This is a genomic window from Legionella hackeliae (assembly GCF_000953655.1).
Taxonomy (GTDB): Bacteria; Pseudomonadota; Gammaproteobacteria; order Legionellales; family Legionellaceae; genus Tatlockia; species Tatlockia hackeliae.
In genome coordinates this window covers 1,661,103-1,776,445 of record NZ_LN681225.1, presented here as the reverse complement: position 1 = coordinate 1,776,445, position 115,343 = coordinate 1,661,103, and the positions used below count along the sequence as shown (strand labels likewise).

The window sequence follows — 115,343 nt, the reverse complement described above, 5'->3', positions numbered from 1 at the left end:
TTTTATTTTTCCCCATTACACCCTCTTTGTGATGGATAAGGTACGTTATCTGTCACAAGACATTGGCAGGACTTTTTTAAAAAGAAACTTTAAAATACTATTAGATTAAAATTGTTTTGAGAACGGATTCGAAAAAATGTATATAAATAATCAAGACACCTACGATGAAATTTTTTTATCTAGCCGAACCGGTATAAAAAATTCTATTTTCTCTAATCCAAAAAAGGGTTAATGGCAAAATATTCACCGGATGGAATACACGTTAACATTGAAGCCTATAAGGAATTGGCAAAGCTGATAGATGATAAAATCAATAGTTAAAATGGCCATTCCTTTGCCCATATACGAATTATTGAGCTGCAACAAAAGCCACATAATTCACTGCACAAGCAGCGACTGGATCTGCAGAAAATGTAACATCAAAACCATTTACAGTTACAGTGCATGCAACAACTACTGATGCAGAGTTAATCCTACAATAGCCACCGATATAGGCCCTGCCCCACCACCACCGATGTCAGCAGTAGTGCCATCAAAGTTTGCTAAATGACCGTCAACAACAGGTAAAGAGAGAGAAAGTAGCAGCCACCTTGCATCCTTTGCTTCAATTATAATCATTGGTTCAGTCTCCCTACCTACCATATGTATATAAGAAAGTGATTAAAGTTGCACTAATCAGTTGAATCTAAGGGCCGTTTGTCTGCCCCGATTGACCTCGGGCCGGGATCTTGGTAAAAAAGGGTCATGTTCAATTTTTACACTTAAACGGGGTTGCCTGGTTAGACTAGTAGGCCGGAATGCGAAATCCTACGGTTATAAATTTCTAGTCCCTTAAATATCAAGGTCAGCGAGATTTATGGATTTGGTTGTATTATTTGATAATTTAATCTCAATAACTTTATTATTAATCTGGTCTATTATAAAGTCAGCACAAGGCTTTATAAGTTCACGTACATCATCCCAATCTTCCTTTTCTTCTCCCGTACAAATTGCCCGGGCCCTTTTTATAATGGAACAATATTCTTCAGGTAAGCGCTCAATAGCCCAATTTGCTGCAGCTGGTTTGGAGCGAATAGCGTCAGTCTCTACAGTACTCCAGATGCGAGCAAATGTTAACAATACATTACGAGTATCGCTATTCAGTTCCGAGGTGAGATTTTGTAATGCATCTGTTGTAGCACTCATAAAATCGTTGTAAGGAACTTTGCAGAGTAATTGATTTGGATTAGCACCGAGTAATGTTTTGCTAGCTAATAAAATTTGAGTAATAAGTAAAGCCAGATCAGGCATTTCTTTAGTTGGCCACGGTTCTATAATGCCACTTTCAAATTGTGTGCGAAACCAATCACCGTATTGAAAATCGAAGTGAGGTGGATAATGCCAAGGATTAATTTCTGCTTTCTTTACAATTGTCAATTCAATTGGTAATTTTGTGCTTTTCATATAAACACCAGAAATCTGAAGTAAATTGGTAGATAATTTAGTCTTTTCTGCATAGGTTGTAGATCGGTCAGATACTACAAGTAAATCAATGTCGCTATATTTTTGTAATCCACCTAATACTGATGATCCATACAGATATACTCCAAGTAAATCTTGTCCAAAAATTTCTTTTACTAAATTGAGACATTGATCAATTTGTTTTTCTGTTTCATCATCAAGCTTTAAAGCCTTAAGATTTGTTTTTCTTTCCATACTACAATCTCATTTTTAAAAAGTACCCATCTTACAGAAGTCTTACCAATACCAAGCTGCTTTGCAATTTCAGAATTACTAAACCAACTTTAAATAACTCCGTAATTTCTTATGTTTTTTAATTTTCACTGGCCTTCCGTTTGATTTGTAACAGCCAATTAAATTGCCAAAATATAGATTTATTTAATGGTTCGGGTGCAGTTCAATCAAGGGATGAGTTTCCTCATGAAGTGATAATCCCTATCTTCAACCCACTTGGATATAGTATCGATCATTCAAACCCTAATTTTTCATAAAAATCGTGCCTGAAAGTCAAACGTATCCAGCTGAATATAGCGGCATCCTTTTGTTGTAATAAATTCTTCCAATTTCAAAATCAACTTTCTTCCAAGCACTTGATTACGAAATTCATTCTGAACCCAAAATAAATCTACACGCGCATATTTCTCTCTATAAAAGCCAGTAAGAGCTGCAATAACATTTGATCTGAAATACGCACGTTAGCTCGACTATAACTGTCTAATGATAATGGACATTAAGCTGATTCAAATTTATATAGTCCTAATTTCGCTTTTGGAACAATCGCTTAATCTTACTCAGCGTATATGGGATTGAGCACCAACCAATTATACCCTCTACGATCAATGCTAGCCCTAAAACAAAATAAAAATACTTTCCCATCCCCAAAAGTGCTGCAATACAAAGTGCCGCCCCAATTATTGTCCGGTTTATTCGATCTGTTTTATCTATATTACACGCAAATTTCATTTTATTTTCTCTGTTATACAACTTGCTTAACTCTCAAAAAGACTTTCTATCGTCGCCTCCATCTCCGGCTGACTAGCATAGTAAAATGTGTATGATTTCTAGAACCGTCATATCTGCGGTTAACTCAGATAAATAATGATAAGGTCAAATTAATGAATCAACTATACTTTCCTTTCGAAGCTTGAAACGATTAAAATGAAATTTACTGCTGGCAAGTGCCAGCAGTAAATTTCCAGGCTAAATATTTTAATATTTACTTCTTTAAACTAGTTTTAAGTCCTAATGTTGCATTATTTGGTGGATAAACATTCGAAGGCGGAGGCATAAAAGTAACTTTCGCATTATAAGGTTTTTCCATCAATTGAGACGTACTTTCAAGTAAATTTTTAAAAATGGTAGCACGATTACTCATAGCATCCACTTTAAATTTAGAAAAATCTTCACCGTCATTTAATGGAATACTATGGACAACATTTAAATATTCATGCCATAAAATAAGTATCCCGGATTTTTCTCTAGAAGAAATTTTAAAAACAGCAGCATAGTGAGTTAATAATCTATTAACTTCATCTTTAATTTGATTTGCTAATTCGCCGGATTTTTCATTAAATTTTTCAGATCTTATCTTTTCAAGGTATTTCGCCATAGGCGTCCACATCATAATTGCAAGGAAAAAAACTATATCCTTATAACATGGCGATTTTTCTCTATTTATTTCTTCCGACATTCGCTTAATTAACATTCTTTGATGTGAGTTTTTTAAATCAACGAATGGAAAGAGATGCGTTAATAGATTAAATTCGTTCAATTCATCTATGATTGTTAGTAGCGAATGTCCTTTGCTATTGTTAATTATTTTTTTAAATTCCAAAAATCTTCTTTCCGGAAATGCCTCTGGAGTTACAATAGAACTAGCATTCTTTTTAATCGCCTGACTCAATTCTTCCGTTATCCTCCAAGCATTTTTCGCATTATCATTTTTATTTTTCAATCGAATCGCACGAAGCATGCGCAATGGATCATCTTTGACGCTTTTATCCGCATCATAATTAGTTTCAATTTTTCCATTCTTGATACCTTCGCGCCCTTGCATAGGATCATGAAGAGTACGATCAAATAAATTATAGTAAAGTGAATTAATTTTAAAATCACGCGATTCAGCATCAGTTTGGAGTGAATCACCCTTTAAGGTTGAAATATCTACATCTTCATCAGGATTATCGGGATTAATAACAATTAAAATGGGATGATGTTTTCCTATAATTCTCCCATAAATACCGTGAGCCTCTAAAATTGATTTAATTTCTTCTAACTCAAGATTAATTACCAAATCAAAATCATTAGGTTCAAGGTTTGCTAAGGAATCTCGTACAAATCCACCTACAAGGTATGCCTCCAGCTGCTTAATGTTTTTCTTCGTTCTTTTTGCCCTTTTTTCTTGTTCACTCTTTAAGGCGCTTTCTATCTTTTGCAAAAAATAACTCTGAATCGGAATATATATTTTATTAGGCTTGTCATTTATTTCTATTCGGGGGGTAGGCTCAACCAATTTTGCATGGGAAATTTCAGGTTGTTCATCCCTAAAATGGTTGGCAGCGTTCGGTTCAATGAGGATTAAAACACTAAACCACTCCTGGAATTCTTTTGATGATTTATCCATTAAAGACAGCGTGGTTAGTAACTTATTTTTAGCAAGTTCTAAGTATTTTTTTGCAGTTTGAGTATTTTTTTTCTTAGATCCAGTTTGAGCTAAACATAAATAATATTCACTGAGCGTGTGAAGATTCTGCAAATCTCTTAATGTAATCGGATTTGTTAGCCCATCTCCTAAGGCAGATTCTAAGACCGTAATAGCTTGCGCATAATTTCCTTCTTGATAAAGTTTGCTTGCAATTTCTTCCTGGCTTTTTTCAACAGCATTCTGATTTACTTCTTCATCACTATTTTCATCGTTTTCTTCTTTTTTTCCTGGTTTAATTTTAGTCGACGGTTTATGCTTTTTTTTCTTCTTTTTAGCACTTTTACTTCCATCATTTTTTTTATTGTTCGAAGCATTCGGCTTGGATTTTTCAGATTCTTCTTCTTTTAAAAATAAATTAATAAACTCAGAATCCAAAACTCTATTTTTATTTTTAAAATAAGCCTCATAACTTTTATCAAATTTAGCTTGTAATTGGCTTATTTCGGTTAGCTTTCTCATTGCAGCTGTCTTTTTGACTTCATCAGACCATGGAACATAACCGCCTATGTCGCTTAAAGGTTCTAAGCCGTATAGCTTTATACTTTCTTCAAGACATTTTTTATAATAGGAGAAAAAATTTCTAGCTTCTTGGATATCAACCTCTTTTCCTGATGAAAAAATCGCTTCAATTTTTTTCTCTGTATAGTGATGAGTAAGCATTATTTCAAAATAATTTTGCATGGTAACTTGCAAATGAGACATAAATTCTAATTGATAGCGAGTAAAGAAATAATTAAATTGAGTGATTTTACCTATTTCTTTAGATTGATTGTAAACTTCCAAAATATTGAAGGAAGTATCATCCATTATTTTATACATCTTATGAGCGTGGTTATGAGCGGCACTTTTTGTTGCTAAGAAATAAGCTTGGGTAGTCTCTATGGCTTTTTTCTCTTTTATTCCTTTATCGTCAAAACTCGCATACCAATAGCTCACCCCTTCCATAATAGCTTTTCGTTTACTTAATTCTGATTTATCAAATTGATTACTCAGCTGTGCAGTATATTCTTTTGTTAAATCTTCCCAACATTCAACCCATTTCATGCAAGTGTTAGCCACGTTATTTGAAAAATATTGTTGAGATTTTTGAAAAACAATTTTGGCTTTTCCTACATAGTCGTGCGCAATGTTAATTGCGTATCTATTTTCAACTCCGATCGATTTCATTTCATAATGTGAGTAATGATTTGCAAAATAGAGTAATAAGGCTAATTGAAAATCTGCCTGGGCATGCGTCCAAATCTTTTCAAAGTTTTTCATTTGGAAAGTTATACTCGGCACTTCCGCTCTATTCCAAATATTTGCGGAATTAATATCTTTAATTTTTTGACCTAAAGTAAGCTGATCTTTGAAAAAACAAGAAAAATCATACGGTAAATTACCTGTCGGGGTGTAAAAATTGACAGTGAGTATGTTTTGGTGTTTTGTCACATTAGTACGGGTATCAGCCATGCTGGACCTCCTCTTTTATTTATTGAGCAAGCTAGAATCATCGCATGCTATCTTTGGCCTTCTGTGTACGTCGGAGAATAGTGCCAACTATTTCAATCAAAGGAGAACTAAGTTGTGACAAAAGCGACCCTACGTCCACAGAAGGCCATAAAGGCTTACAAAATTGGTGACTTTATATTCGATATGATTATATTCAAAGCGAAAATTAATCCTTGACTCAATCCACTTTGGAATGAGGGCACTATGGGAAGCCCATTTATTCTTTTAAAAATGTGTTTTTGATGTGGTGTTGCAGCGCACGGTCTTAGAACTCCCAATAAAACCTTGTTTGAAATTGGAAGAAATTGCACCCAAACAATCCATCATGTCCGCGTGTTCATTTGGCGGCCTTCAATCTGATTTTTGGATTTATTCAGGAGGCCGATGAGAACATCATTGAAAACAGAAAAAGTGATGACACTGATTGATGGGATAATCAAAAATAGGTACCAAGAACGATGTGATTGACCGCGGAAGGGGTTTTGAAAATCTTGGTGAATGAAGCGACAATTAAAATCACCCCATTACACAACAAGAGTGTCAGAGCTTCCTTCGGCGTTTTTAAGATAAGTCATTTTCTATTCGAGTATGAAACGTTTGTTTCCCGACTTAATTTAAGTGATCACCCCGATCAGGCCCGAAATGGTTAGATCACATTGATGCTGGAGCAATGAAGAATAAGCTAGCACTTGCTAATCGGTATTTCTTCTATTCATTTGTTAAGAACGTTCATTGATACAAGCAAACAAACTTTTGATAGTGTGATGTGGCAAGTAGTAGTCCATGTAACTTTATCGACATCCGCCGTGGGAATTTTATACCAATAAACTAGTCGCATAAACAGGATAAGCTGAGCTTAGACGTAATTTCTGTACTGTCCAGCATGATGTGTTATTTTGCCTTGACAACAGGACCTAATTGTCCAGTGCATACTCGTGAACCATCCGGGTAAGTCGTGCAAGAGGTTTGGGTTTGTTGATTGTTACCGCCATTTACTTTCTCTAATTCCCCTTGTTGAATTTGTTTTGCTTCTTTAGTAGGGGTTGTCTTTTTTACACGTTTCATTGGGTTCTCCATATCTTACAATATGCTTTTAAAGCTTAACGGGTTGCAAATTTCAATCTGATGAATACCAAATTGCTCTTTGATTGTTTCGTGAATTAATTGGTACCTAGGCTGAAATGACACACAGGCCAAATTCTAATAGTAAACGATGTTAATATTGTTTCTTTTGTTATAGGACAAAATCATAAAATCTAGGCCCATATCTTTTATTGATACCATCAAGGAGTTTCATGGCTTTTCAGTATCAAAAGTTCTTTATCAATAGGCTGATGGAATATAGCCTAGTCGCAATTCCATAGAGAAAATCTTCACTATAAAAATCATCGCAAAGTCGGCATAGAAGTTTGGTCAAACCGACCCCATGGCCTCTTAAACCATCTATTTTTATATCAAGCAAATAATAATCTTTTTTGACAGTAAACTTAGGCATATCGAGATATTTATTTTTAAACTATCTGTTTATCTCGGCACCAGTTCACAGTTAGATTATATGGATAATATGACTCATATTTTAGAGAAATTCCTTTTGGTGATAGGGATCAAACCCCATATCCTCTTCCATGTTGATGAGGGCTAATAAAACAAAAACCACCCGAAGGTGGTTTCGCAAGTAGGTAAAATACGAGGCTTGCGCCTCACTGAACCTACACTTTAAGTATAGTAAATGAAGGGTGAATGTCAAAATATTATACAATTATTTTTATAAAATCTGGTCATTGTAAAAAAAGATCATCTATGCTTAAGTTGAAATCAACCTGTCGATATAGGAACCCAAAATGCCTAAAGATAAGATTGAATTGGACCTATTAGGAAATACGCCATTACATTTAGCCATCTTAGGATCTAATACAAAGTTGGCATTAGCATTAATCGATAATGACAAAAAAGTATCTAGACTAATTAATGAAAAAGCTTTAGGTAATACTCCATTATTATTAGCTTTGAAAACAGGTAACATTGAAATTGCTAGAGCAATACTTGAACATCCAAATGTGGATGTTAATATTCCTGACGATACCGGCATGAGAGCAATTCATTGGGCTTCATTTTTGCGTGCAAATGACATCATAAAAAAATTGCTTGAATTTGAAATTGATCCAGTTTTGGGTGTTTCTCAACAAACAACGGAATGTGTGACTCCTTCTTTTGGAATGTTGAAACCAGAAGATTTTTACTTAATTGATTTACAAAAAAAACAAAACCTAATCTATGAAAAGATTGATGAAAAATCACCACTAATAGTTACGTTACCTACGCCATTAACATTTCTATCTGGGATAAATTATTTTAGCGTGGTCAATTCCAAAGATAAAATCACTCGTGCTCAAAAAGCTTTAGTTCATATCCCAGTAAAAAATATTGCCTTTCATCTTGATTCGATTTTGAATAACTATTTTAATTTTGACACAAATAAATTAGGCCTAAGGAAATCCTTCGACAGCTCTACACATGGAGCACCTCAAGAAACATTTACTCATAATTTCTCTTTAGGTTATGATGTTTTTGTAGATGCAAGAAATAGACTTCCAGTGGATAAGGAGATACTCGCTTTACTGACAACAGAATCTGCTAAAAAAGGTACATATAAAATTTAACATAACCTCCTTACCATTGGTGGGTTAGCTTTATACTATCTGACACCTTTTACTCAGGTCACAATATCTCTACCCCTTATAAGATTTGTAATATCAATGGGTGTCATAAAATCAAATCGCTGCATGGTTTTAGTAAGAGCTATCTAATACAATAGATGAAAAACTATAAGGGATTAATGGGGTTGTGAAATTAAGAATTAATAAATGGATTATTGGATTTTTTCTGCTAATTGTTTTTGTTCTCGTTTATTTTCATTTCACAGAGCTCAGTTAATTCGTTCTGTTAATACAACAAATTAATCCTCTTTGGCTGATTTTGGCGTTACTCTTTCAAGTAGGTACCTATGTATGTCTGGCAAGCGTTTGGTGGATTGCATTGTGGCGTCATCATCAAAAAATTTCATTTTTAAATTTGGTTTTACTCAGTTTGTCCCAATTGTTTGTTAATCAAACAATACCTCCAGCGGTTTAAGTGGTACTACCCTTGTAACCCAATATTTATTGGATCATAAAATGCCAAAAAAGCCAGTTGCCCTGGCTATTGCTTTAAATATTTTTAGTCGTCAAATTGCTTATTTTATAGCATTCCTATTGGCGATTGGTACTCTTTGGGTTCACCAAAGTCTTGGGAAAGTGCTAATTGTCCTGGCCGTCATTTTTACCTTTATTATGATATTCGCTTTTATTGCAGGGATTTATCTTTGGATTCGTGCCCGTAATAGTACGTTGCCTAAATTTTTAAAAAAATTTAAGCCTCTGGAAGCTATGTTTTCAGCAGTCAAAAAGCTTCACCCTAGAGTATTGCTTAAGCCTATGGTTAGTGTACCTGCTGTTGTTTTACAACTGGGTATTTTTCTCTGTGATGCTTTAACGTTATTCATGGTTTTACTTGCACTGGATGCTAATCTGGATTTTTCGTTAGTTTTTGCTGCACAAGTGGTTGCTCAAGCTGTTGGTACAATCGCATTGATACCTGGAGGATTGGGAGTATTTGAAGGAAGTCTGACTGGGATGTTACATGTATTAGGTTTACCTCTCGAGTCAGCCCTCGCCGCCACGATACTTTTTAGAGGTTTAACGTATTGGTTGCCTATGATTCCTGGATTTGTGATTACACATAGAAAACTAAAAAAATTTATCCACGAAAACAAAGTAGTTTTCAATTAGGCTTTGGTGTGGATTGCTTCACTAAATGGCAGTAACTGTTTTTGCGGAAGCACCTTTGGGGTTTTTAGAGGCTTGCTTTTGAATTCGGTCCAATGCTGTTGCATAGTCTGGATTGTCTTTGAAAAATTCACGGGCATGGTTAGAGATAAAGCTAGCTTCTTTTTTATAAATGCGCTCTGTAAACGCTGAACTTTTTCATAATCCTTGTTATAGGCTTCGAGGCCTGTTTTAAAATCAAGAGGAGCCTTTTCAGTTGGGCGCAAAATACGATTTTTATCTTCAATTACCCAGCCTAATTCAATCAAGCTTGATTTTGTGCGCTCTCCCGTTCCTCCTGCTTTACCATAGGCATGATGAATAATATCTTCAGAAGATTGAATTCTTTCTTTTGTCCAATGCCCTTTTCGTAGTAATGAAAAAAATTCTTGATTAATTTTTTCCTGATATTTTGTAATAAACTCATTTGCTGTGGCATTTGAGTGGTAATCGCCACAGTACTTCTTTAGGCATGCATCGAGAGTTCATGGTAGCACTACATTTGCTGCAATGTTTTTATCAAGGCAGTTTAATACTTGGGCTACCGCAGAAACGCAATTATTACTTAATAATTTGTATTCGTTGCCACAAAGCTCAGTACCTATTTTTGCTGCTTGACGGAATAGTGCATCTGTCTCATGAGAAGCACCATCAGGAAGGTGTAGAAGTAGTGCTCTGTGTATTCCATAAGTGCACACAGTAACTGTTATTCCTTTAATCTTGTAAGTTAATTGTCGCGTTGGTGAGCCGTAATTATCAATACAGGCCTTATTAAGAATTGCTATATCAGAGCTATTTTGCGTCCACCAGCGCCCTCCTGGACCACCGTAATTTAAGAAAAAGTAAGGCATATTGCTCAAAGTCCAACGTACAGATTTGACTATAAATATATCAATGTTGGAATAAAATGAACAGTATGATCGTTTAAAGTAAATCAGAGGTGTAAATTCTAGATAAGTGCAGTTCAACTTTTGTATTAATTTGCCGAATGCAACACAGCATACCTTTCACCATTAGTAAGATTATTTGCATCGATTGAATCAGTCCTCAATTTAAAGGTAATGTTAATTGAGGACCGCTTGATTCATAAGTACCCTTCATTGAAATGAATTGTTGGATAATTGCAAGTGTTAACTTTGAACGCCGGTCCGAATTTTTAACAAAGAAGAAATATCCTTGATAGTAAATACTGACGTAGGCATTTGATGGCGCTTCTTTGGATGAATAAATTGTCATCATTGAGCACATTATTCTTGACCAATCAAACTCTCTTAAGTCCTTGTCTCTTGTTATCTCAACTAATCCCTTTCGTTTATGTTCATCGGGAACGAGGACACTATGAGACAACATAGAAATGATACCCAAAACTGAGCGAGTTTGTATGAAAACAGCATTCTTTTGAGTGGGAGGAAACTCTTCAGTTAAAATAATTTCTTGTGGGGTGCCGGAAATGCGAAGCAATTGTCTGATTTCTCTTGCTTCAGGAGTGTAAACTCCATCTGGCGTGAAATATAAAGAGTAATGTTTGTCTTTTTTCACATAATAAAAGCCTACCTGATTTTTTAGACGTAAACTACGAACCAAGTAAATTAGGTGAGAGAATTCCGTGTAATGTGGTATTGTTGTCGAGTCAGGAAATGACGCATCACCAATATTAATGACATTTCCCATTCGTTTAATGACAAGACGCATTAGCGCACTAATTTCTTTAGTGTCACCATAACTCATTAAGTAGAGTTCGTTAAGGGTAATGGGTTGCAGGACTAGTTTAACAAATCCCGAACTTTCTAAGGGGATATAGCTAATAGTTGGTGCATCACGGTACCCTACTCCAAGCTCTCCCTGGTAAGTTTGAGTATGATATCCAAGATTATCAAAAAACCAATTCCCGCGAGAACCTGTGTTGACGCCTAAGGCGTATTGGCCGGTTATGTTGCTGATTTTCAGGAAATAATTTGATTCAAGATAACGGGAGCGCACAATATTGAACAATATTTGCTTTGCATCCGAAAGTAGCAAGGTTTGGTTATAATCGATCCTATCCTTACTAATAACTCTTGGTCCTAAATTCGTGCAGCCAAAAGTAGAACAAATGGCAAAAATTATTAAGACGGCTCTTAATGATAGCAACATAACTCCATGACTCTAAAATTATTTCCTGCTTTGTATAATAAATGCAAGTTCACTTAAAATGCCATGAGAATTTCAAATCTTTTTAAATATGGAATACTTTATGACTCAAAAAATTTTTTTTCAAAGAGTAGACAGTGAGTGAAAAAAATTTAATATACCTCCTCCAGGACAACAAAGGATGTTATAAAATGTTTGGTACAATTGTTGAATTACTATCCGCTGCAGTCGAAACCTTTGACGAGACTTTTCAAGATACCCCGGCGCATACTCTTGTTTTAGCCACAGCAGCACTTTATTTTCTTTATAATCAATACCATAATCCTTGGATAGCTCGTGCTTTCCGTGCTCGTCATAGTGAAACGCCTAAACAACGAATACTTGACGCAGCCTATGGGATGTCTAAAAATTTTCCTTTAGTTCAGAAATATCTTGATGCAGAACTTAATAAAAACCTACAGTCTTTAAGGGAGAAATTAGAGCTGCAACGTAAGCAAATGACGTTGTTAGAGAAGATTCCTGAGACCGGGAGACCTCCTGCTGAAATTTTAAAACAATTTGAGATTGACCTTAAAAATTGTCTCTTTAACTTTGAATCGATTAAAGAAGGTGACAAGGCAAGAGAGTTTATATTAGGAGATGGCGATGGCCAGGATTCCGGGGCTCTTTATACCACACATCCTCAAGAACTTATCGAAGCACTAAAAGAAGTATATGCGAAGACTGAATTAACTAATCCGATGCATGATAAATGGCCACGAATTAATGCGATGCAGGCAGAAATTATTCGTTGGTGTCAAAACCTGTTTCATGGGTCAGACGAGGGCTATGGACTGTTAACTCATGGCGGCACTTCGAGCATTATCGAGGCAATGGCTGCATACGTTATCCATGCCCGAGCAAGAGGCATTATGCATCCTGAAATTGTAGTGCCAGAAACAGCACATGCAGCATTTAAGAAGGCTGCAGATCTTACAGGAGCTACATTAATTACTGTTCCTGTTGATAAGAAAACAGGGGCTGTCACTGCTGAAACCATGCGAAAATATATATCCTCTAATACCGCCGTCATGGTTGGTTCAGCACCATCATTTATGAATGGTATTAATGATCCCATTGAAGATTTAGGAAAGTTAGCCCAAGAAAAAAATGTTCCATTTCATGTCGATGCATGTTTGGGTGGATTTTTAACTGCTTTTCTGGATACCTCAGAAGCACCAATGGACTTTCGGGTACCAGGGGTAACATCAATTTCCGCAGATACCCATAAATATGGTTTTTGTTCCAAGGGGACTTCAGTTTGTCTTTTTGCTAAAAACTCTCCTGCTCTAGCCGTTTATGCAGCCTTAAATTGGTGTGGAGGATTGTATACTACTCCCGGTATTTTAGATGGTTCAACCAGTGGTGCTCGAGTCGCTGAAGTTTATACCACCCTTTCCTACTATGGTCGAAAAAGATATCAGGAAATCGCTGAAACGATTGTAAAGCTTAGACAGAGTTTGCAAACTGCCGTGACTAAATTAATTGCCTCGTCAGAAAACATCAAGCGAGGTGATATTTATGTTTATGGTGACCCTAAATGGTCCGTATTAGGATTTCGTAGTGATACTTTAAATCCTCATTTGATTGCAGATGAATTAGATAAACGGGGATGGAAACTTAATCTATTACAAAATCCAGCCGGATTTCATTTATGCTTAACACACGTTCATACCTTAGTTAAAGGATTCGAGGATAAATTTATAAAGGATCTTATTGATGCTGTAAATGCTGTAAAACAATATCCTGCGAATAAAAAACCTAGCGGAAATGTCAAAGTTTACGGGACAGTCGGTATGATGCCTACTGCTGTACAAGAAGCTGTATGTATCCAGTATCAAAAAGAGCGTCTAAAATTCAAGGGCGCTGCAGATAGCGGGTTTTTCGCTGCCACTACAGACTTAAAATCAGAAGAGAATATGCAGCAGAACATTGATGGTGTTGCGCTTGATGGCGAGTTAAATGCAGCGGCTAATTCAAAGTTAGAAATAACGGCAACACAGCAACATGTGGTGTCGTAAAAGTGATGTTAATTGCGAACAAGGTTTAAGAATCCATTTAGTTTACTTTTCTGCGTTCGCAATAACGCTGCTTAGTTTCGTATTCGCCCCACTTACAATGAACATCGTTTAGTCAATATCTTTGCGAGCAAGGGCGAGGAAGTCTGCTTAAATATTATTTGCTCGAGGTGTTTGCAGTAACAACTCATAAAAATTGCTCTTCTTTAACGAATTTAGTACTGTACACATATGATTTGAACTCTGCCAATAGGAGTTTTATTGATGCAAAGTATAAAAAATAAAATTACTTTGATTACAGGTGCTTCAAGCGGTATTGGTGAAGCCTGTGCTCGATTGTTTGCTGCAAATGGGGCAAAACTTATTTTATGTGCCCGCAGAGAGGAGCGCATTAAGCAACTCGCTTCTGAATTAGAAAATGTATATGAGACTGACTGTTTGATTTTGCCGCTTGATGTTCGTAGGAAAGACGAGGTTATCCAAACGTTAGGTTCCCTGCCCTCTAATTGGCAAAACATTGATATTCTCATTAATAATGCTGGTCTTGCATTATCCAGCGATCCTGTTCAGCATGGTTCATTTGAGAATTGGGATACAATGATTGATACCAACGTTAAAGGATTACTTTATGTCAGCAAATGTATCCTTCCTGGCATGATAAACCGAAATCGAGGGCATATTGTTAATATTGGCTCGATTGCTGGACAGGAATGTTATCCCGCAGGAAATGTATATTGCGCATCCAAGCATGCTGTGAGGGCAATTAGCAAATCAATGCGACTTGATTTATTAGGTACTCCAATCCGAGTGACTGAAATTGCACCAGGTGCTGTAGAAACTGAGTTTAGCGAAGTTCGCTGGGGAGATAAATCGAAAGCAAAAGCATTCTATCAAGATTTCGCACCTCTGCTGGCTGAAGATATCGCTGATGCAATTTATTATTGCACAACGAGACCACTTCATGTTGATGTCACAGAGATGACTATCCTACCAACGGCGCAGGCCTCAGCAAATCACATTCATAGAGGCGGCAAATGAATTATTTCATTTGCCGTGCAGCGATTATCCCTTTGATTGAATAGCTTGCTGCTGTACTTGCTGAATTTGTTTTTGGAGGTCAGCCTGCACTTGTTTTATTTGAGTTTGAGTTTGGGTGTTTACTGATTGAATTTGTTGTTGTAATTGGGCTTGCATTTGCTTCATTTGGGTTTGCAATTGCGCATTTAAGTTATTAATTTGTTGCTGTTGTTGGGTTTGTAGTTGCTTTAGTTGAGTTTGTAATTGGCTATTGAGCTGCTGTATTTGTTGTTCAGGAGTACCTGTTAATTGAGCTGGATCGGCTGCATATAAGCTGGTAAACCCCACAAAAGTAAATAGAACTAGTCCGACTTTTTTCACGGTCAACTCCCTTGATAGTAAAAGAAAAAATACACTTTCTACTTTAACGTTTTTTGGTATGAACGCAAGATTTGTTGGTCAAAACGGTTCAAAAAATGAAGGAAGTATTGATTAATTGTGGGCAATGTGTTAAATTATTGAGCAGTTTAACGTCATGCCTGGATTTTATGTTTTTAAATAACGTTGATGCTAAACCAATGAATACTACTGATTTAATTAATTATACTGACTATGTTAATGACGCTTGTAAAGATCTGTTTAAAATGACAGGCATCAATCATTTCAGCTATGTTGAGATGAATGAAGCAGGAAATTATATTTGGTTGGAATCTGATAGTGATTATTATGAACAATGCGTGCACCAGCATCTTGTTGAAACAGCACCAGTCAGCATCCTGAAAACTTACCCTAAAACTGGATTTTATTTAATTGACGTTTATCAGGAGGAGCGCAAGCAATTCAGTTTACCAGTATTTCAGTTACTCAATAATTTCGGTTATGGGCATTCGTTTCGAATATTAGAAGTCACTGAAAATCACATGATTAAGTTGTATTCTTTTGAGGCTCCTCTTGGAAAGCATGATATTAATCATATCTACTTAAATAATCTTGATATCTTTAAAAAATTTAGCAACTACTTTGAAGACCAAATTACATTTATTCGCGATAAATTCAATAAAAATATAATTCAAGCGAACCAAGTTCCTGAATTTACTAATCTATGGGATACATCATTTAGAGATAAAAACTCTAGCGAGCAAACATTGCCAACAATGTTTTATTCAGCAGAGTCGAAAGTTCAAATTACGCCGCGTGAAAAAGAAGTATTATTTTGGTATATCAAAGGAAAAACTTCTGATGAAACTGCAAAATTGCTGAATGTATCAAGACGAACCATCGAAAGGCATTTCGAAAATTTACGTGATAAATTTGGCTGTTTTTCTAAAAACCAAATTGCTTTAAAGCTAATGAATATGTTTTAAAAATCCCGAATGGATTCTTGCAGGATTTGAGTTGTAAAACTGCTTCGCAAATAAAATCCCCGAGGCAGTGTTAAGATTTTATTACCCCCTTCGTCAAACCCATAACAAAGTGATTTTGCATTGGCTGCTTTAGGGCGAATTTGCAAATACTGTCCTATGGTGGCATCAATTTTTTCTAAATGTCCACTGCCTATCATGTATGTCAATTCATGCCAATCCTGTGAAAGAATGGATTCATCAGTTTCATTGGGTGACCATAAGAAACCATGCCCTATGCGTCGATGCTCAAAAGGAATCGTCTTATCTCCTTCCACAGGTATCCAAAGAATCCGCTTTAACTTGGCATAGCATTGAGACGATATCCATTGCTGCTGATGGATTGTCAATAAGGGAATGCTGGTTACGAAGGTTGATTCAGCGGGTTTTCCTTTATGATTTAAAGGTAAAGTTTTAAGTTCAATGCCAAGATTTGAAAAATCAGGCATAGACTTTGTTCCAGCAGTAGTTCCTAAAGCTAGTTCAATAGCAAGACCTGTCCAACCTTTTCGCTTTGAACTTTCCAAAGGAATACGCAGTCCTAACATAGACGCCAATTGCAAAAAACTTAATCCCTCAATATTTCGACAACGATTGAGAAGTTCAGACTCACTCTTCAATTGTTCTTTTGGAAATAATGGGTGCATGTTCACCTTCTTTTAATTCCACGCTAATAGGTGGAATGGGTGCTTTCACACCCGCTGCTTTGAATTGAGACGTAATTGCAAAGAGTACTTTTGAACGAATTTCAAAGCGTGTATGTGTCTGTACATTAATGAAATAACGTATTTCAAACTCAATTAATGCATCATCAATTTGCTTCAAAAATACTTGCGGCGCAGGATCACTAACAATTTCTGGAATAATGGCCAACACATCCAGAATAAGTTGTTGAATCATTACTGGATCATCGGCTCTACTGACTTTAATTGGAATAACGGTTCGCACGATGCTGTCTTGATGTGTCCAATTGGTGAATGGTTTATTAAACGTTTCTGCATTTGGAATTAACACTTCGGTATTATCCCATGAGCAAACACGCATGGAGCGAATTCCAATATGAGCTACGCGCCCTTCGAAAGTACCCAAAGTAATCAAGTCACCCTCACGTACAGGGCGTTCAATCAATAACATTAAACCACCGACAACATTGGATGCAAAGTCACGTAAACCGAATCCCATCCCAACAGCAAGTCCCCCAATTACCATTGACATACCGCTAAAATCCAGACCTAAAACACGTAAGGTGATAAAACCCCCAACTAAAATAACCGCATATTGGGTAAAAACCGATAAACTGTTACGAATACCGGCATCTCGAGCATTTCGATAAAGCCAACGGTAACCGAATTCACGTGTCCATTTTGCAGACCAGGCAAAGACTGAGAGTAAAATAAGGAATGCGATAATACTAAAGGGAGTAATATAAACTCCTGACAGATTAACCAAGGGATATTCACCAAATTTCAATAAATTGGCAATAATTACTGAGTCAGAATGAAGTCCAAAAAGTTGGCATAAAATATAGAGACTAAAACCAATTAATAAGACCCTTAAAATTTTGTCTAATGGCTTTAGGAAAACCTCAATCCACAACCAGCCGTTGCGCATGGAAGAAATCATCCACTCTGAAAAAAGCTCCAGGGCATCAATTAATAAGCCTCGTGTTACTACGTAGCAGGTGAGGATGAGTAAAATTTGCACCTCATAACGACTCATAGACCATGCCAGATTGATATATCCTATTTGACCAATAACTGCTGTTGTAAATAATGTTAAGGGGATAAGTACTACCAATAGCATTACTGCATTACGGAAATAACGCTTTTTAGTTTTCAAAACAGGATGGAGTAAATGACTAATGGTTTCTCTATTTTTCCAGCCAACAATTGATACGGCTAGCAAAAATAACATAAACAGACGATTAAATATGTCTTGTAGAAGCATCGATAATGGTAACAAATGGCTAATAACCATCAATGCTGTTGCCCAACCACCAGCAAGCAGCAGCCATTTAATACGATAATACAGGCGGACGTCGGTACCAGAGGAATCACTAACTCTCTCAAGTAGTACAAGTCTTGCGATTAGAATAAGAGCTCTGAAAATAAGCCAGACAAAAAATAAATTGAGTAGTAATTGGTAATTAGAAAAAAGAATATGGTTGAAATAAAGTACGACCATCATCGCTGCAGCAAGGGTGAGATGAGGGAATATTACGACTTAATAATATGAGTGCCCCATCATAAAGATGTCCAGATAATCTGGAGCGTTCTTTATCTCTGGTTAATTGTTTTAATAATTTATATAAACCATAAGATCCAAGAATAATGAGACCTAGTATAGTCCATAGTAGGGTTGCAGGGAAAAAATCTAGCCATAGATAATTATCTTTAACCTTCAATGCCAGCGATTTTAGATAGTTATAAAATTGAGTGGGAATATGAACGATCTGCTGAAAAATAATTGGCCAGCTATCAATGCGATACTCAGAGAAGCTCTGTCGAACTGATAGTTGCTTTTTTAACTCAGCCTGATGATTCTCCAGGTCCTCTTGCAAAGTTTGCTGCTGGATAACAACACCTTCTATCCTTGCATTGACAATACGTATTAATGCTGAAAATTGTTTTTTTAAATTTTCATCGGTTAAATGAGCGCGTTCATCAGTCAACATGGAGACTATTTTTTTCAAACTCTGTTCCATATTGGATAATTGAATAATAGCTTCTTTGTAAGTTTCAGCAACTTTTTGCAGTGTTCGAATATTGGGATCTTTCAATAACAAATAATCAGCCTTCACTAATCGCTTTTGGAGGTCAAGTTCGGCTATCTTATATTGTGTTAGGTTAATGACCTGGTTATTAAGCAGTAACTTTGCTTCCGCCATATAGACAGAGGAGAACGCTGCGTCTGTTCTGATATCTTGTTGAAGTTTTATGGTGTGCTCGTACAGGCGAGCTAAAGATTGATTAAATTTATCTTTTTGATGATGAAGCTTTTCAACTTGCTCTTGCATTAAGGCTTTGGAGTACCATAAATCCAATTGTTGTTTATGTGAAACCAATGCATCTTGATAACGAGTGGCCAAGGCTAAATTTTCGTTAATTAACTCAATTGTTTTTTTATTAACATCAGTAAGCGTGTTAATTTTACCAATTCGTTCCTGAGAATTAATTTGTGTTGTTTGAGATAAGGAGGTTTGCTGCAGATTTTTTAATCGTTGGCTAAAATTTTGTTGCAGCTGTTTTTGATTCGTTAAAAAACTCTCAAAGCTCGTAATTTTTGCCTGATTAAGCGCCATCATCGCATTATTTTCTTGCAATTGCCTTTGATAGCTTGCTTGGTCAACAGGCGGCGGTATCAGTTTTATCTCGTTAATGGCCAAGGTAAGTTTATTCTTTTCTTGTACGAGATATTCTATTAGCTTACTCGTGCTATCCTCGGTTTTGGCAAATCCAGAATGCACAGGCAAAAGCCAGAAAAAAACCAGGCTTAGTAAAAGGTAGAAGGAAAACCAGCCGCTCTTTAACGAGGTGCTGGTTTTAATGTGCTTATTTTGTCGCTGTGGGTGCAAGACGAATTCCTAACTCATTAAGTTGCGTGTTCCCAATAGCCGTCGGCGCATTTGTCAAAAGACAAGATGCGGATTGAGTTTTGGGAAATGCAATAACATCACGAATTGAGCTGGAGTAGGTTAACAGCATCGCTAAACGGTCAATACCTAATGCAATACCGCCATGAGGAGGACAGCCGTACTCCAAGGCATCCAATAGAAATCCAAACTTTTCATCGGCTTCCTCTTTTCCTATTCCTAATAATTCAAATACTGTTTGTTGTAATTGAGGTTGATGGATACGAATAGAACCACCACCAATTTCAAAACCATTAATTACAATATCATAGGCCTTAGCAAGAGTCTGTGTAGGATGCTGTTTTAGTGCTTCCACAGACAATTCTTGGGGAGAAGTGAAGGGATGATGCATTGATTGTAATTGATTAGTTTTTAAATCCATCTCAAACATAGGCCAGTTAACAACCCATAACAGACGCCAGCCCTGCTCTACGAGGTTATTGTCATGTCCGAGCTTGACTCGCAGAGCTCCCATGGATTCATTCACTAATTGAGCATGCCCTGCCCCAAAGAAAATGACATCACCGGTTTTTCCTTCCACGCGCTCTATAATTTTCTTGATACAATCTTCAGACAGGAATTTAAGAATCGGTGACTGTAAGCCCTGTATACCTTGTTCGAGATCATTAATCTTAATGTAAGCTAAGCCTTTTGCTCCATAAATTCCGACAAATACACCGTAATCATCGAGCGCTTTACGACTTAATTCGCAACCATTAGGTAGTTTTAAAGCAACAACTCGTCCCTCTGGATTTGCTGCGGCACTTGCAAAGACATTGAAATCACAGTCCTTGACCAAGTCTGCAACATCAACCAACTCTAAAGGAATTCGTAAATCTGGCTTATCACTACCAAAACGTCTCATAGCCTCGGCATAGGTCATTTTGGGCAGTTTTTCGGGCAACTCAACTTGCAGTGTTTCTTTAAAAACTTTCTTCAGCATGCCTTCGATCAGCTCTTGGATATGATTTTCATTGATAAAGCTCATCTCTATATCGAGCTGAGTAAATTCAGGCTGTCTGTCAGCACGTAAATCTTCATCTCTAAAGCAACGGACAATTTGATAGTATTTGTCAAAACCAGACATCATTAACAACTGTTTAAACAGCTGTGGGGATTGGGGTAACGCATAAAATTGTCCAGGATGTACACGTGAAGGCACCAAGTAATCTCTCGCACCTTCTGGTGTGGCTTTAGTAAGCATTGGGGTTTCAATGTCTAAGAAGCCTTGTTCATTGAGATATTCGCGTATAGAGCGGATTAGATTGTGGCGAAGTGTCAAGTTATGTTGCATGTCGCTGCGTCTTAAATCTAAATAACGGTACCGATAACGCAAATCTTCATTCACCATTTGATGAGGATCCGGCAAAAAGGGAGGTGTTTTAGATTGATTTAATATTTCTAGTTCTGCGCCGAGAATCTCAATACGTCCGGTTGCCATTTTTTCGTTGATCATGCCTTGAGGGCGATGGCGAATTGTTCCTGTGATTCGGACAACATATTCATGACGTAATTTTTCGGCAATTGTAAAAACAGAGGCGAATTCTGGCTCATAAACCACCTGAACTATACCTGAACGATCTCGAATATCTAGAAATATCACACCACCATGATCGCGACGATTATGCACCCAACCGCAAATACTAACTGATTGTCCAATCATTGATTCCTGAACGCTAGTGCAATAATGTGATCTCATAGTGGCCGCCTGTTTTTATATAATTAAATTTTTAAATCGGGAGTTACAGCAGTTGTTGGAGGTTGCATTACTCCTAAAGAGATAATGAATTTCAATGCTTCGTCTACAGTCATCGATAATTCAGTTGCTTCTTTCTTAGACACCATCATCAAAAATCCTGAGGTAGGATTAGGGGTTGTTGGTACAAAGACAGATAGAATTTCATCCCCAGTATGCTTTGAAATTATTGTGTCATCGGTGCTCCCAGTGAGAAAAGCAAGACTCCAAATTCCTTTGCGTGGGTATTCTATGAGTAGAACCTTGCGAAACGCTTGGCTATTACTAGCGAATAAAGCATTGATAACCTGTTTGGCTGCGTTATAAATTGAGCGAACCAAAGGAATCCGTGCAAGTACCTTTTCCCCAGAGCTAACCAGACGCTGGCCAAAATAATTGGTCGCAACAACTCCTGTTGTTAAAATAATGACCAGTGATAAAATAACCCCTAATCCTGGAATATGAAAACCGAGTAAGGTGTCTGGCTGATAGGAATTAGGGAGCAAAGCCATGGTTTTATCAAGCAGCTCAACAATAAATCGTAAAACAATGAATGTAACAACAATGGGTAACCAAACTACCAGGCCCGCAAAAAGATAGCGGCGAAACACTTTAGACTTCAATCTTAATCACCTTTTTTCTCTGTTTTGCTTGTTGTTTCTGCAGACTTTTTTTCGGTTGTTGGTGTATCAGTCGTTGCTTTATTCGCTGTTTTATTCTCTTTATTTTTAAAATCAGTGACATACCAGCCGGTTCCTTTTAGTTGAAATCCAGCAGCCGAAACCAATCGTACAGCAGTTTCCTGAAAACATTGAGGACACTGTTTTGCAGGGTCATCGCTGATTTTTTGCATCAAATCAAATTGATGATGGCAATTTTTACACTCGTATTCGTAAATTGGCATCAATTAATCTCCAGAAATTGACCATTCACGCTATTTTTTAGCTTTTTTTAAACAGTATTGAATTATAGCTAACTAGATGCATATGAACAATGCATTAAACACCTTAAACGTGATATAAAAGGCTTTTTATTGATTTGCACCGCGGAATTAGTCTGAAAAGATAACTAAACCCACTCTGAAAGTCTGTGAGCTATTAGTTTTCCTTGAAATGGAACGGTTGCTAACAAAGGAACGGGTATCTTTTCTGATAATGTAGCGATATTGTCTGACAATGCCAGCATATTTCTATCCAGACAATTGGCAATCCATCCACAAAAAGGGATTTTGTTGCTTTGTAAAACCAGGGAAGTGAGTAAGGCATGATTAAGACAACCTAATTTCATCCCAACAACCAGAATAACTGGAAATTGAGTTAGCTTCAGAAAATCTAGCCAGGTTTCATCGTCATTTAAGGGAACTAACAGCCCTCCTGCACCTTCAATAAGAAGATAATCGAATTTTTGATAGTGTTCTTGTGAGCAAAATCTGGCAATGTCATGAACTAATAGCTGCTGCCCTTCTTTTTTTGCTGCTAGATGAGGGGAAATGGGAGCACGAAATCGCCACCTATTAATGGGGTATTCAAGAGTTCGGTTATGCTTTTCCAAATGCAGGACATCTTCACTAAGTAATTGTCCATTGTTATCAATGCAGCCACTGGCGACAGGTTTAACAGCGAGCGTTTTTCCAAATTGCTTAAAATAATCAATAAGTTGGCAAGTTACATACGTTTTACCGCAATCCGTATCAGTACCTGTTATAAAAAAATATCTCATGTAAGAATTGTCTCCAGCGTTGTGATAAATTCGTCTTGATGTGAGAGAAAAGGCATATGGGCTGCTTTTGAGAACATCACATATTTAAAAGAAGGATAAAGCTTTTGCATCACTGGCATGGTAGTACGTGGTGTAATAGCATCAAGCCGACCAAATAGAAAACTGGCTGGTTTTTTGAAATCACTTAAAGCCTGACGCAAATCCCAATCTGCAAGAACTGTTAAGCCGTCTTTCAAGCTGTCTGTATTTGGCAAAAATTGATGAGAGTATTGATAGGTTTGATCTTTCAGTTGTAAGCCAATAAATTCAGAAATTGTTTGCTGCGGATCAGCGGTTAAATTTTTAAAAAAACCATCAAAAATAGATTTATCAATACCAGGCCAATGGTCTTCTTTAATAAAACGAGGTGATGAAGCAATATTAATCAGATGAATGATTCGTTCGGGGATTTCGATAGCCAGTCGAGAAGCATATAATCCTCCCATTGACCAACCCACAAGCACAAAGTCATCAGGTAAATGTCGAAGTAAGTAAGATTTAAATTGAGACCAACTCATCGATGAACTCCGGCCAAATCCTGGCAAGTCAACCAGGTATAGCCTGTATTTTTTTTCGAGGATGGCGGTTAAAGTCAACCATATCGTATGGTCAAATCCCCAGCCATGAAAAAATACAAGAGCTTGTCCCTCTCCTCGTATTTCAATGTTCAGATTCATAAATTTGTTCTAATGTTAAAAATAAAGTCTCAATGTCTTTGGGTTCATGATGATAATTCAAAATAACCCGAAGTCCGGTATCTTTTTTAGTAACAGTGGGTTCTCTCATTGGTTGACAAAAAATTCCCTGTTGTTGCAGTTGCGCTGCATAGTACAAGGCTTTACGCGGGCAGCCTAATTGTAGTTGTTGAATAGGTGTTTGTGAGGGACTCCATTTTAAGGGTGATAATTTTATTGCTTTGTGAAAATAATCAACCAACTCAAATAATTTTTTACGCCGTTCATCTGCATCCATAATTACCGTCAGAGTTTCCAGTAAACCATAAGTGATAGCCGGACTGATTGCTGTCGAATAAGTATGTGATCTTGCTGATTGCAAAAGGGCATCAATCCATCTGCTCTCGCCAACGACAATTGCTCCTTGTGCTCCAAAGGCTTTCCCAAAAGGAATAATTCTCAAAGGCACTTGTTGTTGGTCTAATCGATAATGAACAACTGCTCCAAGACCTTGTGGTCCTAAGACTCCAAACGCATGAGCCTCATCCACGATAAGATTTGATTGTGATTTGTTGCATAAGTCGGATATTTCTGACAATGGAGCTAATTGACCACTCATGCTAAAAATGCCTTCTGTCAAAACAATAGAGTCACTAGTGGTTGTGAGTAATCTGGTTTGCAAATCCCGAAGATTATTATGCAAAAACCGAGTATAACGGGCGTTATTCAGCTGAATGCCATCGTAAAAAGAAGCATGAATGCTTTTGTCAATATAAAGATGAGCGTCAAGACGAGCCAAGAGCGAAATGACACCTAAGTTGGCTGCATACCCTGAAGAAAACAGTAGCGCATCGTCTATCGTTAAAGCCTGTGAGAACGCGTGTTCAAGAGATTTGTGGATAGGATGATAGCCACAAACAACCATCGACCCACCACTGCCACAGGGATATTTTTCAAACCCGATCTGAAACGCTTTTTTGATGTGCTTCTCATGGGTGAGTGACAAGTAGTCATTTGAGCTGAAATTCAGTGAAAATTTTGAACTGCAAACTAGTCGGCGTTGACGATGCAGACCTGTAGTTCGCAGTTCCTGGGAATAATTGTTGAGAGAGTCTTCTATCATGCTTCAGCAAATGCTCTTAAACCTAATTTCTCAAACAAGAGTTGATCCTTGTCTTGTTTGGGATTGGGTTCTGTAAGTAATTTATTACCAATAAAAATCGAATTTGCACCCGCAAAATAACAAAGAGCTTGTAGTTCATCAGTCATTTCCGTTCTACCTGCCGTTAAACGAATGACGCTTTTTGGCATCAAAAGTCGTGCTGTGGCAATTGTTCGAACAAGTTCTATTCCTTCAACGGGCTGTGCTTTTGCAAGAGGAGTTCCTTCAACAGGAATTAATCGATTAATGGGCACACTTTCTGGTGGAGTTTCCATATTGGCTAATGTCATTAAAAACTCTATTCTATCTTCGCGAGTTTCACCCAATCCCAAGATTCCACCGCAGCAAACGCGAATCCCCGCTTGACGTACATGTTCAATGGTTTCTAGTCGATCACTAAATTTTCGAGTGGTTGCTACTTTGTCATAGTAGGATGGTGAGGTATCAATATTATGATTATAGTAATCTAAACCTGCTTCTTTTAGAGTATTGGCTTGTTGGGCGCTTAACATGCCTAAAGTCATACAGGTTTCTAATCCCATCGCTTTAACCCCTGCGATCATGTCTTTCAATTGAGGCATTGCTTTATCTGGAGGGCAGCGCCATGCGGCACCCATGCAAAAGCGTTTGGCGCCATTATCTTTAGCTTCTTGGGCTTTACTTAAAACTTGTTCGACAGTCATCAAATTTTCTTTCTCAACGTGGGTACTGTGATGACCGCTTTGTGAACAATATCCGCAATCCTCAGGACAAGCCCCCGTTTTAATACTTAATAGTTTTGCAAGTTGCACTGCGTTGTCAGGATGATTTTCTCTGTGAACACGGTGTGCTGCATAAATTAAGTCATTGAAAGGTTGTTCATAGATTCTGGTAATTTCACTGAGAGTCCACTGCACAGGTTTATTCACGTTTTCCCCTTGATTATTCTTATTCTCAAAGCGATGTCTGGCATCACTTTCGCTTAGGATGTCAACATGATAAAGTCAGCGCATTTATTGTCAACCTAAAAGTCTATTAATGGTTAACAGCAATCTAATTATCGATAAAGATCTCAAGCACATTTGGCATCCATGCGCCCAAATGAAAGATTTTCAAACCTGCCCTCCTTTAATTGTCAATTCTGCAAAAGGAAGTTATTTATATACCGATAAAGGTCCTCTTATTGATGCATTATCAAGCTGGTGGTGCAAAGCTTTAGGTCATGGTCATCCTGCTGTTATTTCTGCTATCCAAAAACAATTGGAAATGTTTGAGCATGTCATTGGAGCAAATACAACTCATCCTCTCCTAGCGGAGTTTGGTGAAAAAATGGCTAGTTTAAGTGGCAATCAGCATGTTTTTTTTGCGAGTGATGGGTCAAGCGCTGTTGAAATCGCCATGAAGCTTGCTTTACATGCTTCGCAACTAAAAGGCCTCTCTCATAAAACAAATTTCGTGGCCTTAGAAAATAGTTATCATGGTGAAACACTGGGTACACTCAGTGTCAGTGATCTAGGGCTTTATAAGAAACCCTATGAAGATTATGGCGTTACTTGTGAATTTTTGCCGACAATTCCTTATCTTACTGGACAATCTGACTCTTTGTGGTTGAATGCGGATGAACATTGGCAGCAGACATTACCTCAGCTTGAAAAAGTTAAAAACAATACCTGCGCAGTCATAGTTGAGCCTATCCTCCAGGGTGCGGGTGGGATGCTTTGTTACAGCGCGGATTTTCTAAGAAAATTAGCAGAGTGGGCAAAACAAAATGGTATTTATTTCATCGCGGATGAAATAATGACTGGTCTGGGACGAACTGGAAAATGGTTCGCTTCTGAGCATGCCGGAATAAAACCGGATTTAATTTGTTTATCAAAAGGATTAACCTCAGGAGCTTTGCCTCTAAGTTGTGTGTTAATTGAACATTCAATTTATGAGCTTTTTTATGATGATTATGAGAGTGGGAAATCATTTTTGCATTCTCACACTTATAGCTGCAACGCATTAGCAGTAAGCGCTGCCTTGGCAACATTAAATGCAATGGAAGAGGAAAATACGAATCAGCAAGCAATGGATCTTGAGTTTACAATGCGTACATTATTAGCTGAAATAGCATCGATTACCGGGCGTCTAACCAATGTTAGATCCATGGGCGCAATGGTCGCGGCAGATTTGATGGAGATAAAAGGCAAACGTATTGGCTATGAACTATACAAAGAGGCTATTCATCGTGGAGCCTTGTTAAGGCCAATAGGAAACACATTATACTGGTTGCCTCCATTGAATACAGATACTAAGACTATTGAGAGTTTGGCTGAAATTACCCTAAACTCTATAAAAGCGATTTATAGCTAACATTGAATGAGAAAAATAGGCCATACCAATTCTACAACCCTGCGACAAGCAATAAATGGACTGTTGATGCTTCTTACGGTTATTTTTCTTATTCTTGTTTTATATTTCGAATGGTCTCATTTTGAAAGAGAGAGGCGGCGGCAAATCCAATTCGTTGCTGATGAGCTAAAACTTAAGACTGACAACCTCATTGAAGAGGCGTTGAAGTCTGCATACTCCTTTCCTTTATATGGTCGTAATTTTCATGATTGTAAAAATGACCTTATTTACCGTCTAAGAAGTGTGGTTTTTAATCATCCTGCCATTTCTGCCATTGTAATTAGTGATATTCACAATAAAGTGATTTGTTCAACACTAGGAAAGAATTATTCTCTTCCCCCTCCTTCAGCTGTAAGCCCAACTCTGTTCGGGCCTTTAGCAATAGATGATTTAAGAGAAAATGCTTTCTTATTGCAGCAAAAATTGGGTGATTACTATCTGGGCATTTATATTGTACAGCCCATTATTCAAAAGATACTGAATTCTGTTCCTAATGAAATTATATTTTCTGGACTCTATAGTCAGTCACAAAAGAAATTTGTTCTTTACCATGGCATGGACCCTGGTGGCGTTTTGGCAAATCTTAACTCCTCCAATCTGGTTCAAGCTCAGCTTCAAAATCTAGATGAATTCAAAATTATATTGTTAGTTCATCAAAAACATTTTACTGCTGGCTTTCTTTACCACTTATTATTTGCTGTATTGATTATCTTATTAGTTTCCTACCTGTTATATCTGCAAATACGAAATATTTTAAATAAACGTTTTTCTTTAGGTCATGCGATAAATACTGCGATAAAAAACAATAGCTTCCAGCCTGTTTACCAACCCGTGATGGATTGCGAGCAAAATAAATACTGTGGTGCGGAAATTCTATTGCGTTGGAAAACTGATGTACATGAGATTATGCCAGATTTGTTTATTGAGGAAGCTGAGCAATCAGGTCTTATCGTTCCTATGACTTTACAGGTTTTAAGAAAGGCATTTAAAGAGACTCACCTGTTTTTAAGTACAAAACCTGATTTCCATCTGGCTGTAAACCTCTCTGCAGCTCATTTTCAAGACAATGACTTTTTTATTCAATTTTATCAGTTATGCGAACAGTATGAGATTAGGCCTCAGCAAATTATGATTGAGCTCACTGAAAGGGAGTTATTTGATCAAACTAATAAAAAACTGATGGCTAGAATGCATGAATTAAGAACCCGTGGACACTCCTTGGCAATTGATGATTTCGGTACAGGCCATGCTAGCATTAAGTATTTGCAACATTTCCCGTTCAATTATCTAAAGATAGATAAAATATTTATTCATGCCATTGGAACAGGAGCTATCACAGAAAACCTGAATCAGGCTATCATTCATATGGGGAATTCATTAAAGCTTGAAATTATAGCTGAAGGTGTGGAAACCAAAGAACAATTTATATTTTTACGCCAATGTCAGGTAAGATTTATGCAAGGTTGGTTTTTTGAAAAAGCAGTGCCCTATGAGCACTTAATAAAAATACTAATGGATTAACACATGAAAAATAAATTAATTACGATTGCTTTTTGTAGTATTTTTCTCTTATCGCAAACTACTCTCAGCGCAGAATTATCTGACTCAAATTACTGGAAATGTACATCCTATGATGCGGATAATAAATCATGGACAGCACACAGCGATTATCAAATAACATCTATCAATAAAGCGTTTGATGCCTGTAAGAAGCAAAGTAGAGTTCCGACAACGTGTAAGACCTCTAAAGAGGATTGCGAAGCAATTGTTAATGGTATGACTACACGTGCGATGTGGCGTTGTCTGGCACTTGATTTAGCTGCAGTGCCCTGGTTTAGCAATATCTATGACAAGGCAAGTGATGCCGCGATGGGGGCTAAAGCTTATTGTCAGGCAAATAGTGCTCTGCCTGAAACTTGTTACGTGTATTTATTTACTTGTAGAAATCTGAATGTACGGAATTTCTAATGTATTGTGTTGGATTAACCGGGAATATTGCCAGTGGAAAATCGACGGTCGCCTCCTTTCTTAAAAGCAAAGGGATAACAGTCATTAGTGCCGATCATATTGCTCGTGATTTGACCAAAAAAAATGGGCTGGCTTATAAAAAAATCATAAACCGCTTTGGCGAATCTATTCTGGCAACCTCGAAAGAAATCGACCGTGCCAAACTTCGCCAAATTATTTTTTCTAATCCTGAACAACGACTCTGGCTGGAGCAATTATTACACCCGCTTATAAGAGAGCATATTGTGGAGTTATTACCACATAGCAGAAGTCCCTACTCTGTTGTTGAAATCCCTTTGCTGAAAGATAGGCGGGTTTATCCTTATCTTGATCGCGTATTAGCAGTGTTGTCTGATCAACAGGAACAAATTAGACGAGTGATAAAAAGAGATAACTGCTCAAAAGAAGAAGCCAAGGCCATTCTTTTAGCTCAACCTGATGATGCAGAAAGAATCGCAATCGCCGATGATATAATCCTAAATAATGATTCGTTAGAGGTGCTCAAAGAGCAAATTACAAATTTACATCAAAGATATTTGCAATTTGCTGCTGATAAAACCCTTTAATTGATTGTAAGTTTTTAATTTTCTTGGTATTTTCGTATATTGTTATTTTATGTTAAACTGAGCAGCAATCAGCTAAGGACAGCAAACGTTATATGCTTGAAGATACAATCACTTTTCAACTAGCTACTCATTATTTACCTAAAATTGCTTTACGTCTTGAGTATCTCTATCAAACCATTCTAGAAGGCTGTGTAGAGACTCATCCTGTTGTTCATCACTACGCTTTAAAAAATGTTATTGAAATTATTAAATTAATTGAAAAACCTGAGCTTAAGAGTCGATTTTTAAAGGAATTAATGCGTATTGAGCATTCATTGAATAAAAGCAATACAGTTATCTCCGAGGTTTTATACAATAATTTATGTCTGCAAATTCAGATTTTAGCGCATGTAGTTGGGCGATTTGGTGGTGATATTCACAATAATCCTTTTCTGCAATCCATACGAATGTCTTATTCAACCCAAAGTAATGATTGTGAGATGTATTCTCCTCAACTTCTACTTTGGTTAGAATCCTGCCCAACAGTAAGACAACGTGATTTAGGGAATTGGTTAAAGAATTTAAATGCCCTACAAGCGACCGTGGAATTATATTTGTCTTTGCTTAGAGATAGTGCAGAATTTAACAAGATAGATATGTTTAACGGGTTCTATCAGCGCCCTCTTCCTCCCAAATCCTCATGTCATCTTATTTTATTAAGAATTGAAAAATCATTTGGTATTGCTCCTAAAATACAATTAGGACATCATGGTTTGAGTCTGCGACTATGTGATATTAGCACGATGCGTGAAGTACGAGAAACCAATGCCAGACTTGATTTGGCTATTTGCCAGCTGTAACCCTAACTAAAGTGCTCTTCTGTTTCTGTAACTTCATCATTCTGGCATAATAGCGTTGAGTAATTTATGAGGTAATCCCTTTGTCGCACAAAAATAATGGCGCTTTATATGCTGCACTGTCAGGCCTTTTTTTTGGATTAATTGGTTATTTTGGTGTTAGCGTGATGAACGCCAATGTCTCTGTTAATACCATGTTGTTCTGGCGATTTTTAGTGTCTAGCTTATTTATGTGTCTACTTTTAATCCCTCGCCTAAAATTGCTTTCTTTTAATCTCATTGAAATAATCAAAGTTACTTTTTATGGCGCTGCATTTTATGGGACGTGCTCCATTTTATATTTTGTTTCTACAGAATACATTGGTTCGGGATTATCGATGGTAATCTTTTTTACCTATCCCTCAATGGTACTATTAATTAATTTCCTGTTTTTTAAACAAAAAATTAGCAAAATTTATTACGTGGCATTAATGATTATTTTTGTGGGTATGATGTTATTGGTGAATGGCAGCCAATTCCATTTTAATTTAATGGGAGTTGGTTTGAGTTTATTATCAGCTCTTTTGTACGCTCTTTATTTAATAGCAAGTAAAAGCAGTCCTGTACCAGCACTTCTAGCAACATTATTCGTGTCAATTGGTGCAATGTTGGTTTCTTTAATAGCGGCTTTTATTGAAGGAACATTTTTTATACCCACTCGTCTTGATGTTTGGTTCAATATTTGTGGCATTGGAGTTATTTGTACCGCCTTGCCAATTGTATTGCTACTAAAGGGTTTGCAACATATTAGTTCTTTACAAGCATCAATACTGTCTGTACTTGAGCCTGTATTTGTTGTTATTTTTGGAATACTGCTTCTTGGTGAACAAATTAACCTTGTACAGGGATTCGGGATAGTTGTTTTACTAAGTGGAGCATTACTATCTTTAATGAGCTATCGTTTTGAGTAGAAAAAATGCATTTCCATTCAATACATTATCAGATATCATAAATTGGTCTAAAAATTAGGAATCAGGGATTGAATATGTATTTAGAGAGAAGAAAGGCGTGTCAGTTAGTTGTTATTCCCTTAATCGCTACAAGTACTTCGTTATTTTCAGCCACCACACTTAATAAGGTTGTTTATAAGGATGGTCCTCCATCACCATCTTATGTTATCACATTAAGTGCGGGTCCAGCTTGGGCTGATCCAGGTGAAACGCAGACATTTTATGTTGCTCCTGATATTATAAAAACTTATGTACCCAATAACTCAACTCGAACTTTGGCAGCAGGCGAAATCTTTATAGGTCTACAACAAGTCTTAAGTGAGCAATGGCAAGGGCAATTTGGGATTGCAGTCGCAGCAGCTGGAAATGCAAAACTATCGGGTATTATTTGGGATGATGCTGATCCTCAGTTTGATAATTATAGTTACAGTTATCGCATCAATCATGGTCATATCGCCGCCAAAGCTAAATTATTATTTGATAGAGGTTATGCGGTTATTCCCTGGATAAGCGGCAGCGCAGGCGTAGGTTTTAACCATGCTTATGATTTTAATAATAACCCTTTAATTTTTGAAGCAATTCAAATGCCTAATTTTGCTTCAAACACAAAAACCACATTCACCTATACATTGGGTGCTGGTCTGCAGAAAGCAATTTCTACCAATTGGCAGATTGGCGTTGGCTATGAGTTTGCTGACTGGGGGAAAAGCCAGCTTGATCGTTCGGTAGGACAAACTTTAAACAGTGGACTAGCTCTTGATCATGTTTATACCAATGGCGTTATGTTCAATATTACCTATTTGGCATAAGGGAAAAATATGACTATATCTCGCAGACTATTCGCTGCTTTTGCTGCATTATTTATATTTACAACGGCAGAGGCTGGAAAACCGCTCTGGACGTTTGATCCGGAAACAGCAACCTCTATTACCCTTCTTGAAAGTGATGTAGCCACTGTTCAATATACAGTGACCAATCAATCCAGGCTATCTCATGTTTTGCAAATGAAGCCGATTACTGGGGTTCAACAAGTTGCAACTGGAAATTATTGTCGAAAAAATTTCCGTTTAGCCTATCATCAATCCTGTACTCTAACCTTGCGGATAATAGGTAGTGCATTGAGAGGAAGTCTGGTTGGTGGCCCTACGGTTTGTGATAACCAGAATCCTAATGAATGTTATCAACCTAGCTCGGAAGATATACTCAAAGTTAGACTTGTTTTAGAGCCAGGTCAAACCAGACTTTCAAGTAGTGTATCCACATTAGCTTTACGCGTTAGCGGAACTACCCGGGTCATTACGATCACTAACACCGGTTCAGAAGTAGCAACGGATGTTGCCTATAGCCTATCATCAGCCTTACCAGCAGGAACAACGATTACACCTGCTAATTGTGGAACTATTCAACCAGGAGGGAGTTGTGTTTTAAGAATAACTCCAGGAGTATCTCCAACTGCCACTCCAGGTAACCTTAACCCTACTCCCATCACTCTAACTATTAAGGGTAAAAATACGAATACTTTAGCACCAACTCTTAATATTTTGACTTATGGGAGTGTTTATCAATCAGGCTTTGTCTTTGCCTTTGATGATGGAACACCAATTACTGGGAGTGTTGGCGGCAAAGTTGCAGCGCTCTCCAATCAGGCATCTCCAATGACAGGTGTTTTATGGAGTTCTGATAATAATGGTGTTGTCGTTACAAATAATGTCCCGGGTATCTATCAAAACTCGACAAACCCTCCGTCAGCTTGTAATGGAAACACCGATGGTAGTTGTAATACCGGGGTAATTGTGACGTATTATTCGCCACCACAAACAAATCCAGCGATTAATCGTTCTCTTTATGCAGCTGGACGTTGCAAAGCAACAATTGGTGGATACACTGATTGGTATTTACCATCGATTTGTGAGCTTGGATATTATACTGGAACAGGTCCGGACACTGGTTGTGGCACTGCGCTATCTCCAACATTACAAAATTTACAGAGCAATTTGGTCGAAAATGGGGTTGGAAATTTATTTGGGGTGTTTTGGTCATCGACTGAACTATCTACTAGTCCATTTGATGCGGCATGGGCTCAAATATTAGTTTTAGGGGCAGGAGAACAAGGTCCTGATGATAAATCTGAGCTCCGAGGTGTGCGCTGCGTCCGTGTACTAACATTGTAGGGAGCATTGTCTCTTCGTAGGTCTGGGGTCTTAACCCGGCCTACGTATGAGTTCAGAATGTTCGCACCTCAATAATCCTTGTAATTCATCCAATGCAGTTTTATCGTTAATTTTTATTAAGGTAACCCAAGCAGCAATAATTTTGTTGTAAGTTAAAATCCGCTTTAATAATTGTTTATTATTTTCATTTTTTGCGATTATGTCTTGCAATTGCTGTTGCTTTTTATCCAAAGCTTGATAGTAATCTATCGTGTTAGCTAACGTTGGATCATCTTTATCCTTGGCCCATTGCCTGATAATATGTAATCTATTCTTTTGATAATCAGCGAGCTCTTTGTCATTATTGTTTGCCGATAAATATTGCAAATAATACATTTCCAGTTGAAAAGGATGTTTATACAGGTCCTGTTTAATAATTGCTTGATAAAACTCTTGTTCAAATTGATAAATTTTGGAATTTAAGTGGGTAATTTGATGTTGTCTTAAGCTTTGACTCCATTGTGCATTGATTACATTGCGATAAAGATTCATCATACCCTCCCAAGTTGACTCTAACTCATCTCCTTGTTCTTGGATTTCTTGTTCTAATGCGGTTATTTTTTTAGTTTGCTGTGCTATTGAAAGCTGTGTAAACTCTTTAAATTGTGGAAACAGAGAAATAATTTTAGCTTCATTGGCTTTACTTAAATTAACAAATTGATTTAAATCTTGGTTATTAATTGATTTAAGTTCATTCTTGTAATCATTAAAGAGTTTTTGAATTGCTTGTTGATTAAAATTTGCAATACGTGAGGAGAATTGATCTCGCATAAAGTAATCGGCCCATTGCAATAAATAATAATCAGAAGTGCTAATAGGAACATCTACCGTCATGTCGTCTAATATTGCTTGTTGGTGCGCAGTAAAAATATCTTTTGACGGGCTTTTAAGTCTGTGGCCGCTTAATATACTTGTTCCTGTGTAGTTTTCAGTAAACGATCGCTCGTAACCCTGATAAGTAGCACCGTCAGCATCAGCTGTACAACCTGAAGCATAATGATCTTCTGTTGCAGCAGTAAATCCACAAATTTTGGGATTCGCACTGGGATAATTGTCTTTTAGTTTGACCGATAATTGGTGGAAACCACCGGAATAACATTGTGACATAACAAACACAATATGTTTGCTTGGCACTTGTTCTAACAGCGAACGAAGTTCATTTTTAGATAAGCAAGCCTTATTAAAATGGCTCTCGTTAGTAAAATTGTTGATAAAAGGTTTGTCATAGTGCCATAGGTCAATGCAATTATTACTATAGGGAGCGGCATTTTTATCTTCAAAAAAATTATAGGGCATTCCATGATCACTAACAAAAAGGAATAAATTATCAGTGGGTTTTAGAGAAAGGATTTTAGGGGAAAAGAAGTAACTACTGATTTGTCCTTTAGTGGCAGGATGATTGTTTGAAATAATACCAGTTAACATTAAATCCGTTTTGTCATATTTATCCTGCTTTGTATTGATTTTTTTATGCACATCTAACGGGATTGGCTGGTGAAGTTCATTATTCCCTGCGCCAAAATAAACGCTTACTATCTCTTTACCATATTGGTTGACCAAAAACTCATAAAGCGTTTTAGTTTGTAAATATTGTGAATAATGATTAAGTCCAGGATTATCACCACCCGAAAGAACCAGAACTTGACTGGCTGTATTCCCGATAATGGATAGGAAACTAAAGAATATAAAGAGTAATGCGCGTTTCATTTAAGTTCACACTATTTTAGGAAATTTGGCTATTTTCGAGAGAGTATAATAATTCAATAATTTTACTATTAGCTTCTGGAAAATTATAAGTAGATAAGTCGTTTATGCTCACCCAGCGAAGGTCCATCTGTGATTCAAGACAGGAAGCTTTTCCATTAAAATCTCTTACTTCGAAAATCAGTAAACTAACAGTTCTTGTTGGGTAGGAATGAGTAATTTCTTTCAAAAAGCGATAAGACAGTATATCTATCCCCACTTCTTCCTTAATCTCTCTAATCAGAGCCTCTGCAGGTGCCTCATTAGATTCAAGTTTGCCGCCCGGGAACTCCCACATGCCCCCATGAGGAGCATGTAGGGGTCGACGAGTAATCAGTACTTCATCCGATTGATTAATAATGACGGCAACAGCTACTTTCAAACTAAACTTCCATGACAGGATTTAAACTTTTTGCCAGAACCACAAGGACAAGGATCATTTCGTCCAATTTTTCGCTCGGCTCGTCTAAAGGTAGTATCTGCTTGCTCTCTATTGTCAGCATCACCGTCTTGATGAAGGAATTGCATCTTTTGCACTTGCTCTGCACGACGTTGTTCTTCTACAGCATTAACATCTTCTGCGGTTTGAACTTCGACTGAAGATAACAAACGAACAATGTCATATTTTAAGTTATCAAGCATCATTGAGAATAAAGTGAAGGCTTCGCGCTTATATTCTTGCTTGGGATCTTTTTGAGCATAACCACGTAGGTGAATACCTTGTCGTAAATGATCCATTGCGGCTAAATGTTCACGCCAATGGTTATCAAGTGTTTGCAAAATAACTGATTTTTCGAAGTCTGCGAGAACTTCACGACCAGTTAGTTGCTCTTTTTCCTTGTAACGCTCAACAGCCAGAGCATAAATTCTTTCACGAATTTCTTCGGGCTGTAAACCATGATCCGCTTCTACCCACTCATTAATATTTGCCTTCACTTTGAAGTCTTCAGCTAAAGTTTGAGACAAACCCTTCAGATCCCATTGATCTTCCAAGCTTTGTGGTGGAATAAAATTATCGACCAAGCTATAAATGACGTCTTGTCGCATAGCCTCTACAGCTTCCTGTGGATCTTTCACCGCCATGAGGCCTGCACGTTGTGTATAAATTACCTTTCTTTGCTCATTAGCAACGTTATCATAATCTAACAATTGCTTACGGACATCAAAATGATGTCCTTCTAACTTACGTTGGGCGTTTTCAATGGCTTTGGTAACCAGAGTATGTTCAATAGGTTCACCGGGTTTCATTCCTAAGCGGCGCATCATTGCAGCAACACGTTCTGATGCAAAAATACGCATTAGATTGTCGTCAAGAGATAAATAGAAACGGCTACTTCCTTGATCCCCTTGACGCCCAGAGCGGCCGCGAAGCTGGTTGTCTATTCGACGAGACTCATGCCGTTCAGAGCCAATAATTCTTAAGCCCCCTGCTTCTAATACGGTTTCATGACGTTTTTGCCAGTCTGCTTTAACAGCTTGACGCTCAATATCAGATGTTTCTGCTGGTAATGCTGCAAGCTCAGCAGACAAGCTACCACCCAAAACGATGTCTGTTCCACGTCCTGCCATGTTAGTGGCAATGGTCACTGCCCCAGGTCGACCGGCTTCAGCAATAATTTGCGCTTCTTTTTCATGGAATTTAGCATTTAATACTTGATGTTTAACACCTGCTTTCTTCAAAAGATTACTTAACAATTCAGAGGCTTCAATAGAGGCTGTACCCACTAATACCGGTTGTTTTCGAGCTACACAATCTTTGACATCATCAATAATGGCTTGATATTTATCTTGTTGGGTTAAATAAACCAGGTCAGGTTGATCTTGACGACGCATGGGTTTATTCGTTGGGATAACGACAACCTCAAGATTATAAATTTGCTGGAATTCATAAGCTTCTGTATCAGCAGTACCTGTCATTCCAGATAGTTTATTGTACAGTCTGAAATAATTCTGGAATGTTATTGAGGCTAATGTTTGATTTTCATGCTGAATAGCAACACCTTCTTTCGCTTCTACAGCTTGATGCAAACCCTCAGACCAGCGGCGACCTGACATGGTACGGCCGGTATGTTCATCGACAATAACAACTTGATTATCTTTAACAATGTAATCAACATCACGATGAAACATAGCATGCGCTCTCAGTGCAGCATTGACATGATGCATTAGAATGATGTTACTTGCGTGATATAAACTTTCACCAGGATCAAGCAGTTTTTTCTCAGTCAATAAATCTTCTACATATTGATGCCCTGCTTCGGTGAGATGCGCTTGTTTTTGCTTTTCATCCACCGTGTAATGGCCATCATCCCCTTCCTCTACTTGTTTTTTAAGTTGAGGAATTAATTCATTTACTTTCTTGTAAAGCTCAGAACTACCTTCTGCTGCACCCGAAATAATTAATGGAGTTCGTGCCTCATCAATGAGGATGGAGTCAACTTCGTCCACAATGGCAAAATTTAATGCGTGTTGAACTTTATCTTCAAGACTAAAAGCCATATTGTCACGCAGATAATCAAAACCAAATTCATTATTGGTTCCATAAACGATATCTGCACGATAGGCTGCTTGCTTTTCCGGATGAGGCATATCGGGATAAATAACACCCACACTTAATCCTAAAAATTCATAGATGGGCTTCATCCATTGACTATCCCGTTTAGCGAGGTAGTCGTTCACCGTAACAATATGGACTCCACGCCCGGTGAGTGCATTTAAATAAGCAGGCAGTGTTGCTACTAGCGTTTTACCTTCCCCGGTACGCATTTCAGCAATATTACCTTCGTGGAGAACCATACCTCCAATTAGCTGCACATCAAAATGGCGCAATCCCAAAGTTCGTACTGCTACTTCTCTTACTGCAGCAAAGGCTTCGGCAAGCAATTCATCCAGGGTTTCACCATCAGCTATGCGTGCCTTAAATTGCGCGGTCTTCGCTGCTAGCTCTTCATTTGACAGTGCTTGCATTTGTGTTTCAAATGCATTGACTGCTTGTACCATTTTTTCCATTCGTCGCAAAGTACGTTCATTGCGGCTACCAAACATTTTTTTCATCAGGGTATTTAACATAGCCTTGATAATCCTCTAGACAATTCCAGCTTCAAAACTGCTTAATTTACTAGAAATTTGCTAAAAATGCCATGTAAAGCGCTTATTGTTTTCTTGAAATAGCAAAGTTAGATGCCAAGATAGTTTCAAAAGAAGATTACAACAGTAAAATCGTATTTTTTTAATTCAATCTTGCACACAATAATAGTAGTAAATCAAACCTTGGTAACATTCTAAATTATAGGTTCTTCCACTCAATAAATCTTTAAGTCGATCAAAATCACAGATTTCTTCGAAAATATAATTTTGACTGTAGTGATACCCTAGAGCACAAATATAAGCATGAGCATTTGAAAAAAATGTTGTCATCAAAAAGAGTAAAGCGGATAGTTTTTTCAATTATTATCTCAACTTATTGGTTCTACTACAGAGAAGAGGTCCACTGTATCTTTTAGCATTTCAATTTTTTTGCTCTGCTGAATTTTCATCAATTGCTCCTTCCATCGTTTAGCCCCCGATAATCCATGCGCAAAATTAAAAAGGGGTTTCAGTAAAATCGTTAAGGCTATTCCTTGTGAAAATTTTGATTCGATATACTGCACATAATGTTGCAAAATTTCATGTCGTGCAGGAATTGGGATTTCTGGATAATAGTAATGATGAATTGCTGCTAAAGCATAAGGGTTATTGCAGGCTAATCTGCCTAACATCACGCCATCTACGAATAGCATATGTTGCTCAATTCCCGTGATGTCATCAATATTACCATTAATAACTACAGGCAATTGTGGCAGTTCCTGTTTAATTTTATAAACAAACTCGTAGTTTACCGGTGGTATGGTACGATTCTGTTTGGGATTTAATCCGGAAAGCCAGGCTTTTCGGGCGTGTACAATTAATTTATCACAGCCCGCATCAACCAGTTTATGCGCAAAATTAGCAAAGAATTCATAACTATCCTGATTGTCAATTCCGATTCTGGTTTTAGCTGTAACAGGGATAGAAACAGCTGACTTTATTGCATGAATACAGGCAGCTACCTGATCAGGTTCGTTCATTAGGCATGCACCAAAACGCCCTGCTTGAACTTTGTCACTGGGACAACCTAAGTTCAAATTGATTTCATCAAAACCCTGATTTTCGGCAAGTCGAGCACACTCAACAAGCTTCGCCTTATCCGAACCACCCAACTGTAAAGCAAGCGGATGTTCTATTGAATCAAATGTAAGTGCTCGCGAAGGATTATTAATGACTGCGCCTGTTGTCTGCATGTCTGTGTACAATAGCGCGCGAGGTGCTATTAGACGCATAAACACCCGGAAATGGGTGTAGGTCCAATCAATCATTGGTGCAATAGACAATGGAGAAATTAGTGCTGACAAAATATTAAACTTCCAAGATTAAAAGCTAACTCAATAGCATCGTAATAAACAATACGTTAGGTGCGCTACATAATGACAATATGGGCTAATTATACACTTCTAAGGCATCAATAACCAACTGTAGTTTTGTTCTACCCTGGTAAGAGTTGATATCAAGTTTATAAGCGGCGTGGATTTGTCGAGCACGATGATTGGGCCAGAGATTAACATCAATGTTAAAAGCGATTGCCTCAAAGTGCCCTCCCTCGGGATGAGCTAATGTAAGCTTTAAATGATGCTGTCCTACCAAACGTTGTTCTAGAACTTCAAATATATTATCAAAACAAGGCTCAGGAAATTGTTGGCCCCAAGGACCTGCTTGCTGCAAAAGTACGGCGGTTTCAAGGCTTAATTCCTGGGTATTCAATGATCCATCAGTTAATATTTCACCTTCGCATTGGCTAATATCGATGTATTTATTCACTTCAGCGACAAAGGCTTGCTGAAAAGTAGTAAAACTGCCAGGAACAATACTCAATCCCGCTGCCATAGCATGTCCACCAAACTTTGTAATTAGTCCTGGGTTATCTTTGTCAACGGCAGCTAGAACATCACGGATATTTAAACCTGGAATTGAGCGGGCTGAGCCTTTATATTCGGTGTCACTCACTTTGGCAAACGCAATGACCGGTCTGTGATACTTTTCCTTTAGGCGTCCGGCAAGAATCCCAATAACACCCTGGTGCCATAGTGGATCCACCAAACACAATGCTGCTGGTAATTGGGAGTTTTCAATTTTTTTTGTTAATTTTTCGACGGCGATCATTGCCTGCTCTTTCATCTCTGCTTCAATAACGCGACGCTCCTGATTCAATTCATCCAAATGCGCTGCAAGAGAACGTGCTTTTTCCATATCGGCAGTAAGAAGACAGTCAATACCTAGGGACATGTCATCTAATCTGCCAGCTGCATTCAAACGCGGAGCAACAGCAAATCCCAAATCACTTTCCCGAAGGCGCGCGCAGTCACGGCCTGCTATTTCTATTAATGCTTTAATTCCTGGTCGACACTGCCCTTGCTTAATTCGTGTTAAACCTTGATTAACCATAATTCGATTATTTTGATCCAGGGGAACGACATCTGCCACCGTACCAAGAGCAACCAAGTCAAGAAACTGTGCCATATTCGGTTCAACTAAACCTTGTTCTTCAAACCAATTGTTTTTAACCAGTTGTCTTCTTAAGGCAAGCATCACATAAAAAATTACACCTACTCCAGCAATGGATTTGCTAGGGAAAGGATCATTGGGTTGGTTAGGGTTTACTATTGCACATGCTTTAGGCAATGTTTCTGCAGGCAAATGGTGGTCAGTGACTAGCACATCAATCCCAAAGGAGTTTGCCGTTTCAACGCCATCAATACTGGCAATTCCATTGTCTACAGTGATAATTAAATGAGGCTGCCATTTCTTGGCAACCTCAACAATGGCGGGTGTCAAACCATATCCAAAATCAAAACGGTTGGGTACTAAAAACTCAACTTGAGAAGCCCCCATTATTCGTAATGCTGAAACCGCAAGTGCGGTTGAAGTGGCTCCATCAGCATCAAAATCACCAATAATTAAAATTCGCTCTTGAGCTTTTAACGCTTGCTCTATACGAATGGCTGCTTTTTCGATATCGATTAGCGCATTAAAGGGCAACAATGCTTGAAGTGTTTTATCCAGTTGTTTAGTTTCTTGAATACCTCGTGCGGCAAAAACCCGCTGAAGAACAGAGGGATAGTCAGACAAGGATGAATTTATCGAAGGCACTTCGCGTCGTTTAATGCGCATAACTTATGATCTCCATAATCTTGACCACCATCGAGTGGGGTGCTGCAAATACGCAAGATTATTCCAATACCATTGAACTGAATTTTTTTGCGTTTGTTTTTGTAAAAAAGGTATGTCGGCTTGGTGGGGATATTTAATAAATACCAAACTGTTTTTGTTGGGAATCAGAGGCTTGGGTAAATTATCAGATTGTTTGACAATTTGCAGAAGAATTTCATCATCAGTAAGTATGTTTTCTTTTGTTACAGGGGCAAACTCTCCTTCTCCCCACAGCCATAATCCATTGATAATATATTTGTTTTGTCGCTGAGTATTTAACAAATTTGAACTGAGAAACATTTGTAATTCAGTAATAAGACGTTGCCAGAAGAGTTCGTTGTCCAGAGTATTGAGTGTGGGCATTAACGATTGATGCAGCAAGGTATAGACAGATTGACTGTGAATAGCGGGTTTGTTATCAATGTTTAATAACCAGGTAAAGGCATTGTGATAGAACATCTTGATGTCATTGCCTTTGAGAAAGTCAGCAACCTCAGCAAACCATTGACGTGACTCTGCGTCCTCTAATTCCAGCATCTCATCTGTGGCTATGATCATTGCATCATTATGCGTTGCTTCCCAATGAATAGGTGATGCAATTAACCAACGTCCTTCGAGTTGGTGATAACGACGTAATAACTCTGCCAAGGGAGGATTTAATGCATTTCCTCCCAGACAAGTTAAAACATTTGGATAATAGCCGCCTTGACTATGTAGTGGTTTACTGTCAAGAGGAGCTTCCGTTGCACCATTAACCACGATTTGCATTTAAACTGCCTGTAAAAAGCCGTCTCGTTTAAATAATGCTTTTAGATTACGTAAAGCTTGACGGGTTCGTTGATGATTTTCAATCAATCCAAAACGAACATAGCCATCACCTTGTTGACCAAAACCAATGCCTGGTGACACTGCAACATGGGCTTCCTGAAGTAAATATTTTGAAAACTCAAGTGAACCTAAATGGCGATAGTTGGCTGGAATCGGAGCCCAAACAAACATTGTGGCCTTGGGTTTTTCTACATACCAACCGATATCTTGTAAGCCATCACATAAAACATTGCGTCGTTGCTCATAAAGTGCTCGAATTTCGTGTACACAGTCATCAGGTCCTTCAAGAGCTGCTATCGCTGCAACTTGAATTGGAGTAAATGTCCCGTAATCCAGGTAAGATTTGATACGTGTTAATGCGGCCACAAGCTCTTCATTACCACAGGCAAAACCAACACGCCAACCGGGCATGTTGTATGACTTTGACATTGAATAAGTTTCTATTGAAACATCAATTGCGCCTGGTACTTGAAGAATCGATGGCGCTTTATAACCATCAAACACAATGTCCGCATAAGCCAAATCATGAATAATCCAAATTCCATGCTTCTTCGCTAAAGCAACTACACGCTCAAAAAAACTATAATCAACGCAGTGGGTGCTAGGATTGGCTGGAAAGTTAATGACTAATGCTTTGGGTCGTGGCCAGGTTTGTTCAATTGCCACTTCAACAGCTTCAAGAAATTGTGTTTCATCGATTAAAGGAATTTGCTTAACGTTTGCACCTGCGATGATAAAACCATAGGTATGTATGGGATATGCAGGGTCAGGAACTAAAACCGTATCACCAGGACCACTAATTGCCAGAGCAAGATGCGCTAATCCTTCTTTGGAACCTATTGTGGTTAAAACTTGTGTTTCGCTATTCAGTGTGACGTCATAATTTCTTTTGTACCAGGTGGCCATAGCCCGACGCAAACGTGGAATACCTTTTGACATCGAATAGCGATGTGTGTCTGGACGTTGTGCAGTTTCAATTAACTTGTTAACGATATGAGTTGGTGTAGGCTGATCAGGATTTCCCATACCAAAGTCAATAATATCCTCGCCTCGCGCTCGCGCCTCAGACTTAAGCTGAGTTAATGTATTAAATACATATGGGGGCAAGCGTTTAATTCGGGGAAATTGACTCATGTTTTTCGCCTCTATGTTATAATGAGCCAATAGTATAAATTATTGATCGATTAAACACCATGCATATCAACTTGGAAGCAAATGATAAACATACCATTCAAGCTTATAGCGAAAAAATGTTACAAATTGATTCCGCGGTCTATAATCAGAGTCTGATTGTTAGTAGTCATGAAATTATCACAGACTGGGCCATTAAAACGATAAATGATCTTAATGAAGATACGCTATGGCCACTTCTGAAATATCAGCCCAAAATTATCCTTCTTGGACATAACCAACAAGGTAGATTTGCCTCCCCTTTGCTCGTTGATATGCTCGCCAAGAAAGGGATTGGCTTGGAGTGTATGTCAATTGGAGCGGCTTGTCGGACTTTTAATGTTTTACTAAGTGAGCAGCGTGAGATCACCTTAGGAATTATTTTTGAATAATTCAATAGTTATTTGAAAGTAACTCGTTTCTTAGTATTATCATCCTCTTTACGTAAATGGAGTTATGTGAATACCATGAGAGGTTATCTGATTGCATGTTTATTGTTTTGTTCTGCCGGATGCACTCATTTAGGTCCTCATGTAATCAATAAAGATCGCCTTGACTATAACCAGTCATTGCAACATACCGACGCTAAACAAATACTTTTTAATATAGTCAGAGCTCGTTATGTTGAATCGAGTTATTTTCTGCAAATCAGCAACATTACAGGACAATATTCCTTAGGTGCGCATACATTAGGTAGAGGCTCCTGGTTTTCCGACAACCAACTATTTCGTAGTAAAACCCTCACGGCAGAGGCTGGAGCAGATTACCGTGATTCTCCCACAATTAGTTACATTCCATTGGAAAGTTCTGGTTTTGTTAAATTGGTGTTGCAACCTATTCGACTGAATGAAATTTATTTGATGAGCTATGGTGATAATAAAGAAATTGATGCGTTGTTGCGTCTTGTTGTTAAACGTATCGATAACTTAATTAATATTGGTAGCGCATCATATCCAGACTCTCGAGTTTTACCCCAGTATGAAAGGTTTGATCGATTAATTGACTTGATTCGTACTCTGCATTTAAGAAATCAATTAGGTTATTTTTATATTGATGATCCAAAAGACAAACATTATTCACTTTATTTTACAAAAGAAGGAACAAACACCCCTGAAGCACAGGAGATAAGACGATTACTTGGCGTTCGAGGTCGAGTTTCTGAGATAGTTTTAACTCAGCAATTTAATCCTCCGGCGGATAATTCGGTATTCGTTCAAACTCGTTCAGTGTTAGGTATTATTTCAATGTTATCCCACAGTGTTATTGTGCCTGAAGTTCACAAACGAAAAGGATGGGTGGAAATCACCAGAGATAAGCAAGGAAGAGAGTTTAACTGGGATCGAGTTATGAGTGAAATGATGACTATTTACTCCTCTAAAGAGGCGCCAGCAGATGCGTATGTCAGTATTTATTATAGAGGTTATCATTTCTTTATTAAGGATTGTGATATTAAGTCTAAATTAACGTTGTCCATTATTCAGCAATTCATTTCAATGAAGAGTACCTACGATGAACGAGAAGGACCGCAACTAACATTGCCATTAGGTTAAATGAAAGTACCGTAATCGCTCGCAATGACGAGAGTTTTTTTATGCATAATTCCTCGGTGATGGGCTTAATCAGGGATTAGGAGAATTAAGTTAACCACTGACTTGAATAACAACTTCCTTGGCATCTGACAGACCGTGATCATCGACCACCCTGACTATATATTTCCCTGCCTTGGCTGTCCACAGAAAAGGCTTGTCCGGGGTTGTTTTGCCAACGAAGGTCTCGTTAACAAACCAATAGATTGTGCGAATATCTGCGTCGGTTACTGCTGTAAAAGGAACTTTAGTTTTCTGTGATGAATGAATGCGAACAATGTAACTTAACTCAGGTTGTGGGGATGTAATTTGCGGGCTCATTCCTGAATTACCGATAGCGGAACAGTCAGGAGCAAAGGCGGGTGGAACTCTGCGTTGTATACCGGCTTGCTTGAATATTTTAAGTAAATCACTTGGCCAAAACTCATAAACCTCGAATTGGGTGTTTTCGTCAAAGTGACAAGTGCGCAACCCTGTTTTCTTATCAATGGCCACTTCGCGATAGATGGTATCTGATTTGATAGGAGATTTACCAGGTATAAACCAAGTCATTTCTTTGTCTTGGCAATAACGAGTGGGTAGCATTCCGGAAGCTCGACAAACCTCAACATGTACCAGATGAAGATGTTCTGGATATTGTTCAATAATGGGCAAGGAACCTTTTTCTTGTTGAATGGCTTCGATTAATTCAAAAAATAAAGGTGCTGCAATAGTTTTACCTACAAAAGCAGGATTCCCTTTATTGTTGAAATTACCAATCCATACAGCGAGAACATAAGGACCAAATGAGCCCACAGTCCATGCATCTCGATAGCCAGAAGAAGTCCCTGTTTTCCATGATACAGAAAGACCTGAACTTTGTTTTGCAAACGTATGGAAATCAGGACGAGGCGTATCTTTCAGTATATCGAGAACTAAAAAGCTTGCCTCAGGACTTAGTAACTGCTCACCCCTATCAACAGGTTGGCTTTCTCTAAAACGTAAGCGACGCCATTGTCCTTTATTCACCAGCATAGCGTAAAGCGTTGTCAACTCTTGCATACTGACTTCTGCCCCACCCAAGGTTAATGCTAAACCATAATAGGATTCTGGTCTTAAATTACTAATATGAGCTTTTTCCAAAAATTGATGAAGACTCAGATTCGTTAATTGACTAGCAAGATAGATTGCCGGGATATTACGACTCAATACTAAGGCATCTTTAGCCTTGATTGGGCCCATAAAGTCGTAGTCAAAATTCTCAGGATTATAACTACCAAAACTACGCGGCACATCTTTTAGGACGGTATTAGGATGAATTAAACCTTGATCAAAAGCGAGTCCATAAACAAAGGGCTTCAATGTTGAACCTGGTGAACGTTTAGCATCTGTTCCGTTAATTTGTCCCCCGATGTCTTTATTAAAAAAATCTACCGATCCAATTAGACTTCTTACCCCCATATCGCGGGTATCAATGAGTAAAACAGAGGCATTATAAACCCCTATGTATTTTTTACGTGCGACATAGTGATTTGTTATCCGAGAAAGAATAGTTTGTAAATGAATATCTAAAGTAGTCACTATATCTTGTGTCTTTAATGAATAATCATTTAATACGGAATAAACCAAATGAGGAGCAACAAAAGGCATATCATGCAAACTTCGCATTTCTAATGGCAGGTTAATCGTTGACTCTTTGTTTCTGTCTTCAGGGTGGTCTTTAATCCATCGAGAAAACAATTTATAACGAATTTCTTTAAGATTTTCATTGCGGGGTGTTCGTTTAATTGGATTTTGTGGAATAACACTTAGTGTTAGTGCCTCATGTAAACCCAGTTTACTGGCTTGTTTATCAAAATATATTAGACTCGCGGCCCCTACTCCTTCGATATTGCCTCCATATGGAGCAAGATTAAGATAAGCCTCAAGAATTTCTCGTTTACTGTAATGCATTTCAAGCTGCAGCGCGCGAATGACCTGCCAAATTTTTCCTGATAATTTCTTTGAATTAATCTGATAGCGGATGCGGGCAACCTGCATGGTAATGGTTGATGCCCCAAGACGACGTGATTTAACAAAATAGGTTTGCCAGCCAGCTTTCAATACTGCAACAGGATTAATTCCATAGTGCCAATAAAAATATTGGTCTTCTTGTAATAGTGTAGTATTTATCAATTGTGGAGAAATTTGTGACAAAGGTGTAAAAAGCCGGTATTTATCGTCATGACTGAGCGTAAGTCTTAATAAATGATGCTGATTGTCATAAACTGCAGTCGAGAAACTAATCCCTTTTAAAAGAGGTGGTTTAGGAGAAAAAAATAATAACGCCCATCCACTGACAAACAGTGTAACAAGAGTTATGCTAAGTATCTTTAAAAGTCGTTTCATAATATGCAATGAGCTCTTCCAGCTCACATTTACGTGTAAAAAATTTAAGCTGTGCCAGGTCAGCTAATTACCCTATGGCACGGAGCTAACCCTGTCAAGTTGGATATTATATGAACAAACAATCATTTTACCGGTTTTTTGCTGCAATAGGTGCTTTTTTTGCTCTTTTAGTAGGCCGCTTAAACTGGACAAGTCCACCCTGGGTAGTTCATTTGCGTCGTCAGGCAGGCACACGACCAAAAACCTTCTGGGCTGGGTTGATTGGTATTGTACTATTTTTAATCGCTTCTGGATATGGTTATTATTGGTATAAAAATTTACCCAGACCTCAATTAATTACTGCTGCGATTACCACACCGAAAATAAGTGCTATTCAAGATGACACGCTGGTTCCAGATATTCTTGTGATTGATTTTGGTATAAACAATGTAAACTCAAGCAATGCTAATGCAAATTCATCTGATTCAAATTCCGAGGGTGAAGAAAGTGGTTTTACTACAAAATCAGTAGCGCCTCTTAAGCAAATAGGAAAAGTCGTTAATGAAGGAGTTGAGATTCAACCCGCCATCAAAGGCCGATGGCTTTGGGAAAGTGATAGCCGATTAGTGTTTACGCCGGAAGAAGATTGGCCTGCTGGACAAACCTATCGAATTCATTTTTCAAAAGGATTTTTTGCTCCTGAAGCAAAAATGGAAAGTTATGATTATTCGTTTGCAACTCTGCCCTTTGAAGCAAAAATTACGGAATTTTCTTTCTATCAAGATCCTGTGAACCCTAAATTAAGGCAGGCCATCGCTACGATTAATTTTAATTTTCCTGTTGATCCTGCAAGCTTCGAAAATAAAACGTCATTAATGCTTGAAGCAGTAAAAAATGGCAAACTTGATTTGAATGCACAGCATTTTAAATTCAATGTGACTTTTGATGAAAACAAACGGGTAGCTTATTTGCGCTCAGAAGAACTATCGTTACCTGAAGTTTCTCGTTACTTGGTGCTCAGGATCAAGGAAGGTTTAAGAGCTCAACATGGTCCAAGTGAAACCAGTGGTACATTAACTAAAAATTTATTGATTCCTGACATTAGTAATTATTTTAAAGTAACGGAAGCAAATGCCTCGATTATTCGCAATGAACAAGATAGGCCAGAGCAGGTGTTGGCACTGGAAACCTCACTTGGGGTGACTGAGGCTGAGCTTAAAAAATCGTTACATGTGTATTTATTGCCAGAAAATTATCCTGCAACAGCTACCGAGGCTGAGAAAAAGAATTATGAATGGCAGACTCCAGGAGAAGTTACGGCGGGTATTTTAAAGTTATCAACTCCCCTGCCTCTTCAAGCCATTCCAGCTGATCGCAATTATGCAACGTTACATAGTTACAAATTTAATGCGCAAAGCCCAAGGTATATTTACTTAAAAATGGATAAAGGAACACGAGGATTTGGTGATTTTGTATTAAATAATGACTATGCAACAATTATTAAAGTGCCTGAATACCCTAAAGAAATTAGCTTCTTGCACAAAGGTGCTTTGCTGGCTCTAAATAGTGAAAAGAAACTGTCTGTACTAATTCGTGGTCTGCCTGCGGTCAAATTTAATTTTGCGCGTGTATTACCGTCCAATGTGAATCAATTAGTGACCCAGACACAAGGCGATTTCAATAATCCTTATTTCATTAATCAAAGTTTTAATCAGCAAAATATCAGTCAAATTTTTTCTGAAATTCAACAATTTGATGCGTCGGATTTAACAAAACAGCAATATACTGCCTTGGACTTTGCGAAATATCTTGCAGCCACCACCAATACTGCGGGACCACAAGGCTTGTTTTTACTGGAGGCTACGGGTTGGGATTTACAAAATAATTCACCACTTGATGCAAAGACCAGTCGTTTAGTTTTAATTACCGATCTTGGCCTGGTTGTTAAAGACAATCGTGATGGTAGCCATGATGTATTTGTGCAGTCGATTACAGAAGGAATTCCACTGCCTAATGTTAACGTGAGCGTATTAGGTAAAAATGGGCTCCCTCTTTTAACCTATACAACGGATGCACAAGGACGGGCAAATTTTCCAACACTCACCGATTTTATTGATGATCGTGAGCCTGTTGTTTATTTGGCAAGTCTTGGCAATGACGTTTCTTTTATTCCTTATAATAATCCTAATCGACAACTTAACTACTCACGCTTTGATATTGGCGGCATTTACACCAATCAGGATCAACATAGCTTAAGTGGCTATTTATTCTCCGACCGAGGTATCTATCGTCCCGGTGATACGGCTCATATCGCCCTGATTGTCAAACAAGCCTATGCACAACCGCAGCCACCAGGGTTAATGGTAGAAGCAACCGTAACTGATCCTCGTGGGACGACTATTCGCGATGAGAAATTTACGCTTGATGCGAATGGCTATGCAACGTTTGATTTGGAAACGAATGCGGCGTCACCTACTGGCCAGTATTTAGTGAACCTATACATTGTCAAAGACCAGCATGCCGATAGTTTGTTAGGATCCACGTCAATACGTGTGGCAGAATTTCAGCCGGATAGAATGCGTATTAAATCGAACTTTTCTGTCAAATCTACTGAGGGTTGGGTTTCACCTGCAGGATTAGCGGCTCAAGTACAACTTTGGAATCTTTACGGTGCTCCAGCGGTTGATCGTCGCGTAAGTGCTAAACTCCTGCTATCACCAAAACGAGTGGAGTTCAAAAAATATCCTGAGTACATTTTTTCAGATCCCCTGGTTGATCCTGAAAAGCCAGCCAAGGTATTTACAGACACATTACAAGATACAAAAACGAATGATAAAGGCGAAGCACAATTTAACTTAAATCTAGATCGCTTTGACAAAGCAACTTATCAACTTACCTTCTTTGCCGAAGGATTTGAGGCTGAAGGTGGACGAAGTGTAACTACGCAATCAACTGCGCTGGTGAGTCCTCTTGCTTATTTTGTTGGTTATAAATCTGATGGGGATTTAAAGTATATCAAGCAAAATAGTCAGCGGAATGTGCATTTTATTGCAGTCAACCCTCAATTGAACCAACAAACCGTAGGAGACTTAAAGCTACAGTTAGTTTCTTTACACCCTGTTACGACATTGGTTAAAAAACCAAATGGGACTTATCAATATCAATCTATTATCCAATCAACGGTTGTTAGTACTAAGCCTTTTGCAATTAATGAGCAAGGTACGGATTACATTTTACCAACAGAGCAAATCGGTGATTTCTCACTAAATGTCCTTGATCAAAATAATACTGAGTTGAGTCATTTTAAATTTAGCATTGTCGGCGCAAGTCAGTTGCCTCTTGCTAAAAATGCTGAGTTAAGTGTCAAACTTAATAAAGAGGAATACAAAGCTGGTGAAGATATCGAGCTTCAAATTACAGCCCCTTTTACCGGAGCAGGATTAATCACCATTGAGCGAGATAAGGTGTATTCTACACAATGGTTTAAAACAGGTACGACCAGCTCCGTACAGAGAATTCATATTCCCGAGGATTTTCAAGGCAATGGCTATGTCAATGTGGCATTTGTACGGGATTGGAATTCACCGGATATTTTCATTAGTCCTTTAAGCTATAACGTGACCCCTTTCCGCGTTGATAACGATAGTCATAGTATCCATATCACATTAAATACCCCTGAACTAGGACGCCCTGACGAACCATTTACTATTAACTACAGTAGTGACAAGCCTGGTAAAATTATTGTTTTTGCAATTGATGAAGGCATTTTACAGGTTGCTAATTACACAACGCCGGATCCACTCTCCTTCTTCTTCCAAAAAAGAGCATTAGAGGTTTTAACACAACAAACAGTGGATCAAATTTTGCCGCAGTTTATTAAAGAGCGAGAGCTTTCTGCCGTAGGTGGCGATGATGGGGAGTTGTTAGCACAGCACCTTAATCCATTCAAGCGAAAAACAGATCTACCTGTTACTTATTGGTCTGGAATTGTCGACACAGACAGCACGCCGCGACAGTTAACTTATAATATTCCTGATTATTTTAATGGTACATTGCGTGTAATGGCTGTTGCTGTGTCTACAGATTCCGTTGGGGCGACAGAGAAAAAATCTGAAGTTCGCGGTAATTTTGTGATAAATCCCAATACACCTACCTTTGTAGCTCCCGGCGATGTTTTCGAAATTACGGCGAGTATTGCCAATAATGTTGAAGGCTCTGGTGCTGATGCAAAAGTATCTGTGCAGCTAACTGCAACACCTGAACTTGAAATTGTAGGCCCTGCCAAAACAACATTAACTATTAGTGAAGGTAGTGAGCAAACTGTGCGTTTTAAATTAAAAGCCAGGTCAACGCTCGGGTCTGCAACGATGACCCTGGTGGCGAATACGAATGATAAATCCAGTTCCATGGATTCAACCTTAAGTGTTCGTCCTTCAACGGCGTTTACCACCTCTGTAACAAGTGGTAGTGCTCAAGAAGCGACTAAATCGTTGACTGTCGATAGGACACTTTATCCTGAATACCGTAATGTTACTGCAGCACTCTCAACAAGCCCTATGATTTTAGTGACGGGCTTGCAACAATACCTGGATAACTTCCCTTACGGTTGTACTGAACAATTAACCAGTAAAGCAATGCCGCTACTAGCTATGGCAAATCAGCCTTGGTTTACAAAAAATCTAACAGGCATTGAAGAAAAGGTAATAACTACAGTGCAATTGTTAGGTCAACGGCAATTGTCCAATGGTAGTTTCAGCTATTGGCCTGGCGCTGGAGATAGTTATAGTAATAATTTCTCAACTGTTTATGTGATGCATTTTTTAACAGAAGCTAGAGCTCAAGGTTATAGCGTGCCTTATGATATGTTTAGTTCGGGTCTAGGCTACCTGAGAGATTTGGCTTCACAAAATCCCACCTCGTTTGATATGGCTCGTATTCAGGCTTATGCAATTTACATTTTGACTCGAAACGAAATTGTTACAACCAATTATTTTACGAATTTGCAACTGTATTTGGATAAAGAACAGCCACAAAAATGGCAATCCGATCTTACAGGGGCATATATTGCTGCCACTTACCAACTATTGAAAAGTTCTAGTGAGGCTAATCAATTAATTGATAAGTTTAAAATTCAGGCGCAGGTTCCTGACGCCACTGATTTTTATGACAGCAATATCGCCAATGCGCAATACCTCTACCTAATTGCACGTCATTTTCCTGAGCGCTTGCCACGGATTGGTAATAAACTTGTCATGCAGTTAATTGCTGCTATTAATAGCGATGAAATAAATACCATCCTCTCTGGCTATACAAGCATGGCTCTAAGTGCTTATGGACAAGCTGCACCTGCTGAAGCAGGTGCTCTCTCTATTAGTGAAGTATTAAATAATAATACGCAAAAAATACTTTCTACAGCAGATAGTAATTATGGTCAGGCAACGGTTGATGACAATACTAAACAAGTTATATTTGGTAATCCCAACAAACTAACCTATTTTTATCAACTAATTCAGGCTGGTTTTGATAAACAATCACCCAACAAAGCAACTTCACAAGGCCTGGAGGTCTATCGTGAGTACCGTGATAACAAAGGGAATGTAATCAGCAGTATGTCTTTAGGAAATGAAGTTGAAGTCCATATTCAAATACGAGCACTTGATAATCGTTATTTGAACAATGTTGCTATTGTTGATCTCTTGCCAGGGGGATTTGAGGTCGTTAGTGACTCAGTAAACTCTCAAAATATAAACTATGCTGATGCACGTGAAGATCGCGTAGTATTTTTTACAGGTGTAGATTCTAATGCCAGAGAGATTGTTTATCGTATAAAGGCGACTAACACGGGTCATTATCAGGTACCGCCTATCTTTGCGGAGTCAATGTATGATCCAGCTGTCAGAGCAAATAGTGCAGCAGGAACCATTGAAGTTACTAAATAATTTGGTGCCTTTGTTGAGAAGGTCTTGTCTTTAAGACAGACCTCTCTTGCCACTCGTTTTTAACAGGATGAAATTATAGCCAGGGAGGAATGGTTTAATATTAAAATTTGGTGCAAATATGCCGTTTTATGTCAATGAAAAAACAAAAGTTATTCTCAAAATCCGTGCAGGAAAACTTTATCAAAACACCCTGGCCACTGCAGGCATTCAAGACCTTGAGCGCAATGTTCCTGGGCAATCGCTCGCTTTGAGTTATATCAAAAATGGAAAAATATTCCGTTTACCGGAACATCAAACCCCTCGAGCTGAGTCTGCAGAAAAGATTTGTTGGTTTGGCGCTTTTAAGCGCAAATATTATGGTCCTTTTTTTCAGGGACAGGAGCGTCAGGTTGAAAAAAAGATTTCAGAGTATCATAAAGTGTGTAAAGGGCTAGAAAAACTTAAAACAGAAGAGAATGCTATTGTTGACTGGTTTAATGAGCAATTGGAGCAGACTGAAATTTCTGATGATGCGGGAAATGTTTCAAAAGAGAAGGTTTTTGCAGCCTTTTTGTTAAAAAATTATTCTTTTCCATCGAATGCTGTACCGACTCTCCTTCAAGCATTCTTAGAGTGTCAGGAAGCAAGTGATTTTACTTATTTTGTTTTAAATCGCCAGGATAAACAGATAGTTGATGCTGCAATAAAAGTTAGTCAGCAATTTGGTTTTAATATTGAGGAAGCAGTTAAAGAGGAACTTGCTTCAAAGAGTCAGGATAGTAACCTGCAGGAAATGTCATTGGGTGAATTGGCTTGTTATTATGACCGTGCTGTGGTCCATTATATTTGGCAGTTTCATTACACCCCGTCATCCTGGCATCCAGCGAAAGGGTTAGAATCATTCCTTGAAGAGTTAAGAAAGTACGAAAGCCCTTTTTTGGCAGAAATTGATTATAGCTTAATTAGGCAATTTGCTGTAAAGCCAACATTGCAATTCACCTCTCCTGATGATGAAGGATATCTTGTGCATGATGTTGTTCCGGTGGAGGAAGAAGAGACCGGGGAAGAAATTCACATTGTCAAAATTATTGGTGCGGACATGGATAATGATGGTTATTTTTATTTTCTTGACCCTAATGACACCAGTACTCCTGGACAACCTCGAATAGCCCACCGTATTGCTAAAGATCTTTTCTATCATATATTGCTCGATGTACATGATGTGGGTGTCGAAAAATCAATGTCTGCTCCAACATTGCCAGTTGTTCTTCAGCGTGCAAAAAGCGATATAGACAATGAGATTGTCGCCTCTCCCAAACGCTTGTCAAAAAGACAACATAGCCCCGCTCCTTACTCGCCTGTTTACTTGCGAAAACAAGAAGACAGTGACACTGAGCAGGCTAATAGCCCAAGTTTAGTTCGGCTCAAAAAACATAAGGAAACGAGTAGAGAGCCATCAGGTTTTGATAATAACTTTAAACCCTTCTAGATTCTCAAAATCTTGATTTTAAAAAAAAGATTGAGGTTCTTATTATAGAAAAGAATCTTGTGCTAATCTGAAGAAAAGGACTACCAAGGGACATAAAAGTGAATGGAGCGGAGTTAGTTATTAAATGCCTTGAGGCACAGGGAGTTGAATATATTTTTGGCCTTCCTGGTGCAAAGGTTGATGCAATTTTTAATGGACTGCTGGATTCAAAAATTAAACTAATCTTATGTAGGCATGAGCAAAATGCTGCTTTTATGGCAGCAGCCTACGGACGTCTGACCCAGAAACCGGGAGTTGTTTTAGTAACCTCTGGTCCAGGCGTTGCCAATTTGGCTACAGGACTGCTTACTGCAACGACAGAGGGCGATCCAGTAATTGCTCTTGGCGGTAATGTTTCTCGTGCCATGCACTTTAAAAAATCCCACCAGGCTGCGGACAATACCAAGCTTATGGAGGCAGTCACCAAGTACAGCGTTGAAACCATGAGCGCGTCAAATATTCCTGAGGTTATAGCAATGGCATTCAGGCAAGCCCTAAATCCACGCGCAGGAGCTTGCTTTATTAGTTTCCCACAGGATGTTTTGACAGAGGAAGTAGAAAGCCCTGTCATTAAACCTCATCAAAATGGTGAAATCTCAATGGCCTCGGGAAATACAATTAACAAGGCGGTTAAATTTCTTACTGAAGCAAGACTACCTGTACTTTTTCTTGGAGAAGAAGCAAGTCATCCTAAAAATGCTGAGGCAATTCGTACATTACTTAGTCAGACTAAAATGGCCACCATAAGTACTTATCAAGGGGCTGGTGTTGTTTCTCGTGAATTATTTCCCTGCTTTGCAGGGCGTGTCGGTCTTTTTTGTAACCAACCAGCAGATAAGCTGCTTGATAAAGCTGATGTTGTATTGACGGTTGGATTTAATCCTGTTGAATATGATCCTGAAGTTTGGAATCCCAAAAATAATAAAACGATTATTCACCTTGATGCTACTTTTTCAGAGGTCCGTCAGTCCTACCAACCTCAGTTGGAGATTCTAGGGTCAATCTCTGACAATATTCTGTTGCTTAAAGAAGCGCTCACAAAAAACAAGGTATGTGGTGATTTATCGCATGCAAAAATTTACCATGATGCTTTAAATGAAAAAATTGCTGAGGGCAAAAATAAAACGAAGTTCCCCATTCACCCGCTTCGATTTATCTATGAATTACGTCAGTATGTCGATGACGATACATTACTTACTTGTGATATTGGCACAGTGTATATGTGGATGGCTCGCTATTTTCTCATTTATAAGCCGCACCATTTAATGTTTAGTAACGGGCAACAAACCTTAGGCGTGGGAATGCCTTGGGCTATGGCAGCAAAATTGGTTTATCCTCGTAAGAAAGTAATTTCAATCTCAGGGGACGGTGGTTTTCTATTTTCTGCACAGGAACTAGAGACAGCTGTAAGGGAAAAATTACATTTTATTCATTTCGTTTGGACAGATGGATGTTACAACATGGTAATGGAACAGGAAATGATGAAATACAAACGCAGAAGTGGGGTTGATTTTGGCAAGATTGATCTGGTGCATTATGCCAAAGCGTTTGGTGCTGAAGGTTATGTCTTGAAAAGTCCTGACGATATTATTCCAGTGCTAAAAGAAGCTGAACAAAAAACTGTTCCAGTCTTAATTGATGTTCCCATTGATTATCGGGATAATCCTGAGCTTTTTGCAACGATTGATTTGGATAAGGTAATCTAAGGAAAGAATATGTTGACTATACTTGCTTGGCTAGTCTTAAGAATCGTTTTTGCTGGATTTTTTCTTTACGCTTGTTATGGTTTTGTGCGAAATTGGCCAGCAGCAAAACAAACGGCAACACTAATTTATCCCAGGTATGCTAATTTTCAGGCGATAAGCATGCTAATTTGGATGTTTGTAATCAGCATTTCCATTTTATTGGGCATTTATGGGCGTATTGGTGGAGCATTGGCCTTGCTCTTTTCTTCAATTGGTGCTTATGCCCATTACACCTGTGCTCACAAATTAACGTCAATTCAATTATCCACAACAGCTACTGATGAAGATAAAAAATTACTGGAGGAAGCAAAAGCAATTGGAATGGTCGGTCATGTCACTTCTGCTCAGAAAAATTATGTAATAGCCGCAATGTCATTTTTCTTTATGCTGCTTGGTACAGGACCATGGAGTGTTACCTATTTATAAGGAAAACAAAATGAACCGTTACGAAAAAGGTTATAAGCAAATGCAAGACCATTTGGGAAAGGACGTAACTGATGAATACATAAAAAAAATTGAGCAAGTGGCCCCTTTTTTTGCACAAGTTAACGTTGAGTTCCCTTTCGGTGACTTATATTCACATGAAAGCACATTGGATCAGCGAGTGCGGGAAATTGCAACTATTGCAGCACTTACGGTGCAGGGTTTTTCAATTCCTCAATTAAAAGTGCATATCCGTTGTGGTATTAATTGTGGGGTAACAAAAGAAGAAATTGTGGAAATTATTACCCAAATGATTGCCTATTGTGGATTTCCTGCAGCGACAAATGCTATTTTGGCCGCCAAGGAAGTTTTTGAAGAAATGAATATTTAACGCAATAATAGCGGTGGATGCCAACCACCATGAATTTGCTCCAGACGCTCAGCGATTGCTAGAGCATTAGTATCTTTCCATGGTTGTGCCGCTATTTGCACCCCTATGGGTAAACCATCAGATGACGTACCACAACGTACTACTGTTGTTGGCCACCCTGTTAAATTATGCGCCATTGCATAGGAGAAATCACTGATTTCCTTGATGCCGATGCCATGTTTTTTAGCAACCGTGGGGAATACTGGACTAATTACCACATCGTAGTTTTTCATGAAGGAAAGCATTTCTGCACGGAAATGATCAATCGCAATCATTCGCTCATTTAATTCAGTTGTTGATAATTTGCAAAGTTCCGCTTGACGGACAAATTCTTGCAATTCCCATGAAAGATTATCAATACCAAGACTATACAAAAACCCTTTAAATCCATGGCCTCTATCGCCACCAAGGAATAAATCCCAATGAAAATTAAACGCATTACCTATGCAAGACGGACGGTCTTCCGTTACTGAGCTTACATCAGAGCTTAGAGAAAGAGCGGCGTCTTTCACTGTTTTTTGAACGTCCTTATCAACTGGGGTGAAACCATTTTCAGTAAAATAAGCAACACGAAGTTGAGCAAGTGGATCGGCAGAAAAAATCTCTACGGGAGGAGTATAAGGATGTGAACCATCTGGGCCCGCAATCACCGTTAATCCAAGAAGAAGATCGTTAACTGAACGAGCCATCGGACCATAACAAATCATTGAACCGATAAGCCCAAAAGCATCACCACCCACAGAACCTGTAGGAGGAACACGACCATGAGTTGGTTTTAAAGCCGCAATACCATTACAGTGACTGGGTTGAACAATACTACCTCCACCATCTGAACCAATAGCTAAAGGAACTCCTCCCGCGGCAACTAATGCAGCCGATCCCCCACTACTTCCTCCCGAAGTTTTCGTCAAATCATAAGGGTTATTTGTACGACCATAAATAAGATTGTCTGAGTCACCGCCACGACACATCTCAGGTACATTAGTCAATCCAACAATGATGGCGCCTTCGTTTTGTAAGCGACTCACAATGGTTGCATTCTCAGATGTCACACCCGCTTTATACCAGGCAGGACTCGCTGAAGAGCAAATCAATCCTTTCACGTTCAAAGCATCTTTTATGGCAATTGGAAGTCCTGACAATTTTTTTAAAGGTTTGTTATTGGCAATCAGGATGTCAACTTTACGAGCCTCATTGATACAATGCTCGTGATTAACACGCTGTGTCAGTGCGTTGATTGTGGGATTAATACTATCAATCCTGTCTAAATGAGCTCGCATAATTTCTTCAGCGGATACTTGTTTAGTCTTCATTAACTCAATGAGCTGTGTCGCAGTCAGGAAATAAAAATCATGCATTTTAAAGCCCCCTTGCTCTGTTGAGACAATTCATAAAAATGCGCAGTTTTAATCAGCAAGAGCGCACTCCCCTCGCCCATTTGAGCTCCAACGCGCGACAATGGTATGAGTTCCTATACACGCATTATCTTTACAAATTTTAGTTGCAGGAATAATTTGGCAAGCGTTAGCCCAACCGCTATCAAAAAAACTGATCATGATGGCCTCAGCCCCTTTAGGTAAAGTAGCAATACCCTGACCCTGAATAGTACTTCCAGCCACAATCCAATTGTTTTGTGAGCCGTCTAGGCTATAACTAATGACAAGTTTTTTAACAGGACCTAAATCACCACGTTTGTAAGAAACACGCACTGTTTTAGATAAGGCATCACCATCAGGTTCATTATCATTATCAAGAATATCTATTTTTAAAGGAATGGGGTAATCTTCACCCTCAAAGTTACCTGCATATTGGAAGGGGTTATATTCAAATTTATTGATTAATACCCACGAGGTTGCACTAATGCTAGATAATGTATTAGCGTTCCATAAAAAAGGCAGGGGAAAACGACGACTGGCATAAAGATAAGCTTGACCTATTTCATTAGGCAGCTCGATAAAGAACTCTCCTGGTGTGGCATCGACGAAATGGGCACGTAAGTATTCGTCATTGCGAAGATGAAAAAAATTATCTCGCATACTTTGTAAATCTTTTTCGAGCTCCTCCGTATCTCTTCCTAATTGTGAGTAATATTCTATCAATGAGTGTAGGGTGTTAATGGCGCTTGCTGTATTTTCGGCGGACATCATATCCTCAGGTTCAATATCGGTATGGTTGTTTAAAGTAAATCCAACTCCCCATAATTGATTATCTTGAAAATATCCACCTTGATCGCGTACTATGCGCCAAATATTAAGTGCTGTTCCATCACCAAACCATTTATCCACTGTTTCTACCCCTAAGGCAGACAATCCCCAAAGATTGACATCAACTGCCATTCCACTTAAATCTTGTGAAATGTCAGGACTCCAATCGGTTTGTGATGAAGGAATATCCACCGAACCACGCGTATAAAATACTCCCTGTTGTGCATCAAATGCTCCATTATAAAGAAAACTTAATAAACCACGGGTTTCATAACCATTAACGGTTGTGCCTCCATTGAGCATAATATCAATGAGATAGAGTGCACGCGTTACCTCAGAAGTTTGTTCAGTTTTTTCCAATATCCCTTTAAGGATTTGTAAGCCAGCCAATACTGAAAAGTTATCTTCAATTGAAATTTCTCCAACGGGCAGCTCCCCTTGACTATCTCTTGTCCCACCGGGTGCATAGTAAAAAGCGCCGATTGCAGTCTGCATTGCTGAGAACGCATGAAGGCTGTTTATTGCATTGGTTACTGCTTTTGAGCTTGCAGAAACATCCCCATCAGTAAGAATGAACTCTGCCTGCAATGGACCAATTAATTGTGCCCAGGCATTTTCACCTGTGAGTGGCTTCCAATCAGACCAGGTAGTGATAAATTTAAAAAAATCCGGAGAATGACCTTCGGGATCATTTTTTGCCAGTAAGAAAGGATCGTAATTCCAGCTAATAAAGGGTTGATATCGACCACCAAAAAACGGATCTTTGTTGTAATAATTAGTAGCAATTAAGCGGAAAGTGAATGCTTTAAGAGGATCAAAAATAAGTAACTGATAGCCATATAGAAAGAAAATACCGGTAGATCTGTTTGCAGAATTCATGATGGAATCAAGTTCATTGTCAATGAATTCCTGGGCTGTAGTTTCATTTAAATAATCATTATCTGCTGCTAAAGCCAAAGCGATTTGCCAAGCGGAAGCATGATAAATATCTGTGCCATACTTTATACTAGTGCGTTCAATTTGTGCTTGAGCCTCAAACCATTCCTGTACAGTACCGTCTTGAGGTGGTAAACCCTCCCCTAAAATGACATAAGGGCTTGTCAAAAAAGGATAAGGATTACTATATACGCTATCTATCACACTGCATGTATTATCAGGCAGGCAAATATAATCGCCAAAATATCGAGCAACGTCTTCAGTAGTACCAACATAAAAGCTCAGAGGGATTGCTGTAGAACTTTTGCTAAGAACAAGCATCTTATCAGAAATGAGAAACCGAACGAGATCTCTAATTTCTTTATCCCTATTGCTTGCCGAAAATGTGAGATTCTCATGGCTTATCCATAAGATTAAAGCACTCATCCATATAAAGTATTTTCTCATTTAATTGTCCATAGAATCCAATTACGAGAAAGCTTAAGTTCGATAAGAGTATTACCCTAATTATAATAGAAAATTGAAATTATGAATTTGTTATTGAGTGGCTAAGAATAATCATCTATAGTCTTAGTCCTAAATTATTTAGGTACTACAGGGAGTTATCTATGCCAAGTTTAGGCCCTAGGCTATCGTTGTTAAGTTTTTCTCTAATCACCATCTATAGTTCATCAATTTATGCAGAGTTTAAACCAGGCGCATTACCATTAATGCCTCGCGTGTTTGGTGAGGGTTATTTTGGTAATAGAGCCTTAGGTGTCATTGATGGAATGCTCCCTGTATTTGGAAGTCAGGACGGTATTTTTTACGTCGATGGTTTAGGTAAAGGTGGCAGTGATGATGGGTATTTGTGGAGTGCTGGCGGTGGTTTTCGCGGTATCCAAAATAATAGTTTTTTGTGGGGAGCCTATGCATTTGGGGACTACAACCGTACCTCACGTGGTCAACATTTCACGGTAGTTAATCCTGGCGTGGAAGCGATGACCAATTATTGGGATGTCCATGTTAATGGTTACTTTCCTACAAGCAAACAGAAAAGTGAGGGTCTTTTCTTAGGTACACAATTAGGGACCACTCAATATATCAGTTTTACCGGCCACAGCCAGTTTGACAGTATAGTTAATGTGGTTGAAGAAGTTGGTAATGGAGTGGATGGTGAAGTTGGTCTAACCTTGCCGCAATTAAGATATTTAAGACTTTTTGGTGGTGGTTACCATTTTGCTCCGCAACATGTTAGTGATATTAATGGCGTTGTTGGCGGCGTGGAAGTGCCTATTAACAACAATCTAACCGTTTCTGTTCGCGACAGTTATGACCGGGTCCAGAAAAACACAGCATTATTCACTGTGCGCTTTACTCTTGGTGGGATTAATAAGGGAGAACAGCCTAATATTCATGACCGATTACTAGATCCTATTCCAAGACACTTGGGTACCTGGGATACAGGTTCTGGCATTCCTAGTCAGCAGGCTTATATTAATACTGGCGTGCGTGTTCTAACTCGCGATAATATTTGGTTCTTTAGTGGTTCAGGTGCCTCTTTTGCGGCTGCCAGTGGTTTTGGAAATTGTACGTTTGAAAATCCATGCCTTTCATCTTCATTCAATCAGGCCACGCTCGACTCTATTAATACCATTTCGCCTAATGCCAATCTTTACTTAGGCCCTGGTAATTACAATAATTTGGGTGGCGCTTCATTCGTACACTCCAATGCGATGGCGACCTCTCTTTTGACGATAAATGGGCAGTCGCTGTATGGTCGAAACATTGACTTTACTGCAAGCCAGCCACAAATTCTTCAAGGCAGTCTCCTTATTACTGGCGGTGGCACGGATGCGCAAGGTAGACCTTTAACTGAGACAATTGATTCACTCATATTAACAAACCAGAATGGGTTTCATCCAGCAGGTCTTGTAATATCAGGATCGAGAGTAAATATTACTAATACCACGGTCGGATTTGATACTAATCGACGTGGTTATCGAACTGCAGTAAGTATTGAAGGTGCTAGTGATATCAGTATTGCTAACAGTGTTCTAATTGGATTTGCTGATGCTAATGATGGTTCCGATGCGAGAGCAACAGGCGTGTCAATTGAGAATTCATTCAATATAAATTTACTGAATAATACTATTTTGGTTGATGCAACTCAGAGGACCTCAAATTCAGTCGAAGCTCGAGGTATACTCGTCGATCGGGGCACTAAGGTAACTATTCAAAATAGACAGTTGGATGTTCAGGCTCATAATGTTGGTGAGGGTAATGGTACGTCCACCCTGGCGCAAGGAGTTGTTGTTGTTAATAGTAAATCTGGGGACTTTTTTAATAATCCAACCATAACTAAATCTTTAGAAAGTCCAATAACGGATCAAGTCGTTGGAGCGTTACGTGCGTTACACAGTCTTTTAAGAGAGCCGAATGATGTCACACTAAATCCTTCAAGAACTGCAGCATTCAGCGTAAAAGCGGAAAATACTGGCGGTAGTATTAACACCGTTCAGGCGCAAGGAATTAATATGGATAATTCCAGAGTCTTCGTCAGATACGGCAATAGTACAGGAGCGGTACCACAAGATATTATCAGTGTTAACGCTGAAAATAATGGTGGAACCGGTAATAAAGTCATTGCACAAGGAATGTTTCTTAATAATACCTTAGTTGTATCTGACGGAGCCTTCTTGAATGTCACCGGTCTTGACAATCAGGGCTCAAACGGTTCTGTAACTTCGTCAGGTTATCAAGCGCAAGGAACTGCAGTATTTTCGAGCATAGTCAATACTGGTGGAGGTTTTAATGTCGTTGAAGCGAATTCATCCAATAGTAATGCTTCACTTGATGCAGTTGGAATACTGTTACAGCCAATTACCTCAAGAACAGTCCTTTTTTTAAATACAGGCCTCTTTAGAGTCACTGAAAATGGAGTTCCCGTGACTCCAGTTATTAGTAATAATGGATAAACAAGATGCTGCCAGTAAATCTGGCAGCATCTTTTTCATAAAATCATCACGTTCGCAATAAGAGATCTTCACCACTTTTATCCTTTTATTAGTTATAGAACATGATTTACGTCGTCATTTTTATCAATGAAATGGTATTCTTTGAGTTTGAGTATTGCAAATATTTCGCCGGCGGATGTAAATAATAATAGCTGACGAATAGGGAAAAAAATTATGATGCAAGTTACAGAAACAATTTGGCAGAACGGAAATTTGGTACCATGGAATGATGCTAAAGTTCATGTCTTATCGCATACCCTCCATTATGGTGGTGGTGCTTTTGAAGGTATTCGCTTTTATAAGACATCAAGTGGTCCTGCAATTTTTCGTTTGGAAGATCATATAAATCGACTTTTTTATTCTGCGTCTGTTTTAAAAATGACTATTCCCTACTCTAAAGAAGAAGTTATTGCTGCTGTTAAAGACGTGGTCTTGGCCAATCGCCTTGAAGCAGGTTATATACGCCCTCTTGCTTTTTATGGCTATGGTAAAATGGGTGTTAACCCGATAGGAAACCCTACAGATTTGATTATTGCGTGTTGGCCTTGGGGAGCCTATTTGCCACATGACAGCATTGACGTAAAAATCAGTAATTTTATTCGAATTCACCCAGACTCAACTGTGGTTGATGCCAAAATTTGTGGGCATTATGTAAATAGCATTCTTGCATCACTTGAGTTACAGGGTACTCATTATCATGAGGCTTTATTATTGGATGGTAGTGGTCACATTATGGAAGGTGTCGGTGAGAATTTTTTCATTGTAAAAAATGGCAAAATTTATACCCCTAAATTAGGAGGAATACTGTCAGGTATTACTCGAGATACTGTAATAAAATTAACTCAGCAATTAGGTTTAGAGTTATTTGAAGCTGATATTACAATAGATGAAGCCTATCAAGCTGATGAAGCTTTTTTTACGGGCACGGCAGCTGAGATCACAGCAATACGCTCTATCAACGACAGACAACTTGGTAAAAATGGTGTTGGGAAAGTTTCTGCAACAATCAAGCAAGCCTATTTAGATCTGGTTCACGGAAAAAACAGTGAGTTAATGCATTATCTAACTTACCTGTGATTAATGTCTGTTGGGTCGATGTCTAGCCTCGATTTCTATCAATTTCAACAAGACATAACTTTGCATCATTCCTAGACGCCTTGGCTCGTCCGAGGCATGCAGTTTGGACATAGGAGATAGGTAGCAGTAGGTCCGCCTTATTTTCTGCCCCTTTTTTAATTGACGACTTATTATATAACGTGACAATATAAAAATCTGGCCTAATTATACTCAAGGAAAGAGACTATGCCATTTGCTACATTGGAATCAAAGAATGATTTTTTGCGCGAGTTAAAAGAAAAGGGAGTTCCTTATAAGGTCAAAACCTGGAAAAATTACATGGAAAATGTAAAAAAAAGCCAGGCTGTTATTGTCCAAGTGGATACAGAAGAGCAAGTTCAGCAAATTATGGAAGCTGTTAGCAAACAGCGAAAGCAAAATCCTGATACAAAAATTACGGTTAAAGGAACTGCTGGCTGGGCAGATGAGAAAAGTAATTGGTGCTGCTTCCCGTGGGCCAAAGAGCAAGAAGAACGATATAATGAATCATTTTCTTTTTCAGAAGGCTCAGCTGCCGATGTCATTATTCGTTTTAGTCCTAAATATCATAAAGTTAAGAAAATTAGGAAAATAGAGCGTGAAACGCCAGTAGTCTCTGATAATCCTTTAGATCATTTAAAAGAATATGAGGTTTTAGTTACCTCAGGCGTACAAATTGCAAAGCTTGCCCAACTACTTCGCGAGGCTGGCTTATCGCTAAGAACAGCAAGCATGCTCTCTTGGGCAAGTGCCGTGGGGTTAGCGGGCACAGGTGGACACGGAACTGGTCGTGATGAGCCTGCTTTCAGTGGCCAAATTACTAGTCTAAAAATTTGTGACCACAATGGAGAAATTCGTGAGATTTTTGCCGATGATCCTGATTTTGCTACATTATGCTCTGCCCATTCAGGAGCGCTTGGAATTGTTTTAAGTATGAAAATGAAAGCGGTGGAAGCATTCAATCTTAAAGAAACCGTCCATACTTTTGCAGATGCTAAAGCAATGGAATCTGGTTTAGGTGAATTATTAACTCAAAATCAGTATTTCAGTCTAATTGGTGTACCCAGTCATGGAAATAGCCTGTCTAAAATTGATAAGTGGCAAGTTCGATTATGGAATCACACAAAAGAAGCACGAACAAAAGTACAAGATCCCCCCTACACTGCTGATGCGCGTTCCTGGGCCCAAGAATTAAGTGTAAGAGTTGGAGATTCGGTGCAAGAGTTTCTTATGGATAATAAACTTAAAAACCTCATCCCCTCTTACTTGTCACTGGCTGCCGCTGCAATCACTGGAACACGAGGAACTAAAGCTGTTGTCGATCATGAAAATAGCATTACTCATTATCAAGTTGCTTTCCCAAAAGCAATGCGAGATGTGAGTTATATATTGCCTGTTAAAGATAAGGATGCAGGAGCATTGCTTGCTAATGTATTGCAAAAAATTGAAGCGCTAACAAAAGCTGCTGCAGAGCGAGGCGAGTTTCCAATTACTTACGCTGTTTATGCTCGCTACATTAAGGGTACTAACGGTGGGCTATCTACAACGGCTACTCATTCGGACGATGAACATGTCTTGGCAATTGATATCGTAACCCATCCTGACTCCCCGGGGATTGATAATTTCGAAAAAGAATTGCTAACCTACTTTGAGGAAATTAAGGTAAAACCACGCTTTCATTTAGGTAAAAATTTCCCACACGGCATTCATAATTACACTGATTTTCTTGAGCCTGAGGCAATTGAGGCGTATAAAAAAGCATTGGTAAGATGGTATGGCGACGCTGAGCAGGTAAAAGCAAGCCCTTTTATTACACCCTATTTTGAACAGATGTTAGGAATTCAGTCGACAACGAATGTCTTGCAATTTGCAAAAGAAAAACTCGTTGTGGAAGAACCTTCGCATGATCATTCTGCAGATGATTGCGTCCACTTCCTCGAAAAATTAATTCCAGCCATAGATGTATTACCGGCGTCAAATGAAGCTATGCAACTAATTAAGGAAGATTTTATGGGACAGTGTCGCAAAACATTACTTTCAATGAGAGAGAGTAAGGAAGAACAAGAATCTATAAGCAAGGTTGTAGTATAAGATAAGCTTTGCTGCTAGCGGTATTTTTTGCTTGGATATCGCTAGCATACATTTCATTGGAATTGTCTTTACTCGTTAGATAAACCCAATATTACTCCAGCACAAGTTTTTCTTAAGTCATCAAATAAGTCAGAAGTTCTCATACTAATAACACCAGAAAAAACTCCCTTTAGTCGGAACTGATCTTCCACCATGGTAATAGTTTCTAATAAGTTGTTAGTTATTGATAAATCAATCAACTTATTTAGAGCATCAACTTTTACTTCCTTTCTATCTTTATTAGGATAAGGCCATCGACTTTTGATCTCTTTTGTAAGTTGACCTCTTAAAGTTACGATCCTTGTATATTGCTCAGGAGTTAAACAAGAGCCTTCAGGTATACTTGTTTGAGCATTGTCTATGGTTGTTTGTGAGCTTTGAAAGAATGTTGGTGTTGATTTGTCTTGCAATTTTTGTTTATACTTCTGAACAATAGTTTTTTGCGTAGATGCTGGTAATTCTGTATAGGGTTTATATTGCCAAGACATAATTCAAAATAACACTATGATAAAGAATGACCGTTATCTTACCATTTGGTTAAAATTAGTTCAATCATTGCGCTGGTATGTCTATTAAAACGCTAAACTTGTCTTCGTGCCTCCAAGACATTGGGAATTTGTTCTAATTTGCTCAATAAACGAGACAAACTATTTAAACCATCAATTTCTACAGTTAGCTTAATGTGGGCAGTATTGTCCTGCTTGTGGCTTTGAGTTTGCAATGCATAAACATGGGCTTTTTCATTCGCAAGCAAAGAAGTAACATCCCTTAATAACCCAGCTCTATCAAATGCTTTAATTAAGACGTCAACAACATAATGATCCCGAGTGGAGCTACCCCAGTTTACCTGCAAAAATCGTTGGCGTTGTTTTTCACTCGAATGCAGAATATTGGGGCAATCTTGCTTGTGAACAGATACTCCTCGACCTAAGGTAATATAACCAACCACTTCATCCCCCGGAACTGGTTGACAGCATCGAGCCATGTGAGTTAGTAAATTTCCTACTCCTTCGATGCGCAGGTCACTGCCGCTTATTTCAGGTTTCGCCTGGGGTTTTACTAATTGTAATACAGAAGGTTCTACCGATTCAGAGGGGGATAATTTATTAAGGATCTGACCTAATTTAATATCTCCCCTACCAAGAGCAGCTAGCAAATCATCAGTGCGTTTAAAATTGAACGATGAAAGAATATCATTTAAACGATCTGTCTTTATGCCAAGATTTTTTAGTTCTTTATCAAGAATTTCATGGCCTTCATCTCTGTTTTTGTCATAGTCCTGCATTTTAAACCAATGCAGAACTTTGGCTTTGGCACGTGGAGTTCTTAGGTAGTTAAGATGTGGGTTAATCCAATCTCGAGAGGGTCTTTCATCTTTACCAGTTAGGACTTCGACCTTATCCCCTGTTTTTAATTGATAGGTCAGAGGTACGATAGTACCATTTACTTTAGCACCTCGACATCGATGCCCTATCTGACTATGTACATGATAAGCAAAATCAAGTGGGGTTACACCTTGCGGTAGATCAAGAACATCTCCATCCGGCGTAAATACATACACCCTATCCTCAAGAAATTCAGCCTCAATAGCCTCAGAGACTCCTTTAGATGCAGCCATCTCTCGATGCCACGCCAAAACGTCTCTCAGCCACTCAATTTTACGTTCATGACTTTCTTTTTGGGTTACGCCGCCCTCTTTATATTTCCAGTGGGCAGCAACTCCCATTTCAGCCAAATCATGCATATGGAATGTACGAATTTGCACTTCAAAAACACGACCTTCAGGACCTTCAACAGCGGTATGCAGTGATTGATATCCATTTGGTTTTGGATTAGCGATGTAATCATCAAACTCAACAGGCACTTGCTTCCATAAAGCATGAACCATGCTCAATACTTCATAGCATTGGTCTTGAGTTTCAACTAATACTCGTACTGCAGTGGCGTCATAAATTTCATCCAACGACACATTTTTACGTTTCATTTTGCGATATATGCTATGAATATGTTTTGAGCGACCATAAACAGCAAAATGCTGGGCACCTATAGCGCGAATTTGGCGATTTAATTCATCAACAATTAAATCAACATAGCGATCACGCTCAAGACGCTTGGCTTTTAAACCTTTGGCAATCGCTTTGTAATCTTCAGGATGTAAATGTCGAAATGCTAAATCTTCCATTTCCCACTTAATCGCACCAATACCCAATCGATTGGCAAGTGGTGCATAAATTTCCATTGCTTCAGTAGCAATTTGGTGACGCATCCCTTCAGGTAGTTGCCCTGAAGTACGCAGAATACATAAACGCTCAGCCAGTTTAATGAGCACAACGCGTACATCATCAACCATGGCCAACAGCATTTTTCGTATATTATCAATTTGATGTTTGTTTTGTGGATATTTACTAATCGCTTGCAAGTTATGCATGGCGCTCATTTTTTCAATGCCTTTAACAAGCTTGGCTATTGGGGCACCTAACTGCTCCTCGACATCCTCTAACGATAACTCTGCATAATGCACGTTTTCAAAAATAATCGCTGCAGAAAGAGTTTCTTGATCAACCTCCAGGTCTGCCAGGACATCTGCCATCGATAAACCCAGCTGTAAACAAGATACTCCTGTTTCAGTGGCATGATCTTGTCCTGCAAGTTGACTTAAAGTGCAAGCATTACGAATGAGGTCTAAGTCTTGAAAATACCCTTTGCTCCCTAATTGCTGTAGCCATTGCTCAACATCGATATTGCCATCGACGAGCCATGGAGTATCTTCTTTGACTTTGACCATAACTATTTATCCTTTCTCAAATAAAGCTATCGATTCCACATGCGCTGTATGAGGAAACATGTCCATAACACCTGCAGCTTTCAAGTGATAACCTTTATGATTGACAAGAATGTCTGCATCCCTTGCCAAGGTCGCTGGATTGCAGGAGACATAGACAATACGTTCTGGATTAAGACTCTCGATTTGTTTTACAACTTCTAATGCACCTGAGCGAGGAGGATCCAGTAAAAGCTTGGTAAAACGCTGTGTAGTTAATTTGGCAATCGCCTCAAGCTTTTCAAGATCAGCACAGAAAAACTCGGTATTGGTAAAGCCATTCGCCTGAGCATTCATTTTTGCCCGTTCAACCATTGCTTTACTTCCTTCAACTCCCACTACTCTGGCACTATATTTTGCCAAAGGCAGTGAGAAATTACCTAAGCCACAGAATAGATCAAGGACAATGTCATTTGAGGTTAAATTCATTAATTCAAGTGCCAGGGAAACCATAAGTTGGTTCAATCCAGAATTAACCTGGGTAAAATCAGTCGGATAAAACTTGAATTCAATATTCTCTTGCGTTAAAGCATACGTTAAAAATTCAGAGGCCTCTAACGGATAAAAAAGTTTTACCGTTTCATTACCACCTGGTTGTAAGAATAGACGAAAGTTTGTTCTTTCACCAAAGGTACGGAGCTTTTCTTCATCTTCAGGGCTTAATGGGCTTAAATTTCGAAAGATTAATGCAATCTCATCATCGCCAGCAGCAACTTCAATTTGTGCAATAATCCTAGGATCGTCGAAGGAATCAATCAACAGGCGCAAATTAGAAATTTCTTTATCAATCGTTTCATTTAAGACGGGGCACCCATCAATTTCAGTAATAAAACGTGGATTATTTTTTTCTCTAAAGCCAACCAGACTTCGTTGTTTTTTTTCAACATATCGAACACTCAGCCTCGCTTTATTTCGATAATGCCAACGGTCACTAGTAAGCGGGGCTAAAACTGTTTCAGGTTCACAATGCCCTACACGCTTTAGTAAATCGAGTAATAACGATTGTTTTTCATGGATTTGTGTTTCTTCATCTAGATGTTGCAAAGAACAACCACCACAAAGCGTATAATGTGGACAGGCTGGTTCTACGCGACTTGAAGCCGGAGAAAGAATGGTAATCACCCGCCCCTCATCAAAATCACTTTTGATGCACGTATACTGAAAAGACACTTTTTCACTTGGAAGCGCCCCTTGGATGAATGTTGTTTTCCCATTTATGCGAGCGATTCCACGGCCATCATGGCTAAATTTTTCAATGTCTGCAATTTGTGCTTCTGCGGGTAACTTCTGTCGTCTTCTACTCATGCGTACTTCTCTTAAACCAGTAATTAATCTTTTATACTATCATGATAATTTTAGGTGCTTAATGAATAATAAATAATCAAGCAATGAAAAAAAATAATCATCTAGAATAGCACAGGACATAATCCAGACATAGCCAAACCTGAGAGATAAGGTATTAGAAAACTAAAATTATCTAGCGTAGTAATGAAAATGATCCATTAACACCATTTGCAGCAAGCCTGTTTTTCAAGGAATCTGTCATTTGTTTATTCGCAAATGGACCTACTCTGACAATAAAACGTTGCTGATACCTCTCGATAATAACTGGTGACGGTGTCATTTTGGACAACTTACTTTGTAAGGCATTCGCTAAAGCTTGGGAATTAAAAGCCCCCGCCTGAACATAATAATGTGCCACTCGCTTCCCGGTATTCAGCGCTTCAATTTCTACTGGTGCTGTACCATTGGGGAGTAATCCCAGTTTTGTTGCAGCGGCATAGGATAAATCGATTACACGATCATTACGAAAGGGCCCGCGATCATTCACTTTAACTATGGCAGTTCGACCATTATTTAGATTTTTTACCCTAACATAAGTTGGTAATGGCAATGTTTTATGGGCAGCAGTCATCGCATACATATCGTAATTGTCACCACTTGATGTGCGTTGTTTGTGAAATTTTGTGCCATACCAGGACGCTATGCCACGCGTTTTATAGCCGCTAGAATTTTTTAATACCTGGTAGGTGCGACCTTCGACTGCGTAGGTATCTGGATTACCATAGCGACTAAATGGCTCGAACTTCGGTTTAACTTCTTTAATGGAAACTGGTCCTCTTTCCGTTGGTGCGCCATCTTTTTCTTGCGTGTACCTTGAATGGGGTTTTGTGGTGGCCTTTGACTTGTTTTTTACGCCATTGGCTGAGATTTGATGATTAGAAACAGTTGACTCAGGAGGCGTTGCACAACTACTTAGAACTAAAAAAGCAAAAAAATAGACAAATCGCATTATCGATACTCAAAATTATTATTCTTTTTTTTAATATATACAAAGAGAAAAAGTATGAAAATACTTTTAATGTAATTTGGTTGTCGGATTGAGGCTGTGATAAGATTATCGCATTTTTTTGTAACCATGAGTATAGAAACATGAAGTCAACATTCTCAGCACATCGATTACTATTAATAGCTGGCCTACTTGTAAAATCAGGTACTTTTTTCGCAGCAGATACTTTACCTACTGCTAGCTTGTCTAATAGCGTTCCACCTTCAACGGCCATGAGTAATAAACCTCTTATTACACCTTCAGCGCCCACGCTAAATGCCAAAGCCTATATTCTTATTGACGTAAATAGCGGAAAAATTATTGCTGAAAAAAACAGTGAGGAAAAATTACCTCCTGCTAGCTTAACCAAAATGATGACTCTCTATGTGATCTCGAATGCTCTTCATAATCAGCAAGTGCATTTAACAGACAATGTTCGAGTTAGCCGTGATGCGTGGAAAACCGGTGGCTCACGTATGTTTATCAAAGAAGGTCAACAAGTTCCTATCGAGGATTTACTCAAGGGAATTATTGTTGATTCTGGCAATGATGCTTGCGTTGCAATGGCTGAGCATCTTGGTGGTAGTGAACAAGGTTTCGCTGAAATTATGAATCAACAGGCGCAAAACCTAGGTATGAAAGATAGTCATTTCACGGACAGTACAGGCTTGCCGGACGAAAATTTATATACAACCGCGAAGGATTTAGCCATCTTGGGACGTGCATTAGTTCTTAACTTCCCTCAGTACTACCATTGGTATAAGCAAAAATGGTTTACTTATAACGGAATACGTCAACCCAATCGTAATCGTCTGTTATGGCGTGATAGCCAGGTTGATGGAATAAAAACGGGGCATACGAACGATGCAGGATTTTGCTTGGTTTCTTCTGCAAAGCGGGACAACATGCGACTTCTGGCAGTTGTAATGGGCTCCCCTACGGATGCCGCACGTGCGGATGATAGTGAACGTTTATTAAATTACGGTTTCCGCTTTTTTGAAACGCATGAACTTTATAAAGGTGGTAAAACTATCAGCGAAATTCCCGTGTACAAAGGGGCTGTGAGCAAGCTAAATGTTGGCTTAAAAGATGATCAATTCGTGACCATTCCAAATGGTCAATATCAACGTTTGAGTATCAATACTAAAGTTTCACAAAATTTACAGGCTCCTATTAAAAAAGGAGATAAAGTAGGCGAATTGGTTATACAATTTGATAATAGCATTATCGGAACTCAAAACCTTTATGCTCTGCAGGATGTGCCCCAAGGTGGCATTTTTACACGCATGAAAGACTCTCTGCGTTTGACTTTCAGAGGTTGGTTTGGTTAGGACAATAAATGTCAGGTATTGTTTATCTTAACGGCAAGTATGTAGAGGCTTGCGATGCGAAAATCTCGGTTTTTGACCGAGGTTTTCTATTCGGTGATGCGGTTTATGAAGTCATACCCGTTTACAACGATCGTCCTTTCTTTGTAGATAGGCACTTAGGACGATTAAAAACAAGTCTTTCGCATTCGCGAATAGTCGCCCCTCAATTAGATTGGAAAGAAATTTTCCATAATTTAATCAAAAAAAACGGTGGTGGTAACCTACAAATTTATCTGCAAATTACGCGTGGCAATCAAGGGGTTCGTAAGCACGACATACCTTCTGGTATAGAGCCTACAATCGTTGCATTTACTCTTCATACCCCGTATGCCTCTCTTGAAACTAAACGAAAAGGGTTAAATGCTAACCTTGTTGAGGATATTCGTTGGAGTCGATGTGATATTAAAACAACTTCTCTACTAGCAAACATTCTCCTCAATGATGATGCCGTATCAAAGGGGGCTAATACTGCCATTCTATCGCGCGAGGGGTTGTTGACAGAAGGAAGTGCCAGTAATGTGTTTTTAGTTGATAACGGTGTTGTTTACACTCCGCCTCTTAATAATCTATGCTTACCTGGTATCACACGACAAATTGCCATCGAGCTTATACAGTCTCTATCATGGACTTTTCGCGAAGAAAATATCCCTGCTAAAGCTCTTTATAAAGCTGAAGAGGTATGGATAACGAGTACTACCAAAGAAATTTATCCTGTCACTCGCATTGATGATTCACCAGTAGGTGATGGTACGGCCGGGCGATATTGGGAGCAAATTAATGCTAAGTATCAACAATTAATTGTTAATAACTATGACTGATAAAAAATCGCTAATTGAATTTCCTTGTAACTTTCCTTTAAAAATAATTGGTACTAATACCGAGAATTTTTTTAAAGAGATTGCCGAAATTGCACGCAAACATTTTCCTGAAACATTGGACGAAGCCATTGTTTGTCAAGAAAGTAAACAAGGCAATTATCTGGCTATCACTGTGACTATTTTTGTTCACGATCAAGTCACACTTGATGCACTTTATTTCGAATTAACTGAGCATCCTGATATTAAAATGGTATTATGATGTGGAATATCAAAAACTTAGGCCTAAAGCCCTACTCTACAGTTTGGAATGACATGAAGGAATTTACCTCCACAAGGAGCGAACAGACCGTTGATGAGTTATGGCTTTTGGAGCATTCACCTGTATATACGCAAGGACAGGCTGGCAAGGCTGAGCATGTACTGAACCCACGCTCCATCCCTATAATACAAAGTGATCGCGGAGGACAAGTAACTTATCATGGACCTGGACAGCTCGTTGGTTATATTCTTATGGATATTAGACGACAACATCTTGGTATCAGAACATTGGTTAGTCAGCTTGAACAAGTTTTAATTTCAATGTTAGCCTATTATCAGATAGAAGCTACAACACGCCAAGGTGCACCTGGCGTTTATGTCAATGATAAAAAAATAGCATCTATAGGGTTGCGCGTAAAAAATGGTTGCACCTACCATGGAATCGCGCTGAATGTGGCGATGGATTTAAGTCCATTTGATGGTATTAATCCCTGTGGATATGCTAAATTACAAATGACTCAAATTAGTGATTATGTTTCCGATGTGAGTGTTTCTAGCGTCAGTAAACAGTTTACTGAAGCATTTTTAACTCAATTTGAACAGTAGGCTATGCATTTTTTTTCTGAATATATTCAACCGCTTACTATTTGGCTTTATGCCCATCCTCATTGGGCTTTGCTTATTACATTCCTCATTTCATTTGCGGAATCCTTAGCCATTATCGGAAGTATCATTCCGGGTTCTGTCACTATGACTGCCATTGGTATTCTTGCTGGCTCTGGAGTAATGCGCATTGATTTAACCTTGCTCGCCGCTACTTTAGGTGCTATTGCTGGAGATAGTGCAAGCTATTTGCTAGGTTATACATTTAGCGATAGGTTGGTCAATTTTTGGCCGTTTAGCCGCTATCCCAATTGGTTACGTTTAGGAAAAGAATATTTTTCTCGTCACGGTGGTAAGAGCGTTTTAATAGGCCGTTTTGTTGGGCCACTACGTTCAATTATTCCTGTTATTGCGGGGATGATGGGAATGAGCCAATGGCGTTTCTTTATTGCTAACACTCTCTCAGCAATAGGCTGGGCTATTTTATATGTTTTTCCTGGCATTCTAATTGGAGCTGCAAGTAGCGAACTTTCTCATGAAAGTGCAACCCGTCTCTTTCTTTTGGTTTTGTTGTTGCTAGCGGGTATTTGGTTGTTAAGTGTTGGTTTAAAATGGTTATTTATACGGTTAAATCATTTATTACGCGTCAGTTTGCATGGGCTATGGTCATGGTCCCGCAATCATCCTCATTTAGCAAGACTTTTTAAGCTCTTAACGCCTGCTGATGAACTAGACTATTATCCGACGGCATCTTTGGTAGTTTTGTTTTCCCTTGGCACACTGTTTTTTTGTATTTTAACCGGCTTAGTCATTCACGAAGTTTTGATCGTGGATATTAATCAATCTATTTATCTGTTTTTACAAAGCTTACGTACGCATGCATTTGATGCCTTTTTTATTATTGTTTCTCAAATTATCAATCCCTTTACGTTATCCATATTAGTGCTAGTGGTGTCTGTTATAGCGATTTATTTTCGCGATTGGCGCTCCTTAATCTATTGGCTTAGTCTCGGTATATCGTGCACGATTATTTTGCTTATCTTGCATGGATTAATTGCAAACCTAAGACCCCAAGGGTTATTAGAAGTCAAGGACAGTTATTCATACCCACTAATTGAACTTACCTTTGCCACGGCTTTTTTTTCAGCCTTCATGTTTTTTATCAATACTTATGGACGAACACTTATTAATCGTTTTGTTAAAATCACTTTATCTGTGGGTTTATTTCTTTCAGGATTTGCTGCTTTATATTTAGGAGATAATTGGATAACAGATATTCTTGGTGCTTATCTTTGTGGTTTTAGCTTATGTTTGCTTCACTGGTTATTTTATCGTCGTTATAAATCCAATATTGCTTGTACAACCTATGGGCCTTTGAAAATTCTATTATTACTAGTCGTAGTCGCTGGTGTGAGTGCAGGTTATAACTATCGCCAAATGATACGCGATCATCAACCCTATTTAGCTCAATATGTTTTTACCGATGAATTGTGGTGGGAGCAATCGAAACCTATATTGCCTGTCTACCGAACTAATCGTATTGGCAATTATGTCAGTGTGTTCAATATTCAGTATGTGGGTTCATTGGCTAACCTGGAACATGCATTGACAAATTTCGGCTGGAAAAAAGTTAATGATTCGTTATTTAATTCTCTTCTTACAAGAATAAGTGGCCAAGCTTCTGCTCAGGATTTACCTTTGATGGCACAGCTTTACTTGAATCGTAGGCCGGTTTTAATGATGATTTATCAACCTAAAGATGGTAATCCTGTACAAATTTTACGGGTTTGGCGATCTAATTATCATCTCCAACATTTTCGTCAACCAATATGGCTTGGTAGTGTTCATCCCAGAAAGCTGTTAAAACCTCATGAGCTTAATAAAAGTATTCCCAAACAAGGTAATCGCCCAGCTTCACTCTTTTATATAAGCTCTGCACTACCTGAATTTTTGCAACGCCAAACTCCGTTACCTATTCAACTAAAGTTACCAGTGCAAGTGGAACCTAATTTACTTTTAATTAAAGAATCACCCAATGATTTAAACCGTTAAACCAGCATTATGAATTCGAGACATCTTTCATTGTCTGATGTACACTAGAAGACTTTAGTCATTATATACAGAGGGACTAATTTAATGATTAGCATCGCAGATGGAATTCACTTATTACTTCCTGCTTTAGCCTTGTTGGTATTTACTCTGGGTCTTAAGTTTAGGCGTAATAATTATGTTCTAGTCGCCTTATGGATAAGTCTTATCGCATTAATACTTCAATACCATGCATCTGGCGGTGAAATTCTTGGAAGTTATTTCAATCATATGCATGCGGCGGCATACTCACTGAATATTATTGTTCTGTTGGCCTCTATATTCTTTTTCATGTTTACTTTTCTTATTGGAAAAATAAACAATCTTTTGCAATATGGTATTGGCCTGGTTGGCGCAGTACTGGTTACTGGCTCCGTTTTGTTGCTAATTAATCTATGGATCAATGCTAATTTTGTTGAAAATCGCTTGCCAGGAACCCCTATTCTTCAAGTAGCCACATTTAATAAGCCGTCCTACTGTGGTTATAAATATGTTTTTTATAAAATCAATGCAAACGGCAAAGTTGAGTTTATGTGCCCTAATCACTATGGCCTGTTACCTTCAGTGGGTGAATTAGAGACAGCACCTGACTTTGTAATTAAACAATTACCTAAGCAATTACAAACTAAATTTCAACAAACATCCAGAGAACAAATTGACGCTAAGCCTTAGTTTTTTTACCATGTAGAAATCATCGTTTTTTAAGTGCTTGATAATTTGTTCTGGTGTTTAGTTTTTGTTAATATAATGGAAATTTTTATATAGTTACTACCATGCGAAGCTTGCTTTTATCTATATTAGTTTTATTTTCTTCAGTGTCATCGAGCATGGCACCCAAATTAAATTGGGATAAAGCAATTGATAAGGCTGTTTATCGCTATGGCTTAAGGACAGAACCTGAATTAATGCGCAATTTTTCACAAGCGCAAGTGGCATACCCTCCCAAGGATGTCGCGCTTTTAGCCTTTAAGAAAGAACGACAAGTAGAATTATGGGCTAAAAACGATGATCAATCCTGGCATTTCATAAAGAACTACCCTTTAACTGCTTTTAGCGGTCGGCTAGGGCCAAAACTAAAAGAAAGAGATGGACAAATTCCTGAAGGAGTTTATCGTTTAATAACATTTAACCCCTTCAGTTCCATGCATTTGTCAATGATGATTGATTACCCAAATAATTTTGATCGCCTGCAAGCAGCCAAGGACGGTCGAAGAAATTTAGGTAATAATATTTTCCTGCATGGTAAATCACTTTCGGTAGGATGCCTAGCGGTTGGAGACAGAGGGATCGACCAGCTCTTTTTATTAGCCCGTCGTGTTGGGCTCCGTCATGTCAAAGTTATTATCGCTCCCAATGACTTGCGTGTGAGCAAGCCAGCCACTTCAAATTTTGCTCAACCACGCTGGTTACCTGAGTTGTATAAGCAAATTTCTGCTGCATTAGCCCCATTTCCAGCGACTCATAAAAAAGTATTAATGGCGACAAAATAGGTATTTTACATTTTTTTATTGGAAAAGTAGCAAATACTAATGAGTTGATTCTATACTAAATTAAACAAAAATAAGAATTAACTACTAAAGATGACTAATTTCAAAAGACAGTCATGGTCAACAATCGATGTTAGAACACTGCCTCAGCATGACTCTCTATTGTCATGCCTTGTTCTTCTAACCCGTTATTATCAAACACCTTATTCACCACAATCACTTATAGCAAGGTTACCTCTTAAAGATAATCGCTTAACGCCAGAGCTATTTTCCCGTGCTGCGAGTCGCGCTTCATTAGAGACGGAGTTAATTGATACGCCGCTCGATAAAATTGATATTCATAAGTTGCCTATCATTATCCTATTAAAGAACGGTGAGGCTTGTTTATTAATTGAAGAAAATAATGAGAAAAAAATCATTAATCCGCAAAATCCAGAAAAAGTAGCTGAACTTGATGAGGTTCTCTCCCAATATTCTGGCCAGGCTATTCGAGTACAACCAGAATACAAACATACGACACGCGCTGAGGCGACGTTAGGGCAGGAGCCTAAAAATTGGTTTTGGAAGGTTATCTTAAAGACATTGCCTATGTATTCCGAAGTGTTGATGGCTTCCTTTCTAATTAATCTTTTTGCATTGGTCATTCCATTGTTTACGATGAATGTTTACGATCGTGTGGTACCCAATCATGCAATTGAAACAATGTGGGTTTTGGCGAGCGGTGTCGCCTTAGTTTTCATTTTTGATGTTATTCTTAAAACCTTGCGTGCCTATTTTATTGATGTTGCCAGTAAACGCAGCGATCTTGAACTATCTGCTAGTATTTTTGAACAGATACTTGGCGTCAATATGGGGGCTCGACCAAAATCTGTTGGTGCTCTGGCTAACACCGTTCAGTCATTTGAAATTTTTCGCGACTTTATTACATCCAGCACCATGACTGTTTTAGTCGACTTGCCATTTACAGCAATTTTTATCCTGGTTATTTATTTTATTGGTGGTATTTTATTTTTGATTCCCCTATTAATAATTCCTGTTATTTTCTTTATTGGATTTATATTACAACTGCCCTTAATTAAATTAACCAAACAATCTTATCAATACTCAGCAGAGAAACAGGCTGTTCTCTTTGAATCATTAGCAAATATTGAAACAGTTAAAACATCTGGAGCAGAATCGATTTTGCAATCTAAATGGGAACAACTGATTCGGTTGTCCGCATTGAACGGAATGAAATTACGTTTAACATCCACTTCCAGCTTAAATCTCGCTGCCCTTATTCAACAAGGAGCTACCATAGTGATGGTTATTGCAGGGGTTTATTTAATTAGCGAAGGCCAACTCACTATGGGAGCACTTATTGCATGTACGCTATTAACCGGACGTGCATTGGCGCCGATGTCTCAAGTTGCTTCACTGCTGACACGATATTATCAATCAGTTAATGCTTTAAAATCACTTAATCGTGTTATGCAATTACCTGTTGATGCAGCAGAGGGAGCCCACTATCTTCACCGCCCTACTTTGCAAGGTAATATTGAGTTTCAACAGGTTTCTTTTCAATATGAAGGTACTGCCAATGCGATTTTAAAAAGCTTAAGCTTTAAAATCACCTCTGGTGAAAAGGTAGCCATTATCGGACGAGTCGGATCAGGTAAATCAACACTTGCAAAACTTATTTTGAAGCTTTATTTACCGACAGAAGGCATTATTTTCCTGGACGGCACTGATTATCGCCAAATTAATCCCGACGATTTACGACAACAAGTTGGCTATGTCCCTCAAGATGTTTCTTTATTGTATGGATCAGTGAGAGAAAACATCTGTATTGGAGCGCCGTTTATTGATGATGTTTCCTTAATAAATGCTTCCAATATTGCCGGAGTGGGTGCCTTCACAAACAACCATCCTGAAGGATTTGACAGGCAAGTAGGAGAAAAAGGCGGTGAGCTATCTGGGGGACAGAGACAATCTGTTGCAATAGCGAGAGCTCTACTGACAGATCCTAAAATTTTACTGTTTGATGAACCGACTTCTGCTATGGATGATAGTAGTGAACGTCGCTTTAAGCAGCAATTACTTGCTCATATGACTGAAAAACATACGCTATTGTTGGTAACTCATAAAGTATCGATGTTGGAACTAGTATCAAGAATAATTGTCCTGGACGATGGCAAAATAATTGCAGATGGTCCCAAGGAATCAGTTCTTTCTGCCCTTAGAGCTGGCATGACAGTCGAGAGGTCATCTACATGAAGTATCAAGAAAAATCTCATTTATTTACCCATATCATTTTATGGAGTTCCATCTTATTCGTAGTTTGCGCGTTAATTTGGGCGCATTATGCTATTTTGGATGAGGTAACTTCAGGGCAAGGGAAAGTAATTCCCTCTAGCCAAATACAAATTATCCAAAATTTAGAGGGTGGAATTGTCAGCAAACTCTATGTTCAAGAAGGTGAAATTGTTAAGAAAAATCAAATTTTGATGCAAATTGATAATACACGCTTTATGGCGACTTATAACGAGGCAGGAAAGAAAATGGCTTCATTAGAAATTGCCGTCATTAGACTTTCAGCAGAAATGAATAACAAGCCTATGGAAGTTCCACCGGAATTTTTAAAGAACAACCCAGATCTAGTGGAAGCTGAGAAAGCATTGTATGAATCCAGACAAGAAGAATTACGACAGCTTAATTCTGCTTTAGGTTATGCCCAAAAAGAGCTCGATTTGTCCAAGCCACTTGTATCCAAAGGGGCTGTTTCAGAAGTGGAAATTATGCGCTTGGAGCGCTCTGTGAATGAATTAAAAGGGAAAATTTATCAATTTAAATCACAGGCGCTTGAGCAACTTAATAAAGCAAAAGGTGAGCTAGCAGCACTCAAAGAATCACAGCAAGCGGATAAAGATAGACTTGTGCGTACAACCGTGCGCTCACCTGTAAAGGGTGTTGTAAAGCGTATTAAGGTAAATACTATTGGCGGTGTTATCCAACCAGGTATGGATATTATTGAAATAGTTCCTCTCGATGATACCTTATTGATTGAAGCTAAAATCAGGCCTTCCGATATCGGTTTCATTCATCCGGGACAAAAAGCTATCGTCAAATTATCTGCCTATGAGTTTCCAATTTATGGCGGTCTAACCGGTAAAGTTGAACAAATCAGTGCTGATACAATTACTGATGAAAAAAGTACTTCAGGCAAAGAGGAAACGTATTATTTGATTCGCGTCAGAACAGAAAAAAATTACCTGGGAACGGAAGGAAAGCCACTTTATATCATACCTGGAATGATGGCGACCGTAGATATTCTAACAGGTAAAAAAAGTGTCTTGCAGTATCTATTAAAACCTATTTTGAAGGCTCGGGAGGCCGCGTTGAGAGAGAGATAAGAATGAATCTCCTTACGGAGATTCATTGAACATCATTCATGTTCTGGAGCAACAACAAAGATTCCCGGAGCATTACGAAGATATTCATTATAATCCATACCATAGCCAAAAATATAATGATCATCGACTTGTAGCCCAACAAAGTCAGCATTTTTTAAACCATCGGGAACACGTTTATGGTGCTTATCAACCAATACAGCACTATAAACTTCACTAGCCCCCATCGCTTTAATTTCGCCCATAATAGCTGCTAAAGTCACGCCGCCGTCGAGAATATCGTCAACAACTAAAACAGTTCTATTCGCCAGATTAACGCTTGGTCTTACTTTCCAATGCAATTCCCCTCCCTTTATGTCTCCGCAGTAGCGAGTTGCATGAACATAGTCCACCTCCAATGGGAAATCAAGACGTGGTAATAAATTACCCATAGGGACTAAACCGCCAATCATGACACACAGGATAATTGGATTTTTATCGTGCAATTGTGCATGAATGTTGATTGCCATGCGATCCAAAGCCGCTTCTACTTCTTTAGTTGTAAAAAGGCAACTTGCCTGTTCATATACATCTTTAATTTTACTTGGAATAGACATCAGGAATCCTAGGATTTTAACAAATTAATCTTTACGTTTATTAGGGACGGGAAACATACTTACCTTCCCCTCTTCCATTGTTTTATCGCGAACTTTTGCTACGCCTTGTTTGTTCACCTCATCAATGCGAAAAATAGCATGCATAGGTATAAAAGTACGTTTAACACTATTAAACTCAACTTTTAACCGCTCTTCAGATGGATCAACAACTAGAGCAGAATTCTCCCCGAAAACAAAATCCTCAACCTCAAGAAACCCAAAGATTTCGCTTTCACATACCTTTCGCGCATAAATTTCATAGATGACATCTTGATTGGCAAAAGTTATACGGTATAGCGTTTTTTTTGACATGCCGATAAATCCAAAATTTAACCCCAGCCGCATTATAACGAATCTTAACAAAGCTGTTCAAACAATCTTGAAAGATTTATTAATTAAACATTATTTGAAAAGTGTTTGTAATGGTAGGCTTTCACGATCCAATAGTTCTTCTTCGACAACTTCAGGGTGAAGAGCAGTAAATCCTTCTTCATATTTTTGTACAACAAAACAATAGAAGCCTGCCGGGCAAGGCCACATCATTTTCCCAACTTCGTTTAAAAATTCAAGTCGGTTAATCCAATTCTCTTTATAAACCGGGGGAATAAAATAAAAACTGGATAAATGGCATTGAATATAATTACGATGAAGCATGGCGCGTTTTATAAAAAAAACTGACATTGAGTGGGTCCTTAGCGTTCCGAAGCAGGTATGCCAACCGAAACGCATCATCCAGCCCCATAAACTCATTGGATTTATTCCAAAGAAAACGGCATAGCCCATCGGTTTTAAAATTCTATCAATTTCATCAATCGGATTTTTTTGGTGAGTAAATGCTTCCATGGTAAGCGGTGCAATAACGCAATCAATACTATGTCTATCGAGTGGCAGTGAATTAAGCGCTGAGATCATGCTATTTGAAGAATTGAAGTATGGGCCGGCTAGCCATTTACGATTATAGTGAAGCAAACTTAGCCAAGGATTATCACCGCAATCGCCAAGCTGTAGTAAAGTTTCGCCGTATAAAAATTTCGCTAGTGGTTCCAGCTCTGCTTTAAACGCTTGTCCAACGTGACTGCCTTGGTCAGATAAAAACCAATTGCGCAGGGCTTGAAACCTATTTTTATGATCATCAAAAGACAAAGCTTAGCCCCGTAAGATAAAAGCAAATTCTCTTTTTGTACCATACAGTTATATTAGCAGCAAGAGGGACACTATCCCACATTATTACGATTAATGTTCCAGAAAATGTAATAAGTTATCAATTTCGGAAACTAATGTGATATCAGCTGAACCAGGTCCCATGTTTTCTTCTGTGGCTACTAATTTTAAATTAATGTCATCACGCCAGTTTTTAAGGGCTACTATCCGTTCATTTTTTGTAAGTTCTTCGTCGGCCAATACTGCAGAAGGATTACAATAATGGCGCATCGGATTGGTAATTTTTTCATCATACTCCATTTTTCCGCCTCCTTTTATTTTACTATAAGTTTAGCTTATTAGCTTTTTATTTAAGGTTCATTAAGTTATAGTTGCCGTGTAAATAATAAAAGCAAAGTCTATTCATGGAAAGAATAAAGCAAGAATCACCATTGCCTCTCGTTGCTCATTTGCTTCTCAAGAGCAATCTAATGAGTCGGGAAAAAATTGTACAATGTCAACATCATGCGATGGCATCGCAGCAAACACTTCAGGATTATCTTCTAGCAAATGAGATGGTCTCTGAGCAACAATTGTCTCTATTGTTATCCACGCATTTTGCCCTCCAGTATTTGGATTTGGATTCTATCGAGATGGACTCCATTCCCTGGCGTATTCTTGATGCAAAGCTAATGCATCAATTGCGTGTAGTACCTCTGATGATACGGGAGAATCATTTGATTCTAGGCACTGACGATCCTAGTCGCCAATCAACTCTTAAAGAGGTTCAATTCTATACAAGCTTATCAGCCTCCTTTATTCTTGTTGAAGCGTCAAAATTAACCAGACTGATTGAAAAAATTAATCAGCGAAAACTAAGCGAAGGCCCAAGGCTTCATTCTGCTTCTCTCATGTCAAATAACGTATCCATGGAAAGCACTGAAAGTGACGATGATTCTTCAATTGTACATTTTGTAGATCAGATTTTTTTTGATGCAATTAAAAGGAAAGTGTCGGACATTCATTTTGAACTCTATGACGATAGATATCGCATTCGCTATCGCCTGGATGGTATTTTAATTGAAACCGCTACCCCCTCACCTGATTTGGCTAAAAGAATAACAGCGCGAATCAAAATCATGTCTAACCTTGATATTTCTGAGCGCCGTATTCCACAGGATGGACGTTTTAACGTTTCATTTAATGAAGGCTCTTCAAGAGACTGTCGGGTGAATATCTGCCCTACTATCAACGGGGAAAAAGTGGTGGTTCGTATTCTTAATCCGGATACTTCCATGATTAGGATTGATGAGTTGGGTTTTAATGCACTGCAAAAAAAATATTTCCTGGAAGCCATTGCTAAACCTCAGGGAATAATTTTAGTGACTGGTCCTACCGGCAGTGGCAAAACAGTTTCTTTATACACAGCACTTAGTATGTTAAACACCTGTGAGAAAAATATTTCTACAGCGGAGGATCCCGTTGAAATAAAAGTATCCGGTATTAATCAAGTTAATATTAACCCGAAAGTAGGATTAACGTTTGCTAATGTCCTGCGCTCTTTTCTACGACAAGACCCAGATATCATTATGATAGGAGAAATTCGTGATGTTGAAACCGCAGAAATTGCCGTTAAAGCAGCACAAACAGGACATTTGGTCTTGTCTACTTTGCACACTAATAGTGCTGCAGAAACGTTGACTCGATTAAACAGCATGGGTATTTCATCATTTGATCTGGGAAGCTCTATAAATCTTTTAATCGCTCAGCGTCTGGTCAGAAGATTATGTTCTTATTGCAAGCAAGCACATGTGGAAACTGAAAGGGACACGGCTAGTGTCTATAAGGCAGTTGGATGCAATCAATGCATGAATGGCTATCACGGTCGTATTGGAATATTTGAAGTCATGCCTGTTACATCAACGATTCAACAACTAATTATTTCCGGTAGCCCTCCTGTTGAAATTCTTAAGCAAGCACAAGAAGAAGGAATGCTAACTGTGTATCAAGCCGGCCTTGAAAAAATTAAAGAAGGTCTAACCACCATCGAAGAAGTGAATCGAGTGACAGTACGTAATGATTAATCAATCTAAATTTTTAGCTATGTTAAAAAAAGACCAAGCATGGGGACTTGCTCTTACAAAGAAAATCCATCAAACAGACATTACAATGTTTAGTCGACAAATGGCAACGATGATTGGTGCTGGCATGCCGTTAGTACCCGCATTTGATGTGATAAGAAGAAGCACCACTAATAAGCATTTGAAGTCATTGGTATTAGAAATAAAAGACGATATTGAAGCAAGCGATTCATTTGCTGAGGCACTACATAAACATCCGACACATTTTAATTCACTATTCTGTAGTCTTATTGACGCAGGAGAAAAGTCAGGCACGCTGGCAATTATGCTTGATAAGATCGCAACCTATCAAGAAAGACTTGATACGGTGCGAAGAAAAGTTAAAAAGGCAATGGCTTATCCCCTGACAGTTTTACTAATGGCCTTTTTCATTACCAGTGGATTATTAATGTTCGTTATTCCTCAATTCATTGTCTTATTTCAATCATTTGGTGCTGAACTTCCTTTTCTTACAAGAACCATTATTCATCTATCAAATATATTTCAAACGTATGGATATGTCCTCTTAGGAACTTTTATCGGAGTTATTGGCGGTATAATTTATCGCAAAAAGACATCATTAGATTTTTCTCGCCGAATCGATCACATCTTGCTAAAACTACCAGTATTTGGACTGCTGTTAACCAAATCTATCATCGCGAGATTCTCGCGGACATTAGCAATTACTTTTTCAGCAGGTTTACCACTCATGCAAGCATTACAAGCGGCAGGAAATGTAACAGGTAATCGCATCTATCAATTAGCAAGTTGCCGTATTCAAGATGCAATTGCTTATGGCCAACAACTGAATCTGGCCTTAGAAAATACAGGTCTATTTCCTGCTCTAGTTATTCAAATAGTTGCTATTGGTGAAGAGTCAGGAACCCTTGAGATAATGTTAAATAAAATTGCAGATTACTATGAAGACGAAATAAATCATACTATTGAAACGCTTAATATTTTATTAGAACCATTTATCATGGCAATATTAGGTATTGTGATAGGAACTCTATTGCTAGCTGTCTACGTTCCTATTTTTAAACTTGGCTCTATAATGTGAAGCACCATGTTCAATCAAATTGAAATAGTTTCATCCCCTACTACTTACATTTTTTTAGCACTATTTACATTAGCTATTGGCAGCCTCTTAAATGTCATCATTTATCGTTTACCTATTATGCTTCGGACGGAGTTTGAAAAAGAGTGTCGTGCTTTTTTAAAATTACCAGAATTGGCAACTCATACCTTTAATTTATTTTTGCCCCGTTCCTTCTGTCCACAGTGTAAAACAACTATTTCAGCCTTTAACAACATTCCGATTGTGAGTTATTGCTTACAGCGGGGACGATGTAGGCAATGTGGCCATGCGATTCCTATACGCTACCCAATAGTTGAAGGAGTAACTTGTTTAATTGCCCTGCTTTCGGCCTGGACCTTTGGCTTTAATTTAACACTGTTATTTGTTTTACTATTCTCCTGGTTGTTGATTTGTCTTTTTTTTATTGATCTTGAACATCAGATTTTGCCTGATTCACTAACGCTCAGTTTATTATGGCTGGGTTTAATCGCTAATACACGAACCTTATTTGCTTCACTGACTGATGCTGTTTTAAGCAGTGTCATCGCCTATCTTAGTCTATGGCTGCTAATGAAAATATTTTACTGGATACGAGGTAAAGTGGGTATGGGCAATGGGGATTTTAAGTTATTCGCTGCATTGGCTGCCTGGTTTGGATGGACACAATTGCCACTTATTTTATTTGTAGCATCAATCCTTGGTGCTATAACAGGATTAACCTATCTTAAACTCACAAAGCAAGGGAAGGACACACCAATCCCCTTCGGCCCATTCCTCTGTATATCGGGATTTATCTCTTTATTTTGGGGAAAGGCAATTTTACATGGATATATCGGATTGTTTTTATAATGCTCAGTGCAAAAACGAGTTATAATTTTTAACAAAAGGTATTAATTATTTTCCTAATAGAGTATAAAGCACTCAATTCGTCTCAATTGAATCATTAAATGTTAAATAAATGTCGTTTCTTACTGACTGTAATTAATTTACTTCAACAAACTACACGTCAACTCTCTCTAGACACCCTCAGCAAAAGGTTAGAAAGTCAGCGTCTGCAGTTGGAAGCGATTATAGAAACGCTAAGTAAAGAGCAAGGTGCTCTTTACGAAAAAAAATTTGATGGCGAATATACAGCCATCAAAAAAATAGTTCGACAAGTATTAGAAGTGATTGTGGGAGTAAAACGAGGAAGTGAAACACTCTATGCCAATGTAATCAGTGAATTGTATCAGGCAATTGAGCTTGATAATGCAGCCAAGGTTTCTGAATTGATAAAAGCAGGGCAACGCTTATTTATAAATGGTATAGCCCTTAACGAGATAAATGCTACTCGTGGGACTTTTTTAGAATTTGCAGTGGGTAAAAAGCTACACGGCGTTGTCAAAATTCTGTTAGAACATGGCGCAAAGCCTAATTTGTTTGTTCAGCTTAAACGGGCACCGTTAAGATTGGCTATTAAGAATGAATGTCACGACACCTTAGCTATGCTTCTGGATTATGGTGCTAAGATTGATGAGAAAGCTCTCTATAAAGCCATTAAAACAGGCAACCTTTCTATTGTTCAACTTTTAGTTAATCGCGGAGCATCTCTTAAGCCGACTCCAGGTACCCTCATATCGGGAAAAACGAGTAAATTTAATTCGCCATTAAAGCTTGCGCTACAATTAAACCACCTGGAAATTGCACAATTTTTCATTGCTAAAATCAATGAAAACCCGCGATTGTGGCATGACACACTTAATCATTTCCTAAGTTATGCCCCCTTGGATTTATTGCAGGAATTTCTAACTAATCAATCATTTTCTACAACTACCAAATTAGCAACAATCGTTGTTACCCAAGTAGATAGAGATAATGCAATAGCAACATCTACCAGTGGCGAAATTTTACTAAAGCGCTTGCTAAAAAAAACATCAGAACCAGGAAAACGTTTAACTCTACTTAAATCTTTGATGCAACTGCTTTTTACACTTGATTATTTTCCCAGCAATTTAGAGAAAGAGTCTTGCTACAGCGATAGAGAGTTGATTAAAAACCTGTCCCAAGCCAATGATAATTCCCCTGTAAAAGAGTTGGCTAGTAGCCTGCACCAATCTATGCAAGCGGCATCTCAGCAAGGTGTTGTTGCCGCAGGATACCGTGTGCTCTTTGATGTTTTGGTATTTGCTGGGAATCACAACATAGGTTTTAGCGATGGCGTAGAGTTAATCAATAAAGTTGTTATTCAAGTGCACACTTATCACCAAGACAATAAATCCTGGCCATCGCTCGATAAAGTTAACTTGATTCTTGATGAAGAAATCCAAAAAATAGAATCAGTGTTGGTCAATAGCCCGAACTTGGAAAAAAATGATGAGAAACCTTGCGAAGAGTCGACTATCCGATTTCAGGCAATGGTAGGCGGAGAAATTTTTGCAAAACTCAACCCTCACCTTCCTGTAGGCGGCCAACCCACTAAAGCCGGTCGATGGTTCAAAAATATTCTCTCAATCCTTGTTAACACAATGGAGGAATCTAAGTTATTAAGCGAGGATTGGAGTGAAGAGAAGGCTCAGCAATTGTTACAAGACATCTGCAAGAGCTCTTCTGGCGTATCAATAGCGAATGATTCATTAAAGCCACAGGCAATTGGTTTCAACTTACGGATGCCAGACCATTTTATTCCAGGTGTTTTATTTAGTGATACTTCGAGTTGGCGTTATACAGTAATATGCCGATCATTTCTTCAGCCCAGTAATCAGTCAAATCGTGGTGCTGTAGAATTTATTATTCCTTCTAAATATACTAGCCAGCTTCCTTTTTTAATCAAAGACGTTACTAAACGAAGGTCTCATGAGTACATAGTGAGTGAATCTGCAAAAACTCGTGAAATAGAACATCGACTTTTGCAGCATTTTCTTATGATTGAAAAATTGACAGGTCTACGCGGTCGCTATTCAGAGCACTGTGCTCAGAAGGCTTATAAACTGCCCACTTGTTATATCAGTAACATTAAACCCCTTCTCCAATTGCTTGTTATAACTATGGCCAAGAGTACCGCCACCGAACAGCAATGGCAGCAATATAATGAAACGCTCAAGACACTAATTTTAAAGGAAATGAGTAAAGCAAATGTATGCTTAGAACAATTTAAATTCGAAGAGAAGATAGTTTCCGCAAAAAAATATTCTGAACAGCAAAAAACCTACAAGCTTATTTCTATTCTAAGTCGATGGAGTGAAATTAATCTTTTTAGCCCTAAGCTTGAGGAGGAAATTCGAGGCAAAGAAGCAACATTAAATCATGTCGGGGAACATACTATAGGCTTTTTCCCCTAGCACATCACTTAACTCTTTAAATTCTCAAATGACTATTATTTTTACATAAATTTATTTCTTTGATAAAGTAGCCCTTTCTTTGTCAAGGTTATCTTTTGGGAGCATGTATGCCATTTTTTACCTCACAAGATCTTTTGCCTTTAGCAAGAAAAAATTGGGGGTTAAGACTCACGGCGAATACCGAAGAGACCAAATCAGGTGGTTTTGGCGAAGCAATACCATTGTCTCATCTGGGTGGAGCCAACGATATTATAGAGTTTGTGACCTTGGCTTTTCTTCCTGAACCCCCACGTGCTCGAATGGAGGCTATCTACAATTGATACAAGGAAGTTGATGTACGTTCCAGTGATTGCATGCCTCGGCTAATCTTACATTACGCAGCAAAACATAATATCGGTGATGCTAATCTACGGCTTTCTAATCAACAATATGATGTAATAGCAGCGTTTTATTTTATGTTGCAACTCTCGTTGATTGAAACCGAAGGTCCAAGACTGGTTGCTTTTTATAAGGGGACAGAAAGGGCAGTTCCTTTGGACCTTGCTGTAGACCATTTTCCGTATTTAATCGAGGAGTTAGTTAATAATTTCAATGAAAAACTTTCGTTGCGCTTAACAATAAATTGGCTTAATGAGGCAAACAGTGAGGAGATGAACTATTTGTTATTAACAAACAATTCTGCTGTTCGCAGTTACTCAGAGGGTTATGATTTCAATAATTACCCACTTGGAAAAACAGGCGCTCATCGTTTTGAGGCATCAAATGTTGTGACAAAAGTGATGTTTGCAGGCGGGGACAGTCGTAGCTCGAATGCTGAGAAGATATTAGAACAACGAATTTATCGTTCGATCAAACAAGTCATGCAATATGATTTAAATGCATCATTAAATCGACTTTACCAAAATATTGAAACTAAATTAGCTCAACACCCACATTATCCAGAAGACTTTAAAAAGGCGTGCGAAGCAATTGCAACATTAGTTTCTAGATTGCAAGACAATGAACAACTCACACCCAATGAATCAATCGACTTAATGCAAAGAACGGTGCGTTTAATCGATAATCCTGAAGAGTATAAAAATTTTCTTAGAGCTGCCAAAAATTATCGTATGATTTCTCAAGGAGAGTTATCCGCATACATAATGTTAATTGCTGGGTGGGCTGCAAAGATCATGACAGCGAACTGTATTGGTAACGCCTGGATTAAACTTGCTAACGAAAAACTTGAATTAATTGCGGCAACTCAAGAACTTGCTGAGACTAGTGAACTTTGTTTAATTAATCCACATTAAATTTCTTTAATACGAAAATTGTTCTTGTCCTGTTGCCCGCCCATTTAATAGTCCTTATTAAACGCATTGCTTAACCTTTTTCTATACGGTTAAGCAAGTTTCTTTACAGGCACTTCCGAGCTCATGCTCACTTTGAGAGGTTATACAACTATTGTATTTCTGTGACTTAAGAAAACATTAAGGAACACTTCGTATAATTAAAGAGCAAGGGATCATTCTGGTCATGGAAATATTGTCAATAAAGACCCAAATCATTTCCATTGTCGTAGAGTGAGCATGTTAGATATTTATATTTGGAATCCGAGCAAACCTGGAAAAGCAAATCCATACTCAAATGATTTTAAAACACTTGCTAAAATAGCAATGAAACGTGGCGCAGTTGGCCATATTAGCATGGCTGCTACGGTGTATGAAGATAGTGCAAATTTCACTAAGGTTTCAAACGATCCTGATTTATCAGATATTTTAAAACCCGCTATACCGACTTATGCACGTATCGTTGATAACCCATCAGGCGATGAAACGGTCTATCGGCGAGGAAGAAAATTAGAAGGTGTTACCGCTGTTAATAGTTTTTGGCCTTCTAAAGCGATTGGCAAGAAACTGTTTGGTAAAAGTATTTTGAAGGCAGGCTCTAAAATAGATGCCATTTTAGCGGACTCTATTTTGAAAGATATGGTCTCGGAATCTGCGTTTCCAAATTCACTCATCCATCATGGTAAATTTTTTAAAAGCGAGAACCGTTTCGTTTCTTATCGTGAACGTCTTTCTTCTGCCCTTCAAAAGCAAGCAGAACAATATGATCTGGATTATTTATCATTAGTCAATGAATTGGCGACTGTAGATAATAGTTTAAAAAAGATGCAAGAGCTGTATCCAAGTGTTAAATACAATGGAAATATTAATGATCCTAAGAAAGTACTAGGATTAAAAAAAGTAAAGATACATTATTGGTATCATGATCGAAAAAACTACGAAGACGGTGATGGGAAATTATATGCTTCCAGTATTAATTATGACGCAATGTCCGATGCCCTTATAGCAGTACAGAAATTAGTAGAAACGACTAAAAATGAATTCCATGGTCTGTTACCTGAGCTAAAAGCATTACATAATCCCGCTCTTAATTCACTGTGCGATGAATATTTAGAACTTACTCGTGAGGTGGGCTATCTCTCTCAAAGCCCTGATCCTTTTGCTGGCGCACACCATGCAATAGCTGAGTCAAAATTAGCTATCGTCAGAATGCAAATGATTGATGAAATAGAAGGAGTTCACTCTAATAAATATCAACGCTTAATAGAAAAGATGGTAGACGTTGATTCACGGTTACATTCAGCCTCTCAACAAGTCGAGACAATTTCTAAAGATATTGAAACTGTTAAAGCATTAAAAGATAAATTAATAAAAATCCAGGATAAAAAAGATGATGTTCGAGCAAAAAGAAAAATTTGTATAGAAGAACGAGATAGGCTATTGCGCGAAATCAGTGTGTTTGAGCAAACTGAAGGAAGAAATGCTGACCATGTAATTCCATTACCCACCAGTGAAAGTGGCAAGCATTTTTTTATTGATGAAGTGGCTATTATGCAGCACATTAAAGAAAATAATGATGCTCCCCTTAAATATCAATTATTTGGTGAAAATTGTGCAAGAAGCGTCAAGCGCTGTTTGTTAGCTGCTATTGGTGAAAACAAAGAGTTAAAGTCAGCTTTAGAAAATATGGATGATCTACCTAAAGATTTCTTCAAATACAAGTTTATTGAGACGCCAGGTTCTGTCATGAAATGGGTGCTAGAGCTCTCCAAGCGTTTAGACACGTTAAATTATAAATATGATCATGAACATAATTTACGTGCTTCAAACGCCCCAAGTTAAAATTTTAAATCAATGAATTATCAATAATGAAAATTTAATACTACGTTAATTTTTATTGAAAAAATTATTAATGAAGCATTTATAATTTCCAAATCTTTGTCCCAATATACTTTCGGGTAAAATGAGCAAAGATAACAACGCTAAAGTCCATGTTTCAACAAAAGAAGAAAGATCGCTCTCGTCAATGATGGATATGGGCAATATTAGCCTGATAATTTTAGGTGGTTTTATGGCCACCTTAGGACTAGCTGCTGTGGCCGTAGCATTTACCGAAATCCTTGATGAGCCCATAAATGTTCCTAACGGTGAGGTAGTTTTTCAATAAATTCTTAATAGAGTAATATGGTTGCGTCGTTAGGTTGCTCATAGTCATTCATAAGCAATGAACAAAGCTCCCCTCGGTTAATATAGGGATTAGACGACGCTCTGATTTGATTATTTAGGTAGGTAGTAGCCTCTCTCAACACATCGAGAGTTGGCTTTTCTAAATTTTTAACAAGAACGCCGGGATGAGTTTCTAATTTTGGCAAAATACTTTGAAAGGCCTTTGCTAATGCAGAAATTAATACTTCCTGATTAACTTTAAGGTTTTTAGACCGACAGTGAGTAATTAATAATTGACATTGATCTTGATGATTTAAATTAAATAAAGGATCTGCATCTTCGGGAGCAATAATCGGATTTTGCCAGGATGCTCGTCCATTTTGGTCATCAATAGTTAAACCATATTCCAGATCATCTTCACAGAACTGATAAAAAAGCTCTAAAACTAGCATCATCTCATGAGGATCATAGCAAGTAATTAAGATAGGAGCATGAGCATCTTTATTGTTTAAAATATTCCAGAGAATTTGGCACATATCAAGAATCAATGTTTTAGGCACCTCCGAATGATCGCTTAAAAACTCCGGATGTCGCCAAAGAATACAATTAGCCTCTGAAATCAATGATTTTGGAGGAGCACTCGCCATGTCAGAAGGAATATACTTCTGATGAACATTAGGTGCGCTTTGCTTCAAGAGATGATTACTAAACCTTAAATCCTTTTTATTAATATCGCAGCCAAAATAATTAAAAGTACTTCCCTTAGAGCGTGCAATTAGTTCTAGGGTAGATACTTCCAGAGCAGTACCACAGGCAACACTAAATACGTTTAATGCGTCAGTTTGCGTACAATTTGTTATTAACTTTCTAATTGCTGGTAACAATGAATAAGAAACATGAAAATGTTGCTTGGAAAAGAAATTAGGACTTGGAAAATTATTAAATATAAACATCATTTAACGCCAAAAGTAACGATATGGTCATATATTTTACTATTTATTGTTTTTTAATACAATTAACCGCAACTAATCATATAAGCCTAGTTTTTTATTTAAGATATAATAATGTCTCGCTAAACAAAGGGAAATGAAATGCAGGACATTATCAAGAAACCCGCTCATAAAATAGTGGAGTTAATTAAGAAGAAAGTTGTGTCCTCGGAAGAAGTGACACGCGCTTTTCTTGATCAAATTCAGATGGTCAACCCTTCTCTTAACGCTGTTATAGAACTGGATGAGGAAATGTCCCTGTCGCTTGCAAAACAAGCTGACAAGGCGATTAGCCGAGGCGAAACGTTAGGCTCATTGCATGGATTACCAATTACTATCAAAGATACTATTAATATTTTTGGTTATAAAAACACCTATGGCTCCCATTTATATGATGGTTATACTCCTGAGCAAGAAGGAACATGCGTCACCAGGCTTCGAGATGCAGGGGCAATTATTTTAGGGCTTACTAATAGTCCTGAACTTCTCACAGCCTATGAGTCTGATAATCTAATCTATGGCCAAACAAACAATCCCTATGATTTACAACGTTCTTCTGGAGGTAGTTCTGGTGGTGAGGCTGCAATTATATCTGCTTATGGATCACCATTAGGATTAGGGAGTGATGGTGGTGGCAGTATTCGTGTACCAGCACATTATTGTGGAATATCAGGGCTTAAACCTACTCAAGGTTTAATACCCATAACAGGTATTTCATTACCAGGTGCAGGTGCTGGATGTCTACAAGCGTTTGGTACTTGTGGACCAATGGCTCGATTTGTCGATGATTTAACCTTAGCACTCTCAGTTTTAAGTGGACCGGATGGGTTTGATCCAGGCGCTCCTCCAGTAGTACTTCGCAATCCGTCAGAAGTTGACATTCGTCAGCTTAAAGTTGCTTACTTTACTGACAATGGTATTGTTACTCCAAACAAAGATATTGTTAATGCCACATTAAGTGCTGTAAGTGCACTGGCTGATTTAGGAGCTTTTGTTGAAGAGGCAAGACCGCCAAATATTGAAAGAACCTTTGAACTTCACTGGGAACCCTTTTTTACACTGTGCGATGGAGGAGAAACTGTTGCTGATATTTTAAAAAAACTGAGGGATGACCAAATATCTCCTCTAAGGAAACAATTTAATTTAGATGCACAACAATGCCATTTGTCAACGACTAAATTAAATCAGCGGTTTGCTGAAATCGCCAAATTTAGATGGGATACTTATCATTTCCTAAACCAGTATGATGTAATCATTTGCCCTCCTTGTGCAACAACCGCCAAATTACATGGGCAATGCTTAAATGAGATTAAAGATTTTACTTATACTATGTCGTTTAATAATAGCGGTTCTCCCGCTGCAGTTATCCCCTTTTCTACTTCACACAATGGTTTGCCGATTGGAGTTCAAATTGTTTCTAATTTATGGAAAGATCATGTCGTCTTAGCGGTTGCGAAAGTATTAGAAGAGTTTAACCTTACCAATAAATCTATAAAGAAACCTGCGGTTTGTGAAATGGCTTGAAATAATGTGCTCCGCTTTTTGTCGGAGCATATTATTTATTTGAGATTAAGATGTTTTGCGGTGTTTCATTATCGCTGCAAAAAACTCAGGTTTATTAAGGCCTATACTCGCAAAAATTTGTGGAACGCGCTCCCAGCTATTTTCCTGCTCGATACTTGCAACAACCAGCTCAAATCCTTTTTCTTTATCAGAGCTAACGCCCCACCCATTAATGTAACAAAGACCGTGCAGACGCTTAGCCAAGACATGTCCAAGTTTCTCAGCAGATTCCAAATAAACCAAAGCTTCTTCGTAAAGTTGTTTTACTTGTCTGTCATTACTAGGACTTGCAAAAAGACCTTCAAGCTGCAAACGCTCTCTAAATTTTGCTTCATCAAGTAGTGTTTTCGCTAGCTCATACTGCGCATTAGAATCATCAAGAGCTCCAGCCCCCCGTAGACAGGCAACTACCATATCTGCTGCATAGGGGTATTTTTTATGGCCTATTAAACCTTTATAAATGGTGGCTAATTCATGGTAATAACCAATTTCTTTGGCTAATACTTCATCAGGAGGCTGATTATGGATGCGGTTTTGTTGCATGGCCTTTAACTTTTTTGTCAGTCTTTTAATTTTGTAGCGTTTAAAAAGCATATTCACTCCTTGTTAAGGAATTGCAGGGATTGACAGTAACCATTGGATCATTGACACAATGACTAAAACCAAAACAATGGCACCAAATATTTTAATAATCCCTATCAGGGTTTCTTGTAAATCTCTTCTAACGGCCTCATGCTTTTCAGATTCAATTTTTTGAGGGAGCATATGAAGAAGGCGATTGTCGATGTAATTAGATGCAAAATAAGAAACAAAACCACAGAGTAACGCAGGTAGAATGAAGAATAACAAAATAAGCCAGGAAGCACCCATCTGCGTGAAATTATATTCTTCTTTTAACCATTCTCTCCATATGGAAACAAATTCAGGCACATCATAGACCCAGTCCCAAAAAAGAAATGGGACAATGTAAAAGCTAAATACAAATAACACGATACTAAGTACTAAGGTAATGATCCCCAGAACAAACAGTGCGCTATTTTGTTGGAAACGACTATGCTCCATAATCTCTACCCTGATAATTTACTAAGACAGCCTATGATTTTATTTTTTGAGTTGTTTTTTCTATAGCGCGATGAGTACATTCTAAACTCAATTTGCATCCCTATTCTATTTAGAAAAAAATATCTTTATCCAAGCTGTCTTGGACAGATAACTCACGCCTTAATAATAGCGCATTATTTAAGTCTATGAAGCAACATAACAGAAGCCTATATAATTTCCAAGCTTTGAAGCTACAGGAACAACCATTATAATTTCTTCACTGGAAGCTAACTCGCTTATCTATTAGAATCTTTAAACGCTATTTATTATGAGCATACAATGAAGCAACACGTGTTTATGCTGTCAGATGGTACAGGAATTACTGCTGAAAATCTTGGTAATAGTCTAATTACACAATTTGAAAATATTGAATTTGAAAAACTAACGATACCTTACATCGACTCTATCGCAAAAGCTGAGGCGGCAGTTCAGCGTATTAATAGCTGTTATGAAGAGACAGGAATTAAGCCTCTTGTATTTATAACCTTAGTGAATCCAGAAATTGTAAATGTTATCAAGCAAGTAAACGCGAGTATTTTTGATTTATTTAATACATTTTTGGGTCCGCTGGAGCAAGCATTAAACACAAAGTCCTCCTACACTGTGGGTCGAACCCATGGTGTAGCCAATTCACAATCTTACCATCATCGAATTGAAGCTGTGGATTATGCATTAGCACATGATGATGGCATTAAAATACGCGATTATGACAAAGCAGACATCGTTTTAATTGGTGTTTCTCGTTGTGGTAAAACGCCAAGCTGCATTTATATGGCATTGCATTTTGGAGTTTTGGCGGCAAATTATCCTTTTACTGAAGAAGATTTAACCTTTTTCCATTTACCTGATTCTCTACGTCCGTATAAGCATAAACTTTTTGGACTTACTATCGATCCTGAAAGACTTCAGCATATTCGTACAGAACGCCGCCCGAATAGTAAGTATGCATCAGCAGAGCAATGCCGCCTTGAAGTGAGTGAGGTTGAGGCAATGTATAAGCGTGAAAAAATTCCCTATCTTAACTCAACACGTTATTCCATTGAGGAAATTGCGACTAAAGTACTTGCTATTGCTGGACTTAAACGAAAATTTTAAAAATCACACTGCAGACTATAGTCTGTTGACAAGTACAACACGGTATCCACAGCATCCATGGATCCCGCGGACAAGCCGCGGGACGTGGGCTGTGGACAGTATGTAAATCCTAACGCCGACCTGCCGTAGTTTAGCCACGGCATCCAGGGATTTTGCGGACAAGCCGCTGTGGATAGTTTGTAAATCCTAACGCCGAACTGCCGTGGTTTAACCACGGCATCCATGGATCTTGCGGACAAGCCGCGGGACGTGGGCTGTGGATAGTATGTAAATCCTAACGCCGAACTGCCGTGGTTTAACCACGGCATCCATGGATCTTGCGGACAAGCCGCGGGACGTGGGCTGTGGATAGTATGTAAATCCTAACGCCGACCTGCCGTAGTTTAACCACGGCATCCATGGATCTTGCGGACAAGCCGCGGGACGTGGGCTGTGGATAGTTTGTAAATCCTAACGCCGACCTGCCGTGGTTTAACCACGGCATCCATGGATCTTGCGGACAAGCCGCGGGACGTGGGCTGTGGATAGTTTGTAAATCCTAACGCCGACCTGCCGTGGTTCATCCACGGGATCCATGGATTTCGGGATGCACCGTGGGATTTGAATTGTAGATGGAATGTCAGCATACTAAGAAATCGACACATAGTTACGAATTTAAGCGTGCCACATACTCATAAAATCAACGACAGACATTGCTGCTAATGTATTTGTATCATTCATGGTCTCAGTAATCGCCTCTACTTTTGCAGGAGCAAAACGAGTCGACAAATTATGCTTAAATTTTGCAAGAAGAACAGGAATTCCTTCCTCACGGCGTCGCTTATGACCAATAGGATATTCTACAGTGACCAATCTGGACTCAGTTCCATCCTTAAAGATTAACTTAATGCTATTAGCAATAGAACGTTTTTCCGGATCAAGATAGTCTTTAGAGAATTGTTTATTTTCTGTAACAACCATTTTATTGCGCAATTGATCAACACGAGGATCGGCTGCACACATGTCTTCGTAATGTTCAGCACGCAAGTCTCCATGAAGCAATCCAATGGCAACCATGTATTGTAAACAATGATCACGATCAGCTGGATTATGCAGAATACCCTGTTTGCTGATGATACGAATTGCTGATTCATGCGTTACTAGTTCAATACTCGCAATATCGTTTAAGCGCTCTTTCACTATGGGATGCAAGGCTACAGCACATTCAACTGCAGTTTGTGCATGGAATTCAGCAGGGTATGATAGCTTAAAGAGGACATTTTCCATCACATAACTGCCATAAGGTCTTTGAAATTTAAATGATTTTCCACCAAACAGAACATCATAAAAACCCCATTTAGGAGCCGTTAATGCACTTGGGTATCCCATTTCACCGGTAGCGGCAACTAGAGCAAGACGCACAGCACGGGAGGTAGCATCACCTGCAGCCCAGGATTTACGTGAACCAGCATTAGGAGCGTGCCTATAAGTTCTAAGACTCTGGCCATCGACAAACACTTGAGACAAAGTGCGTAACATCATGTCTCTATCAGCACCTAATAATTGCGCAGCTACCGCAGCACTGGCAATCTTCACTAGAAACACGTGGTCTAGACCAACACGGTTGAAGCTATTTTCTAAAGCAAAACAGCCTTGAATTTCATGTGCCTTAATCATTGCTGTAAGTACATCATGCATTTTAAATGCTGCTTTACCATTTTTTTGGTTTTGGCGACTCATATAATCAGCAACGGCTAAAATCGCTCCTAAATTGTCAGAAGGATGCCCCCACTCTGCTGCAAGCCAAGTATCATTGAAATCAAGCCATCGTACCATTGTGCCAATATTAAACGCCGCTTGTACTGGCTCTAACTCATAGGATGTCCCAGGAATTCGTACGCCGCCAGGAAAAGTTGCACCGGGAACAATAGGACCTAATAATTTTGTACACTCTGGGAAGTTTAAGGCTAACATGCCACAACCTAATGTATCCATTAAACATAGGCGTGCAGTTTCATAAGCTTCCACACTATTAACAGGTGTATTAAGCACATAATTAACGATATCAATAATCACTGAATCATAATCAGGCTTAATATTATCTTCAACATAAGAATGCATACTAACCTCTCGCATCAATGGCAATAAATTTTTGGGGTTCAGGGCCGGTATATTCTGAAGTAGGTCTAATAAGACGATTATCCGCACGTTGTTCAAAAACGTGAGCAGACCAACCGGTAATACGTGACATCACAAATATTGGTGTAAACAACGACGTTGGAATTCCGCAGAAGTGGTAAGCTGATGCACTATAGAAATCAAGATTTGGGAACAGTTTTTTCTCGCGTCGCATGACCGCTTCAATGCGTTCTGATACCTGATATAAAAGCATGTCATTTTTAGCCTCTGCTAATTTATGTGACCAGGCTTTGATTACATCGGAGCGCGGATCCGACACCGTATAAACGCGGTGACCAAATCCCATAATCTTTGCTTTTCTTGCAAGCATTGCCATTAATTCTTTTTCAGCCTCATCTGGACTTTTGAATTGAGCAATAAGTTCCATTGCTGCTTCATTAGCCCCACCATGCAAAGGACCACGTAAGGTACCTATTGCAGTTGTTATCGCAGAGTAAAAATCAGATAACGTAGCGGCAGTAACTCTAGCTGCAAAGGTTGATGCATTGAATTCGTGTTCGGCATAAAGGATTAATGAGACATTCATCATGTCACATTCAAGTTTAGTGGGTTTACGACCATGTAAGAGCGCTAGAAAATGCCCCCCGATAGTTTTCTCATCACTTTCGCCTGATATTTCCTTACCTTGAAAATGATAGGCATACCAATAACACATCATACCGGGAAATAATGCTAACAAGCGATCTGCGATATCATACTGTTGAGCGAAATCATTTTCGGGCTCCAATGTGCCTAAAAAAGAACAACCTGTTCTTAGAACATCCATTGGATGCGTGTCTTTGGGGATTAATTTCAGCACGGTTTTTAGAGCTTCCGGGAGTTTGCGTAACCCTATTAATTTTTTTGTGTAGTTATTCAATTCTGAACGCGTTGGCAACTGACCGTAATGAAGCAAATAAGCAACTTCTTCAAATGTTGCATGTTCTGCCAAATCATAAATGGAATAGCCCCGATAGTTTAAACCTTGTCCTTCCTGTCCTACCGTTGCTATAGCTGATTGTCCGGCAACAACTCCAGCCAACCCTGCTCCTGATTTATTGACCATCCTCACCCTCCATTAATTGGTCTAGTTTTTTTTCATAATCGTGATAGCCGAGTACTTGATATAATTCATTGCGTGTTTGCATGCTATCAAGTAAATTCTGCTGAGTTCCTTTTTCTTTTATTGTTTTATAAACAGTTAGAGCAGCTTTTGACATCGCTCTGAATGCGCTCAGAGGATATAGAATTAACTCAATACCTGCTCCTCTAAGTTCCTCTCGGGTAAATAGAGGTGTTTTACCAAACTCAGTAATATTGGCAAGCACAGGTACTTTAAAATGGCGGCAAAATTCTTGATATTCAGAAAGAGTAGTCATTGCTTCAGGGAAAAGCATATCAGCGCCTAATTCCACACATAGTTGGGCTCTTTCAATGGCTGCATTCATTCCTTCAACGGCGAAGGCATCAGTTCGTGCCATAATGACAAAATTTTCATCTGTGCGAGCATCTACAGCTGTTTTTATTCTATCGCCCATTTCACGCATAGAGACAATGGCTTTATTGGGACGATGTCCGCAGCGCTTGGCAAGAACCTGATCTTCTATGTGAATTGCCGCTACATTCGCCTGTTCCATAAGTTTCACTGTTCGGGCAATGTTAAATGCATGGCCCCACCCGGTATCTACATCGACTAACAGCGGTAAGGAACAAGCTTGAGTGATACGTCTCGCATCTTCTAAAACTTCAGCAAGACTCGTCATTCCCAAATCAGGAAGCCCATAAGAGGCATTCGCAACACCAGCACCTGATAAGTATATAGCTTCACATCCTGCCGACTCCGCTAGCATGGCTGTATAAGCATTGATAGTTCCTACAACTTGTAAAGGTGAATGATTTTGAACAAGAGTTCGAAAGCGCTTTCCCATTGAGCCAGACATCAATATTCACTCCTTGACATTATGAACCGCTTTTTTATCATGCTCCTACACCAAATGGCAAGGCAATGTGACAAAACATCTGAGTAGTGAAGAAATTTAATACAGAATAAATTAAACAGCCCGAATTATCTCGGGCTGTTGCAACTATTTGGCAGGCATTTCCTTCCACCAGTTTGTTTGAGTCTCACTAGCCCAGTGGCCATCACGCATGCGAGCAACAAACTCATGTGTTTTTTCCGGAGAAGAAGAATCTTTATTTAACTTGATACACCAGTCCCAGTCACCTGAAGTAGACCACATTTTTTCAACACCGTCCCATTTTGCCATTGCACTTAATTCAGACCATGACTTATTGGTTTTCATAAAAATTACACTGTTCCAAGAATTCATTTTTCTTACCATCCTTAGTTAATTAAATTAGATATTTAAAGCTATACCAGCATAAACCAATTGGTTTATGCTTACCATAATTTTATTATTTCGTATAGAAGATTGCTTCACTGCGCTCGCAAGATGGGGATATTTAATATTTCCTAAAATCAATATAGGATTTGATTAATCTGTCTTTCGAACCATGCGAAGCAATACAGAATTTGATTAATCTCCAATCAAAATTGAGAAACAATTAAGAAATTTATTTAGCAGAGTCGACAATTACATTGAATTAGTAGATTATAAGTTTTGTCATACAGTGAGAACAATGAGAATTCTATTCATCCTCAGTCTTTTTATCCTTGAATGCTTATTCATAAAGACGGTATGGGCTCTTTCTACAAATGAAAAAGTATGGTCAACGATTGGATTTAATACCCAGATTGGTAACTATGTGTATCAAATCGAACCGCAACTACGCGTCAGAGACAGACCTTTCTTGTTTGAGCAACTCCTTACCAATTTTAGTGGCGGCTATCAATATTCTCCACGATGGACCATGGCATTAGGTGGTACGACAGTAACGACAAAACTCAATCAAGGTTCAAATCTGCAAGAAAATAGAGTCTGGGAACAGGTTTTATTCACCCATGAACAAACGCCCTGGTTCACATTGCGTTCACGTCTTGAACAACGCACTCGTGCCGATTCCAATGAATGGAATTATCGTTTTCGAGAAAGACTTACTCTTAGAAAAAAGCTCACTGATAGCTTAAGTTTGGTAGGATTTAATGAACTCTTCATTAATGTAGTTCAGGCAGACTGGGTTACCACTCAAACATTAGATCAAAATCGAATTCTAATCAGCCTCGATCAGCAAGCCTCCAAGAACTTGCTGGTTGGTGCTGGTTATCTTTATCAATATGTATTTAGCAATCCAGGACAGGCCAGTCATGTAATTTCTTTATATGCCCAAGTAACGCTGCCCAATGAACCTCAAAGCTAATTTATATGACTAAATGCCCCCTTGAATACCATTTACAGTAGCCTGAAAGATAGACACGTTCTTGCAATACTTCACAAAGTATCTCGCCTTTTCTAATCGATCCTTGAACCGCCTTGAGTGTATTTTTATTCAAGCGATTTGCCCAAAATGGGGCTAGGACACAATGAGCAGAACCCGTTACCGGATCTTCAGGAATGTTATGTTTTGGATAAAAGCAGCGAGAATAGAAGTCAGCCTCACTACTGCCAGAGGTAAGAATTAACCCTCTCTTAGGTAATTTTGACAACGCCTTGATATCGACCTGAGCCTGCAATACGTTGTCTTCGGCAGCTAACAAGATCATGTAATCCAGTTCACTTTCATAAGTTTCAATACAAGGCTTATCAACTAATGCAGTAATTATTTCAGGGGTCTTGATTAACTGATAATCTAAACGCGGAAAATCAAGTGTATACCGCTCACCCTTTTGTTTTACTGCCAATGGCCCGCTTTTACTCGAGAAATTAACACTATTCCCTGGACATTTTTCAAGCTCATGGAGGACAAAACCAGCTGCAAGAGTCGCATGTCCGCATAAACTAATCTCACCACGCGGAGTAAACCAACGAATATGAAAACCGTGCTTGTCTTCGATAACAAATGCAGTTTCTGAGAGATTATTTTCAACAGCAATGGCTTGCATGAGTTCATCATTTAACCACTCATTTAATATGCAAACGGCTGCAGGGTTACCGTGAAAAATTTTGTCAGTAAAGGCATCTATTTGAAAAATTTCAATATTGGCCACGATTACCTCATTAAGTAGCTAATGATTCGCGAAGAGTAACGATCTCAAGAGGGATAAGCAAGAGTTAATGATGATAATATTGTGGGTAAACGATAATTGTCTTCATAGTTTATAAGGCGATTCTTAAGTCGCCTTATTACACCAACTCAATCCACTAATCATTTTTTGTCAGATAGGATGCAACCAGATCGCAAGTCTGGCTATCCAAAGGTGTATTAGCTTTAATACCCACCTTGGTAGCACGATCGTTTAGGGCAAAAAAGCCACAAGATACTAACAATTTTGATGAAGGTTTCTCCGCCTCATTCGCAGGCTCATCTGCAGAAGCTTTCCACTTAATGTGAAGAATAGGTTGTTTGGTAGACCAAAAGAAAGTACTTTGAAATTCGCCGATTATACTGTCATTCCAGAGATCGCCATAGTGGCCACTCCATTCTGTCGTAATAAAAAAACCATTTAAAAATGCAATTCTTCCACCGACAATTGCCGCTCGTCTTGAATCACTTCCTGTCCAACCAGGGGATTGCAACGCATTAGCAATGCCATCGTGTCCAAATTCATTGAAATTTTTATTGTACGTTATGCCGATGAATCCTGATTTATGGTCGAATACAAAATCAATAAATCCAAGACTACGTCCTTCATCCTTCCCACTGTTTAGAATTAACGCTTCAAGGTCCACAGGTTTTTTAGAGGATTTACTCCTTATAATCCCTAAAGGATATCCACATTGTTCACCTAAAATAATTGCGGATACACCTCGTTCATTACCCCATCTTGTACATGCAATCACTTTGTCTAAAAGCTCGCTTTTGGCTTTCATACAACCTCCCCACTCAATGAAAGAAAGGAATTTCCATGTTATGGATTAATTTTACACAACCTAGCTTAAGACAAAATTACGCCAATGATTTTCAAAGTGCGCCTACAGTAAAGACTAAGAAACGCTATCGTATCTAAAATACGATTGAGCGAACCCTAACCCTATAAGAATCCTGGATTCTTTATAGGGAGTCTCCTTAATTTATTTGGATTGATTCATTCGTTACAGACTTTTTATCACTTAATGTTTCAGCTAGAGAAGCTATGGCACCTTGAAAAGTAACAAAACTTTTTTGTAGTGCTTCATGTGTCGAATGATTGTGCATAAAACTGTCTTGTAAGAAATGTATTTCTCGTAATGAGGTTAATATTTCTCGAGTTAAAAATTCTTGGGTTATAAATTGAGCATCCAACTCATTAATATTTTTAATGACGATAGAGCAATGATCACTCATCTTTTCTAGTGCGCTCATATAATGGGCTCCTTGTGCATTGATGATTAATTCCCTTTATTAAATTCATACGACAAGAAAAAGTATAGATGACGATTTTTACTTTTTTTGTAAGCATACTTCATGCACAAATTTACTGTTTCACAAAAGAATTGTATTTGTCCTTTTTGTGGGCTCTGTAGCTATGCCCTAATAATTTTTTTCCGCAAGAAACGAGCTGGAGATAGGGCTTGAACGAGTGACTTTGGAAGAAAGAATGGATCATTATTAATTAGTGACGCTAACCACTCGGCGGCGAGAGGTATGGTTGTCAAACCTCGAGAACCAAAGCCTGCACAAAGGTATAAACCAGAGTAATAAGGGCCAGGAAACGGTAGCCAGCGTTTGGCATTTGTCTTTAAGGTTGCAAACTGTTGGTTAAACTCCACTTCGTTAGGTACTGGGCCCACTACGGGTAAATAATCCGTTGTTGCTCCTCTAATCCCGCACCAACTATTTTTTAAGCGATTAGACCAAACTAATTGTGGAGTAATTTTTTTCAGACGTAATAAATTAGTTTCATCATCAGCTGCACTACAATTTGGGTTAGTTATACCCAAATGATAAGTAGCACCCACTGAATGTGTATTATTTTGAGTCGGCAAAACATGTCCATCACCACATAGAGGTATTTTTAATTCTTTCGTATGTGGGTTACTCTCTATGTCAGTCATCTGCCCACGGATGGGTTTGAGTGGTAGGTAACTCGTATAAGGAAATTGGGCTGCCTGGTAGCCACTAGTGATTACTAAAATCTCAGCCGAATAATTATCCGCATGCCACATCCCCTCTTCTGCATATATTTCGTTAATCATCGTATTGGGGATAAATTGGATGCCTGGTGCTTTTGCCAATAGTTGACATAGTGCTTTAGAGTTTAACCAGCCGGACTGCGGAATAAATAAACCATTTGTGCTTAGCTCAATTCCAGCCAAATTTGAGGCTTGTTGACAATCAACCAATAAACCCAATTCGGGATAAACTGAGAGCCATTTGTCCAAACTTCCCTGAGTTAAACATTCCTTTTCATTAAAGGCGAGTTGTAATATTCCTGCTAACTCACCCAAATCGTGCTCTTGCAAAAGCTTGCTGTATTCTCGCGAGGCAAATAAAAACGCCATTAACATAAATAATGTTAAGGGGGATTGGTACGATGATAATTTTGGATATAGAACTGCTTGTTTATTGCCTGACGCTCCGCAACCGACTTCATTGCCAGCATCAAGTAAAACGACCTCCCAATTACGTTTACTTAATGCATAGGCCGTATAGCAACCGGCTAGTCCTGCGCCTAAAACAATAGCTTGCTTTTTGCCAACCTTGTTGGGCGAGCCTACATGCCATGGGGTCGTGCGCAAGCGATGATAATTATGTTCGGGCATTCTGACATAATTAGCAATTGTCATCTCTCGTTTGCGACCAAACCCTTTGCTCTTTCTAACCTCAAAACCTGCGTTTTGTAGATTATTTTTTACCAAACTTGCTGCAGAAAATGTTGCCAATGTTGTCCCTGCTGTAGACAGCAAGCTGATGCAATGGAATAAATTTTCAGACCACATTGCGCTATTTTTTGCAGGAGAAAATCCATCTAGAAACCAGGCATCAACATAGTGCGTTCTTAATTGGGCTTCTAGTTTTTGATCACCACATACGAGGAGTTCGCTGTAACAAGCAAACACATCACCAAGCATTAGGGTTAAATTGATTCGACCATTTTCAAAACTTAAATGATGAAATCCGGGGGTTAGAATTGGATAATCTGCAAGTAACGCATCAGCTTGTGTTTTTAGTTGTGGCCATAGTGCTAGACATCTAGCCAGGTCTTCTTTTTTTAAAGGAAATTTTTCACAGCTAATAAAAAATAAACGGGCATCTTTGGGGGCATATTTTAACCATAAAGACCAGGTTAAAAGAAAATTTAAGCCACTGCCAAAACCTGTTTCAGCAATAACAAATGTTTCTTTTTCTAATAATTGCCAACGCTCAATTAATCGATTGCCTACAATAAAAACATGTTCGGTTTCTTGCAGACCACCTTCGGTTGAAAAATAGATATCATCAAATTTAGCAGAAACGGGTAAACCATTACGCCAAGTCAACTCTGCCGTTTCAATAGGTACAAAAGGACTGCTCACTTCACACTCATTACGCCATTACTGAAGCAGCCTCATTAGTCACATTACTGTTCTTGTCATTAATCCAGTGCTTAAGTTTAGGGACTAGCAAAAATAGTAATAAAGAGGCAGCGATGGCAAATAATCCAAGATTTAGAAAGACGTCACTATAGCCGCTATTTGTTGCTAAAGGCAAGCTGGTTTCTTGGCCTGAAGTCATCCAATTCGAGCTGTAGCTTGACAAAGTAGCTCCGACACCAGTTGCCAGCATCCACATCCCCATCATGATGCCTTGCAAGGAATTGGGTACTAACGCACCAACCATGGCATAGCCAATGGGCGAAATCAGTAACTCCCCTGCACTTTGCAAAATATAACTTAATACAATCCATCCTGGAGCAACCATTCCATCGGAACTAGCTCTAGCAATTCCCGCGGGAAGTAGTGCAAATGCCAAACCGATTAGCAATAGAGCGAGAGCAAATTGTGTGGGTATATTAACCTGTATGCCCCGTGAGCGCATGCGATTCAGAATGAAGCTCAGTAAAGGGCCGCCAAAAACGATACAAAGTGTATTAACATTTTGGAACCATTGTGGTGCAATGGTAATACCCTCCCAATGGCGCTGTACATTATTTTCAATAAAATGCGTTAATCCCATTGGTCCTATTTGATAAAGAACCCAAAATACAGTGCTGACTACCATAAGTATTGCAAAAGCGAGCATCTTTTCTCGAGCATCACCCGATTGTTGTTGTGCTGCGAGAATTATCGCTACGGCCAACATTATGGCACCTGTCACCAAAATCAGCTTATTTGCCCAATCAGCAAAATGAATAAACTGACTTAGCAAAAACGGTAGAGCGGCCACAATAGCTATGCCACCTAATATTGCCCGTTTTTTATCTTCTTTTGTAAGACGACTATAAATAGTTTTTTGATCATCAAGAACATGCCAAAAATATAGACAGATAAAAATGGCAATTAAATTACCTAAACTACTCAGTAAAAATAGACGTTGATAGTTTTGCGATAATTGAAAATAGCCGCTTAAAGTAAAACCCACTAAAAAGCCAATATTCATACCGGCATAATTCCACAAAAACGCTGTTTCACGACGATGATCTTTGGGCTCGAATCGCTGTGTTAACATGCAATTAATGCAAGTTACATTAAGACCACTACCTGTTAGAAAAAAACCGAGCGCACAATAAAGATACATTTCGCTTTCTGATGCTAACAAAATACAACCTATAATTTGTGCGAGCATGCCAAAGCAAAAAAGAGCACGGTTTGACAAAAATCTTCCGCCGCAATACCCACCTAAAAGGTGTAGAGCAAAATTAGCAGCAACGAAAATTCCGGTAATGCTATTGGCGGACGATGCTGGTAGTTCTAGCTTTTTTGTCATGTATAACACTAACGTGGAATAGAGCACACTAAAGCTTAGGGTAGAAAAAATCTGAATGAAGAATAATGCGACAGTACCCTGCGGCAAATCACTCCAAACTGCATTTTTGCTATCAACTCTAGACATTAGATGCCATCCTTTGTTAGCTGAGGTTCTTCGACTATGACATGCAATTTTTTAGCTGTCTACGGTCAATTTAGAGAAATTTCCAGAATAAATAATCTTCTTACAAAAACCTTCATTTTCTTTACACTGCATGCATTTTCTTTACATTTTCAACAAAAATTTTCAGCGCTATTATGTATAAATTTATTTCATTTGCGGGTGTAAGTTTATGACTTTTTATTCTGTGGATATTTCTTCTTAGCCTCTCTCAAAATGACATAAAAATTACGGTTAATAAATCTTGAGTAAAAGCAAACTTAGTTGTACAACTACGTTAATTGAAATAAATTTAGTGAATAAGATGGAACAACGACGAATATTGGGATTACCTGCAAGCACCTCACTTGTTATTGGAAACATGGTTGGATCCGGCATTTTTCTTTTGCCCTCATCTCTTGCATCTTTTGGGAGTATCAGCCTGTTAGGTTGGGTTATTACTGCGTTAGGCTCTATTTTATTAGCCATCATTTTTGGTAAGTTAAGTCAGCGACTTCCTTTAGTTGGGGGGCTTTATGCCTATTGCCGTCATCAACTAGGTGATTTTGCTGGCTATCAAGTCAGTGTGGCCTATTTATTGGGTAATATCATTGGTGATGCAGCCACGGTTGTTGCTCTGCTAGCCTATTTAACTATTTTTTGGCCTGCAATAAATACTAATCATCCTTTAGCTTTCTTTGTTGGTAGCATAATTATCTGGGGTATTGCTTTACTCAATGTTATTGGCATAAAGGAGGTTAAGATTGTTCAGGTGACAACCACAATTATTAAGTTAGTTCCCATTGTGCTTGTTTCAATTGTAGGGCTATTTCATGTGCAAATTGCTAATCTTTCTGACTTTAATATCTCAGGACAATCCAATATTACTGCATTAGCTAATGTTGTGATGTTAACCTTTTTTGCTTTTGCAGGATTGGAGTCAGCTACGATTCCGGCAGAAAGTGTTAAAAACCCAGAGAAAACTATTTATCGGGCTACCGTTTTAGGAACTATTATTACTGCGCTTATTTACCTATTAAGCACAGTAGCAATTATGGGGATGTTTTCTTCGAAATTTTTAGCAAATAACCCCGCCCCTTTTGCTGCAGCAGGTCAAGTGATTTTTGGTCATTTAACCAACCAAATATTTGCTTTAGCTGCTATTATTGCCTGTTTATGCACAATCATTGGTTTTTTATTTATTACCAGTCAGACAGCCATGGCTACAGCAAGGGATGGTCTATTGCCTGGTTTTCTTGCAAAATTATCACGATTTCACACACCCTATTGGTCAATTATTATTTCATCGCTAATTATGACAATTCTATTGGGTATGAACTATTCAAAGCTACTTACTTCCCAGTTTACCTTGTTGGTCACTTTGTCTAACTTATGTATTTTAGTCCCCTATCTGTACACTACCGTTGCAGCCATATTGTCCTTTCGACAATTTAATAAGGGTGATTTTATTAAGATGGTAGTTATTTTTGTTTTAGCTTGCATTTACGTTTTATTTGCTATTATTGGCTCAGGCCAAGAGGTAATTTTTTATGGTATTGTCTTATTATTCATTCTCACGCCGTTCTATTCATTAATCCCAGCCTCTTTTAGAGAATCGAAATTAGACAAGAAATAAGAGGTCAAAATATGCATCAGATTGAACAATATTATTTCTTTTGATATAATTAACAACCACTGCACCCTAATGAGAGCTGTATGCCGTTCCCGCATATTCGTAAAGCTGAACCCAATGATTATGAAGCCATATGGAAAATATGGATGCAAGAACACGTTATCCAATGGATGTCCTTCACTAAACAAACTCAAGAAGAGTTTAGGGCTCATTATGCGCATATGACAAGAACAAGCGATATCTATGTGCTTATTGACAAAATTAATGATGAAGAAAAAATTGTTGGGGTAAGACGAATTAAATTTGGGAAAAATGAAAATCGGCATATCGCAGAATATTGTTCAATGGGCATTGACAAGGATTATCAAGGTAAAGGCTATGCAAAATTCTTTTACCAAGAATTTGAAAAAATTGTTCGCTTGGCTGGCATTAAACGAATACAACTGACTCAAAGTGGTGGAAATCTAGCGGCTTTTCATATAGCAGATAAAGAGTTTTCTGAAGAAGCCGTGTTCCCTGACTGGCTGCAACGACATAATGATAAGGGTAATTTTTATCTTATTGAACGTTATATTTATCGTTTTTTGGATGATGAGTTAGCCAAAATCGCATCTAAATTACCAAGCTTAAGCTATGAGGAAATTATTCCTTCGTTACAGTCTACCGATAACAGCGCAATTACTGTTAAACGGGTAAGTAATCAATATATCGCCTATTTTAAAGAATCCCCACTATTAACTCTTGACGTTGAACCCGACAATTCAGTGATTCAACACATTGCCTTTATGTCAATTCAACTTCATATGCCAGACCATCAATCAGAAGCTACCCAAGCCTTGCAAAAAATTCTTACAGATATTTTGCATGAAAATCGCGTAAAAAAAGTAGAATTATTCACGGCTGAACCTGCTGTAGCAGAGTTATGTCGAAACGCTGGTTTTTTTGTTCGCGGTGAAAAGAGAGCTTCTTATTATGATGACAGAAAGGGATATAAAAATGAATTAGGAGTGGAATACAGCTTCTTTAATATCACAGATGCTCAAAGCCTAATAACAGCCAAAATTACAAACGAAGAAAAAAGAGAACGGATAGCCTCTGCTCTTTCCAGTTGTTCTGCCAGGATTAGTGAGTTAATCAAGAACACAACTTGTGATGCTTTAGGTGCGCGTTATCTTGAAAATTTAATTTATCAGATGGTTCGTGACGGTTTGGGCCCCAATAAAGTCTTTTCATTGGCCGATAAACGATGGTTGCCCTTACTCAAAGGAGTCCCATCTATTCTGCAGAGGGATTTAAATCGTCTTTTGAATCGCCTGCAAGATACAGGAATTGTCTTTTTTAAATCCAAAGCAGAAGAAGATACTTCCATTAACCCTATGAACAAAACCAATACATTTGATGACAATACAACCCCCTAAGTAGCCAAACTAACTAAAGGGATAGCTCAGAATTTACACTTTGAGAGTTATCCCACGCACACCGGCTTATTCAGAGGCTATTTTCAAAATTCTACTTCAAAACAAAACATACAGTTTCTAAGAAAATAATATATTGAAGCAGTTATTGACTTTTTTTTTTACAAAGCGAAAATGTTCAAATTTTAACTTGTTTAAAAAGTTAATTTAAATTCAGGCTAAAATGAGTAAATCAACCGTAGAAACTGTCAAGGCGTGCTTGCTATATTGGGGTTAATATGCACAAAAAAATATACTTAACAGGGATTGAAAAGCGGCCAGGAAAGTCTTTTATCTCTTTGGGATTTTTATCGTTGCTCAAAGAACAACAAGCATCGTTGAAGTGTTTTAAGCTTTTTTCTGAATCAGATGCATCACAAGTACCGCTACTTGAGACTATCGCGAATGAATCATTGACACCACTTATGGATGTTAATCAAGCCATATCACTCATGCGCACCCAGCCTGCTGATCTCGTTTCAACGGTGCTTGAAGCAACTCAAACTGCTGATACCAGTACTGTTACTTATTATGAAGGAACCGATTTTGGCAGTGACAATGACGTATTTGAGTATCAATTTAATTTGATGCTGGCTTATCAGTTAAATTGTGATGTGGTATTAGTGGTTTCGGCTAAAGATAGAACACTAGACCACACCCTCTCATTACTAAACAATGCTCTGGAGATTAGTAGAAAAAATCATGCTCGTGTTGTTGGGGTCATTATTAATCGAGTCGCAAGTATACAAGAGACTGAGGCTCTTGAATTATTTCAGAAGCAACTACCATCTCTTGCCTTTATTGCGATTGTTCCTGAGTTTGAACCATTAGCCAACCCGTCTGTTCGTGATATCGCTACTAAATTACGAGCAGAGATTATTTGCGGAGAAGATGAATTACATCGTCCAGTGAGACAATTTACTATAGCAGCAAAAACTATCGGTAATTTTCTTGAGTCCCGGCTTGATAGAAACGGCATGTTAATTATTACACCGGATGATCGCATTGATATTCTTATGGGATCCCTTTTAGCCGATCAATCAGCCTATTATCCCAAAATTGCAGGGATCATTTTAACAGGCGGGGAAATGCCAGGGCCTATTATTCGTGAAATCCTCGCAGGACTTGAGCATCCATTCCCTGTGCTTTTAACTCGCCTTAAAACCTATGAAACTGCCACGTCTTTATTCTCAGCAAAATTTAGTTTAACAGCAGCAAACCCTGCAAAGGTTAGTAAAGCCATTGAATCAATGAGACCTTATCTAACAAAATCCGTGCTGAAATTGCTTAGCGATAAATCACAACAACCGAGATTAAGCCCAGCTGTGTTCTTGTATGAGTTGAGTAATAAAGCAAAACAATTAAAGCAACACATTGTTCTTCCAGAAGGAGATGATTCGCGTATATTAGTTGCTGCCGATTACTTATTAAAACGCAACATTGTTAAAATTACTCTGTTAGGAAAGCCCGAAAAAATCCAACTGCTCGCCAAACGATTAGATTTAGATTTGCCCAATGTCAATATTATTGATATTGAAAAATCTTCTTTTCGAGAGATTTATGCAAAAAAGTACTTTGAATTAAGGCAACATAAAAATGTAAATCTTCCTATTGCTTTAGAACGCATGAGTGATATTAATTATTTTGCTGCAATGATGGTTTTCTGTGGCGATGCTGATGGTATGGTTTCCGGTGCTGCTCATACGACAGCAGACACAGTACGTCCTGCTTTAGAAATTATTAAAACAAAGCCAGGAATTAATAAGGTTTCCTCCATTTTTATTATGTGCCTGCCATCTCGCGTACTTATCTATGGAGACTGCGCAATCAATCCTGAGCCAGACAGTCAAACATTAG

The 115,343-nt window shown here is 38.5% G+C and carries 97 protein-coding genes and 1 pseudogene (1 of these 98 only partly in view); 48 read left to right on the top strand and 50 right to left on the bottom strand.

Annotation, left to right across the window (positions count from 1 at the left end):
* Positions 1-453 precede the first annotated feature (453 nt).
* The 5 genes from LHA_RS16920 to LHA_RS07920 form a co-directional block, all read right to left on the bottom strand.
* On the bottom strand, positions 454-618 hold the full coding sequence (locus LHA_RS16920) for a hypothetical protein (RefSeq protein ID WP_156413558.1): 165 nt from the start codon (positions 616-618) through the stop codon (positions 454-456).
* A gap of 213 nt (positions 619-831) precedes the next feature.
* Positions 832-1,695 carry an aminoglycoside adenylyltransferase family protein gene (locus LHA_RS07930; RefSeq protein WP_045106064.1) on the bottom strand — a complete coding sequence of 288 codons (864 nt, stop codon included), beginning with the start codon at positions 1,693-1,695 and terminating at the stop codon, positions 832-834.
* A 290-nt stretch (positions 1,696-1,985) separates the two neighbouring features.
* Complete coding sequence (locus tag LHA_RS17505) at positions 1,986-2,171, bottom strand: GNAT family N-acetyltransferase (RefSeq protein WP_256597211.1); 186 nt, start codon at positions 2,169-2,171, stop codon at positions 1,986-1,988.
* 85 nt (positions 2,172-2,256) lie between these two features.
* On the bottom strand, positions 2,257-2,463 hold the full coding sequence (locus tag LHA_RS07925) for a YgaP family membrane protein (protein WP_045106063.1): 207 nt from the start codon (positions 2,461-2,463) through the stop codon (positions 2,257-2,259).
* 253 nt (positions 2,464-2,716) lie between these two features.
* On the bottom strand, positions 2,717-5,656 hold the full coding sequence (locus LHA_RS07920) for a tRNA nucleotidyltransferase/poly(A) polymerase family protein (protein WP_045106062.1): 2,940 nt from the start codon (positions 5,654-5,656) through the stop codon (positions 2,717-2,719).
* Positions 5,657-6,193: 537 nt separating this feature from the next.
* Between LHA_RS07920 and LHA_RS17655 the strand changes: the two genes are divergently transcribed.
* Together LHA_RS17655 and LHA_RS17560 are read left to right on the top strand one after the other, a co-directional pair.
* Complete coding sequence (locus tag LHA_RS17655; protein WP_082060393.1) at positions 6,194-6,265, top strand: DUF4113 domain-containing protein; 72 nt, start codon at positions 6,194-6,196, stop codon at positions 6,263-6,265.
* 17 nt (positions 6,266-6,282) lie between these two features.
* Positions 6,283-6,522, top strand: a pseudogene (locus tag LHA_RS17560) (YqhA family protein); the annotation flags it as partial.
* A gap of 64 nt (positions 6,523-6,586) precedes the next feature.
* Here LHA_RS17560 and LHA_RS16910 read toward each other — a convergent pair.
* On the bottom strand, positions 6,587-6,760 hold the full coding sequence (locus tag LHA_RS16910; RefSeq protein WP_156413559.1) for a hypothetical protein: 174 nt from the start codon (positions 6,758-6,760) through the stop codon (positions 6,587-6,589).
* A 776-nt stretch (positions 6,761-7,536) separates the two neighbouring features.
* Here LHA_RS16910 and LHA_RS07915 point away from each other — a divergent pair.
* The gene (locus tag LHA_RS07915; RefSeq protein ID WP_045106061.1) at positions 7,537-8,355 is read left to right on the top strand and encodes an ankyrin repeat domain-containing protein; all 819 of its coding nucleotides are present in this window, start codon (positions 7,537-7,539) and stop codon (positions 8,353-8,355) included.
* Between the two features lie 513 nt (positions 8,356-8,868).
* Positions 8,869-9,522, top strand: coding sequence for a lysylphosphatidylglycerol synthase transmembrane domain-containing protein (locus LHA_RS07910; RefSeq protein WP_045106060.1), 654 nt, complete (start codon positions 8,869-8,871; stop codon positions 9,520-9,522).
* Here LHA_RS07910 and LHA_RS07905 read toward each other — a convergent pair.
* From LHA_RS07905 to LHA_RS07890, 3 genes are all read right to left on the bottom strand, one after another.
* The gene (locus LHA_RS07905; RefSeq protein WP_045106059.1) at positions 9,519-9,827 is read right to left on the bottom strand and encodes a hypothetical protein; all 309 of its coding nucleotides are present in this window, start codon (positions 9,825-9,827) and stop codon (positions 9,519-9,521) included. The genes LHA_RS07910 and LHA_RS07905 overlap by 4 nt on opposite strands.
* Positions 9,828-10,043: 216 nt before the next feature.
* On the bottom strand, positions 10,044-10,409 hold the full coding sequence (locus tag LHA_RS07895; protein WP_045106057.1) for a hypothetical protein: 366 nt from the start codon (positions 10,407-10,409) through the stop codon (positions 10,044-10,046).
* 196 nt (positions 10,410-10,605) lie between these two features.
* Positions 10,606-11,691, bottom strand: coding sequence for a hypothetical protein (locus LHA_RS07890; protein ID WP_045106056.1), 1,086 nt, complete (start codon positions 11,689-11,691; stop codon positions 10,606-10,608).
* Between the two features lie 188 nt (positions 11,692-11,879).
* Between LHA_RS07890 and LHA_RS07885 the strand changes: the two genes are divergently transcribed.
* Together LHA_RS07885 and LHA_RS07880 are read left to right on the top strand one after the other, a co-directional pair.
* The gene (locus LHA_RS07885) at positions 11,880-13,748 is read left to right on the top strand and encodes a pyridoxal phosphate-dependent decarboxylase family protein (protein WP_065238339.1); all 1,869 of its coding nucleotides are present in this window, start codon (positions 11,880-11,882) and stop codon (positions 13,746-13,748) included.
* A gap of 261 nt (positions 13,749-14,009) precedes the next feature.
* Positions 14,010-14,783, top strand: a complete 774-nt coding sequence (locus LHA_RS07880) for an SDR family oxidoreductase (RefSeq protein WP_045106055.1) — start codon at positions 14,010-14,012, stop codon at positions 14,781-14,783.
* A 24-nt stretch (positions 14,784-14,807) separates the two neighbouring features.
* Here the strand turns inward: LHA_RS07880 and LHA_RS07875 are convergent, their stop codons facing one another.
* The gene (locus LHA_RS07875; protein ID WP_052673642.1) at positions 14,808-15,143 is read right to left on the bottom strand and encodes a hypothetical protein; all 336 of its coding nucleotides are present in this window, start codon (positions 15,141-15,143) and stop codon (positions 14,808-14,810) included.
* 95 nt (positions 15,144-15,238) lie between these two features.
* On the opposite strand from LHA_RS07875, the gene LHA_RS07870 reads away from it, so the two are divergent.
* Positions 15,239-16,126 carry a helix-turn-helix transcriptional regulator gene (locus tag LHA_RS07870; RefSeq protein WP_082650291.1) on the top strand — a complete coding sequence of 296 codons (888 nt, stop codon included), beginning with the start codon at positions 15,239-15,241 and terminating at the stop codon, positions 16,124-16,126.
* On the opposite strand, the gene mutH is transcribed toward LHA_RS07870, so the two are convergent.
* The 10 genes from mutH to bioB all read right to left on the bottom strand — a co-directional run bounded on the left by mutH (position 16,123) and on the right by bioB (position 26,030).
* Entirely contained in the window at positions 16,123-16,809 is a 687-nt protein-coding gene (mutH, locus tag LHA_RS07865) for a DNA mismatch repair endonuclease MutH (protein WP_045106053.1), read from the bottom strand. The two genes, LHA_RS07870 and mutH, sit on opposite strands and share 4 nt — an antisense overlap.
* Complete coding sequence (locus tag LHA_RS17305; protein ID WP_231861883.1) at positions 16,772-18,346, bottom strand: mechanosensitive ion channel family protein; 1,575 nt, start codon at positions 18,344-18,346, stop codon at positions 16,772-16,774. The genes mutH and LHA_RS17305 overlap by 38 nt, the downstream gene beginning before the upstream one ends.
* Complete coding sequence (locus LHA_RS17300) at positions 18,309-19,736, bottom strand: hypothetical protein (RefSeq protein WP_231861882.1); 1,428 nt, start codon at positions 19,734-19,736, stop codon at positions 18,309-18,311. Before LHA_RS17300 ends, LHA_RS17305 begins: the two co-directional genes overlap by 38 nt.
* Positions 19,714-21,492, bottom strand: coding sequence for an aspartate--tRNA ligase (aspS, locus tag LHA_RS07855; protein ID WP_045106052.1), 1,779 nt, complete (start codon positions 21,490-21,492; stop codon positions 19,714-19,716). The genes LHA_RS17300 and aspS overlap by 23 nt, the downstream gene beginning before the upstream one ends.
* A gap of 23 nt (positions 21,493-21,515) precedes the next feature.
* Positions 21,516-22,151 (bottom strand): DUF502 domain-containing protein, encoded by a 636-nt coding sequence (locus tag LHA_RS07850; protein ID WP_045106051.1) that lies wholly within the window; start codon positions 22,149-22,151, stop codon positions 21,516-21,518.
* 2 nt (positions 22,152-22,153) lie between these two features.
* The gene (locus LHA_RS07845) at positions 22,154-22,432 is read right to left on the bottom strand and encodes an FmdB family zinc ribbon protein (protein ID WP_045106050.1); all 279 of its coding nucleotides are present in this window, start codon (positions 22,430-22,432) and stop codon (positions 22,154-22,156) included.
* A gap of 164 nt (positions 22,433-22,596) precedes the next feature.
* Positions 22,597-23,247, bottom strand: a complete 651-nt coding sequence (gene bioD, locus LHA_RS07840) for a dethiobiotin synthase (protein ID WP_045106049.1) — start codon at positions 23,245-23,247, stop codon at positions 22,597-22,599.
* Positions 23,244-23,963 (bottom strand): alpha/beta fold hydrolase, encoded by a 720-nt coding sequence (locus LHA_RS07835; RefSeq protein WP_045106048.1) that lies wholly within the window; start codon positions 23,961-23,963, stop codon positions 23,244-23,246. The genes bioD and LHA_RS07835 overlap by 4 nt, the downstream gene beginning before the upstream one ends.
* Entirely contained in the window at positions 23,947-25,083 is a 1,137-nt protein-coding gene (locus LHA_RS07830; RefSeq protein ID WP_045106047.1) for an aminotransferase class I/II-fold pyridoxal phosphate-dependent enzyme, read from the bottom strand. Before LHA_RS07830 ends, LHA_RS07835 begins: the two co-directional genes overlap by 17 nt.
* Entirely contained in the window at positions 25,080-26,030 is a 951-nt protein-coding gene (gene bioB / locus LHA_RS07825) for a biotin synthase BioB (RefSeq protein WP_045106046.1), read from the bottom strand. Before bioB ends, LHA_RS07830 begins: the two co-directional genes overlap by 4 nt.
* Positions 26,031-26,139: 109 nt before the next feature.
* Between bioB and bioA the strand changes: the two genes are divergently transcribed.
* From bioA to LHA_RS16035, 8 genes are all read left to right on the top strand, one after another.
* Positions 26,140-27,456: an adenosylmethionine--8-amino-7-oxononanoate transaminase gene (gene bioA, locus LHA_RS07820; RefSeq protein WP_045106045.1), complete on the top strand. Its 1,317-nt coding sequence runs from the start codon at positions 26,140-26,142 to the stop codon at positions 27,454-27,456.
* Between the two features lie 6 nt (positions 27,457-27,462).
* Positions 27,463-29,016 carry an EAL domain-containing protein gene (locus LHA_RS07815; protein WP_082060316.1) on the top strand — a complete coding sequence of 518 codons (1,554 nt, stop codon included), beginning with the start codon at positions 27,463-27,465 and terminating at the stop codon, positions 29,014-29,016.
* A 3-nt stretch (positions 29,017-29,019) separates the two neighbouring features.
* The gene (locus tag LHA_RS07810; protein ID WP_052673641.1) at positions 29,020-29,463 is read left to right on the top strand and encodes a hypothetical protein; all 444 of its coding nucleotides are present in this window, start codon (positions 29,020-29,022) and stop codon (positions 29,461-29,463) included.
* Positions 29,463-30,068 (top strand): dephospho-CoA kinase, encoded by a 606-nt coding sequence (gene coaE, locus LHA_RS07805; protein WP_045106043.1) that lies wholly within the window; start codon positions 29,463-29,465, stop codon positions 30,066-30,068. The genes LHA_RS07810 and coaE overlap by 1 nt, the downstream gene beginning before the upstream one ends.
* A gap of 92 nt (positions 30,069-30,160) precedes the next feature.
* On the top strand, positions 30,161-30,907 hold the full coding sequence (gene zapD, locus LHA_RS07800; protein ID WP_045106042.1) for a cell division protein ZapD: 747 nt from the start codon (positions 30,161-30,163) through the stop codon (positions 30,905-30,907).
* A gap of 80 nt (positions 30,908-30,987) precedes the next feature.
* Complete coding sequence (locus LHA_RS07795; RefSeq protein WP_052673640.1) at positions 30,988-31,854, top strand: DMT family transporter; 867 nt, start codon at positions 30,988-30,990, stop codon at positions 31,852-31,854.
* A 74-nt stretch (positions 31,855-31,928) separates the two neighbouring features.
* Complete coding sequence (locus LHA_RS07790; RefSeq protein WP_052673639.1) at positions 31,929-32,702, top strand: outer membrane protein; 774 nt, start codon at positions 31,929-31,931, stop codon at positions 32,700-32,702.
* 9 nt (positions 32,703-32,711) lie between these two features.
* Positions 32,712-34,064: a DUF1566 domain-containing protein gene (locus tag LHA_RS16035; protein ID WP_052673638.1), complete on the top strand. Its 1,353-nt coding sequence runs from the start codon at positions 32,712-32,714 to the stop codon at positions 34,062-34,064.
* A 30-nt stretch (positions 34,065-34,094) separates the two neighbouring features.
* Here the strand turns inward: LHA_RS16035 and LHA_RS07780 are convergent, their stop codons facing one another.
* The 7 genes from LHA_RS07780 to alaC form a co-directional block, all read right to left on the bottom strand.
* The gene (locus LHA_RS07780; RefSeq protein WP_231861881.1) at positions 34,095-35,810 is read right to left on the bottom strand and encodes a hypothetical protein; all 1,716 of its coding nucleotides are present in this window, start codon (positions 35,808-35,810) and stop codon (positions 34,095-34,097) included.
* 16 nt (positions 35,811-35,826) lie between these two features.
* A complete protein-coding gene (mutT, locus tag LHA_RS07775; protein ID WP_045106040.1) occupies positions 35,827-36,228 on the bottom strand; it encodes an 8-oxo-dGTP diphosphatase MutT in 402 nt (133 codons plus the stop codon).
* Positions 36,225-38,915, bottom strand: a complete 2,691-nt coding sequence (gene secA, locus LHA_RS07770; protein WP_045106039.1) for a preprotein translocase subunit SecA — start codon at positions 38,913-38,915, stop codon at positions 36,225-36,227. Before secA ends, mutT begins: the two co-directional genes overlap by 4 nt.
* Positions 38,916-39,301: 386 nt before the next feature.
* Positions 39,302-40,279, bottom strand: a complete 978-nt coding sequence (dusA, locus tag LHA_RS07760) for a tRNA dihydrouridine(20/20a) synthase DusA (RefSeq protein WP_082060315.1) — start codon at positions 40,277-40,279, stop codon at positions 39,302-39,304.
* 82 nt (positions 40,280-40,361) lie between these two features.
* Positions 40,362-42,089, bottom strand: a complete 1,728-nt coding sequence (gene recJ / locus LHA_RS07755) for a single-stranded-DNA-specific exonuclease RecJ (RefSeq protein ID WP_045106036.1) — start codon at positions 42,087-42,089, stop codon at positions 40,362-40,364.
* A 3-nt stretch (positions 42,090-42,092) separates the two neighbouring features.
* Entirely contained in the window at positions 42,093-42,896 is an 804-nt protein-coding gene (locus LHA_RS07750) for a hypothetical protein (protein WP_045106035.1), read from the bottom strand.
* Positions 42,897-44,090 (bottom strand): alanine transaminase, encoded by a 1,194-nt coding sequence (gene alaC, locus LHA_RS07745; protein WP_045106034.1) that lies wholly within the window; start codon positions 44,088-44,090, stop codon positions 42,897-42,899.
* A 59-nt stretch (positions 44,091-44,149) separates the two neighbouring features.
* On the opposite strand from alaC, the gene LHA_RS07740 reads away from it, so the two are divergent.
* Both LHA_RS07740 and LHA_RS07735 read left to right on the top strand, forming a co-directional pair.
* Entirely contained in the window at positions 44,150-44,518 is a 369-nt protein-coding gene (locus tag LHA_RS07740) for an MTH938/NDUFAF3 family protein (protein ID WP_045106033.1), read from the top strand.
* 66 nt (positions 44,519-44,584) lie between these two features.
* Positions 44,585-45,676, top strand: coding sequence for a hypothetical protein (locus tag LHA_RS07735; protein ID WP_147292330.1), 1,092 nt, complete (start codon positions 44,585-44,587; stop codon positions 45,674-45,676).
* 90 nt (positions 45,677-45,766) lie between these two features.
* Here LHA_RS07735 and pbpC read toward each other — a convergent pair whose 3' ends face one another.
* Entirely contained in the window at positions 45,767-48,079 is a 2,313-nt protein-coding gene (gene pbpC / locus LHA_RS07730; protein ID WP_045106031.1) for a penicillin-binding protein 1C, read from the bottom strand.
* Between the two features lie 110 nt (positions 48,080-48,189).
* Between pbpC and LHA_RS07725 the strand changes: the two genes are divergently transcribed.
* The 5 genes from LHA_RS07725 (at position 48,190) to LHA_RS07705 (ending at position 58,063) form a co-directional block, all read left to right on the top strand.
* Entirely contained in the window at positions 48,190-53,997 is a 5,808-nt protein-coding gene (locus LHA_RS07725; RefSeq protein WP_045106030.1) for an alpha-2-macroglobulin family protein, read from the top strand.
* Positions 53,998-54,115: 118 nt separating this feature from the next.
* Entirely contained in the window at positions 54,116-55,465 is a 1,350-nt protein-coding gene (locus tag LHA_RS07720; protein ID WP_045106029.1) for a hypothetical protein, read from the top strand.
* A 98-nt stretch (positions 55,466-55,563) separates the two neighbouring features.
* The gene (gene alsS, locus LHA_RS07715; protein ID WP_197541151.1) at positions 55,564-57,210 is read left to right on the top strand and encodes an acetolactate synthase AlsS; all 1,647 of its coding nucleotides are present in this window, start codon (positions 55,564-55,566) and stop codon (positions 57,208-57,210) included.
* A gap of 9 nt (positions 57,211-57,219) precedes the next feature.
* Positions 57,220-57,675, top strand: coding sequence for a DoxX family protein (locus LHA_RS07710; protein ID WP_045106027.1), 456 nt, complete (start codon positions 57,220-57,222; stop codon positions 57,673-57,675).
* A 10-nt stretch (positions 57,676-57,685) separates the two neighbouring features.
* The gene (locus tag LHA_RS07705) at positions 57,686-58,063 is read left to right on the top strand and encodes a carboxymuconolactone decarboxylase family protein (protein WP_045106026.1); all 378 of its coding nucleotides are present in this window, start codon (positions 57,686-57,688) and stop codon (positions 58,061-58,063) included.
* Here the strand turns inward: LHA_RS07705 and LHA_RS07700 are convergent.
* Positions 58,060-59,460 carry an amidase gene (locus LHA_RS07700; protein ID WP_045106025.1) on the bottom strand — a complete coding sequence of 467 codons (1,401 nt, stop codon included), beginning with the start codon at positions 59,458-59,460 and terminating at the stop codon, positions 58,060-58,062. The two genes, LHA_RS07705 and LHA_RS07700, sit on opposite strands and share 4 nt — an antisense overlap.
* 48 nt (positions 59,461-59,508) lie before the next feature.
* A complete protein-coding gene (locus tag LHA_RS07695; protein ID WP_147292329.1) occupies positions 59,509-61,689 on the bottom strand; it encodes a hypothetical protein in 2,181 nt (726 codons plus the stop codon).
* A gap of 161 nt (positions 61,690-61,850) precedes the next feature.
* Between LHA_RS07695 and LHA_RS07690 the strand changes: the two genes are divergently transcribed.
* The 3 genes from LHA_RS07690 (at position 61,851) to LHA_RS07680 (ending at position 67,424) form a co-directional block, all read left to right on the top strand.
* Positions 61,851-64,199 carry an inverse autotransporter beta domain-containing protein gene (locus tag LHA_RS07690; RefSeq protein ID WP_045106023.1) on the top strand — a complete coding sequence of 783 codons (2,349 nt, stop codon included), beginning with the start codon at positions 61,851-61,853 and terminating at the stop codon, positions 64,197-64,199.
* A gap of 213 nt (positions 64,200-64,412) precedes the next feature.
* Entirely contained in the window at positions 64,413-65,315 is a 903-nt protein-coding gene (locus LHA_RS07685; protein ID WP_102046641.1) for a branched-chain amino acid transaminase, read from the top strand.
* Between the two features lie 225 nt (positions 65,316-65,540).
* Positions 65,541-67,424 carry an FAD-binding oxidoreductase gene (locus LHA_RS07680; RefSeq protein ID WP_052673636.1) on the top strand — a complete coding sequence of 628 codons (1,884 nt, stop codon included), beginning with the start codon at positions 65,541-65,543 and terminating at the stop codon, positions 67,422-67,424.
* A gap of 68 nt (positions 67,425-67,492) precedes the next feature.
* On the opposite strand, the gene LHA_RS07675 is transcribed toward LHA_RS07680, so the two are convergent.
* From LHA_RS07675 to LHA_RS07660, 4 genes are all read right to left on the bottom strand, one after another.
* Entirely contained in the window at positions 67,493-67,951 is a 459-nt protein-coding gene (locus LHA_RS07675; protein ID WP_045106022.1) for a hypothetical protein, read from the bottom strand.
* 92 nt (positions 67,952-68,043) lie between these two features.
* A complete protein-coding gene (gene relA, locus LHA_RS07670) occupies positions 68,044-70,248 on the bottom strand; it encodes a GTP diphosphokinase (protein ID WP_045106021.1) in 2,205 nt (734 codons plus the stop codon).
* A gap of 6 nt (positions 70,249-70,254) precedes the next feature.
* Complete coding sequence (rlmD, locus tag LHA_RS07665) at positions 70,255-71,589, bottom strand: 23S rRNA (uracil(1939)-C(5))-methyltransferase RlmD (protein WP_045106020.1); 1,335 nt, start codon at positions 71,587-71,589, stop codon at positions 70,255-70,257.
* 172 nt (positions 71,590-71,761) lie between these two features.
* Positions 71,762-72,577 (bottom strand): septal ring lytic transglycosylase RlpA family protein, encoded by an 816-nt coding sequence (locus tag LHA_RS07660; RefSeq protein WP_045106019.1) that lies wholly within the window; start codon positions 72,575-72,577, stop codon positions 71,762-71,764.
* A gap of 140 nt (positions 72,578-72,717) precedes the next feature.
* Here LHA_RS07660 and LHA_RS07655 point away from each other — a divergent pair, with 140 nt between their 5' ends.
* From LHA_RS07655 to LHA_RS07615, 9 genes are all read left to right on the top strand, one after another.
* Positions 72,718-73,944: a D-alanyl-D-alanine carboxypeptidase family protein gene (locus tag LHA_RS07655; RefSeq protein ID WP_045106018.1), complete on the top strand. Its 1,227-nt coding sequence runs from the start codon at positions 72,718-72,720 to the stop codon at positions 73,942-73,944.
* A gap of 8 nt (positions 73,945-73,952) precedes the next feature.
* Positions 73,953-74,801, top strand: a complete 849-nt coding sequence (locus tag LHA_RS07650; RefSeq protein WP_045106017.1) for a D-amino acid aminotransferase — start codon at positions 73,953-73,955, stop codon at positions 74,799-74,801.
* On the top strand, positions 74,794-75,060 hold the full coding sequence (locus LHA_RS07645; RefSeq protein WP_045106016.1) for an HP0495 family protein: 267 nt from the start codon (positions 74,794-74,796) through the stop codon (positions 75,058-75,060). The genes LHA_RS07650 and LHA_RS07645 overlap by 8 nt, the downstream gene beginning before the upstream one ends.
* A complete protein-coding gene (lipB, locus tag LHA_RS07640) occupies positions 75,060-75,665 on the top strand; it encodes a lipoyl(octanoyl) transferase LipB (RefSeq protein WP_045106015.1) in 606 nt (201 codons plus the stop codon). The genes LHA_RS07645 and lipB overlap by 1 nt, the downstream gene beginning before the upstream one ends.
* Positions 75,666-75,668: 3 nt before the next feature.
* Positions 75,669-77,714, top strand: coding sequence for a VTT domain-containing protein (locus tag LHA_RS07635; RefSeq protein WP_045106014.1), 2,046 nt, complete (start codon positions 75,669-75,671; stop codon positions 77,712-77,714).
* Between the two features lie 84 nt (positions 77,715-77,798).
* Positions 77,799-78,422: a hypothetical protein gene (locus LHA_RS07630; RefSeq protein WP_045106013.1), complete on the top strand. Its 624-nt coding sequence runs from the start codon at positions 77,799-77,801 to the stop codon at positions 78,420-78,422.
* Between the two features lie 101 nt (positions 78,423-78,523).
* A complete protein-coding gene (locus LHA_RS07625) occupies positions 78,524-79,240 on the top strand; it encodes a L,D-transpeptidase family protein (protein WP_370447924.1) in 717 nt (238 codons plus the stop codon).
* Between the two features lie 90 nt (positions 79,241-79,330).
* Positions 79,331-81,493, top strand: coding sequence for a type I secretion system permease/ATPase (locus LHA_RS07620; protein WP_045106012.1), 2,163 nt, complete (start codon positions 79,331-79,333; stop codon positions 81,491-81,493).
* Positions 81,490-82,629 carry an HlyD family type I secretion periplasmic adaptor subunit gene (locus LHA_RS07615; protein WP_045106011.1) on the top strand — a complete coding sequence of 380 codons (1,140 nt, stop codon included), beginning with the start codon at positions 81,490-81,492 and terminating at the stop codon, positions 82,627-82,629. The genes LHA_RS07620 and LHA_RS07615 overlap by 4 nt, the downstream gene beginning before the upstream one ends.
* A 32-nt stretch (positions 82,630-82,661) precedes the next feature.
* On the opposite strand, the gene LHA_RS07610 is transcribed toward LHA_RS07615, so the two are convergent.
* From LHA_RS07610 to LHA_RS07595, 4 genes are all read right to left on the bottom strand, one after another.
* Positions 82,662-83,222, bottom strand: a complete 561-nt coding sequence (locus LHA_RS07610) for a hypoxanthine-guanine phosphoribosyltransferase (RefSeq protein ID WP_045106010.1) — start codon at positions 83,220-83,222, stop codon at positions 82,662-82,664.
* 24 nt (positions 83,223-83,246) lie between these two features.
* Positions 83,247-83,573, bottom strand: coding sequence for a DUF1820 family protein (locus LHA_RS07605; protein ID WP_045107465.1), 327 nt, complete (start codon positions 83,571-83,573; stop codon positions 83,247-83,249).
* Positions 83,574-83,663: 90 nt separating this feature from the next.
* On the bottom strand, positions 83,664-84,404 hold the full coding sequence (locus LHA_RS07600) for a methyltransferase domain-containing protein (RefSeq protein WP_045106009.1): 741 nt from the start codon (positions 84,402-84,404) through the stop codon (positions 83,664-83,666).
* A 90-nt stretch (positions 84,405-84,494) separates the two neighbouring features.
* Positions 84,495-84,722: a hypothetical protein gene (locus LHA_RS07595; RefSeq protein WP_045106008.1), complete on the bottom strand. Its 228-nt coding sequence runs from the start codon at positions 84,720-84,722 to the stop codon at positions 84,495-84,497.
* 104 nt (positions 84,723-84,826) lie between these two features.
* Between LHA_RS07595 and pilB the strand changes: the two genes are divergently transcribed.
* From pilB to LHA_RS16905, 8 genes are all read left to right on the top strand, one after another.
* A complete protein-coding gene (gene pilB, locus LHA_RS07590) occupies positions 84,827-86,485 on the top strand; it encodes a type IV-A pilus assembly ATPase PilB (RefSeq protein ID WP_045106007.1) in 1,659 nt (552 codons plus the stop codon).
* On the top strand, positions 86,478-87,581 hold the full coding sequence (locus LHA_RS07585) for a type II secretion system F family protein (RefSeq protein ID WP_052673635.1): 1,104 nt from the start codon (positions 86,478-86,480) through the stop codon (positions 87,579-87,581). The genes pilB and LHA_RS07585 overlap by 8 nt, the downstream gene beginning before the upstream one ends.
* 6 nt (positions 87,582-87,587) lie before the next feature.
* Positions 87,588-88,448 (top strand): prepilin peptidase, encoded by an 861-nt coding sequence (locus LHA_RS07580; protein ID WP_045106006.1) that lies wholly within the window; start codon positions 87,588-87,590, stop codon positions 88,446-88,448.
* Between the two features lie 98 nt (positions 88,449-88,546).
* Positions 88,547-90,916, top strand: a complete 2,370-nt coding sequence (locus LHA_RS07575; RefSeq protein ID WP_045106005.1) for an ankyrin repeat domain-containing protein — start codon at positions 88,547-88,549, stop codon at positions 90,914-90,916.
* Positions 90,917-91,023: 107 nt separating this feature from the next.
* Positions 91,024-91,236 (top strand): hypothetical protein, encoded by a 213-nt coding sequence (locus LHA_RS17295; RefSeq protein ID WP_231861995.1) that lies wholly within the window; start codon positions 91,024-91,026, stop codon positions 91,234-91,236.
* 33 nt (positions 91,237-91,269) lie between these two features.
* Positions 91,270-92,208, top strand: coding sequence for a hypothetical protein (locus LHA_RS07570; RefSeq protein ID WP_231861994.1), 939 nt, complete (start codon positions 91,270-91,272; stop codon positions 92,206-92,208).
* Between the two features lie 276 nt (positions 92,209-92,484).
* On the top strand, positions 92,485-94,086 hold the full coding sequence (locus LHA_RS07565; RefSeq protein ID WP_045106004.1) for a hypothetical protein: 1,602 nt from the start codon (positions 92,485-92,487) through the stop codon (positions 94,084-94,086).
* A 121-nt stretch (positions 94,087-94,207) separates the two neighbouring features.
* Entirely contained in the window at positions 94,208-94,411 is a 204-nt protein-coding gene (locus tag LHA_RS16905; protein WP_147292328.1) for a hypothetical protein, read from the top strand.
* 4 nt (positions 94,412-94,415) lie between these two features.
* Here LHA_RS16905 and LHA_RS07560 read toward each other — a convergent pair whose 3' ends face one another.
* Positions 94,416-95,363 (bottom strand): hypothetical protein, encoded by a 948-nt coding sequence (locus LHA_RS07560; protein WP_045106003.1) that lies wholly within the window; start codon positions 95,361-95,363, stop codon positions 94,416-94,418.
* A gap of 138 nt (positions 95,364-95,501) precedes the next feature.
* On the opposite strand from LHA_RS07560, the gene LHA_RS07555 reads away from it, so the two are divergent.
* The gene (locus tag LHA_RS07555) at positions 95,502-96,923 is read left to right on the top strand and encodes an amidase (protein ID WP_045106002.1); all 1,422 of its coding nucleotides are present in this window, start codon (positions 95,502-95,504) and stop codon (positions 96,921-96,923) included.
* Positions 96,924-96,968: 45 nt separating this feature from the next.
* On the opposite strand, the gene LHA_RS07550 is transcribed toward LHA_RS07555, so the two are convergent.
* A complete protein-coding gene (locus LHA_RS07550; RefSeq protein ID WP_045106001.1) occupies positions 96,969-97,556 on the bottom strand; it encodes an SEL1-like repeat protein in 588 nt (195 codons plus the stop codon).
* Positions 97,557-97,568: 12 nt separating this feature from the next.
* Positions 97,569-98,024, bottom strand: coding sequence for a hypothetical protein (locus LHA_RS07545; protein ID WP_045106000.1), 456 nt, complete (start codon positions 98,022-98,024; stop codon positions 97,569-97,571).
* Between the two features lie 318 nt (positions 98,025-98,342).
* Between LHA_RS07545 and ppsR the strand changes: the two genes are divergently transcribed.
* Positions 98,343-99,158 (top strand): posphoenolpyruvate synthetase regulatory kinase/phosphorylase PpsR, encoded by an 816-nt coding sequence (gene ppsR / locus LHA_RS07540; RefSeq protein WP_045105999.1) that lies wholly within the window; start codon positions 98,343-98,345, stop codon positions 99,156-99,158.
* Between the two features lie 654 nt (positions 99,159-99,812).
* Here the strand turns inward: ppsR and LHA_RS07535 are convergent.
* From LHA_RS07535 to LHA_RS07520, 4 genes are all read right to left on the bottom strand, one after another.
* On the bottom strand, positions 99,813-101,258 hold the full coding sequence (locus LHA_RS07535) for a bifunctional 2-methylcitrate dehydratase/aconitate hydratase (RefSeq protein WP_045105998.1): 1,446 nt from the start codon (positions 101,256-101,258) through the stop codon (positions 99,813-99,815).
* A gap of 1 nt (position 101,259) precedes the next feature.
* Positions 101,260-102,381, bottom strand: coding sequence for a bifunctional 2-methylcitrate synthase/citrate synthase (gene prpC, locus LHA_RS07530; RefSeq protein ID WP_045105997.1), 1,122 nt, complete (start codon positions 102,379-102,381; stop codon positions 101,260-101,262).
* Complete coding sequence (gene prpB, locus LHA_RS07525; RefSeq protein WP_045105996.1) at positions 102,371-103,255, bottom strand: methylisocitrate lyase; 885 nt, start codon at positions 103,253-103,255, stop codon at positions 102,371-102,373. The genes prpC and prpB overlap by 11 nt, the downstream gene beginning before the upstream one ends.
* A gap of 144 nt (positions 103,256-103,399) precedes the next feature.
* On the bottom strand, positions 103,400-103,645 hold the full coding sequence (locus tag LHA_RS07520) for a hypothetical protein (RefSeq protein WP_045105995.1): 246 nt from the start codon (positions 103,643-103,645) through the stop codon (positions 103,400-103,402).
* Between the two features lie 310 nt (positions 103,646-103,955).
* On the opposite strand from LHA_RS07520, the gene LHA_RS07515 reads away from it, so the two are divergent.
* A complete protein-coding gene (locus tag LHA_RS07515) occupies positions 103,956-104,633 on the top strand; it encodes a DUF2490 domain-containing protein (protein ID WP_045105994.1) in 678 nt (225 codons plus the stop codon).
* Between the two features lies 1 nt (position 104,634).
* Here the strand turns inward: LHA_RS07515 and LHA_RS07510 are convergent, their stop codons facing one another.
* From LHA_RS07510 to LHA_RS07490, 5 genes are all read right to left on the bottom strand, one after another.
* Entirely contained in the window at positions 104,635-105,420 is a 786-nt protein-coding gene (locus tag LHA_RS07510) for a PhzF family phenazine biosynthesis protein (protein WP_045105993.1), read from the bottom strand.
* 154 nt (positions 105,421-105,574) lie between these two features.
* Positions 105,575-106,243 carry a polymorphic toxin type 43 domain-containing protein gene (locus LHA_RS07505; protein ID WP_045105992.1) on the bottom strand — a complete coding sequence of 223 codons (669 nt, stop codon included), beginning with the start codon at positions 106,241-106,243 and terminating at the stop codon, positions 105,575-105,577.
* Between the two features lie 196 nt (positions 106,244-106,439).
* The gene (locus LHA_RS07500) at positions 106,440-106,715 is read right to left on the bottom strand and encodes a hypothetical protein (protein ID WP_045105991.1); all 276 of its coding nucleotides are present in this window, start codon (positions 106,713-106,715) and stop codon (positions 106,440-106,442) included.
* A 161-nt stretch (positions 106,716-106,876) separates the two neighbouring features.
* Positions 106,877-108,868: a bifunctional tRNA (5-methylaminomethyl-2-thiouridine)(34)-methyltransferase MnmD/FAD-dependent 5-carboxymethylaminomethyl-2-thiouridine(34) oxidoreductase MnmC gene (gene mnmC / locus LHA_RS07495; RefSeq protein ID WP_045105990.1), complete on the bottom strand. Its 1,992-nt coding sequence runs from the start codon at positions 108,866-108,868 to the stop codon at positions 106,877-106,879.
* A 10-nt stretch (positions 108,869-108,878) separates the two neighbouring features.
* A complete protein-coding gene (locus LHA_RS07490; RefSeq protein ID WP_045105989.1) occupies positions 108,879-110,384 on the bottom strand; it encodes a peptide MFS transporter in 1,506 nt (501 codons plus the stop codon).
* 340 nt (positions 110,385-110,724) lie between these two features.
* On the opposite strand from LHA_RS07490, the gene LHA_RS07485 reads away from it, so the two are divergent.
* From LHA_RS07485 to pta, 3 genes are all read left to right on the top strand, one after another.
* A complete protein-coding gene (locus LHA_RS07485) occupies positions 110,725-112,035 on the top strand; it encodes an amino acid permease (RefSeq protein WP_045105988.1) in 1,311 nt (436 codons plus the stop codon).
* Positions 112,036-112,115: 80 nt separating this feature from the next.
* On the top strand, positions 112,116-113,450 hold the full coding sequence (locus LHA_RS07480; protein ID WP_045105987.1) for a GNAT family N-acetyltransferase: 1,335 nt from the start codon (positions 112,116-112,118) through the stop codon (positions 113,448-113,450).
* A gap of 275 nt (positions 113,451-113,725) precedes the next feature.
* Positions 113,726-115,343: the 5' portion of a phosphate acetyltransferase gene (gene pta / locus LHA_RS07475; RefSeq protein ID WP_045105986.1), read on the top strand. 449 nt of this gene lie beyond the right edge of the window; only the first 1,618 of its 2,067 coding nucleotides appear in the window; its start codon is at positions 113,726-113,728; its stop codon lies beyond the right edge, outside the window.

Bases quoted from the DNA above. Each gene is read 5' to 3' on its own strand.
- LHA_RS16920 (WP_156413558.1), bottom strand. From the start codon at position 618: ATGATTATAATTGAAGCAAAGGATGCAAGGTGGCTGCTACTTTCTCTC.
- LHA_RS07930 (WP_045106064.1), bottom strand. From the start codon at position 1,695: ATGGAAAGAAAAACAAATCTTAAGGCTTTAAAGCTTGATGATGAAACA.
- LHA_RS07925 (WP_045106063.1), bottom strand. From the start codon at position 2,463: ATGAAATTTGCGTGTAATATAGATAAAACAGATCGAATAAACCGGACA.
- LHA_RS07920 (WP_045106062.1), bottom strand. From the start codon at position 5,656: ATGGCTGATACCCGTACTAATGTGACAAAACACCAAAACATACTCACT.
- LHA_RS16910 (WP_156413559.1), bottom strand. From the start codon at position 6,760: ATGAAACGTGTAAAAAAGACAACCCCTACTAAAGAAGCAAAACAAATT.
- LHA_RS07915 (WP_045106061.1), top strand. From the start codon at position 7,537: ATGCCTAAAGATAAGATTGAATTGGACCTATTAGGAAATACGCCATTA.
- LHA_RS07910 (WP_045106060.1), top strand. From the start codon at position 8,869: ATGCCAAAAAAGCCAGTTGCCCTGGCTATTGCTTTAAATATTTTTAGT.
- LHA_RS07895 (WP_045106057.1), bottom strand. From the start codon at position 10,409: ATGCCTTACTTTTTCTTAAATTACGGTGGTCCAGGAGGGCGCTGGTGG.
- LHA_RS07890 (WP_045106056.1), bottom strand. From the start codon at position 11,691: ATGTTGCTATCATTAAGAGCCGTCTTAATAATTTTTGCCATTTGTTCT.
- LHA_RS07885 (WP_065238339.1), top strand. From the start codon at position 11,880: ATGTTTGGTACAATTGTTGAATTACTATCCGCTGCAGTCGAAACCTTT.
- LHA_RS07880 (WP_045106055.1), top strand. From the start codon at position 14,010: ATGCAAAGTATAAAAAATAAAATTACTTTGATTACAGGTGCTTCAAGC.
- LHA_RS07870 (WP_082650291.1), top strand. From the start codon at position 15,239: ATGAAGGAAGTATTGATTAATTGTGGGCAATGTGTTAAATTATTGAGC.
- mutH (WP_045106053.1), bottom strand. From the start codon at position 16,809: ATGCACCCATTATTTCCAAAAGAACAATTGAAGAGTGAGTCTGAACTT.
- LHA_RS17305 (WP_231861883.1), bottom strand. From the start codon at position 18,346: ATGGTCGTACTTTATTTCAACCATATTCTTTTTTCTAATTACCAATTA.
- aspS (WP_045106052.1), bottom strand. From the start codon at position 21,492: ATGAGATCACATTATTGCACTAGCGTTCAGGAATCAATGATTGGACAA.
- LHA_RS07845 (WP_045106050.1), bottom strand. From the start codon at position 22,432: ATGCCAATTTACGAATACGAGTGTAAAAATTGCCATCATCAATTTGAT.
- bioD (WP_045106049.1), bottom strand. From the start codon at position 23,247: ATGAGATATTTTTTTATAACAGGTACTGATACGGATTGCGGTAAAACG.
- LHA_RS07835 (WP_045106048.1), bottom strand. From the start codon at position 23,963: ATGAATCTGAACATTGAAATACGAGGAGAGGGACAAGCTCTTGTATTT.
- LHA_RS07830 (WP_045106047.1), bottom strand. From the start codon at position 25,083: ATGATAGAAGACTCTCTCAACAATTATTCCCAGGAACTGCGAACTACA.
- bioA (WP_045106045.1), top strand. From the start codon at position 26,140: ATGGTTAACAGCAATCTAATTATCGATAAAGATCTCAAGCACATTTGG.
- LHA_RS07815 (WP_082060316.1), top strand. From the start codon at position 27,463: ATGAGAAAAATAGGCCATACCAATTCTACAACCCTGCGACAAGCAATA.
- LHA_RS07810 (WP_052673641.1), top strand. From the start codon at position 29,020: ATGAAAAATAAATTAATTACGATTGCTTTTTGTAGTATTTTTCTCTTA.
- coaE (WP_045106043.1), top strand. From the start codon at position 29,463: ATGTATTGTGTTGGATTAACCGGGAATATTGCCAGTGGAAAATCGACG.
- zapD (WP_045106042.1), top strand. From the start codon at position 30,161: ATGCTTGAAGATACAATCACTTTTCAACTAGCTACTCATTATTTACCT.
- LHA_RS07790 (WP_052673639.1), top strand. From the start codon at position 31,929: ATGTATTTAGAGAGAAGAAAGGCGTGTCAGTTAGTTGTTATTCCCTTA.
- LHA_RS16035 (WP_052673638.1), top strand. From the start codon at position 32,712: ATGACTATATCTCGCAGACTATTCGCTGCTTTTGCTGCATTATTTATA.
- LHA_RS07780 (WP_231861881.1), bottom strand. From the start codon at position 35,810: ATGAAACGCGCATTACTCTTTATATTCTTTAGTTTCCTATCCATTATC.
- secA (WP_045106039.1), bottom strand. From the start codon at position 38,915: ATGTTAAATACCCTGATGAAAAAAATGTTTGGTAGCCGCAATGAACGT.
- recJ (WP_045106036.1), bottom strand. From the start codon at position 42,089: ATGCGCATTAAACGACGCGAAGTGCCTTCGATAAATTCATCCTTGTCT.
- LHA_RS07750 (WP_045106035.1), bottom strand. From the start codon at position 42,896: ATGCAAATCGTGGTTAATGGTGCAACGGAAGCTCCTCTTGACAGTAAA.
- alaC (WP_045106034.1), bottom strand. From the start codon at position 44,090: ATGAGTCAATTTCCCCGAATTAAACGCTTGCCCCCATATGTATTTAAT.
- LHA_RS07740 (WP_045106033.1), top strand. From the start codon at position 44,150: ATGCATATCAACTTGGAAGCAAATGATAAACATACCATTCAAGCTTAT.
- pbpC (WP_045106031.1), bottom strand. From the start codon at position 48,079: ATGAAACGACTTTTAAAGATACTTAGCATAACTCTTGTTACACTGTTT.
- LHA_RS07725 (WP_045106030.1), top strand. From the start codon at position 48,190: ATGAACAAACAATCATTTTACCGGTTTTTTGCTGCAATAGGTGCTTTT.
- LHA_RS07720 (WP_045106029.1), top strand. From the start codon at position 54,116: ATGCCGTTTTATGTCAATGAAAAAACAAAAGTTATTCTCAAAATCCGT.
- LHA_RS07710 (WP_045106027.1), top strand. From the start codon at position 57,220: ATGTTGACTATACTTGCTTGGCTAGTCTTAAGAATCGTTTTTGCTGGA.
- LHA_RS07705 (WP_045106026.1), top strand. From the start codon at position 57,686: ATGAACCGTTACGAAAAAGGTTATAAGCAAATGCAAGACCATTTGGGA.
- LHA_RS07700 (WP_045106025.1), bottom strand. From the start codon at position 59,460: ATGCATGATTTTTATTTCCTGACTGCGACACAGCTCATTGAGTTAATG.
- LHA_RS07695 (WP_147292329.1), bottom strand. From the start codon at position 61,689: ATGAGAAAATACTTTATATGGATGAGTGCTTTAATCTTATGGATAAGC.
- LHA_RS07690 (WP_045106023.1), top strand. From the start codon at position 61,851: ATGCCAAGTTTAGGCCCTAGGCTATCGTTGTTAAGTTTTTCTCTAATC.
- LHA_RS07685 (WP_102046641.1), top strand. From the start codon at position 64,413: ATGATGCAAGTTACAGAAACAATTTGGCAGAACGGAAATTTGGTACCA.
- LHA_RS07680 (WP_052673636.1), top strand. From the start codon at position 65,541: ATGCCATTTGCTACATTGGAATCAAAGAATGATTTTTTGCGCGAGTTA.
- LHA_RS07675 (WP_045106022.1), bottom strand. From the start codon at position 67,951: ATGTCTTGGCAATATAAACCCTATACAGAATTACCAGCATCTACGCAA.
- relA (WP_045106021.1), bottom strand. From the start codon at position 70,248: ATGGTCAAAGTCAAAGAAGATACTCCATGGCTCGTCGATGGCAATATC.
- rlmD (WP_045106020.1), bottom strand. From the start codon at position 71,589: ATGAGTAGAAGACGACAGAAGTTACCCGCAGAAGCACAAATTGCAGAC.
- LHA_RS07660 (WP_045106019.1), bottom strand. From the start codon at position 72,577: ATGCGATTTGTCTATTTTTTTGCTTTTTTAGTTCTAAGTAGTTGTGCA.
- LHA_RS07655 (WP_045106018.1), top strand. From the start codon at position 72,718: ATGAAGTCAACATTCTCAGCACATCGATTACTATTAATAGCTGGCCTA.
- LHA_RS07650 (WP_045106017.1), top strand. From the start codon at position 73,953: ATGTCAGGTATTGTTTATCTTAACGGCAAGTATGTAGAGGCTTGCGAT.
- LHA_RS07645 (WP_045106016.1), top strand. From the start codon at position 74,794: ATGACTGATAAAAAATCGCTAATTGAATTTCCTTGTAACTTTCCTTTA.
- lipB (WP_045106015.1), top strand. From the start codon at position 75,060: ATGTGGAATATCAAAAACTTAGGCCTAAAGCCCTACTCTACAGTTTGG.
- LHA_RS07635 (WP_045106014.1), top strand. From the start codon at position 75,669: ATGCATTTTTTTTCTGAATATATTCAACCGCTTACTATTTGGCTTTAT.
- LHA_RS07630 (WP_045106013.1), top strand. From the start codon at position 77,799: ATGATTAGCATCGCAGATGGAATTCACTTATTACTTCCTGCTTTAGCC.
- LHA_RS07625 (WP_370447924.1), top strand. From the start codon at position 78,524: ATGCGAAGCTTGCTTTTATCTATATTAGTTTTATTTTCTTCAGTGTCA.
- LHA_RS07620 (WP_045106012.1), top strand. From the start codon at position 79,331: ATGACTAATTTCAAAAGACAGTCATGGTCAACAATCGATGTTAGAACA.
- LHA_RS07615 (WP_045106011.1), top strand. From the start codon at position 81,490: ATGAAGTATCAAGAAAAATCTCATTTATTTACCCATATCATTTTATGG.
- LHA_RS07610 (WP_045106010.1), bottom strand. From the start codon at position 83,222: ATGTCTATTCCAAGTAAAATTAAAGATGTATATGAACAGGCAAGTTGC.
- LHA_RS07605 (WP_045107465.1), bottom strand. From the start codon at position 83,573: ATGTCAAAAAAAACGCTATACCGTATAACTTTTGCCAATCAAGATGTC.
- LHA_RS07595 (WP_045106008.1), bottom strand. From the start codon at position 84,722: ATGGAGTATGATGAAAAAATTACCAATCCGATGCGCCATTATTGTAAT.
- pilB (WP_045106007.1), top strand. From the start codon at position 84,827: ATGGAAAGAATAAAGCAAGAATCACCATTGCCTCTCGTTGCTCATTTG.
- LHA_RS07585 (WP_052673635.1), top strand. From the start codon at position 86,478: ATGATTAATCAATCTAAATTTTTAGCTATGTTAAAAAAAGACCAAGCA.
- LHA_RS07580 (WP_045106006.1), top strand. From the start codon at position 87,588: ATGTTCAATCAAATTGAAATAGTTTCATCCCCTACTACTTACATTTTT.
- LHA_RS07575 (WP_045106005.1), top strand. From the start codon at position 88,547: ATGTTAAATAAATGTCGTTTCTTACTGACTGTAATTAATTTACTTCAA.
- LHA_RS17295 (WP_231861995.1), top strand. From the start codon at position 91,024: ATGCCATTTTTTACCTCACAAGATCTTTTGCCTTTAGCAAGAAAAAAT.
- LHA_RS07570 (WP_231861994.1), top strand. From the start codon at position 91,270: ATGCCTCGGCTAATCTTACATTACGCAGCAAAACATAATATCGGTGAT.
- LHA_RS07565 (WP_045106004.1), top strand. From the start codon at position 92,485: ATGTTAGATATTTATATTTGGAATCCGAGCAAACCTGGAAAAGCAAAT.
- LHA_RS16905 (WP_147292328.1), top strand. From the start codon at position 94,208: ATGAGCAAAGATAACAACGCTAAAGTCCATGTTTCAACAAAAGAAGAA.
- LHA_RS07560 (WP_045106003.1), bottom strand. From the start codon at position 95,363: ATGTTTATATTTAATAATTTTCCAAGTCCTAATTTCTTTTCCAAGCAA.
- LHA_RS07555 (WP_045106002.1), top strand. From the start codon at position 95,502: ATGCAGGACATTATCAAGAAACCCGCTCATAAAATAGTGGAGTTAATT.
- LHA_RS07550 (WP_045106001.1), bottom strand. From the start codon at position 97,556: ATGCTTTTTAAACGCTACAAAATTAAAAGACTGACAAAAAAGTTAAAG.
- LHA_RS07545 (WP_045106000.1), bottom strand. From the start codon at position 98,024: ATGGAGCATAGTCGTTTCCAACAAAATAGCGCACTGTTTGTTCTGGGG.
- ppsR (WP_045105999.1), top strand. From the start codon at position 98,343: ATGAAGCAACACGTGTTTATGCTGTCAGATGGTACAGGAATTACTGCT.
- LHA_RS07535 (WP_045105998.1), bottom strand. From the start codon at position 101,258: ATGCATTCTTATGTTGAAGATAATATTAAGCCTGATTATGATTCAGTG.
- prpC (WP_045105997.1), bottom strand. From the start codon at position 102,381: ATGGTCAATAAATCAGGAGCAGGGTTGGCTGGAGTTGTTGCCGGACAA.
- prpB (WP_045105996.1), bottom strand. From the start codon at position 103,255: ATGTCTGGCTCAATGGGAAAGCGCTTTCGAACTCTTGTTCAAAATCAT.
- LHA_RS07520 (WP_045105995.1), bottom strand. From the start codon at position 103,645: ATGAATTCTTGGAACAGTGTAATTTTTATGAAAACCAATAAGTCATGG.
- LHA_RS07515 (WP_045105994.1), top strand. From the start codon at position 103,956: ATGAGAATTCTATTCATCCTCAGTCTTTTTATCCTTGAATGCTTATTC.
- LHA_RS07505 (WP_045105992.1), bottom strand. From the start codon at position 106,243: ATGAAAGCCAAAAGCGAGCTTTTAGACAAAGTGATTGCATGTACAAGA.
- LHA_RS07500 (WP_045105991.1), bottom strand. From the start codon at position 106,715: ATGAGCGCACTAGAAAAGATGAGTGATCATTGCTCTATCGTCATTAAA.
- LHA_RS07490 (WP_045105989.1), bottom strand. From the start codon at position 110,384: ATGTCTAGAGTTGATAGCAAAAATGCAGTTTGGAGTGATTTGCCGCAG.
- LHA_RS07485 (WP_045105988.1), top strand. From the start codon at position 110,725: ATGGAACAACGACGAATATTGGGATTACCTGCAAGCACCTCACTTGTT.
- LHA_RS07480 (WP_045105987.1), top strand. From the start codon at position 112,116: ATGCCGTTCCCGCATATTCGTAAAGCTGAACCCAATGATTATGAAGCC.